Source organism: Runella defluvii, from assembly GCF_014195535.1.
Classification (GTDB): domain Bacteria; phylum Bacteroidota; class Bacteroidia; order Cytophagales; family Spirosomataceae; genus Runella; species Runella defluvii.
This window is the reverse complement of sequence record NZ_JACIBY010000002.1, coordinates 228,206-343,548: the sequence shown is the minus strand read 5'-3', so window position 1 is coordinate 343,548 and position 115,343 is coordinate 228,206. Positions and strand designations below refer to the sequence as shown.

Here is a 115,343-nt window from a genome sequence, read left to right as displayed (position 1 = left end):
CCCAAAATAGCGAGAAGCAAACGACCACGGGATTTGGGCCGTAAACAATTCTATCAACAAAGCGGCTCCTTTTTGCGTGGCGAGTTTTCGTTTTTCGTTGGAGGCTGTAAATAGCTCTTGAGGCGTTTTGGATTCGGGAGTGCCAATTTGAGCTACTACAATTTTTCCCTTTACGTCGGTTTTATAATCATCAGCCAATCCGTACCCTACAAAGACGATATCGGCGGTGAGGTTGGCTGCACCACTTCCCAAAATCACAAATTCTTTGTTGACCCGCAGCGTATCGTTGTTAGCGATAAGGACGCCTTCTTTGGCCGACTTTTGGATGGCGAAAGGGACCAATTGTAAATAATCAGTTTGGCCTGGCGCGGGCTTAATGCCTAACACGCGGAATTGCTCGGCGATGTAGCGCGACGCCACCAAATTCCCCTGTTCACCCGTGCGGCGTCCCTGCAATTCGTCCGATGCTAAAAAGCGCATGTGCATTTCTACTTCGGCACGAGGATGTTGGGTTTCTGGTAATTTTTTAGGGGCTTGCCCTATCGCAAATTGCGATGCGAGGACGAAAGCAATGGCTGTTTTTTGGATGATAAAACGCATGAAAATGTTGATGATTAGTTTATGGTGACTGGCATTAAGCACTTTCCAAAATCTTTGGGCCGTCTTGGTTGATTTGTGAAACATAGCTCTTGGTGGTAATCCCCACACTGCCAAAGGCTTCACTCATGGCTTTGGCGACGCGGTCGGCGGTTTCGCGGCCACGGCTCAATGCAAACATCGAAGGCCCTGCTCCCGAAATGCTGCAACCCAAAGCGCCGTTATCGAGGGCGGCTTGTTTTACGTGGTCAAACTCAGGAATTAAAATCGAACGTACAGGCTCGATGATGACATCGACCATGGAGCGACTGACCAAATCGTAATCTTCTTGCATTAAGCCCGCAATCAGCCCCGCTACGTTGCCCATTTGGGAAATGGTGTTTTTGAGCGACACCTCGTTGCGAAGGATGTAACGCGCGTCTTTGGTATTGACCTCTACATCGGGATGGACAAGGGTGCAATAAAGCTCGTTGGGAACTTTTACCTTGAATACATCCAAAGGGTTATAACTACGAATAACGACAAAACCTCCCAAAAGCGAAGGTCCGACGTTGTCGGCGTGGGCGGCTCCGCAGGCGATGCGCTCCCCTTCCATGGCAAACGGTAGGAGTTCTTGGCGAGAAAGCGGGCTTCCCAAGAGTTCATTGATGGCAAACACACCGACCACCGAACTTGCTGAACTGGAGCCCATTCCGCTACCCAATGGCATGTTTTTGTGTAAAACTACCTCTACGCCTTGGTTAGACCCGATGTGCTGTAAAAACTTGAGCATGACCACCGTTACGGCGTTGCGTTCGGGGTTGCGGGGGAGGCGGCCGTTGTCGCCGATAATATCTTTGATAACCACCCCTGGCTCGTCGCGTTTGCGAAGTTCGACGATGTCGCCAGGCTGGTCGAGGGCAAATCCAAAAATATCAAACCCGCAGGCTACGTTGGCAACAGTAGCTGGGGCAAATGCTTTAATGTAATCCATGTGTCAATCAGATGATAAGGCGGAATGATAATTTGACAAAAGTACATAAAAACCTAAAAAAACAGCACGACTTCAAAAGCCGTGCCGCGAGGAGTAAAACAGAGTAAAATGTTAATCAGAGGGCAAAGCCGAGTTTGAGGTCAAGAAGGAAGTTATTAATACCCAAAACGTAGGGTTTTCTGTCCAATATTCCTTTTGTAAGGTTGAGGTCAACAAAGCCATTTTTGAATAATTTTCGTTGGTAGCCTAGCAGTAACCCAGTATTGATGAACGCAGGAGTAAAGGTGAATGAATTTTTGTAAAGCTCGGTTTTAGCAGAGCTATGTGAACCGAAAAAAATGGTATTCAGCCCCGTATAAAGCCCTGACAGGTTATTACCAGATTTACCCAAACGCATTTGGCGATTCATGAGCAAATACCAACGCGGTTGAATAGCCAACTTCGCCGTCAAAATCACTCCTTGAGTATTTCCTCTGAAAGACGTTCCTGTTTCAGGGTTATAGAATGATACGTTTTTTTGGAAAGAATTGGATGCTGATAAGTCCAAATACGAGTTGATGGATAGCGGCGATTGGGCGATTTTGTGTTCATACCCGATGCTTCCATGAAATAGCTGAGTAGAGGCGCTTAGGTGGATTATGGGCCAATTGAACTTCCACAGACTACGTTCGTTTTCAAGGCACTGAAATACGTCACGGGGCACTTTTGCTGTCTTTTTAAAATCAGCTAGTGCTATCCCTATTTTGAAGCGGGTGGTGATTGACCAATTGTGCTGAGGTTCTGAAGTAATACTTTCCTGAATGTTGTTCCAATCAACGGGCTGTATCATAGAATTATCTCCGTCCAAAAAGGTCAGTTGTCGGTGGACTTGTTGGTCAGTTCTTCGGTTCAATGACAAAGACATGTCAATGAGTCCATATCTAAATAAACGCCGTTGTATCCCGTAACTCAGACTTAGTTGGGAATTGTAATAGTTACTGAAATAATCGGTATCCCATTTTCCATTGAATCCAGAGAGAGTAGTTCCAATAGATCCGTTATTTTGCCAAACCTTTTCATAGCGGATAGACACATAATTGCCAGAGAAGTTGTTACTACTTTTTCCTTGTTTGATGCGAGCAGCTATATCGTAGTACCACCGCAGTTCGGCCGATGCTCTCCAATTTCTGTTAGAACTAGATGAATAAATAGCTGAATAATCGGTAAGTCCGTCGGGAGTTACAGGACGATTGGAAAGGCGAGTGACGTCAATACCAATCGAAAGAGAAGGATTTATCTTGTATTCGGCGCCTAATCTAAAGTCAACGACATGATTTACGTAGCTTCTTTGAAAGGGGTGAGAAGCAAGTAAGTTATTGATGTCTCCATAGCCTTTCAGCATCCACTTCGTCGGCTCTTTTGTCATAAAGACATAATCGTAACGGTCGATAAATCGCTGTTTTTCGAGCGTACCTGTTTCTTCGGAGTGGGAGAGACGGATGGAATCTGCGCCCTCTTGCCCCCAAAGAGGGATAAACAATGTCGAATGCAGAAGGCAGAGTGTCGAATAGAGGAGGGTGAATGCTTTTTTCATGGCGCTGGGAGGTTAGAGGGCGAAGCCGATGTTGAAAGTAGGTCTGATATTCCATTGATAGCCTGGACGTACCTTTTGCGGGGTGCTAAGAATGGCAGTATTGGCAGAAAGCCCTAAATCTATGTAGCCTCGATTGAAAAGCTTTTGCTGAAAACCAACTTTTAAGCCTACGTCTGAGTACACACTGTGGTATTTACCAGAGGTAGATGTTGTATTCGCCACGATTTGGTCTTGAGTATGGATTAGGAAAATGCTGATAGGTGTACTTAAATACAAGCCTGATAAATTATTCCCTTTATTAACTCGTCTGATGCGGGCGGCTTGAAGCATGTAATACCTTACTTCTGATACAAGTGCCAGATTGCTACTTTTATAATTTCGAGTATGCAGTGTTCCGTCAGGGAGGGGGCGGCGTGACTTAGTGGAGTTGAAAGCATAATTCACCTGATTGTTTATAGAAAAAGCTGATTTGCCAAGTTTATGCTCATAAGCCAAAGACAGTAATGCTGATTGGTTATTTTGTCCTATTTGAATGGATGGCCAACTTAATTTAATGAGCGACGATTCATCTTCAAAGCAGTGTAAAACTTCGCACAATGGCGCTTTTTGTCTCTTTTTAAAGTCGCCAATTGCTATGCCTAACCTAAAATTACTATTTACATACCATTCATGCCGATTAGGACGGCGGTCCAGATTGACGGACTCAACTCGTTCAAAGGCACTGCCATTTGAATAGATGGTATTGTCTCCATTTTTGAAAGCCAAAGTTTGAGTTGCTCTTTCAAAAGAAGAAATACCTAAGTTAATTCCAAAATCAATTAGGCCGTGTTTTAAAAAGCGTCTTTGAACTCCATACCTGAATTCGGTACTTTGTTTAAATCTCTCCAAATAATACTCTGTATTCCATTTGTTGTCGTTACCACCCCCATAAAGTATTCGAAGGGTTTCTAACTCATTTTCAGTTAGATTAATGTTACTACTGAATCGAACCCCGATATAATTTCCAGAGAAGTTGTTCGCACTTAGATTTTGCTTTATACGTCTAGGTAAGTGATAAAACCAACGAAGTTCTCCGAAGGCAATTAATTTTTGTTTACCTACCGAAGAAAAACTTGTATTTATTGTGCTAAAGTCATGGTAGGTTCGCATTCGATACCCATTCTTTGCCCCGACACTTAAAGAAAGTGCTGGACTTAACTTGTATTCTGCTGCAAGCTCAATTAGTGGAAATAGTTTGCCAATTAAATTGTCGTAGGAAATACGATAAAAAAGCTCTTGGGTAAAATTGAAGTCGTTGTTATATAACTTCAGCATCCATTTCGTCGGTTCTTTGGTCATAAAGACATAATCGTAACGGTCGATAAATCGCTGTTTTTCGAGCGTACCTGTTTCTTCGGAGTGGGTAATGCGTACAGAGTCAGAGCCCTCTTGCCCCCAAAGGGGGATAAACAATGTCGAGTGCAGAAGGCAGAGTGTCGAATAGAGGACTATTAGTGCTTTTTTCATGGCTTGGGGTGGTTAGAGGGCGAAGCCGACCTTAATATCTAAAACCGGCGTAACGCCTGGAATGATGAAATCATGAAATCGTTCGTTCAATTTTCTTACAATGCCAAAATTGGCATCTACAAATCCATGCGTAAAAAGGCGCTTTTGTATGCCCCAAACCGCTCCCAATGCTGGAACAAGGCGTGTACGGAGATGAGCATTTTCGGCACTCAAATGCAGAAAAGTATGGTATAATGTGTTTACATTATGTAAGGCCACATAAGTACCAGAAAGATTATTTGCCGATTTGCCCCGAGAGATTCTTTTGTTGAGACTGTAGTAATAGCGAGGTTGTATGACATAACGCACGGTAAAACCATTGCTTTTTTCGGTTGATGAACTATTAGCAGAAAATACGATATGGTTGTAGTGATAATCATAATCTATCCTAAGTTCTTGATTCAGGGACCAAGCTGATTGTTTAATTTTTCGTTCGTAGGCTGTTGATAAAGAGATATTTATGTTGTTAGGGGCTATGTAAAACAGCTTAGTCATGTCCATTTTAAAGAGCTGATTTTCTTCTTCAAAACATCTGAAAATATCGCAAGCAGGAACAGATGTTTTTGTTCGTAGTTTGCTCAAAACCAGACCTAGACGAATTTCTGAACTTGCAACAAAACCATTTTGTGGACTTATTTGTGAACCTATTAGTTCATACTGTTTTTTTGCGTTATCATAGGCATACACAGGGATATGTCTGTTATCTCTTTGCCATCCAGCATTAATACTAAAATCAAAGAATCCGTGGGTAAACATCCGATATTGTTTTCCATAAGAGAACATGAAACGATCTTGAGGGGTAACAAGGGTTTCTCCTTCTCTTTCAGGGGTGCGATTTCGAAATCGAATGACTTTAGCCGCCAAATAGCTTCCAGAAAAGTTATTGGCACTTTGGCCTTTAGAAATCCGTCGAGCCATGTTATAATACCATCGTGGTTCTAGTTGCCCGTATAAAAATCCACGAATTGCTTCTTCTTCTTTGTGATTGTATCCGATAAGGGCATTGATGGAAAAAGAAGGTGTAAGCTTTATTTCGCCGCCCATTTCAAGCGTGTATTCCAAATCGCCAGTAATGGAGCGACCAGTGAGCTTTCCAGTATAATTAGCTTTTAGTAGCCATTTTGTTTCTTCCTGGGTTTTGAAAATATAATCAGTTGCTGATACAAATTCCTGTTTTTCCAGCGTACCCGCTTCCTGCGTGTGGGTGAGGCGGACGGAATCAGCGCTCCCTTGGGCGAATGCGGTGGAGATTCCTCCTACTGTCGGAATGACAAAGAGGAGTGTCAGAATGACAAAAGGAATGTCGACGGGGCCGCCCGGACGGTGCAGAAGGCAGAGTGTCGAATAGAGGAGGGTGAATGCTTTTTTCATGGCGCTGGGAGGTTAGAGGGCAAAGCCGAGTTTGAAATCAAGAATAAAATTGCTCGGGCCTAAATTATAAGGGTGGCGGTTTAGAAGCCCTTTGGAGATGTTTAGGTCGATGAATCCATTCTTAAATAATTTCCTTTGATAGCCCACCAATAAGCCTGTATTTATAAACATTGGAGTAAAGTCGAAGGATCTTTTGAAACGGTCGTTTTCTATAAATCCAAGTGATCCAGAAAAAACGTTATTCAGACCCGCATAAATACCTGACAAATTATTCCCTGATTTGCCCGCTCTCATCTGGCGATTCATCAAAAAATACCAGCGTGGCTGAATATGTAACTGTGCGCCAAGGCTTAGACTTTGGCTATTTCCCGTAAAATAAGTTTCTGTGGCAGGGTCGTATTGCTCTGTGTTTTTTTGAAGGTCGTTTGAGGCAGATAAATTCAGATAGGTATTGATTGAAAATGCAGATTTGGCAATTTTTTGCTCATATCCAATACTGCTCCTGATTGCCTGAACCCTGGTGCTGAGGTTAATCCGAGGCCAACTGATTTTCCATAGATTGTTTTCATTTTCAAAGCACTGAAACACATCACAGGCTGGTATTTTAGACGATTTTTTGAAGTCGGCTAACGCCACCCCTACTTTGAAATTGGTCGAAATATTCCAACTGTGCTGAGGAGTTGCGGTAATGCTTTCCTGAATGTTATTCCAATCTAATGGTTGCTGGATTGAGTTATCACCGTTTAAGAAAGTGTATTTTCGGTGGATTAATTGATTTGTGTTTCGATTTAAGGCGATTGAGAAATCAATGAGGCCATATCTAAAAAAACGCCGCTGTATTCCATAATTCAGACTGAGTTGGGAATGATAATAACTTCCAAAATAGTCGGTATTCCATTTTCCATTTGTGCCAGAAAGTCCTGTAGCTACAGCGTCTTCATTTTGCCATAATCTTTCATATCTGAGAGATAGATAATTTCCCGAAAAATTATTGCTGCTTTTGCCCTGCCGAATGCGGCTTGCCATGTCATAGTACCACCTTAGTTCGGCAGATGTAGCCCAGCATTTGTTATCACTTCCATAATAGGAAGAATAATCAATAAGACCTGCTTCTGTCAGAGGAACTTTAGAGATACGAGATGCATCTATTTCTATTGAAAATGAATGGTTTAGCTTTCGCTCTATACCTAATCTAAAATCAACCACTTGTTTCACGTATCCTTTTTGGAAGAGGTTAGAAGCAAGCAAATTATTGATGTTTCCATACCCTTTCAGCATCCACTTCGTCGGCTCTTTGGTCATAAAGACATAATCGTAACGGTCGATAAATCGCTGTTTTTCGAGCGTACCTGTTTCCTCGGAGTGGGAGAGCCGAACAGAGTCAGTGCCCCCTTGGGCAAAGGCGGTGGAGATTCCTCCTAAGGTCGGAAGGACAACGAGGAGTGTCGAGTACAGAAGGCAGAGTGTCGAATAGAAGAGGGCGAATGTTTTTTTCATGGCTTTATTGTTTGGCAACGGTGCCGTTGCGGAGTTCGGTGTTTTTGGTTTCTACGTCGAGTTTTACTTGTGCTTTATCCGTCTGAATATCAAGGCTTCCGTATTGGGCGCGTACGCGACATTCGCCTTTGATTTGTTGCAAAATCAGGTCGGTTCGTTCGGAGAAAATGCTCAATAATCCATTGAAATTCTCCGTTCGTAAAGCCCCAAACTGTGTTCTGGCCGTCAATGTTCCACGCAAATCGTTGAGTTCGATGGTGCAAAATTCCGTTTGTAATTGCATGGTTTGAGTTTGCAGCCCTTTGATGGAAATTTTCCCAAAACTGTTTTGAATTTCTACGGCGCAATTGGCAGGTACAAACAACGTAAAACGCGCTTTGAGGTTGGATTGTGGCTTACTTCCGTTTTTGGCCAGTACTACAAAATTGTGCAGACTCACTGTCTTCCCTTTTTGGTCGGCCGTATAATGTAAGGCTTCCAAATCTTTCTCCGCCGTGCTGCGGGTGGGGTGTTTGGCGGTAAGCTCGATGGTCGCTTTTATCTCATTTTTATTCCAAGTCATTATCTCTATATCGCTCCGCTCTCCCCATACCTGCACCTTTGCGTATTGTGGCACTTCAAAGGTTTTTTCTATTGTTTTGGTAATCACCTGCAAGGTTTGAGCAGAGGAAATAAAGGGCAAAAGGCAAAGGGCAAGGGGCAAGGGGGTGAACCGCAAAATGTTAAATGGAAAACTGAAAAACCGCAAAACTGAAATCGGCAAAGGGCGAGGGGCAAGGGGTAAAGGGGTGAACCGCAAAATGTTAAATGGAAAACTGAAAAACCGCAAAATTGAAAAGGGCAAGGGGCAAGGGGCAAAAGGTAAAAGGCAAGGGGCAAGGGGCAATAGGCAAAGGGCAAAACCCAAAACCATAAACCCGAAACCGTAAACCCAGAACCATAAACCCGAAACGGCAAACCCCAAACCGAAAACCCGAAACCGTAAACCCCAAACCGAAAACCCAAAACGGTAAACCCCAAACCCAAAACGAATAAAAACAGGTGGGGAAAAGTTGTGGATAAAGTGCAAAATATTCTTCATGGCTATTTTTGGTGTAATGTTATTAAATCCGTTCCGATAGTTTTTTTAATAACTCCGCTCGTTCGTGTTCAATATCAGAGAGTTGCGACGAAAGCGAAGCGTCCGTATTGTACTCACCCAATGCTTCTTTGAGCTGTCGGCTGGCGATGGTAAGTTCGTCGAGTTGGTGTTTTAAGTCCTTAAATTCTGGTTTTTCGCACACGGGTGTTTTGGTTTCGCAGAACGCCTGCAACTTCTCGTATTGTTGGTCGAGGGCCTCATTTTGAGCTGGCAGGGCGTTGGGGAATGCTTTTTCTTGGGAATAGGTCAGTTTGGCATCCTCCGATTGAGAGTGCAGAAAAACGTACCCAACAAAACACAGCAAGCCCGTTATTGCCGCTGCCGCCGCGTATCGCCACCACCGCAGCGGACGAGCCGCGGGCAGTGTTTCGTCTAGCTCCAACCACACCTGCGCGGGAGGTTCGTGCGTGGGCAAGTGCTGGAGCGCTTCTTTCAACGGAGCCTCATTTAAGCCCTGCTCCACCGCCTCCCAAACCGATTCGGGCGGGGTGTAGGTAGGTAGTTTATGTTTGAGTAGGTCTGACATAATGCGCTTGTGATTATTTTAACAACTCCCTCAGTCGCTTTTTGGCATAGTTTAATTGCGACTTCGACGTTCCTTCCGAAACGCCCAACAACTCAGCTACCTCTCGATGGGTGTAGCCTTCTACCTCTATGAGCACAAATACCGCCCGTGCGCCTTCGGGTAGGCTCAAAATGGCTTTTTCGAGGTGGGCGGCGTCAATGGCATCGTTGCCCCAATCGACCGACGAAGTGTCGGTGGGAAGCGTTTCCATCAATAAATAAGCAGGTGTTTGCTGCGAACTTCGGTGCGCTTTACGCACCAAAATCGCTTTTATCCACGCTCCTAACGTCGCTTCACTACGGTACTGACTCAAGTTCTGAAAAACGGCTAAAAACGTATCTTGCAACACACTATTGGCTTGGTCAAAGTCGCCCGTCATCCGATACGCGAGGGTGTACATGGCCGTTTTGTAGCGGTCATAAAGCAGCCGTTGCGCAGAGCGGTCGTGTTGGAGGCAGCGTTGAATCAGTTCGTTTTCAGTCATGAGTGGCACGTTCAACTACAAAGAGGAGCCGAACAACCCAGAAGGTTGGAATGAGAGAAAAAAAATAAAAGAGAAACGTTGAGCGATAAGAGATGTGAGGGTTAAAAACCCGAGGTGGTAAGCCAGTGCAAGCAGCGACCAAACCACTCGTCGAACGACGGTGTTTTGAGATAACCGTGTTCGCCTTTGGCATAAATGTGGAGGTCGCTCAAGATGCGGTTTTTCTGCAAGGCTTCGTAAAAAAGTAGGCTATTTTTGACAGGCACCACGGTATCGTCGCTGGCGTGGGTGATAAAAGCAGGAGGCGTATTTTGCGTCACTTGGAGGTCGTTGGAGTAACGGGTCAACTGCTCAGCGGAGGCATTTTTGCCCAAAAGATTCACCCCCGAACCCTTGTGCCCGACTCCATCGGCAAAACTAATGACGGGATAGACCAGCACCAAAAAATCAGGACGGAGGCTAGTGCCCTGAGGGTTAGGTAAAACGGTGCGCTCAAAATGAGTACCTGCCGTTGAGGCCAAGTGCCCTCCTGCCGAAAAACCCATGATTCCGATTTTTTGGGGATTAATGTTCCATTCGGCAGCTCGTTCCCGTACGGTTTTAATCGCCTGTTGGGCGTCTTGGAGGGGGCCAATCGACGGGTCAATCATGGTGCGTTCGCTGGGGAGTCGGTACTTCAACACAAAAGCCGCAATGCCGCGTTTGGTAAATTCCTCGGCTACATCGTAGCCTTCGCGTTTGATGACCAATACGCCGTACCCGCCGCCTGGACAAATAACCACTGCCGTGCCCGTTGCTTTGTCTTTTGGGGGAAGAAACACGCTCAACGTTGGCACCGAAACATTAGAAACGATTTGCGACGCGGTGCGTTTTTCTTCGTTGGTGGCCTCTTTGGCATTGGGAATGGCACCAGCATACAACGGTATTTCTTGTTGGGCAATGCTTACAAAGGTCGAAATACAAAAAAACAGAGACAGAAAAACGAAGCGTAGCATGGTGATTAGGTTTAAAATGGAGGATCAATGTCGCTTTTCTATAAAGACAAAAGCAGTCCTTTTCTGCTGAGTCTGACATTTTACATTTTTGGGCGTATTATTATTCCTTTCCTTACCTACCTTTGTGGCATGAATCAGTACCCTGTTTTTTTGTTGTTGGGAGCCAACTTGGGCGACCGCGAAGCAACACTCTCAAAGGCGATTACGCTGATTTCGGAGCGGATTGCTCCTGTCATTTCAGCATCGTCTTTGTACGAAACCGCGCCTTGGGGCGTTGAAGAGCAGCCCGCTTACCTCAATCAGGTCATTTCACTGACCACCGAAAAAGAAGCAAAGCGCGTATTGCAGGCAGCCCTTGCGATTGAAAAAGAGTTGGGACGAGAGCGGAGATTGCGTTGGGGCGCACGGGTTATCGACATTGATGTGTTGTTTTATGGAAATAAAATACTGACATCGGAGGAGTTAGAAGTACCCCATCCACGGCTGCATCAGCGTAAGTTTACGCTGGTTCCACTGGCGGAAATTGCCCCCGAGTTTGTTCATCCTTTATTAAAAAAAACAATCCAACAACTGCTCAATGAATGCACGGACGAGGGGATTGTGAGCTTGTTTAAACGTTTTAAAACCAATTGATTGTCACTATGCAACGTCGCGATTTTATCAAACATACTTTGCTCGCCACGGGAGCCGTAGCGTTGGAAAATTGCCAACCCAAAGATCCCTACGCCCCCCGCAAATACGAAGGCCAAATCGCCATCATTGGAGCAGGAGCGGCGGGATTGTACGCGGGCTATTTGCTAGAACAACAGGGCGCGAACTATACCATCTACGAAGCTGCCGAACAAATCGGGGGGCGGATTCGTCCGTTGAAAGGTTTGGCTGATTTTGAGGTGGAGCTGGGTGCTGAAAAAATCCGTGGAAGCAGATCGACACTTTACGATTGGGCCAAAGAGTCAGGGGCATCGTTGTTGCCTACTTCTGGCACCGATTATTATCAAATAGGTACTTTACTTCGTACCGAAGCACAATGGAATACCGACCTCGATTTTCGCTTGGCCATGTTGCTTTCTCAGCAGGCACGGGCGTATTCGGGCAACGAAACAACCCTTGCCCAGCTCATGGAAACCACCAAGCTTGTGGCCAAAGTACGGCACATTCCTGATGCGCTCATTGCCAACAATTATGGCACCTCGGCCAGCCGTTTGGGGCTTTTGGGCGTAGCTGAGGCGGAAGCAACGTGGAGTGCAGGAAGAGACAATTACTTGCTGGGCAATCGTTCGTTGTTATCGTTGCTGGAAGAAAAATGTAAAAACGTTATTCCTAAAGTGGTGCTCAATAAACAAATCAAACGCATTGATTTTACCAATAGTCCCATTGTCTTGGAAGATGCGCAAGCCCAGCGGCGTTTTGCAGATAAGGTGATTGTGACGGTACCACTGTCGATTTTACAAGCCAATGACATTCAATTTACCCCCTCACTGCCCGAAGCCAAACTCACGGCCATCCGCAACATCGGCATGGGCGCGGGCATCAAGGTTGCTTTGGTCTTTAATCGTCGGTTTTGGGAGGCCAATACGGGTTCTATTTATACCTCTGGCTCGGTGCCCGAATATTGGGTGAGTTCCGCAGGGCGAAGTACATCTTCGTTTGTACTGTCAGGGTTTGTGACGGGAGAACGAGCCGAAGTTCTCAGTGGACAGACCTCTACGGTCATTATTCAGAATTTGCTAAAAGAATTGGATACCATTTACGGAAAAGGAACGGCGACGGCTGCCTTGACCAACGCCAAAGTGATGGATTGGGGCAAAGAACCTTTTATCAAAGGCGCGTACTCTTTCCCAATCCCCAACGGTGGCGGCTTACTGACGCGCCAAACGTTGTCGCAGCCTATTCAGCGCAAAGTCTATTTTGCGGGAGAAGCTACCCACTACGGCGGGCATAGCGGAACGGTACATGGCGCCATGGAATCGGGCCGCCGCGCGGTGGAGGAGTTGCTGAGGGATGTGGTGTAGTTGCAGTGGTCGGGTTGTGAGCAACCCGATTCACAGAGACCTTCCCGAAAGTTCTGAAACTTTCGGGAAGGTGAAACGTTTACCCCGCCCAATTCTCACGGTCTAAACTTCGGTACTGAATAGCCTCCGCCAAGTGTTCAATCTTAATGTCGGGACTGGCGGCGAGGTCAGCGATGGTGCGAGCTACTTTCAAAATACGGTCATACGCCCGAGCCGACAACCCAAGCCGTTCCATGGCGGCCTTGAGTAGGGCTTTGCCTGCGGGGTTGATTTCACACACTTCTTTCACCATCGGAGAGGGCATCATGGCGTTACAATAAATTCCTTCTTTGTCTTTGAAACGCTCCGTCTGAATTTCGCGGGCGGTAATCACACGCTGGCGAATGTCTTCGCTTTTTTCGGCTTTGCGGTTCGACGAAATTTGGTCGAACGACACGGGCGTGACTTCTACGTGCAAGTCGATGCGGTCGAGGAGTGGCCCGCTGATTTTATTCAAATAGCGCTGAACGGTTCCAGGTGGACAAACACATTCCTTTTCGGGGTGATTGTAGTAGCCACACGGGCAGGGGTTCATGCTGGCAATGAGCATAAAGTTGGCAGGAAATTCAATCGCCCATTTGGTGCGAGAAATCGTCACGCGGCGTTCTTCGAGCGGTTGGCGCATCACTTCAAGTACTGTTCGCTTAAATTCGGGCAATTCGTCTAAAAACAACACGCCGTTGTGCGCCAACGAGATTTCGCCTGGCTGCGGGAACGTGCCACCGCCAACCAGCGCGGCGTCGCTGATGGTATGGTGAGGTGCGCGAAAAGGCCGCCGTGCAATGAGTGATGCTTTAGTGCCAAGCTTCCCTGCGACGGAATGGATTTTGGTCGTTTCGAGCGACTCGTGCAGCGTCAACGGGGGTAAAATGGAAGGTAATCGTTTGGCTAACATCGTTTTACCCGCTCCTGGAGGCCCAATCATAATCACATTGTGCCCGCCCGAAGCGGCGATTTCGAGGGCCCGTTTGATGTTTTCTTGGCCTTGAACGTGTTCAAAATCAGCGTCGTAGTCGTTTAGGGTATTGAAGAATAAATCGCGCGTGTCCACCTTCAACGGGGTGATTTCTTTGGTTTCCTCAAAAAAGCCGATGGCGTCTTGTAGTGTTTCCACAGGAATAACGTCGAGGCTATTGACGATGGCGGCTTCGTGGGCATTGGCCGCAGGCAAAATAAATCCTTTGTAGCCAAGTTTCCGAGCTTCCACAGCGATGGGAAGGACGCCTTTGATGGGACGGAGTTTGCCATCCAACGACAACTCGCCCATGATGATGTAGTCTTCGAGGCTTTTCTTGGTTACGATTTGGTCCGACGCCTGCAACACACACAGGGCAATGGGCAAATCGTAGGCCGAGCCTTCCTTGCGAATGTCGGCGGGGGCAAGGTTTACCACTACTTTTTGACGTGGCATTCGGTAGTCAAAAAACTTGAGAGAGGCTTCTACGCGCTGCTCACTTTCTTTTACGGCGCTGTCGGGCAAGCCTACCATAAAAAAGCGCATTCCTTGCCCCACTGTTACTTCAATGGTTATCATTGTGGCATTGACACCATAGACCGCACTACCGAACGTTTTAGAAAGCATGTTATCCTTAATTTTAAAGCTACGAAGTTGTAAAAATAACGGTTCTGCCCCAAATCAGCGCGTTAGGCCGAGTAATTGCCTTAGGTACTGTATTCTCTTGGAAGACTGTTCCAAAATCATCATCAAATGATTACCTTTGCCGTCCATTTTTGGCAGAACTTATTTTTCTATACACCCAAAAGACGAGAAAAATAAGGTTTGGTAACTTATTTAGACTCGTCAATTCACAATTTTTCGTACCATTATGTTACAACGTATTCAAACACTCTTTTTAGCCGTAGTGGCCGTTGGTATCGTCGGGCTGTTGGCTTTGCCCGTTTGGGACAAGACCGCCGTTGATGGCACCCAATCGGTTCACCTTACTGCCCTTCGATTGGTTCACGAACAAGGAACAAGTTCGTTTATTACCCCTGTTTGGTACATCGCGCTTGTCGGCGGGATAGTGGCAGGAGTGGCGATTTTTGCCATTTCTCAGTACAAAAACCGCTTGCTTCAGTCGGGGCTGTGTGCCGCAAACTCTATCCTGATGACCATCATTATGGGGCTAATCATGTATTTTATTTTTGGGAAAGCCAAAGATTTGTTCGAGCCCAATGTCACAGGCAGCTTTGGTTTTGGCTTCTACGCACTCGTGACGTCAATGCTGGCGAATGTTTTGGCCAATCGTTTTATCCGTCGTGACGAAAAACTGGTTCGTTCGCAAGACCGTATGCGTTAAAATCAAGCTTGTATTATGCTAATTTTAGGGTAAAAAAGCACCTTTTTTGAAATGCTCTTTATAGGTTAAGTGCTTGATTGTAAGCTGATTTGTGAGAGCGTGTGAGCCTGTTCTAAAAAAAAGTTAACTTTTTGCTCTCAAAAATTTGTTGCGTCAAATTTGATTATTTTTACTAATTTCAAACGTAGTTAGTGACTTTGCCCACTTTGCCACTTCTCAGCAGGAGCAATCTTCAGTAACTTCCCATTGATTTCCAATTAACTCACTAAAAAAGCTGTTTAAGTACCTGTTAACCAAGGGTATAAAGGCAAAAAATACAACGAAAGAGGATGATTCAGGTAGATACGAGCGTACAGCATACGCTAAAGGAGCGACTCAAAGAAATTTTTGGTTACAGTCAGTTTAGAGGCGAACAAGAGTCGATTATTCATAGCATCATGGGAGGCAATAACACCTTCGTTATTATGCCTACAGGTGCGGGGAAATCGCTTTGTTATCAGTTGCCTGCTATTACCACTGAAGGCGTTGCCATCGTTATTTCTCCGTTGATTGCCTTGATGAAAAATCAAGTGGATCAACTGAACGCTTTCGGCATTAATGCGCAGTTTTTGAATTCTACTCTCAACAAGGCTGAAATCACAAAGGTTAAAAAAGATGCCCTCGATGGCACCTTGAAACTATTGTACATTGCGCCAGAATCGCTAACGAAAGAAGAAAATCTTGACTTTTTACAGCGAGCTAACATTTCTTTTGTGGCAGTTGACGAGGCACACTGTATTTCGGAGTGGGGGCACGATTTCCGCCCAGAATACCGCCGTATTCGAGGAATTATTGATAACATCAATCCCAACCTGCCACTCATTGCGCTGACTGCTACTGCCACGCCCAAAGTGCAGCAAGACATTGCGAAAAACTTGCGGATGGAAGAGGCTGCTTTGTATAAGTCGTCGTTTAACCGCAAAAACTTGTACTACGAAGTGCGCCCGAAATTGGGAGATGTCAATAAGCAGCTGATTAAGTACATCAAAAACAACAAAGGCAAGTCGGGTATTATCTATTGCTTGAGCCGCAAGACCGTAGAAGAAGTAGCTAATTTATTGACAGTAAATGATATAAAAGCGCTTCCTTACCATGCTGGATTGGACGGACAAACGCGGATGAACAACCAAGATGCGTTTTTGAACGAAGAAGCCGATGTGATTGTCGCGACCATTGCGTTTGGAATGGGAATCGATAAACCCGACGTTCGTTTTGTCATTCACTACGATGCGCCTAAGTCGTTGGAAGGTTATTACCAAGAAACAGGTCGTGCGGGTCGTGATGGCTTGGAGGGGAATTGCGTGATGTTTTACAGCTTGGATGATATCCAAAAGCTAGAGAAATTTAACAAAGATAAGTCGGTAACGGAGCGTGACAATGCCCGCCATTTATTGAACGAAATGGTGGCGTATGCCAATCTTGGCGCGTGCCGCCGTCGTCAGTTGCTGAGTTATTTTGGCGAATACATGGAGAAGGACTGCGGTTTCTGCGACAACTGTATCAAGCCAACGCCAAAATTCAAAGTGCAAGAAGAAGCAGTTATCGTTTTGAAAGCGATTCAACTGACCGATCAGCGTTTTGATGGCGATCACATTGCAGATTTGATTACCGCCACCGATAACATGTACGTGACGAGCTATGAACATAACAAGCTCGAAATGTATGGAGCAGGTAAATTTAAGGATGAAGAAGAAGGGGAAGAATATGGCGTAGAGTATTGGCGCTCAATGATTCGTCAGTTGGTGATTTTGGGGTATTTGGGAAAAGATGCTGAAAATTTTGGTGTGTTGAAAATCACCGAAAAAGGCATCAAATACATCAATGACCCGTATCCGATTACGATTTCAAAAGACCATACTTTCGACGAAAACGACACGCAGAAGTCAAACGACGACGAAGATGTGACGGATTTGGCACCGTCGGGCGGCGGAAATGCCTACGATGAAGCGCTTTTGGGGCTTTTGAAGGCACTCCGCAAAAAAATAGCGAAAGAGAAAAACCTTCCTCCGTATGTTATTTTCCAAGACCCGTCGTTAGAAGAAATGGCGACGACTTATCCCACTACTTCCCAAGAAATGGCCCAAATCAACGGGGTAGGAATGGGGAAAGTGCAGAAATTTGGTCGTCCGTTCATTGACCTCATCACGCGTTATGTGGAGGAAAACGAAATCGAAACAGCCAAAGATGTGGTGGTAAAATCGGCGGCTAATAAGTCGAAAGTGAAGATTTTTATCATCCAACAAATCGACCGAAAAGTAGATTTGGACGAAATAGCCGAAGCCAAAGGGTTAGCAATGGACGAGCTGATTGAGGAGATTGAACACATTTGCTACTCGGGTACGAAGCTTAACTTGGATTATTATATCAACCAGATCATGGACAAAGACCGCCAGTACGATATTTACGATTACTTTATGGCGGCTGAAACCGATAGTATCAAAGTTGCGTTAGATGAATTGGCCAAGGACGATGTCACCGAAGATGAGCTTCGTTTGATGCGTATCAAGTTTATGTCCGAAGTGGCCAACTAAGTAAGTGAAAAACTCCTAGTAAGGCGCGAAACAATTGAAAGGGATTTCGCGCCCTACTCTATACACTTTAACCTCAAAAAATGAATATTTTAATTCTGGGTTCGGGCGGACGCGAACACGCGTTTGCTTGGAAAATAGCCCAAAGCCCACATTGTGACGAGTTGTACGTAGCGCCTGGAAATGCGGGAACCGCACAAGTGGCTACCAACTTGCCCGTTGGGTTCAATGACTTTGAAGGCATTGCAAAAGCTATTGTTGATTTTAAAATTAAATTAGTAATTGTCGGCCCCGAAGAACCACTGGTCAACGGAGTTGTTGATTACTTAAAAGCTCAACCAGAGTTGGCAAGGGTCAAAATTGTGGGCCCTGATCGCCTGGGGGCACAGCTGGAAGGAAGCAAAGATTTTTCCAAAAACTTCATGGCTAAGTACGGAATCCCTACGGCAGCGTCGCAGACATTTACGTCTGAAACACTAGACCAAGGGTTGAACTACTTGAGCACACACGCACTCCCAATCGTGTTGAAAGCCGACGGGCTGGCGGCTGGCAAGGGAGTAATCATTGCCGAAACACTCGATACAGCCAAAGCGGCCATGACAGACATGCTCGTGGGTGCTAAATTTGGCGAAGCGGGCAATAAAGTGGTGGTAGAGCAGTTTTTGCGCGGTATTGAGTTGTCGGTATTTGTGCTTTCGGATGGTGTCAATTACAAAATCCTTCCCGAAGCCAAGGACTACAAACGCATTGGCGAAAAAGATACAGGCCCCAACACGGGAGGAATGGGAGCGGTGTCGCCCGTGATTTTTGCGGACGAAAACTTCCTGAGAAAAGTAGAACAGAAAGTTGTAAAACCAACCCTCGCAGGCTTACAAGCCGAAGGAATTACGTACGTTGGTTTTATTTTTATTGGATTGATGAACGTGAAAGGCGAACCGTACGTGATTGAGTACAACGCACGCATGGGCGACCCCGAAACGGAGGTTGTTTTGCCACGTATTCAGTCGGATTTAGTGACGCTTTTGCTGGCTGCCGCCGATCAAAAATTGGCCGACAGCGATTTCGTTATTTCGCCCCAAACGGCCGTCACAACGGTGATTGTGTCGGGTGGCTACCCAGATGCCTACGAAAAAGGCAAGGTAATTGCTGAATTAGAAAAAATGGAAGACATCACGGTGTTTCATGCAGGAACTACCACCAATGACAAAGGAGAAGTCGTAACCAATGGCGGACGAGTACTGGCGCTGACAGCACTCGCAAACTCCCTCGAAGGTGCTGTAAATAAGTCGCAAAAAGCAGCGACAGCAGTGCAGTTTGAAGGGAAATATTACCGCAAAGACATTGGTTTAGATTTGATTCGTTATACGGATTAGTTTGACGCAAAGCGGGTCGTAACGTAGTTGAAACCGTAACGACCTCGTATAAACGTCAGGCTGTAAACTAAACAGAAATGAGTTGTAAATCATGTTCAACGGGCGGATGCGGAACGAAAGGAAGCAACGGAAAAACCGCTGGTTGTCAAAATAATGGCGCGTGCAACACAGGTGGTTGCAATAAAATGAATGTTTTCGATTGGCTCAGTGATATGGATGTGCCCATCGCAAAACGTTTTGACGTGGTAGAAGTGAAGTTTAAAGGAGGGCGGAAAGAATATTTTCGCAATATCAACCAGCTTGAACTCCTCACGGGCGACTACGTCGTGTGTGAGATGGCTTCGGGCTATCATATTGGAGCGGTATCGTTGCAGGGTGACTTGGTGCGTTTGCAAATGACCAAGAAGAAAGTAGCCGACGACGAAAACATCAAGAGCATTTATCGGGTGGGGAATCCACGCGATATGGAAAAACACGAGCAGAGTGTTGCGCGTGACCTGCCAACGATGTACCGCGCTCGCGAATTGGTCAAAGAGCTAAAACTGAACATGAAATTGTCGGATGTGGAGTTTCAGTCCGACAATACCAAAGCGACGTTTTACTATTCGGCCGACGAACGGGTTGATTTCCGTGAACTGATCAAGGTTTTGGCGGGCGAGTTTAAGGTGCGCATCGAAATGCGTCAAATTAGCCTACGCCAAGAAGCAGGGCGTTTGGGTGGTTTGGGCGCATGTGGCCGTGAATTGTGTTGTTCAACTTGGTTGAGCGACTTTAAAAACATCACGACCTCAGCTGCTCGTTACCAAAACCTATCGCTGAACCCAACGAAGCTTTCGGGCCAATGCGGACGTTTGAAGTGCTGCCTCAACTACGAGCTGGAAACCTACATCGACGCCCTCAAGGATATTCCGCACGTGGATGCACCCCTTCAAACCCAAAAAGGGAAGGCGCACTTGCAGAAAACCGATATTTTCAAGAAAATCATGTGGTTTGGCTACGAAAACGATAGCACGACCTGGCACCCAATCACGATGGAGCAGGTGAGCAAAATCTTGCAAATGAACGCAAGAGGCGAAAAACCTGTGTCGTTGGATGTGTTGGATATCGAAGAGGCAGTGTTGGCATTGCCTGCGGCAGGTATCAATAGCGACTTGGCCAAAATGGACAAGAAGTTTAGCCACCGCGACCAACAAAATGGTGGTGCAAATCGCCGTCCTAAGAAGAAAAAAGGGGGTGGTACTACCAATACCAACGCGGCCAAAGAAACGGCGCAGCCAGCGGCAGCCACTACGCCTTCAGCTCCTGCGCCGAAGCCACAGGCATCAGCTCCCAAGGCACCTACTGCCCAGGCTCCTGCGAAAGTGCCCAGTGCTCCAGCGGGAAATCCTGCCCAGAAAGGAAATAATAATGCCAATAATAACAACAACGACGCAACAAAGCCTGCCAAACAACACTCAAATAGAGGAAATCATCACCGCAGAAATCATAATCAACCCAAAGGTGGTGGTGGCAATAGTGGCAACAGCGGCGGAGGCAACGAGAAGAAGCAATAGTAAGCACTAAAGGTGCATAGGAGGGAATCATCGAGAGGTGATTCCCTTTTTTTGTGGCCTAAAGGATGAAAAAAAACTATTTTTTCTAAAAAAAGTTTAAATTTATTTGTTTTTACTAGATTTTTAAATATTTTTATCAAATCATTAGTAAATAACACTTTTATTATAGTCAATAAGTAGTGATTTATGTTCAGGTTAATACGTTGTGAAAAAATAATTTTCTTACTCATTTTTATATATGCTTCCGCTTGTTTTGGACAATCAAGTACAGTTATTGTAAACTTAGCACCTACCAAGAGTATATTTTTTTACGAGAGAACAAAATATCTATATCCTAATCGTAAATATCACCACTATCTTCAGTCGGAATCAAAATTTAAAACGGATACAATTAATGTGTTAAATAATTCTCCATCTGTACTTATATTTCAAGAAAATAATGAGGCTATTATTCCTATAATTTTATTTCCAAATGATACATTAAACGTTAGTATAGACATTTTTGGAAAATTAGTTTTTGAAGGAACTAATGTAAACGAATGGAAAATAATGAAAAAATTGGTAAGTTCTCAGTCATTTATTGAGCCATACTTGTTTAATATAAATTTTAAAATATGGAAAGATGTGCAAAATAACTTAGATTTAATTAGAGAAAATGAAATGAATTTAATTAAAGAACTCAGAGGGAAATATGCTCTTTCGGAAAAATATGTATCATACCTAGAAAAAGAACGTAATTATCAATGGATGGCATCTTTACTAATCCATCGAAATAAATCATTTAAGGGTATTCCATTACCGCCTCAAGTGACAAGTATGAAAAATGAATTAATGAATGATACACTTAATTACAGTTCTTTATTTAGAATACCAGCTTTGTATAGTATCATTCAGGCGGAGTGTAGTTGCTACAGTAATTATACTTTTCCGAGCCCACAAGAGTTTACGGTTTTGTTTGATTACATATGTGAAAGATATTCTGGTATGTTAAGGTCTCAACTTTTACTAAATCTGCTTTATGAACAAATTGTAATAACTCAAAACTACGCAGCTAATGAGTTGTTTTACGAGAAGTTTTTAAATAAGTTTTATCAATTATGTACTGATGAAGATTATGTTGACTTTATAAGAAGTTCCTTGAAAAAATAAAAATCTATTTAAATACTTGAAAACATGAAAACAACACTACTTCGCTTATTAATGTTAAAAATGGCATTTTTGTGTCACATAAATGTGTTTTCAAACGACACGGAAGGTGTTGTTCACGTTTCCTTTAAAAATACTCAAAAGATTGATAATTATTTTTATTATACAAAAACAGCATGGACTCAAAATAAGCACTTGTTACGATTTGTGTATGATGATGAGATGAAATGGATTGAAGTAAAAAGTGATATTAAAAATAAAGATATTCGGCTGAAAATGAAAAATAATCATTGTGTTCTTCGGCACTGGGTTAACTACTTTGACTATAACGACTACATTTTGCAAAAGGGAGACTCCATTGTCATTGAATATAATAAAAATATTCCCGTCGTAACGGTTATAAACCGAAAGGCTCCTAAAAATGATTATCAGGTGGATGACCTAGTAAGGAGCCAGTGTGAGTTTGTGAACTACTCGCCAATTGGGGAATATTTTGGTGCCGTTAGCTTGCACGGAAAAAAAATATTGAATGATAAAAGTGCACTTGCTCAGTCAAAAAATATGACGGAAGAGCAAAGAATAAATAGAGATAAAAAAGGAGTTTTGTTAATGAAAAATGAATTATACCCAAAGTACATGAGGTATCTTGATATAAACAAAAAGGTTATTGATTCACTCAATAAGCAAGGTTTTGTATCTGAAAATGTGTATAAATTTCAAAAAAATAAAATCGAAAATTTAAAAAAGTTAATAGAGGTTGAAACAGAACGACTTTCGATTGATGACGTCTATCATTGGTGCAATTCTCAAGAAAACACCCTAGAGAATTATGAAGGAATCTATTTTAAAGATTTTGTTGATGCAGTAGAGTATAGATTTGTCGTGGAAAAAGCACCTTATTTGGATTTAACAGATGGAATTAATAGGGATTATAAGGTGATTTATGATAAAATAAATACAGAATTTAATTTTCCAGAAACAATCAAAAATTATTTGCTGATAAAAAATATTGGCAGAATTTCGGAGTCACTTTCAAAAAATGACTTTTTGAGCTACTTTAACAAGTTAGAGAAAGATGTAAAAGATTCTTCGCTCGTTGAGAAACTTAAAGTAAAGTATGTCCTTGAACTTGATACAACGCGCTACGTACCTACATCACTTACGTTGATGGATAACAATAAAGGGAAAACCTCGCTTGATGCAATTATTAAACAAGCGCAAGGCAAAGTGATCTATGTAGATTTTTGGGCAAGCTGGTGCGGGCCTTGTAGAGCCGCTTTTCCACATTCTGTAAAGCTAAGGGAATCATTAAAAGACAAAAATATTGTATTTGTTTATTTGTCGATTGATAAATCTATGGAAGCATGGTTAAAAGCCTCAGAAAAAGAAGAATTGAATGAGTATCCAAACAATTTCTTGGTTTTAAACTCACAAGATGCTGATTTCTTGAAGCAGCAAAAAGTTAATTCGATACCTCGTTATATGATTGTTGACAAACGCGGTCAACTGATATATCCAAACGCACCTAGAGTAGAAAGCAAAGAACTTACGCAACTTTTGACAGAGCTGTCGAAATAATAAGATGTTTTATATAAACCTCACCAATAAATAATTAAAAATATGCTTGCCTATGTACTGTCCATTCTCCTTCATATTTGTAGTAATGGATTTAATCAATTATTGCCAATTCAAGATAAAAACACCGTTAAAATAGGTGGGTTTTGTTATGACCCAGCAAATGGCTTCGATTTGAAAGTACATGTTTATGCATTTGAAGGTGAGAAAAAAATAAGCTTAGGAGAAAGTAAAGTAAATAATCGTATTAATAAATTTAAAATACAATTGCCGAACTCAGCAGAATTTTTATTGTTTGAATCAGAAGGTTATCGAGCTACTAAAATGCCAATAAGGCGTATCGGAAATATCGAAGAAAACTTTGAATTTGAAATGAACGTACCGATGGCATCCAAGAATTCACCACCACTTCCGTCAGAAAACCAACTTCATTGGCATTTTACATTTCCCGAGAATAAAAATGTAGAATTTAAAGTAAACAATATATTGGTTTTAAATCCCTTGATAAGAAATAATTATTTATACTTAATTCCTATGCAACCTGGTAAACATTTAATTCAGGCACGCTCTAACGAAGGGGAATTGTTGCTTAATCAGGAGTTTGTACTTGAATCAGGATTGACACTTATGGACGTTCGAATTGATGCTACCAATCCTTCTTTGGTTTCTAGACCTGTAAATGTGGGTATTGCTAAGAAGCCATTTGATACCAGAACATTATATTTTGACCAAAGTAATTATGATTTAAAAACGGAAGTGAAAGCTACCTTAGATTCAATTGCCACGTTCTTAATAGAAGACTTCAAGCTAAAAGCTCACGTGACAGGATATACTGATAATGTAGGTGATAGAGATAAAAATATGACTTTGTCTGAGTACAGAGCACGTGCGATTGGGGGATACCTTATTCAAAAAGGGGTTTCTGCTGAAAGAATAAAAATGAATTGGAGAGGCGATGAAGGTTTAAGTGCTAACGATAAATCTGAACAAAAAAGGGAGAAAAACAGAAAAGCGGTCATTCAAATAGTAACCAACTAGGGTACAACTGTATTCGTTATGAAAAAAATATTTTGCTATTCATTCTTGCTTTCTCTGATAATAAGCTGTGCTGATTTGACGGTAGTATTCCAACCACTTTGTTTGTGGATAACAAAGGGCAAATTGTGGAAAAGTTTGTGGGGTACGATGATAACAGTTTAGAGAAATTTGAACATTTGATAAAAAATCGCCTTAATGACACGAAGTAGTAATTTCAAAATCCCTGCGTTTCTCCAAACAGGTGGAAAAGCGCAGGGGGTAACCTATTTTTACAAGGCCAATTTAATCGTTTCGCGGTCGTATAAAGCTTCGTCTAATTTGCTGGAATAGCTATTGAGCGCAATAGCGATACTGACTTTTTGTTCGGGGAAATAATAAGCAACTGCGTTGAAACAATGCACATTGCCCCCGTGCCCAACTCCCTTCTTTCCCTCAATATCAAGCAAAAAAAGCCCTAGTCCGTAATCCTTGATGTATGAAAGGTTTTCGGGAATGCCTTTGACTTGGATGTTGGTGGGAGATTCCATCAGGGCAATTGACGCCGCCGAAAGGAGTTTGCCCGTTTTGAGGGCTTCCATAAAAAGGGCCAAATCGTAGGAATTCGAAACCATTCCGCCGTCCAGTATGTCTTGTCCTCCCACGGCGAAGCCATCAAATTTGGTTAGGTCACGCATCATGCCGTTGTTAAACGAATCGTAGTAACCCCTCGACAAACTCGCGGGTCGGGTCGTGGAGGCGTAGGTGTTTTGGAGTTTGAGGGGCTGTAGCACTTTTTCCGTTACCGTTTCAAAGGCGCTTTTGTTGCCAAATTTCTCGATGATTAAGGCCAAAATCAGGTAATTAGAGTTGGAGTAACTCCAGTCGGTACCCACTTCAAACAGGGCTTTTTTTCCAAAAATTGTTTTTAAATTTTCGTGAGCTGACTGAGCTTTGACCGATTGGTTGTGGATGTTGAGCAAGCCTACAAGCCCCAAATAATCGCGGATGCCCGAAGTGTGCTGAAGCAACTGCTTGATGGTGGCTTTGTTGAGGTTGTGGATGTTTTTGACGTATTCGTCGGGAAGGTATTTACTCGCTAAATCATTGATATTGAGTTTGCCTTCTTCCTGCAATTTTAAAACCGTGGCCGCCGTAAATGTCTTTGAAATACTCCCAATGCCAAGCGTATGGCAAGGGCTAAGGTCGATGTGGTTGGCAAGGTCGGCTTTGCCAGCGGTGGCGCTCCAAGTGCCTTCGGGCGTGCGAACGGTGACGCTCACTCCCACCGCGCCCGCTGCCATAAACTTGTCGATAATTTTTTGGTAATTAGCGGCTTTGGGGTGGGTGGTGTTGGTCAATGGGCAATTGGGCAAAGGCTGCGCCGAGCCAAGTTCTTCGTGGCATGAACCAAGCGAAAACAACGCAATAACGAGGATGAATGAGATACGTTTCATGGACTGTTGTGAAGTTTATGGTTGTAAATGAATGTTGAGACCTGCCCCTAAGAAGGTATGGATAGAAAAAGGAAGAATGCGGTCGCCAAACGGTGCGGCGACCATTGTTTTGTAGTCAACCGCGACGGAGTAGCGCTTCGAAAGCGGGTATTCCAGCCCTAGTCCGAGTTTGAGGTTGGCTTGGGCTTTGCCAAAATGCGAGGTAGGTTGGTATTCACCGTTTTTTAGGGCATACTTTTGACCTGCCAAAATCGCGTGTTTGTAACCAAGTGCGGTGTGTAGGTTGGTTTGCAACCCAAAATTGAACCGATACCCAAGTCGATACGAAGCATCGAGCATGAGGGCGTGTTCCAACGACTGTTGGTAATAATAGTACAGGTCAACCCCAAAGGCTTTTTGCCAATGGTGGCCCGAACGTACCCGTAGGTCGGTGCCAATACTTACTGCTGGGTGAATGGGAAGTTTGGTTAGTTTGGCGGAGGGGACACCCAACGTTTCGTTGTAGAGCGAGAACCGCAGCGTTTTAAGCGACGTCTGGGCGGTGGCGTCGGAAGCGATAAACCCCGCCACGAGCAAGCAGGCATAGCGGAGCGTTTTTGTGTTGAAAAGGGACATGTGTGCTAAAAGTTTGATTTCGGCACAAACATCCCCTTCAAATCGCTGCCATGCGCCCTTGCTTGTAAGGTGAGCCTCTTTTTTTGTTGACCCAAAACGCAATTCCCAAGTTGAATAGCCAACTCAACCACGCCACCACGTTGTACACCGATGTGTATTCATAAGGAAGCAAAACCGAGAGCGGTATAAAAATTCTCAGGCTCACCGCACCCAGGCAAGCCGCGTAGCTGTAGGTCATCATAGCTTGGTGTTTGACTACGTTTTTGGCCCGAATCAATACATAACCTCGAAGGGTTGTGTAAAAGTAAACGCAGCCTCCGCAGACAAAACCCGCCATTGCGATGGGGCCGCCGTGGGCATAAAAACCAATGAAAATTCCTGCTCCAGAGCAGAGCAAACCCGTGATGACGTAGGTTTTGCCAATGATCCGATGCCATTTTGGGAAGCTGGTCAACAGTTTATGGCTGAATTGTAGCCAGCCGACCATAATGGCTACCGCCCCAAACGCAATATGCGTGACAAAGCCTATTTGCCAGAACGTATTTTGACGTGTTTCGGGAGATTTTAGTTCTAAATACCCTTGTTTGACATCGGTTAGGTACGAAATCGGGATCATTCCGACAAGAAGAGCCAGTACAACGACGAGAATCCAAGCTATTTTTTTCATGGCGATAGTGGTTAAAAGTGATGCCACAAAAGTGACTACTTCCCACTTTCTTAGCGCCCTTGCTTGTAAGGTGAGCCTCTTTTCATATAGCTATTCGTACACCGCTTTCAACTGCTTTGCGTACTCAGAAGGAGAGAGCCCCGTGGTTTTCTTAAAACAGCGATTGAAGGCCGATTTGGAGTTAAAACCGCAGTCATAAGCAAGGGCAAGGAGCGTAAATCGTTGGTTTTCGGGGAGTGACAGCAGGCGCTTAAATTCTTCGACCCGCAGCCGATTAACGTAATCATAAAAATTAATACCTTCTACTTCGTTGATGACCTGTGATAGGTAATTGGGGTGGGTATCCAAACGATTGGCCAAATCGGTCAGTGTCAACTCGGGTTCGATGAACAACCGCTCAATGAGCATCAGTTCTTCCAAACGCTCGCGAAGTTCTTGGGCGCGTTCTTCGTTTAAGCCCGATTTTGCGTATTTTTTGCGTTGAAGGTCTGAGGTAGTTTCTTCCACTTCAGCAAGTTGTAAAGCCGATTCGGGGTGTGTAGAAGGCGATTCGAGAGGGGCGGTGAAAATGCCCGTTTGCTTGATGCCAAAGTAGCCGATAAGCACCACAAACACGCTACTGCTTGAGAAAATGAGCGGGTCGTTTTGAAGGAAAATGATAAAAAACCAAATAATCCCCATGGCATAAAAAAGAAACCGTAGCCAGTTGAGGTTGATTTTTTCTTGGTTAGAAAACTGGTTTAAAATTCGTTTACGGTGCTTTTGAAGGAGGTAATGGGTGGCCAAAATGTAAAAAATCCCCGAACTCGTCAGTAGTAGGCTACTGATTTCCATCACGTCTTCGTAGCCTTTGCCTTCTTGTTTAAAAACCTCCACTTTTTGTTCTGCCGATAAACGCCAAAAAGGAGCATAGATGGCAATGATAATGAGCGGTAAAACTCCGTGCAGTAGCCACTTTTTCGATTGAAACTGTTCGGGGCGAGTGAGGGCAAGGGTATATAAATACAGCAGTGGCCCGTGCAGAAAAGGCAAAGGAAAATTGGAACCCAAAAAAGCAGGATAGATATAAATGAGCTGGGTCAGGTAGCTGTAAAACGAAAATACGTGTAAACCAACGACTACCATCCAAATACCCAAAAGGAGGTCGGCGGTGGTGCGGCCTTTTTTGGTCAGGGCTATGGCCGCAAGAAACAGCGCAATGAATGTTCCGACGAGGTAAATCATAGAGGCGGTAGCGAGGGTTTTCTTCTATGACAACTCAAAAGAGAATTACCCTATACGAAAGAAATGCTGTGCGTTATTTTTCGCCATAATGCCCCCAAGAGGCCAAAACTAGCACAATAATTTTTTCTTCTTGAACCCTGTAAATCAGTCTGTGCTTATCGGTGATTCTTCTTGACCAGGTCGGGACAGAGTAATGCTTTAGTTTTTCTGGTTTTCCTGTTCCTGTAGTTGGGTGGGCTCGAAGCTCGTCCAAGAGTTTGTCGATTTTTATTAATACTTTTTTATCTCCAGCCCTTTTGTGTTTCTCAATGTCATCAATGGCTTCTTCGGTAAATTCTATGGAATAACTCATAAGCCCAAAAACTTTTTCTGTTCATCCTTAGAAATATGTTTTGTTTTTCCAGCTTCAGCTTGCTGTATCGATTTATCTATTTTAGCAATAAACTCTGATTCGGATAAAGCAGTTGTTGGGTCGTCATTTCCTATCTCAAAACGCACTTTCATCTCTTTCAAGAGTGATTTGAGTAAAGACGTTTGTTGTTCATTTTTGGGATAAACAATGATACTTTCCATTTTTGTAGGTTTAAAGTTCTATACTAACAAAGTTACCACAAAATAGCTAACAGCGAACAAGCAAACCAAAATGCCGAAAGTTTTGTTGCAAAGGGGACGGTCTTTTCAGGATTGTCTATTTATTTTGATGAATCAAACAACGAGTCATACTTTTTCTATGCAACCCGTATTTATTTATACCGAGGCAAGCCCCAATCCAAACTCGATGAAGTTTGTCTTCAATTTTGAACTTGTTCCCCAAGGCTTATCGTTCGATTATCCCGATTTGGCTGCTACACAGGCCGAAGGAAAGTCGTCGCCGTTGGCGGGAGATTTGTTCCAATTTCCTTTCGTGCAGCGCGTATTTTTGGCGTCCAACTTCGTGACCCTCACCAAAGATGACACGACTGACTGGGGTTCAGTAATTTTGGATACTAAGCAGTTTTTGAAGATTTACTTCGAGGAAAACCACCCTGTATTTGAGCAAAAAACAGTCGAGCGTAACACCACGATTGTGGATACTGATAGCCCAACGGTGCGCCAAATCAAAACTGTTTTGGACGATTATGTGCGTCCAGCGGTGGAGTCAGACGGGGGCGCTATTTCGTTTCATTCGTTTGAGGAAGAAACGGGCGTCGTAAAAGTACTTTTACAAGGTTCGTGCAGCGGCTGCCCGTCTTCGACCCTGACCCTCAAAGCAGGTATCCAAAACCTGTTGACGCAGATGGTTCCGACCGTCAAAGAGGTAGTTGCGGAAGGAGTATAGGCGCTTCCGTGTGCGATTTACCGTATTTTTGAGTTTCTTTGTGAAAAATATCCTCCAAAACCTTCTAAGTTTGTCAATTAGACAAAAATTTAGAAGGTTTTGGAGCGTTTATTTATGGTCGAATACCTCTCTTACTCATTCACAATAAGCCATAAACTTAAAGAACCACTCATGTTGAACACGTTCAAAATAGGATTACTGCTTGGTTGGATCACTTTTTGTAGTTTTACTTTCAAATCGGACTCCGATGGGAGTATCGATCTTATCGTGTTGGATGCGGGGCATGGAGGAAAGGATACGGGTGCCAAAGGAAAAATTTCAAAAGAAAAAGACATTGTTTTAGACATAACAATGCGGCTGGCGCGGAAAATAAAGCTCGAAATGCCAGAAGTGAAAATAATTCTGACGCGCGCTTCGGATAAGTTTGTTGATTTGAGTGAACGTTCCAATATCGCTAATCGTCGCAAGGCCGATTTGTTTATTTCGATTCACTGTAACTCTTTGCCCAAAAACAAAAAGAGTCCAGCTGGAACGGAGACCTTCGTGATGGGATTGCACAAGTCGGATGAAAACTTAGAAGTAGCAAAACGCGAAAACTCCAGTATCTTGTTGGAGCAAAATTACGAAGAGCGCTATAAAGGCTTTAACCCCAATTCTCCATTGGCGTATATCATGTTGGCCAACCGCCAAAACGCCTACATTGCGAGCAGCTTGAGTTTTGCGGGTAAAATCGAACGCCAATTTCAAAAATATGCCGATCGCAACAGCCGTGGCGTAAAACAAGCGGGGTTTATGGTACTTTGGCAAACGGCCATGCCGAGTGTATTAGTAGAAGCAGGGTTTATTAGCCACGCACAGGAAGAAAAATACCTCAATTCAGACGACGGCCAAGACGAAATAGCGGAAGCTATTTTTCGGGCGTTTAAGCAATACAAGCAAGAAGTAGAAGATCGGTAGTCATTAAAACAATCAACGATTCACATTCATGAAAATTTCTAAGGAAGCAAAAGTAGGGTTGATGGCAATCGTTGCGTTGTCTATGCTCTATTTTGGGTTTAATTTTTTAAAAGGAGCTGATTTCTTTTCGAGCAAATACAAGTATTTTGTAGTATATGACAACGTGGGCTCACTTCAGCCATCGAACCCCATCAAACTCAACGGGGTGCAAGTGGGGCAGGTCAAAAGCACAGAACTGCTGACCGACCGTGGAAACAAGGTGTTGGTGACACTAGAAATTCAAAAAAATGTATTGTTGACCCAAGGGTCTAAAGTAATGCTGACGTCGGAGTTGTTGGGGGGAAGTGCTCTAATGCTCCAAGTTGCGACGGGCGGTAAACAACTTCAGCAAGGCGACACGCTAGTGGCTGATTCAGAAAAGGGGATTCAGGCGTTGCTCCAAGAACAAGCCTTGCCCGTGGTAAAAAATGCCGATTCGCTCATTATCAATTTGAACCGTATCGTAAAGCAGTTTGACCAAACGGGGTATGTGTTGAATAAATTACTTACGACAACCGACCAAACGGCTTCGGGTATCAACGCCACCGTTGCCCAAAATCGTCAAGCCATTGCGGCGACTTTGGCGAATGTCAATGCCCTTTCGGCTTCTTTGATTGAAACCGAAAAGAGTTTTAAACCTATTTTGGGAAATCTGAAAACCGCCACTGATTCGTTGAAAGCGCTTCGTTTGGGCGAGACATTGGCACAGGCCAATTCGGCAGTAGCGACGCTTCAAAAATCACTGACTGCTCTCGAACAAGGCCAAGGAACGGCAGGGAAGTTGTTGAAAGACCAAACTTTGTACGATAATATCAACCGTACGATTGTGAGTGTAAACAAACTGATGACCAATTTCCGTCAATATCCTAAACGCTACGTCAATGTGTCGGTCTTTGGTAAAAAAGACAAAGGCCCCGCCGACAGCCCCGCCGATACGACGTTGAAGTTCTAGTGGAGCCTTTAGGGGTATAAAAGATGTATTGCTAGGCACTAGCGAAGCGCCAATTTGATGAGCTGTTCGACGGTGATTTGGTCGCCTTCGCGTTTTAGAATGGTATCGACACTCTTCTCGGCGGTAGGCTTTGGAATCCCCAACATAACCAAAGCCGCCAGCGCTTCGCTGCGCACTTGGCTATTGGCTGCCATAAAGACATTGGGCTGAGGTGCGATTAAGCCCTCTTTCTTGATTTTATCCTTCAAATCAATGATAACGCGTTGAGCTGTTTTTCCGCCAATTCCTTTGATGGTTTGAATCAGCTTCACGTCTTCGTTGACAATCGCCTGCTTGATTTCGGGTGCCGACAATGACGAAAGCATAATCAGCGCCGTTGCTGACCCTACGCCCGATACGCTCACCAAGTCCAAAAATAAGGTCTTTTCGGTAGGCTCGGCAAAGCCATACAGCGTGTGGGCGTCTTCGCGGATTTGTTGGTAGGTATAAATTTTGCAGGAATCTCCTACATTGGGCAGCGCCCCGAAGGTTTGTAAAGATACTTTTACTTCATAACCAACGCCGCCTACGTCGATGATTACGTAGGCGGGGTCTTTATGAGCAAGTTTACCGTGTAAGTAAGCTATCATGGTTTATTTTTGAGTCCAATAATCAACCACCAACACTTTATCGAGGTAAGGTCCTAAGACTTTACCGAAAGCTTTGTGGTCGGGGTGAGGCAAATAGACCGCACGGTCGGCTTCCGACGCAAACGTCAAGAAGAAGCAATGGGTAAAACCTTGGTCGTGGCCTTCTGGGCTATTGTTGGTTCCCCACTCAAATCCTTTGATTTCTTTGATTTGGGTAGGAAGTTTACGAAAGGCAGCTTCTACTTTCTTTACTTGCTCGGCCGTGGTGCCGTCTTTAAATTTAAACAAAACGACGTGACGAAGTACTTTGTCGGAAGAAGATTGAGCCATAGCGCCAAAAGTGAATAATGCCAGAAATAGGGCTAAAAATGTTTTTTTCATGTGTAAATATCTGTTCTGTGTTTAGTAGAGAAGTTTCAAAACCTCAAAATCTACCCAGAGCAGTTGATACACTCGCCTGTGTTATCAAAAACACTGCGCTCAAAATCGCCAAGTTGTTCTTTTAACTCCAAAATCTCGTCCTCAATTTCGCAACGGTCAAACAGCGATAATTCGCCCGAAGCAACTTGATTTTCAAGGTTTTTGAGCTTGAGTCTCATTTCTGAAACTTCCATTAGGGTTAATGTTGCCATGGTAATAGTAGGAGTATAAATGGATAATGTGGTTAAATGTCAATCAGAATCAGGCAGAAAAAGTTCGATACCTTTATTGAATTGTGGGGGTGTCGTGCCACCATTCGTCGTTTTCCCAGTAATTGTCCCAGCCGAGATGGCGGTATTTTTTATTGATTTCAACGTCACGTTCACCAATAGAAAAATCGGTTAGAATATCGTTGGCAAAAATGAACAAGTCTTTGGCCCACACCACGGGTTTTGTTTGGTTTGTTTTATAGTTGCGCCAATTTCCGTCAAATTTAAAGCCACTTCCCTGCGCAGGTGCGTTTTGAGAATAGTACCAAAGGTCAATTGTTCCGTCTTTGCGTTCGTAAAAATCGAGGAACATTTTTCCCGAAAACACACCAGAGCCTTTAAAAATGGCATTTTCTTTTAGCTCAAACGTAGCTTGGGCCGAGTACGACTCTTTCAAAGCAAACTCATCGTTGTCGTAGTGTTCTTCGTTATGGTTAGGGTCTTTGAAGGTCGCCAGTTTATCAAACGTTACGGTACCTTCAAAAGGCGTAATGTTCTTTTTATAGCGGTTTTTCCCTTTTACATAATAGACCGTTGGGTTCAACGAATCGCGGCGAACTTCCGAGAAATAAAACTCAATTCGGTAGTGGTCGGCTCCGTAAAAACCATCAAAACGGTTGGCATATCCGCCTTCGGCATCAGCCATAAATAAAAGGGGCGTAATATCGTGTTCTCCAAAAAAACTTGCTAATTGTTTCTCCGAAAGCGGGCTAACAATCAACGCTTTCAACGGGGCCGTGGTATCTTTCCGCAGCGAGTCCACGGCTTCTTTATGCGTCACGAGTTTGACGGGTACGGCCGTAGGTTTTGAGTTCTCGTTGGTATTGCGGGCACACCCATACCAAGTAAGAGCAGCGAAGCCCAGGAAAAAAGCTTTGTTTAAAAAGAAGCGCATCAACGAATTTTATGGATTAGGTATGTACCAAGGTTGTTATAAATCAAAACTTCTGCAATTATCAAATTGACGACCCACGATGCCCACGTGACCGTTAGATAGGTTTCGATGGGTTTAGTACTTAAAAAATACACCATCACGTAGCTTCCCACTCTCAAACTCATTGCGGCCAACGTCACGGCATAGCTGCGCATCATCCATTCTACGTGCCTTTGCCACTGGTTTTTACGGATTTCGTACCAAGCAACGAGGGTCGTTAGCCACCATACAAGGCATTGCAACGAAAATCCTACTTTGGCAGGCAAGCCGCCGTTGGCGTACCATGCCAGTACAAAACCCGACGGGGCGGCCAAAAACAGTATCGAAAATACGTAAACTTTTCCAAGGGTTTGGTGCAAACGGCGATATTTTTTTACAAAACTTGGAATGAATTGCAACAGGCCGATTCCCATCACCCACCAGCTACTTAGGATATGGACGTAGAACCCCACTTGGAAATCTTTTTTTGCCAAAACTCGGTCGGTTTTGGTCGTCAAGAAGTCTATTTCTGGTTCAAAACTTAGGTAAGGAATTATCTTCGTGAGCATCAGGATGGTGAATGCCGCAACGGAGAGGAAGAAAAGGGTAGCAGAAAATCGAGAAAAGCGCATATTCAACTACCCTTTCATTGTTTATAAATACTTCATGTACGTAGCCAAGTCTTTGTCGCCACGACCTGAGAGGTTAATCACTACTGTTTCGTTGGAAGCCGCTTTTAGGTAAGGAAGCACTGCTAAAGCGTGTGAGCTTTCGAGGGCAGGGATAATACCTTCTAATTTGGCAAGCTCCATGGCTGATACCACTGATTCGTCGTCGGTGATGGCGTAGAACTGCGCCCGCTTGCTGTCGTGCAAATGCGCGTGCAACGGCCCAATGCCTGGATAGTCCAAGCCTGCGGAAATAGAGTGAGGCTCAACCACTTGGCCGTCTTCGGTTTGCATCAAAATGCTTTTACTGCCGTGCAATACCCCGATTTTACCCAAAAACGTGGTTGCGGCCGACAAGCCAGAATGAATACCGTGGCCGCCAGCTTCTGCTGCCACCAATTGTACTGAAGCATCGTCTAAGAAATGATAAAATGCTCCTGCGGCGTTGGAACCTCCACCTACGCAAGCAATGACGTAATCAGGGAGTTCGCTGCCCGTCTTTTCTAGCAACTGTTTTTTAATTTCTTCCGAAATCACCGACTGAAAACGCGCCACCATGTCAGGATACGGGTGTGGCCCCACGACCGAACCAATGATGTAGTGCGTATCGGTCGGATTATTAATCCAATGGCGCATGGCTTCGTTGGTCGCGTCTTTGAGAGTTTTAGAGCCGCTCGTTGCAGGGCGTACTTCGGCGCCAAGCATTTTCATCCGAGCCACGTTTGGTGCTTGGCGCTGAATGTCAATTTCCCCCATGTAAACAATGCACTCCATGCCCATCAAGGCACATACCGTAGCCGTTGCCACGCCGTGCTGGCCTGCGCCCGTTTCAGCCACAATCTTTTTCTTCCCCAAGCGACGTGCCAACAGAATTTGACCAATCGTATTATTTACCTTGTGCGCTCCCGTGTGGCACAGGTCTTCGCGTTTGAGGTAAATAGTGGTATTGTATTTTTCAGAAAGGCGTTGGGCCAAATACAGCGGAGTAGGACGCCCTACGTAATCGCGGAGAAGCGCCTGAAACTCTTCTTGAAAATCGGGTTGAGCGATGATGTGGAGGTAATTTTCACGAAGCTCTTCCACGTTTGGATAAAGCATTTCGGGAATGTATGCCCCGCCAAACTGGCCATAATAACCGCGTTCGTTGACTTGGAAGGGGGAATTTACGGACGTTATTGCCATTGTGATGTTATTAAAGTTCGATTTCTTCTTCGGCGGGTCGAACCAAGTCGAAGAGTTGTCTTAGTTTTTCAATGTCTTTAAACGCAGGTTCAGTCTCAAATTTACTGTTGACATCCAATCCAAAAATTTTGATGCCTAGTTCTGCAACCTGCTCTATATTTTCTAATGATAAACCACCGCTTAGAAAGAATGGTTTATCGTTTTGATAGCGTTTTAATGTGTTCCAATCAAACGTCACTCCGTTTCCACCTGGTTGTGAACCTTTTGCGTCAAACAAGAAATACTCGCAATGCGGGGTGTAATTATTAAGGCTGTTGAAGTTAAACGCTTCGTCGATTGAAAAAGCTTTAATGATATTGACACCTCTGCTTTTGAGGGTTCGGCAAGCGTCGGGGGTTTCGTTTCCGTGGAGCTGCACAAATTGTAAATCGTAGCGTTTTACTTGCCTAAGGATAAAGTCAGGGTTGGCATTGACAAAAACTCCTACCTTTTTACTGGTCTTGGGAATATTTTTGATAAATTCCTCATCGAGGCTTTCCCCTACGAAGCGAGGTGATTTGTCGTAAAAAATAAATCCGATAAAATCAGGTTTCAACTCCAGCAATTCGGCCAAATTAGCCGTGTCACGCATTCCACAAACTTTAATTTTCATCATAAGGCAAAAAGTGCGCAGGCACCATTAAAAAAGTTAACTACTACGTCGGCTATTAAGCAAATTGTGTTTTTGACGTAATCTCAGCGACCAAACCGCGCAAGGCAGCGGCGGGGTCTTCGGTTTTCATAAACGTTTCTCCAATGAGAAAGCCTTGATAACCAGCCGCTCGCAATTGCACGATTGTATCGGCATCTTTGAGACTACTTTCGGATATTTTGACGAAATTATCGGGAATAAGTTGCGCCAATTCCAACGATGTTTCGACTGATGTAACAAATGTTTTAAGGTTTCGGTTATTAACCCCGACCATGTCCACGTGCTCGCACAAGCTCTGCTCCAATTCCTCGCGGTCGTGTACCTCTAGCAGCACCTCCAAACCAAGGCTGTGCGCCTTTTGTCCTAAGTAGCTAATCTCGTCAGGAGTTAAACAAGCCGCAATGAGCAAAATCACGTCGGCGCCGATGGCTTTGGCTTCCCATAACTGATATTCGTCAATCATAAAATCTTTGCGAAGCATGGGCGTCGTTGGATTGGCAGCGCGTGCTTTGCCAAAATCTTCAAACGTACCACCAAAGAAATCCGTATCGGTCAATACCGATAGGCCATTTGCACCTGCTGCCACGTATCCTTGGGTCACGATGTCGGGAAGAACGCGGTCGTTGATGATGCCTTTGGAAGGAGACTTACGCTTAAATTCGGAGATAATGCCCGAAGCACCGTTGGCGGTAAGGGCATTTTTGAGCGAGAGAGTGGGGCGACCAAAAAGTGGCGCTTGTTCAAGTTGGGCAAGGCTCACCCGACTTTTGGCGTCGGCTACTTCGGTACGTTTGTGGGCTACTATTTTGTCGAGAATATTCATTAGGGTTCAAAAATTTTGGCGACTGATATTTCAAGCTCAGGCAAGATACTTGTCGTTATCACGTCGTCTTCTGTAAAAGGCCGTAAGCCAATGTATTTTCCTTCGTCATTGAGTACATACACAAAGATAGCGTTATCGTTGGGTTCTACCAACCAGTATTCTTTCACGCCATTTTCTTCATAAACTTCGTATTTATCGCGCATTTCTTTTTTAGTGTTTCCTGGCGATAGAATTTCTATGATTAAATCAGGAGCACCAATACAACCACGGTCGTCGAGTTTATCACTATCACAAATCACACAAATATCAGGCTGGACAACGGTGTAAATTTGATTATCCGCCCGTTTTTTGCCTTTTAGCGGCGTGAGACGTACATCAAAAGGAGCCGAATATACTTCACACCTTTTTCCATCAAGGACATTGCTTATAGGAGTAAACAACTGTCGAGAAATTTTTTGATGCCGCCGCGCGGGTGCAGGCGACATGTTAAAAATCTTGCCTTTGATAAGCTCCAAACGTTCCTCAAACGTCCACGTTAAATAATCAGCGTAGGTGTAGGTACCATTAAGGTCTAATTCTTCAAATGTCATCACACTCATAAGAAATACAAGTTTTCTTTGGGTTATAAGTAACCCAAAGCACGCTACCTACTCTTCAATCAACGTTTTGAACGCCGCCAGCGCTCGCTTGCTTTCCAACGACTCTCGGGCCATGGCTACGGCGTCAGTGAGTGACAAAGTAGAATCAGCAGCAAAAAGCGCCAAACCTGCGTTGGCCAATACAGCTTCTTTTTGGGCGACTGTTGCTTCATCATTTAGTACATTCAGAAATATCGCTGCCGAATCTGCCAATGTTTCCCCTCCGAAGAGGTCTTCAGGTTTCAGCGTCTTTAGTCCTAAGTCGGCTGGCACGAGAATCTGCTCATTTTGTGCCGTAATAATCTTAAAGTCACCCGTCAATGATACTTCATCGTAGCCATCCAACGAATGAACAATCAAGTATTTCATGTCCGACTGCTGATAAAGATAGGCGTAAAGACGCGCTAATTCAAGGCTAAAAACCCCCACCATTTGTTTAGGTGTGAAACTCGGGTTAATCATCGGCCCCAGCATGTTGAAAAATGTTTTTATCCCCAACTCTTTACGAATGGGAGCGACGTTTTTCATGGCAGGATGAAAGAGCGGCGCGTGTAAATAACAAATGCCCGCTGTTTCCATTTTCCGACGGAGATAATCAACGTCGTTGGTGAACTTGATGCCCAAATACTCCAATACCGTCGATGACCCTACTGCCGACGACACGCCGTGATTACCCTGTTTAGCCACTTTCTGCCCCGTTCCTGCTACGACAAAAGCCGAAAGCGTCGAGACATTGAACGTATCCTTTCCATCCCCCCCCGTACCGCAAACGTCCATCGCATTAAACTCCGAGAAATCGACGGGAAGAAGTAAATCGAGCATGGCCTTACGAAAGCCAGTTAGCTCTTCTACTGTAATGCCTCTAAGCGCAAAAACGGTTAGGAAGCTGGCAATTTGAGAAGCATTAAATTCTCCACGGCCAATGCCCAAAAGCGTCTGGTAAGCCGTTGGTTCGTCGAGCGTTTGGTAGTTCAGTAGGTGGTTGAGGGTTGCTTTCATATTGGTTTGGTGCCAGATCTTCCAAGTTTTATTTCTATTTAGACCTTCCAAGTTTCAAAAACTTGGAAGGTCTAAACCTCATTTTCTGTTTATAAATTCTGTTTTATTTGGGCTAAAATCTCAGCCGCCCCTTCGGCCAATAGTTTTTCGGCTAATTCGCCGCCTATTGCTTCTGGGGCTGAAGTATCTCCCGTTACGGTATGTTTCAGCAAGGTTTGCCCATCCAGACTCACGACTCCTCCTGTGATACCCAAACCTTTTGCTTGGTGCGTTGCTAGTCCAAATACAGGCACACTACAACCGCCTTGCAAACGTCTCAAAAAGGCACGTTCGGCCAAGAGAGAGGCTTCGGTCGCGGGGTGGTTGAGTAGCGCTCGTAGTTTTTCTTTTTTTTCTGGGGCAATGGTAGAGCTGCATTCGATAGCCACGCTTCCTTGTCCCACCGCAGGTGTAAATTCATCAAGCTGCAAGTGTTCACAAATCAACGAGTCGTATTCCATACGGTGTACGCCTGCATAGGCGAGCAAAATGGCATCACACTGCCCTTCTTCCAGCTTACGAAGACGCGTTTGGAGGTTTCCACGCATATCCACCGTTTTGATGTGGGGATAAAAATGTTTCAACATCGCCACTCGACGCGTCGAAGAAGTCCCCACCACAAATGTCTCTCCACTTTTTAATGAAAGCGTTGTGTTGTGGCTTACAAGCACATCGTTTACGCGTTCACGCTCGGTAAAAGCAATCAGTTCCAGGTCTTCGTCCAGCTCTGACTGCAAGTCTTTGGCACTATGAACGGCAATGTCAATGCGACCGTCGCGAAGCTGGTCTTCAAGTTCTTGGGTAAAAACCCCTTTACTTCCGATTTTGGAAAGCGAGCGGTCAAGGATTTGGTCTCCTTTGGTTTCAATGATGATAATCTCCGTCGAAAGCCCTCCCTGTTGAAGTGATTTTTCGACGTAATACGCTTGCCAAAGGGCTAAACGGCTTCCACGTGTTCCGATTTTTATGTGCATGAATAACTTCCGTTCTGAGTATATTAAACTTTACTGTTTTCTCAATTTTTACCCGCAGAGATTCGCAGATTAGAAAAACGCTGATTTTCGCTGAAGTTGACTATCTGCGTTCATCTGCGCCTTTAAATTCTGCGTTAATCAGCGGGGAACACTTTCTCTACCCTAAACTCTTCTTCGCCTCCGCTTTCAGTATTTCTTTATCAATCGGTACTACCCCCACGTGTTCGCAAACGAGTCCACCACCTAGGTTGGAAAGTTCCGCCACTGTCGCTGGGGCAACCCCCAATGCCACCGCACAAGCTGCAATACTAATAACAGTATCTCCTGCCCCCGACACGTCCGCGATTTCGCGTTGGTGTGCTGGGCTGCGGTGTTGTTTATCCAAATAATCAATATACACGCCTCGCTCCGAGAGGGTTACAAATGCTCCTTTGGCGTTGAGTTCGTAGCGTAATTTTTTCACGACAGCTTTCAGTTCGTCTTCGTTGCGTACATCAAACTCTACTTTCAGCCCTTCTTTCAGCTCCTTTAGATTCGGTTTGAACAAAGTGACGTTTTGGTAGGCCAAGAAATTGCGCTTTTTAGGGTCAACCACCGTTGGAATCCCTAATAAGTTGGCCGCATCCGTAATTTCTTTGATGACATTGGGGCACAAAACTCCTTTGTCGTAATCTTCAAAAAGCACAACGTGGCATTCGGGCAACAACGCTTTGGCTTTCTCAATCAGCTGCGCTTGTTCTTCCAGTGTAATCACCTTGTCGGTTTCGGTGTCCACTCGAACCACCTGCTGCGAACCCGCAATGATACGTTCTTTGATGGTCGTGATGCGGTCGGGGCTTTGTAAGATTCCGTCGGTACGCAACTGACGTTTTGTCAATTCGCCCACTAAATTTTGCCCTTCTGTATCTTGACCCACTACTGAGCAAATAATGGGCTCAGCGCCGAGTGCGTGTATATTCAAAATTACATTCCCTGCCCCTCCCAAACGGTATTCGCGGCGTTGGGCCACGACCACAGGAACGGGTGCTTCGGGCGAGATTCGTTCTACTTTTCCCCACACGTAGGCATCCAACATCACATCTCCTACAATCAGTACGCGTAGTTGGTTAAAAGAATCGAACAGTTGATCAATAGTCATACGATTAAATAGCAAGCCAATTTTGTAGCATTTGTTTTCCGTGCTCCGTTAGCACCGACTCAGGGTGAAACTGTACCCCACGCACATCGTACGTATTGTGACGAAGTGCCATTACTTGGCCATTTTCATCCACGGCCGTGATGGTCATGGTATCAGGTACGGTTTCGCCCACCACCGTCCATGAGTGGTAGCGCCCTACTTGAAACGACGATGGAAGCCCCTTGAACAAAGGCTCATTGGCATCTGTGACAATGGCCTTATCACTAATGCCATGAAGGACATCCGACATATTGTTAAGGCTTGCCCCAAATACCTCCCCAATGCCTTGATGCCCTAAGCATACCCCCATGATGCTCTTTGTAGGGGCATAAGTGCGCACTAAATCTTGTAAAATTCCTGCTTCTGACGGAATGCCAGGGCCAGGTGAAAGAAGAATTTTATCATAGTTGGCGACATCTTCCAGGGCAATTTTATCATTGCGGTGCACTTCCACGTCATCGTGCAACTCACGAAGGATATACACCAAGTTGTAGGTGAAAGAGTCGTAATTATCAAGAACCAAAATTTTCATAGTAATAGCTATTTGTGGCAAAAGTACCCAATTCCGTCCGTACCTCAAACCTTACGTTTAAGATAGGAGTCGTAGTCGGGCAAGTTGGTTTCATATTCTTGGTACATAAGAGGAGAGGTAAGAACGTAGTCGGCCGTGATGCGGTCGCAAGCCATGGGAATATTCCAAAGTACTCCTAAACGCAAAAGCGCTTTGATGTCGGGGTCGTGCGGCTGAGCCGACATAGGATCCCAGAAAAAAATAAGCACATCCAAGCGCCCCTCTGCAATCATTGCCCCAATCTGCTGGTCACCCCCAAGCGGCCCACTAAGTAGGCGCGTTACGTGGACATCGAGGGCATCTTCGAGCAGGCGACCCGTCGTGCCCGTACCAAATAACTGATGGCGTGCTAGCGTGGCTTTGTTGTACACCGCCCATTCAATGAGTTCGGCTTTTTTGTTATCGTGTGCCACAAGCGCAATTCGCTTTCGGGCTGGAGTAAGGCGGGTTTGCATATTGTAGTATCAGTATTCGTTACAGAGTTAAAGGCCCATTCGGTTACATTCTTTGTTTTCTATGTGTTTATTCTCATATGTTCTATGTGTTAAAAAAGGAGGATACGCAACTTTTTAAGTAACTAGGAAAAGGTAAACACATAGTCCAGATAGAATTTTTACATAGCACACAAAAGACCGCCTACTATTTTCTATGTGTTTATAAAATCACTGCGGCTTCATGTTGTATCCTCCTCTTCTAAAACCCAATTTTCCCCTTACGAGCTTTGGCATTCTTCCCTTCAAAATAGGTTTTAAGCTCTTCGAGTTCTTTCTCAAACCCTCCCGAAAGAATCGGGAAACGGCACCAAGCGCGCGGGTCGAGGTTGTAATCGTCGAGGTGGAATCCTGGGGCATAGCGTTCTCGTTTCCATTGATTTCGACTCCATAATTTGAAGAAACGGTCCACCGACGCATACAACGTTTCGCGAGAATACTTTTCGGCAAAACGAACTTCCATGCTACGGAAACAGTCAACGGGTGACTTCTTGTCTCGAATCGCTACTTCCTCAATCGCATCCAACACTTCGTAAGGCATCAGGTCTTTCTCGTCGGTTTGCATTCGTTCTTTCGGACGCAATTCGGCCGTGGGTTGCAAGCTGTTTACTTTTTGCAAACCTTTCACTTTGATATGATGCCCTTTGACGTGGCAACCAATGGTTTCGAGCCACACTAACCACTGACGAAGCCAATATTTATCAATCCCCGCAATAGGGCTAATGCTCCCCGCCGTATCTCCATCCATGGTGCAATACCCCACGGCAACTTCAGAACGGTTGGAAGTTGCTAACAACAAGTGTCCGTACAAGTTAGCCAACAGCCACACGCTCGGGGCACGTACCCTCGCTTGGATATTTTGCAACGGAATATCGTCTTGCTCCCACGTAAGGTCACGACCAATTTGCTCTTCAATAAGCCCTTTGTACGTTTCTACAAGTCCATTTATATTAATGTTGTGGAAAGTCGCGCCTATCGACTGTGCCAAACTTGCCGCCGATTCGTAGGTATCGGTAGAACTGTTTTCTGTTCCTTGATAAATACTATGAATCAACTGTTTGGCAATACCCTCTACGGTTGTTTCTTGTTGAATTTTTTTGATATGCCCCAGTTTTTGTTTGAACGCTTCGAGCCCAATACTTTCATCGGCCAAACGAATCATCAAACCACACAATGCCACGCAAGCACAAGAATCAGCCCCGCCTGAAAGCGATACTGTAAAACCATACGAACGGGATTTGCGCAAATAATCGAACAACGCCAAGCATACTGCCCGCGCAAACTCCTCTTCCTTTAAATACCCGCCTCGTTCAAAAGGCTCTAGTTCTGCCGCTTGATACGCAGGTGCTACTTCGTGCCACTGGAAGGTGTCGGTCACTTTCCAATTGCCGCCAGCAACGGGCGATTTTATTTGCGAATGAGAAAGTCGGGTGACATCCGTATCAATGACCGCCGAAGTAATGTAATAATCGGCATAGCCAAACCGTGGGCTAGAAGCCAACAACGTACCATCGCTGGCAATCATGGCATCGCCGTCAAAAAGAAGGCGGCCAGCTTCGTTGCCCAGTAAGTTGGTATAAACATAACTACACGAAAACGAGCGAGAGCCGTCAATAACGAGCCGCTCGCGGGTCATGAATTTTTGGAAAGCAAAGGGGCTGGCACTAGGGTTGAGGATGATGTCAACGCCTCGGTCAAAGTGCAAACGGCCTGGGCGCTGAGCTACCCACGCATCTTCACAAATTTCAAAACCTACCCGAATTCCCGATAAGTCAAAAATCAAATCGCCAATAGGGTATTGAAAATCACCGACTTTGACCTCGTCGCGTAAGCCCGCAGGCCAACGATGAAACCAACGGTCTTCGTAAAAAAGCCCGTAGTTGGGCAAGTGTTGTTTTGCCGCAAAACCAAGAATACGTTTGTTGACAATCAAACACGCTGTGTTATATAATTTGTTATTAAACCGCAAAGGAAGTCCCACTGCCACGGCGATACCAGCCGTATGCGCAACGATTTCGTGCAAACTTTCGATGGCCTGCGTGAGGGTATTTGCACTGTAAAAAGCATCGTCGCAGCCGTAGCCTGTAATACATAATTCGGGCAAGCAAAGCAAGCTAATCTCTTGTCGGCGAGCGTCTTCAATCGCACTTACGATGTGTTTACGATTCGATTCCCACGCTAAAGGAGTGGTGTTGATGGTGCCTGCGGCTACTTTAATGATAGACATAGCAGAAAGAATGGTTTATAAAATCCCTGCAAAGGTGCAAAGTTGTCCCTTTTTATCAGCGTATCGGGGGCTAAAACTTTCAGCTACTTTTTTTACGGTTAATGAGGCAGCCTACGGCTTCGGTGCGAGCAGGTACGATAGGTTTTCCTGAAACAAGCGCTTCAAGTGCATTTTGGAGATAAAATTCGGTGGTTTTAGGACGGTATTTCCCAAGTCCAAAAAATTGGTTGTCAACCGCCCCGCGATACACTTCTTGGCCTTGTGCATTTAGTAATACAACCTCGGGGGTAGTGCGTGCGTCATACCGTTCGACCAGCTTATGTTTTCGGTCTATTACGAAGGGCAATGTAAATTGGTATTCGTTGGCAAAAGCTTTTACTTCCGACTTTTTAAGAGACTTGGTGGAAAAAACGGCCGTAAACGCAACGTTTTGGCCATATTTATCGTACATTTCTTGTAATCGTTTGGTCGTTTTTTGGCAAATTGGACACTCGGTATCATAAAAAACGAACAAACGCCCCTGAGAATGAGCTGCTAACCCACAAAGATAGAACGATATGAATAAAAGCAACTTTGACCAAACCATCTTAAAGCCGTCGTTAATTATCCCAAAATTAGATACAGTACTTTGCAAAACATTCAGTAGAATCTTTCGTTCTTAAAAGTACAAATAATTTGGATAAGCCTGTTTTTGCCTGACTTTTTTGTCTAACTTTTCGCCAGCAACTAAGCCACGTAGCGAAGATGGTGCTTGTTTTTAGATAAACTTTGTTGATTATCAGTTGTTTACTGAAAGTAGCTTTGTTTGTCTAGCCGCAAAAACGCCGACAATTAGCCCAATTCGTATATTTTTTCTAACCTAATAGCTAATTTTTTTCCGAAACGCCTGATTTATAAAATACGTTTACATGAATCAATTGTTACGCAAGTCTTTCTTCATTCTAAGCATGACCTTGGGCTTCTATGGAGCACTCTGGGCCCAAAATCGTACGATAACGGGTAAGGTCACTTCTGCTACCGACGCGCAGCCTTTGCCAGGCGTAAACGTTACCCTCAAAGGCGCTACCACGGGGGTTTCGACAGATGCCGAGGGTAGTTATCGGATTGTAGTGCCCGACGGTAAAGTAACGTTAGCTTTTTCGTTTGTCGGAATGCTAAGTCAAGAGGTGGTGGTCACGAACCGAACCATCATCAACGTCGAACTTCTCGAAAGCCCTACCCAACTTAACGAAGTCGTGGTGACAGGTTACACAACCACCCAACAAAAGGATGTCATTAGTGCCATGACAACCGTAAAAGGAGATCGCCTCAAAAACTTGCCTGTTTCGGGGATTGACCAAGCCTTACAAGGACAAGCGGCGGGGGTTCGCGTATCGGCTGCGTCTGGAACACCTGGGGGCGGGGTCAAGGTTGTTATCCGTGGGAATACCTCAATCAATGCTTCCAACCGCCCGTTGATGATTGTCGATGGCATTCCAGTGTATGACGGAGCCGTATCACAATTTAGCTATGGAGGCCAGCAAGATAACGCGATTTCGGCTTTTAACACCAGCGATGTTGAGTCCATTCAAGTTCTTAAAGACGCCTCAGCTAAGGCAATTTATGGCGCAAGAGGAGCCAATGGCGTGGTATTAATTACGACAAAACGCGGCAAGGCCAACCAAAAAACCAATATTACATTTGATGTACAGCGTGGGGTTTCGGACGTGGTTAAGCGGCTAGATTTGTTAAGCTCCAGCGAAATTTTGACCCTTCAACGTGAAGCGGTAGCCAATTTTAACGCCAAACAAACGCGCTTTCAGGACATGGTTGATCCCGACGCCCTTGGCTTGATTCCTGGTGTAACGGATGCGGTTAATACCAATTGGGTCGATGAAGTACTTCGTAAAGGGATTTATCAACAATACCAACTTTCTACTTCGGGAGGCAACGACCGTACGCGCTTTTATTTGAGTGGTAGCTACCGCGACGAAGAAGGGGTGCAGCTCAACAACCGCTTTGCGCGCTATACGGGTTCTTTTAACCTCGATCATAAGGCGTCTCCTAAACTTTCATTTGGACTGAACCTAAGCATTGGGAGTACCAAAAACCGCCGTGTGTTTAGCGACAATGCCGTGGATGGGGTCTATGGTTCGGCACTTCGTAGCTTACCGTATTATGCCCCTTTCAACGAACAATCAAAACTTTATACCCCCAACGACCCCAACTACCAAGGCTTCCCCAACGGTAATCCCGTGGCCGAGGCATTGTTGCCGCGTCAGTTGACGTACGGGATTAAGTTTTTGGGCGGTGTAAATGCCGAATATGCTTTCATGCCAAACCTCCGCCTTCGTACCAAGTTTAGCATGGATTACAACGGTTCGCAAGAAGATACCTACAACCCGACTGGCACTTTTTACGGAAGCCTACCTTCTGTAGGTGGACAAGGATACGGGGCGTATGGAACGTCTTCGTTGGCAACCTTCTTAAATTCAACCATTTTGACCTACAACACCAGCATTTCGGAAGATCACCACATTAGTGGATTGGTGGGAGGGGAGCTTCTGCATTCGCAAGGTCTTACCTCTGGAGTGCAAGGACGTGTTTTCCCTCGCGATGAGTTTACCTATATTTCATCCGCTGGGGTAGTAGATGCAGGTAGTTCGTTTTTTACTCAAAATGGTTTAGTATCTGGTTTTGGAGAAATAAAATACGATTACAAAAACAAATATTTGTTTAGCGCCACCGCTCGCTACGATGGTTCGTCTCGTTTTGGACAAGACCGCAAATTTGGTTTCTTCCCATCGGCTTCGGTAGGATGGCGTTTGAAAGAGGAAAACTTTTTGAAAGATGTGGACTTTATCGAAGACATTAAACTTCGGGCGAGTTATGGATATACAGGGAACGAACGCATCGGAAACTACCAATTTTTAGGAACATGGGATGCCACTACTTACAACGGTTCCTCAGGAGTAGGGCCTAACAGCCTTAGTAACCCTAACTTGCAATGGGAACGGACACGGGAAGCCAATATTGGTTTGGACGTGGCGTTTTGGAAAGGCCGCTTGAGTTTCACGGCCGAAGTGTATGACAACCTGACCGATGCGCTTTTGTTTGCCGAACCACTACCTGCAACTACGGGCTTTGGCTCGCTTCAAGGGAACATCGGTAGCATCTCAAACCGAGGGCTTGAGTTTACCTTACGTTCGGTCAATTTTGATGGTGCATTTCGTTGGACAACTGATTTGAACGTTTCGCGAAATGATAACAAGGTGGTATCACTGGCTTCAGAACAACCGCTATACCGTGGTTTCTCAGCGGCAGGCGTAGGGGCTACCAATGTCATCAAAGTAGGTGAGCCACTTGGTACGTTTTGGGGGCTTAAATACCTTGGGGTGGACGTGGCTACTGGTGATGCCTTGTACGAAGATTTTAATGGCGATGGCCGAATTACAACCGACGACGCCCAAGTGATTGGAAACGCCCAGCCCAAATTGATAGGTGGCTTGACAAACACATTCTCTTGGAATGGCTTTGATGTCAGTGCTTTCCTTCAATTTTCGTACGGAAATAGTGTGATGAACTACGGAAATTCGTTTTTGCTTAACCCAGGCACAGACCTACGGGTGAACCAAACGCGGGCATCGTTGCGCCGTTGGCAGAAAGCAGGTGACATTACAGACGTGCCTCGTTATGAGTATAACAATACTTACAACAGTTACTCAAGTAGCCGCCTTGTGGAAGATGGCTCGTATTTGCGTCTTAAAAACGTGGCCATTGGTTACACCGTTCCAGCCAAGTGGACAAGCAAAATTAAGCTTGGCACGGTACGCTTGTACGCCACGGGTACAAACCTCTGGACGTTGACGCGCTACACGGGTGCCGATCCAGAAGTAAGTACGCTCGATGGCTCGACGGCCGCCCAAGGTATCGACTTCTTTACGTTACCGCAAGTGAAAACGATTGTGGGTGGGGTAACCGTAAATTTCTAACCAGCTTTAATCTTCCGAATTTTATGAAACGTTTATCATACGCATTCCTTCTAACAGCTTTGATGTCGGCCTGTAACACGGTGGTTCTTGACCCACCTGCCGTTGATTTGCTGATTGATGACATTGTATTTACTACCGCCAGCGATTTGCCTTCGGTACGAATTGGGTTGTATTCGGCGGCACGGAGCATTGGAAGTCCTACGGTGCAAGCGGGCGATTTTACGGCCGATAATATTATTCACCTAGGAACTTTTACGGATTACCGAGAACTCGGTACCAAACAAATTACCCCTTCCAACGGGGTTGTTGGGGCTTTGTGGGGGAGTGTGTTTCGCTCGATTTATTTGGCCAATTTTGTGCTTGAGCGCCTTCCAACCATTGCGAGTGTGCGAGCGGCTGATGCGAAGGCACTGACGGCAGAAGCAAAATTCTTACGAGGCTATGCCAATTTTATTGGTGCGCATACTTTCGGAGGTATTCCCAAAGTCACTTCAACGACATTAGCTACCAACCGTACCATCCCACGCGCTTCCAAAGAGGAGATTTTGACTTGGGCGCTGGAAGATTTGCAAGCGGCGCTTGCTGATTTGCCCGATGGCGACCCGCAAGACCGTAACGTGTTTGCAGGATACGCCACCAAAAACGCCGCCCGTGCTGCATTGGCTCGGTATTATCTCTACCAAAAAAACTGGGCGCAAGCAGAAGCGTATGCGACACTTCTCATTAATTCAACCAATTATTCGCTGGTTTCGTACAATGACGTGGTAACCAAAGATTTTACCCAAGAGTCTATCTTTGAATTTGGATATACCCTCAACGATTATTCGGGAGATATTAATAATTATTTTGTAGGTCGCCGAGAAGTGGTTCCTTCCAACCAAGTGGTGGTGTCATTGTTGTCAAGGGAATCGGGAAACCGCAGCCAAACTCTTGTATTTGATTTTACCAAACAAAAAGGCAATGACAATGGTTGGACACTCCGTAAGTATGGAACTGCCGATGAAAGCAACCGCAATTTTGTCATATTCCGTTTGGGAGAAATGTACTTGATTCGGGCTGAAGCTCGTGCGCAGCAGGGGAAAATTACGGGTACAACGGGGGCCATCGCCGACATTAACAGGTTACGTACCCGCGCTGGTGACGGGTTGGCCGACAGTGCAAAACCTCCGTTGATTACGACGGCTACGCAAAGCGAGATGCTGAGTATTATCGAGCGTGAACGGGTTTATGAGTTGTCTTTTGAAGGGCACCGTTGGTACGACCTTGTACGTACTGGGCGGGCGCAGGCAGTGATGTCGGCTTTTTCAACCAATTGGAACGTCAAGTATGAACTTTGGCCAATACCACAAACTGAAATTCAACGAAACCCCTCTTTGGCGGGTCAGCAGAATCCTGGTTATTAGGTTTGATGTTTCCTGTTTGAGGTTAGAAGTTTAGAATATTAATACCTTGTTTGAAAAGTAGTATGATATTTTTTATCCCGCAGATAAACGCAGATTAAAATTCAACGCGGATTGGCGCAGATAAGCTCATTAGCCGAATTAATCACCCAAAATCTGCGGGTAAATTATAAAGAAACTTAATAAACAACGTATTAACGATAAACCCGAAACTGAAATTGGCAAAATAGCAAAGGGCAAACCCGAAACTGAAATTGGCAAAACAGCAAACCGCAAACCCGAAACAGCAAACGATAAACCCGAAACAGTAAACTGTAAAACCGAAAAAGTAAATTAAAAATCTGAAAATGAAATCTAACTATTCAATCATAAAATCAGTCATTTTTGTTTTTCTGATGGTATCGGCGGGGCTATGGCTGGCGAGCTGTGAAGAAGAACGAATCACCTACCAAGGAGGGAATTTTGTGGTTTTTAATGACACTGCCCTCAGTTTCAAGGAAAGTTATTCCAAAGCCATCAAAATCAAAGTACACAATGGCGGGGCAGTACTCAATGAGTCAATCAACATCAGTTATACGGTAGGTGGCACTGCCCGTGAAGGCAGAGATTACCGCATCGAGGGGACGAAAGGAACAGTGATTATTCCTGTAGGCCAGAGTTTTGGTGAAATTACCCTGTATCTGCTCAACAATGCCAATAACATTCTCGAATCGAGTACCATTGAGTTTGCTTTGACGGCCGTAAAGCCTGCCGACAAAGTACAAGTTGGTTTTGGAAAAGGAGGTATGGGCAACAAAATGGTGTTCACCATTCGGGATGCTTGTTTGATGGACGGGCTTTATACGGGACAATTGCCCGTCAACGCTACCCAATCATATCAGTTGGCCGATATTGAAATTTCAAGCACGGATTGCAAACGCTATACCATTTCCAACATTAACGTTGGATTGGTAGGTTTCCAACAATTCTTTAACTGGGAGGCACCCGTAGGTTTCCAAGCCGAAAAACCAACCCTCGATTTTATTGACAACGGAAATAATACCCTGACCATTCCGCAGCAGGTGATTCCGCAATTTGCCAGTGGGTATGATACGTTGTCAGGAACAGGGGTTTGGAATCCTGTCAATAAGCGAATCTCGCTGAATATTAAGATGAAGGTATATAGTTATGCCACTAAAAAAGATACAAACGTCATTATTCCATTAAACTACGTCCCACAATAACCACCTTACAGAGATGAAAAAAAGTATGCTTATTACCTTCGTCGGTATAATCATAGGTGCGCTAAGTGGGTGTACCGAAAAGTTAGACCCTAAGCCGTTGACTTACTCTCAGTTACTCACGGGTACTGAAAAGAAAACGTGGGTGCTGAGTGCGGTTACGATTGTTGATGAAAAAGATCCTTATGATTTAAAAGGAAGCGATGTCCTTGAGGCTTGTCAACTCGACGACCAGTTTGTGTTTTATGCAAACGCAGAAAAGAAAATGGAATACACCAACGGGGCAACCAAATGCCGTACCACGGAGCCAGATATTCTCATCACAGATGTGTGGCAATTGACGAGCGCCAATGCAACGCTCGAAATGGGTATTCCTCGGTTGTTTGGCAGCTTTAAGTTGCCGTTTATCGTAAAGACATTGACCGAAAACACCATGGTTCTTGAGTATTATTTCGGAGATGTTGATGCGAGCTATCGTTTTAAATTTACATCCACAGGGAAATAATTTAGTGCCTCGTCTCAATTTTGTACAATTACTATGCGCCAGTTACTATACATTTTTGCCCTTTCTATTCTAACGAATTTTGCCGCCCACGCACAGCGGCGCCCCGAACCCTGTGCCACCATGGAAATGGACAGCCTACGCCGACTTCGATTCCCTAGCGAAGGTAGCCTTGATGATTTTGAGCGTGATTTACAGCGCAAAATGGTCGAGCTAAAGTCCAAAATGGCATCTAGCAGAGGGGCGGCAGATATTATCACCATCCCCGTTGTTGTACACGTGATTCACAACGGAGAAGCAGTAGGAGTGGGGAGAAACATCAGCCAAGCGCAAATTCAGTCGCAGATAGAGACGCTTAATGAAGATTTTAGACGAAGAGTAAATACCAACGGTTTTAATAATGACGCCCGTGGAGCCGACATCGAAATTGAGTTTTGTATGGCCCAATTTAACCCCAACGGCCAACGAATGACGGAGGCTGGTATTGATCGGGTCAATGGAAATCGCACAAGTTGGGCACGTACTGACATTGAAGGGTCGCTCAAGCCAACTACTTCGTGGGATCCCAACAAATATTACAATATCTGGGTGCTTGATTTTGCCGCACAAGACGATAACTTGTTGGGATATGCCCAGTTTCCAAGTAGTTCGGGACTGTCGGGGATTCCATCGGGTGGTGGGGCGGCTAGTACCGATGGGGTTGTGATTAACTACGCTAATTTTGGAAATTCTCAAAAAGGTAGCTTTTCTCTATTGAGAGCACCTTATAACCTCGGCAGAACACTTACGCACGAAACAGGTCACTGGCTGGGCCTTCGCCACATTTGGGGAGATGCCGCTTGTGGAGATGACTTTTGTGCCGATACCCCAACCCAAGCGTCAGAAAGCCGTGGCTGTCAAAAAGGACGTATCAGTTGCGGAGGAGCAAACATGGTCGAAAACTACATGGATTATTCGGACGACGGTTGTTTTAATATTTTTACAAAAGACCAAAAGACACGGATGCGAACGGTCATGGAGGTTAGTCCGCGTCGGGCAAGTTTGCTTACTTCTAACGTCTGTGGTCAACTCATATCGGGGAGTCCAATTCCCAATTTCGTGGCTGAAAACCGTACGGTATTGCTAGGTGGACAAGTACGTTTCACGGATCTTTCTACCAATTTTCCAACCGCTTGGAAATGGGAGTTTGAAGGAGGTGACCCCGCTACTTCGACGAGCCAAAATCCGACGGTAACGTACACGACTGCGGGTAAGTTTAAGGTAACGCTCACTGTGTCAAACACGGCTGGAACGTCAGCCCCACTTGTACGAACAGAATATGTTGAAGTAATAAACGCGGGATTATGCGCTACCGTCACCAATTTTTCTGGAACAGGCACTGTCTTACGTCAAACAGGTGGTACGGGATATATTGCAGGACAAAATAGCCGTCGAACCCAAGCAGTAGCAGAGTTGTACTCAAACCCGCTTGGCTACACCAATTTACGAGGTGCAACCCTGAAATTTGGCGTAGCCAAGGCCGCAAAAAGTACCGAAACGGAAAGCGTCGTACGGGTTAAAGTATGGAATGCCCGCGGTTTTCAAGGAGGGCCAGGTTCGGAGTTGACAGTTAAAGAAATTCCGTTGCGTAAAATTTTGGACGATGTGAAAAACAACCGAGAAACCAAGGTGGTTTTTGACCAAAATATCAACCTTTTAAGCCAAAATAACCTCGCATTCTTGATTGGAGTAGAGTTTGATTACGTGGCGGGAGATACCGTAGCCCTTGTCACTACCCGCGATGGCGAATCGCTTAACGCCACTTCTTGGGAGCGAAATTCAAGTGGTAGCTGGGATCGTTATATTGTGCGTACAGGTTTGAATATTGCTCATTCTATCACTGCCGATGTAGGGATGAAACCTTCGGTGCAGATACAAGCATCGGCACAATTTATTAATCCTGGTGAAGCCGTTATTTTACAAGCACGGGGAGCAGGGGTAATCAATTGGTCGCCGTCGGAAGGACTCAGCTCAACGCTGGGGCCTCAAGTAACCGCCCGCCCAACCCGTACACTGACGTATTTAGTGAAAGGCTCAGGCTCGGATGTGTGTCGTGACTCGGCAAGTGCCACGATTTATGTTCGTAATGTTCAAATTTTGGGCAGTGAAACCTTGCCAGACAAAGAACTAACGCTGAGCCCTAACCCAACCGATGGCATGGTGGAAGTGAAATTTACCAATTCATTGCGCGGAAAAGTTCTCCTGCGCTTGCGGAGCATCACAGGTGCGGAAGTGTGGCGAGCCGAGTTTGAAAAGAACACCGATGCGTTTGTGCAGCCAATCAACGTTCGGACTTACCCTGCGGGCGATTATTTCATTGATTTGCAATTGGGAGATTATGCCGACCGAAAACGCCTCGTGAAGTTTTAATCATAACCTTTGGTTATTGCCTATTCGTTGTTTTTGGGCTTATTATTAGGAAATTAACACGGCAAGCCCGTACTTTGTATCACCAATAAAGGGAAACCTTATTTTAAAGGGAGTAAAATCCCTTTAAAAATTTATAAATTAAAATATTAACTCGATAGAGTTTAAGTGTTAATAGATATGTCAAACATCCAATTCACATCAAACATAAGCGAAGCCGCGCGCCGCGATATTCTTGAGTTAGAAAGCAAAATCAGCTTTTTTAGCGGCGGAAACGTACCCGAAGAGGCTTTTCGTAAATTCCGCCTTGCAAGAGGGGTGTATGGTCAACGCCAAACGGGGGTACAAATGATTCGTATCAAACTTCCTTATGGTCGTATTACTGCCGATCAGTTGGTGCGAATTGCCGATTGTTCTGACAAATATGCCACAGGAAATCTCCACGCCACTACGCGTCAAGACATTCAGTTGCACTTTGTAAAGTTGGCTGATTCGCCAGCTTTGTGGGCAGATTTGGAAGATGCGCAAATAACCCTACGCGAAGCTTGTGGTAACACTGTTCGTAACGTAACAGGTTCTGCGCGTGCGGGAATTGATCCGTTGGAGCCGTTTGACATTACCCCGATTACCCACGGCATTTTTGAATATTTTCTGCGCAACCCAATCTGCCAAGACATGGGGCGTAAGTTTAAAATTGCGGTGTCATCTTCCGAAAAAGACTCGGCCTATGCTTTTATGCACGATGTGGGTTTGATTCCACTCGTACGTCTCAATGAGCAAGGCGAGGAAGTCAAAGGCTTTCGGGTGTTGATTGGTGGTGGCCTTGGCGCACAGCCGCTTTTGGCAAAACCTGCGCACGAGTTTTTGGAAGAAAAATTCGTTATACCGTTCATTGAGGCAGTTATTCGCGTATTCGACCGTTACGGAGAGCGCGTGCGCCGTCACAAAGCGCGGATGAAATTCCTTTTGGCTGACATCGGTTTAGAGGAGTTTTTGAAGCGGGTAAATGAAGAGTGGACATCCATCAAAAACAAAGAATACCTTCCAGAAGGGCTCGACTTTGCGAGTTCGGACTTATACACTTCGACGCGTGAAGGTGGAGTGACAAAAGAAGAACTAATCGCGGCTTCGACCGATGATACCTATACAAAATGGCTTCAAACCAACGTTTTTGAACAAAAACAAAAAGGCTGGTACGCCGTGCAGCTCCGCGTTTTGTTGGGTGATATGCACTCGTCAACGGCGCGTAAATTGGCCGACATTGTGCGTCAATACGCCGCCGACGATATTCGCGTTACCGTAAATCAAGGCTACTTGCTTCGTTTTGTAAAAGCAGAAGATTTGGCGACGGTTTATCAACAATTGAATGATTTGGGATTGGCCGAGCCTGGTTTTGATACCACCGCCGACATCACCACTTGCCCAGGAACGGATACCTGTAACTTGGCGATTTCGAGCAGCTACGGCATCACTCGTGCGCTCGAAATTATGATGAAAGAAGAATTTCCTGAGATCATTTACAACAACGACATCAAAATCAAAATCAGCGGTTGTATGAACGGCTGCGGTCAGCACAGCGCCGCCAATATCGGTTTTCACGGAAGTTCCATTAAAAATGGGAAACTCGTATTGCCAGCCTTACAAGTGTTGTTGGGTGGTGGATTCAACGGAGTAGGTGAAGGAATGATTGGCGATAAAGTGGTGAAAGTGCCGACTAAGCGTGGCCCTGCGGCATTGCGTTTGTTGTTGCAAGACTACGAAGCCAATTCGTTTGAAGGCGAGTATTACAATGATTACTACCTCCGCCAAGGAAACAAATATTTCTACGCGATGTTGAAGCCGTTGGCCGATTTGACAACCGCTACGCCAAGCGACTACATTGATTGGGACCACGAAGAGCCTTTCCAGACGGAAGTCGGAGTAGGAGAATGTGCCAGTGTGTTGGTGGACTTGGTGGGTACGACGCTCATCGAAGCCCAAGAAAAACTTGGTTGGGCTTACGAAAACCTTGAAAAAGCTGTTTGGGCCGACGCTATTTATCACTCATACAACGTGTTTGTAACGGGTGCGAAAGCCATGCTTGTGAGCAAAGGCGTGCCTACCAATACACAGTACGGCATTATCCGCGACTTTGACGAGCACTTTGGCGCAGAATTTGGTCATTTGACCGAAGGTGGTTTCAAAGAGTTGGTATTTAGCATCAACAAAAGCGAACCAAGCGAAGCCTTCGCTCGTCAGTTTGTGGAAGCTGCTGGTCAGTTTTTGAGCAAAGTAAACGAACTGCGTCAAGCACAATTGGAAGAAGTAGAAGAGCCAGCGTTAGCGTTGGTAGAATTTGGAAAAGACAGTTAGTTTTATGAAAGTCACCCTCATTGGAGCAGGCCCAGGTGATCCCGAATTAATCACCTTGAAAGGCATCAAAGCCCTCAAAAGCGCTGACGTAGTGTTACACGACGCTTTAGCCAGTACCGAACTGCTGGAGTATTGTAAACCCGATTGCGTGATTGTCAACGTAGGTAAACGTTTTGCCCAACACAGCTGTAACCAAGACGTTATTAATCACCTGATTGTCGAATACGCCCAACAATACGGTCATGTGGTACGCCTCAAAGGTGGTGATTCGTTCATTTTTGGTCGTGGCTACGAAGAACTCGAATATGCGGAGCGTCATGGCATTACTGTAGAGGTAGTGCCAGGGATTTCGAGTAGCTATGCAGTGCCTGCTTTGGCGGGGATTCCGCTCACGACCCGAGGTATGAGCGAGAGTTTTTGGGTGATTACAGGCACGACCAAAGACCACAGCCTATCCAACGACTTGTCGTTGGCGGCGCGTTCGTCGGCTACGGTGGTGGTATTGATGGGAATGCACAAACTTCCCGAAATCGTAGAGACGTTTGCACAGTTAGGAAAGATAAATTTGCCCGTAGCTATCATCCAAAATGGCAGCCGTCCCGACGAAAAAATTGTCACTGGGAAAGTCGGAAATATACTTCAACTAGCCCAAGCCGAGGGAATCGGCTCGCCCGCCATCATTGTGATTGGCAAAGTAGCGCAACTCGCCGACAAAGTAAAAGAAATTTCTCAATTAGCTGATTATTAGCCCACCCTTCATTTATTTGACAAGTCCCCCATCGTCGATGGGGGCTTTTTTTTAGTACCCCAAGCAACTTTACCCGCTCAAATTGGGTTGAGTTTTTGAGTACGTTTCTTAATCAACCAAAAAATTTACGTTGAAAACTATCTCCACCGATCCCTACGCCGCGCTGCGTTATCCAGAGTTTGTCAACCTGATAACCACCAATAGCCTCATTACGGCAGCGCTTTTGATTCAGGAAGTGGTGATTGGGTATGAATTGTACAAAATTACCCACGACCCACTCTCATTAGGTTTTATTGGGCTGGCCGAAGCCATTCCTTACATTTCGTTGGCCTTGTTTGGTGGCCATTATGCCGACCGCAAAGACAAGCGCACCATCATGCAAATCAGCCAATCGGTGATTTTGGTTTGCTCTTTGGGGCTCATTGCGTTGATGAACCCCGAAAACCGCAACCACCTTTCGCAGACGTCGTTGTTACTGACAGTTTATGGTATTTTGGCGGTTATTGGTTTTGCCAAAGGGTTTTATTCACCCGCCGTGTCGTCGATGAAAGCCTTTTTAACCCCTCGCGAAGTGTATTCCAACGCTGCTACGTGGAGCGGGACTTTTTGGCAAGTAGGCGCCATTGCAGGCCCAGGCGTTGCTGGATTTTTATACGCTTATTTGGGATTGATAAATACATTGTGGGTTGTGGTCGTGATTTTAGCCATCACGCAGGGAATGTTACTTTTGATTTCCAAGAAGCCCATTCCGCAGGCTGGCGAAGAAGAAACGGTCAGTTTGTGGCAAAGCATCAAAGAAGGAATTCAATTTGTATATCAACAAAAAATTCTCCTCTACTCCATTTCGCTCGATTTAGCAGCCGTGCTATTTGGGGGAGTAATTGCGATATTGCCCGTTTTTGCCGAAGACATTTTAAAAGTAGGCGCCGAAGGGCTCGGAATCTTACGTGCTGCGCCGTCGGTAGGGGCAGTCTTGACGATTTTTATGACGGCGTACTTTCCTCCCGCTCGGCACGCATGGCGCAATATGCTTATTTCGGTAGCAGGTTTTGGGGTAGCTACGCTTGTTTTTGCAGTTTCAACCCACTTTTGGTTATCGGTCGTGATGTTGTTTTTCACGGGAGCGTTTGATGCCATTAGCGTCGTCATTCGCCAAACAATTTTGCAAGTTGTCCCGCCCGATCACATGCGAGGGCGTGTTATTTCGGTCAATAGTGTCTTTGTGAGTTCGTCCAACGAGATTGGGGCGTTTGAGTCAGGAGTGCTTGCCAAAGTAATGGGAACAGTCCCGTCGGTGCTTTTGGGTGGTAGCCTAACAATGGTTATCGTCATCTGGGTGTGGATTAAATCCAAGGAATTGTTTAAAGTAGAGTTAATGTAGAAAACATTTTTGGGCACAATTGGTTACATACCTACTGTGCCCAAAAATCTATAAAAGTGCGCGAACCTTCCTCTTCACAAAAATCAATAATTACCTCTGGCCGTCATGGGTTAGAGAAAGAAGATTATTATACCGACGAAAACGGTTTCATAGTATTCACGGCGGCGTATCATCTCAAGCGGGGTTACTGCTGCAAAAACGGCTGCCGCCATTGCCCTTATGGGTTTAAGAAATCCCAAGGGTAGTAGGCTTTTAACCTGATTTTTTGAGAATCGACCAAATTATGGGTTATAATTGTAATATGTAGTTAAGAAAAACTATATTGGAAAACGAGTTCAGGGGAGTTAGGCATGGCTAATGATGAGGCTGCTCTAACCAAGCACTTGGACTTGTTTTTATATGCGCATCGTTTTACTCATTTTCTTTAGTGCTGTTGTATCAATGTGCATTGCGCAGCACTATCCTATTCTCCATTATACCCCCCAAGACGGCCTGTCGCAGCTGCAAGTGATGGCGACTCTTCGCGATAGTAGAGGGTACCTTTGGATTGGGACAAAATACGGTTTGTGTAAATTTGATGGAGAACGTTTTGAGCGATTTGCCCCCAATGGTAAAACGATAGGAAATATCGTTCAAAAATTGGTAGAAACGAAGGATGGTTACCTCTATATAGAATCCAATGCGATGATTTCGCGATTTGATGGCAGAACTTTTGTTGCGCTTAAACAAGACGAGGCTAGCTATTCGAATGTATGTATTGACAACGCAAATCACCTTTTTTGCTTGAATACCGCCACGGGAGAGTTATATACCAACATCAACGATTCGCTGGTTGCTGCCAATTGGCCTTCACTTAAAAACAAAAGGCTATCTCGACTTATCTATGATGCTCCCAAAAAGGCACTAATCGCCAATATTGATTCTTTGGGTTTGGTAGCAATTACTTCCCAGCAGCTTACTCCCATTTACCAATTGCCTCAAAAAGTGAGTATTGTAGATTCGTGGTTGCGTTCTCGCGGAGGGCAAGCAGTGATTCATCGTCAATTCGGTGGACAAAACGAGCAGTTTTTAACCGAATTTGGATCTAATAATTGGCAAGCATTTTTGCAAATAGTTGATAAAAAATGGAAAGTACTACATCCTGTTCCGTTTGACTGGCTATTTACGTTTGAAGGTAAGACGTATTTGCTGGAGGCTAAAAGCCAAAAAGTAACACAGGTGTTTCCCAATGAATTTAATCACAATACTATTACCTATTCTACGTACGGAACTTGGATAGGTACCGAAAAAGGGCTTGTGTTTATTGTCCAAAATGGCATTAAGTATTTCCCAGAAAGTGAGGTGCCTTACGCATGGTCGGTGGTAGAAGATGCCCAAAAAAGAATGTGGTTTTTGAACTTTGCACATCCCATCCAACAATTTGATGGAAACCGACTTGAAAACGTCAAAGGGTATTCAGAAAAAATCATTAGCCAATTAAAAGCAGCGAAAGTGACCAATAGTCCGTCTTCACAAGATGGGTGGTATTATGCGGCATTACGGGATAAATTAGGGCATTTATGGTTGCCAAATAGCAGTGGTGCCGTTTGGTACGATGGAAAAAAGTGGGAGCTACTTTTACGACCCACCCTAACGAATAAGACTTCGATTGCGTTTGGGTTGCTAGAGGATGCCGACCGAAACGTAGTTTTACAAGGGGGGGAAGGAACGGTGCATATTTTTGACAATAGACCTCCCTTTCGTACGAAGACACTCAATGCTAAAAACGGCATGAATATCAAACCATACGTACTCTGCATGGCACTTGAAAAAGCAGGGGTGTATTGGTTTGGAGGGGGAAGAATACTCAGCAGGTACGATAGCGACAAGGAAAAATGGACAGAATACTCATTCGACAATCAAAAATTAGCAGCTCGTGGGATTTTTGATTTGAAATTTGATCGTAAAAAAACGCTTTGGGTCGCTACTTTTACCAAGGGGCTTTGTTATTTGGATAACCGACGCGATACCGTTAGGTGCTTATCTACGCCCGAATTAAAAGAGCCTGTACATGCCATTTATCCAGTCAATGCCGATTATTTACTGATTGGGTCGTTACGAAATTTGTACATCCTGAATTTAAAAAAATGGTATGCTTCTCGAAAAATAGAGCTGCGATGTTTTAATCACCATAACGGTTTTGTTGCAATTGAGCCAGGACAAAATGGGTTTTACCGCGACTCGAAGGGCCAAATCTGGCTCACTGGAGGAGCGGCTTTGTCGGTGATTGACCCCGAAAAAATCAATTTTAAACCAGAACCACTTCGTACCTACATCAGTAAACTGAATGGTCGGCGGTTGCCATTTCTACAGTTCTTATCGGATAGCGTTTTTGCACTGCCGTTTGGCGAAGGAAATGTACGCTTAGAGTTCGAATCGGTAGGGGAGGATAAGCCTTTTGTGTCTCAGTACAGTTACCTCGTTGAAGGACTCATGGACGAGTGGTCGGCTTGGCAAGAAGAGCCCGTCGCAACGCTCGTGCATTTGGCTTCGGGAACATACAAAGTACGAGTAAAGTCGCGTACGGGAGGGACTGGTACGAATAAAAGCCAAGAAGCCACGCTGCGTTTTTCGGTACGGGTATGGCCTTGGGATTCGCCGTATTTTCCGTATTATGCTTCTTTGGCAATGATTGGTTTATTGGCTGTGGGTGGGGTGATTTATCGGAAAAATCAACAACAAGTACGTCGCGAAAAGCGGGCGGCGCGAGAGCAAGCCGAGAAAGCCGCCAAAACGGAGCAACTGGTCAAAGTGCTTGAAGTACAGACCGCTCAAGCCCAAATGCACCCGCATTTTATCTTTAATGTACTCAATACGTTGCAGGGATTGGTTTATAAACAAGAGACTGCCCGCGCCAACGAACACATCGTAAAGTTAGGGGATTTGATGCGAAATTATTTGTCGGCTTCTTTGTCGTTGGATGGAACGCGCGAATCGCTGGAACGAGGAATGATTACCCTTGAGCAAGAGATTAAGTTGTTGCAGATGTACGTCGATTTTGAGCAGTTGCAATACCGCGATCGTTTTGATGTTTTCATTGAAGTTCCATCATCACTCAGCCCTGATTTTTATCGTATTCCTCCGCTATTGATTCAGCCTTTTGTCGAAAACGCCATCAAGCACGGGGTGTTGGGTGAGCTTTCAAGAAAAGGAAATGTATGGATACGGTTTTGGTTGGATGTCGACGAAACGTTGGTCTGCGAAGTCGAAGACGATGGAATTGGTCGCAAAGCGGCCGAGCAAAAAAGACGCAATGCGTACCAGACGCACCGTTCGGAAGGAACAAATTTGGTAAAAAATCGCGTCCAATTACTCAACCAACTTGGTTTTTACATTGAGATACACACCATTGACCGTCCCGAGGGGGGAACACACGTAACAATACGAATGAACGACCGATTATGAAAAAACTAACCACTCTCATTGCCGAAGACAGCCAAGAACAGCTGGAACTCATTCGTCACCTCGTGGAAGACCATTGCCCGCAGGTTGCGGTCGTAGCCGAGGCGTTGACGTTGGAAGACGCCTACATTGCAATCAAGCAGTTTCAGCCCGATTTGGTATTGCTTGACGTAGAGTTTCATGCCCACGAAACCAGCTTCAATTTATTGGACCGCTTAAAACAAGAAAACGAGCTTTCTTTTCAGGTGGTTTTTTTTTCGGGTCATGCCAAAGAGAAAAATTATGCGTATTCGGCCCTGCAGTACGCTGCCTTGCAATGCCTCCAAAAACCGATTGACTACCGTCTTTTGGTAGAGGCGGTGGAAAGGGCTGCGCTTTTTGCCGAGGCCAAAAATGTGGTTCAGCTACGTGCTCAATACGAAGTACTCATGAACCTTGTCAAAACCCGAAATTTTAGCGATACGCCCCTTTTTATCCGTACGTCAAAAGGGAAATGGGAAAATGTGAATCCCGATGACATTCTGTATTTAAAGTCGGCGGCTACCGTTACGATGATTTATCTCAAAGGAGGCAAAGAAATTATTGGAATGGAACTGATAGGCTATTATGAATTTTTGACGGAAAATCCTCACTTTTTTCGGGTTCATCAAAGCCACATTGTGAACCTAAAGCACGTCAATAGCTATGACCCCAAAGAGCGTATGTTGTTTCTCACTAACGGCGAAACACTGGAGGTAGCTCGCCAACCCGACCGAGAATTGCGAAAAAGACTAGGAATGAGGCTATAAAGCGACCGAATTATGCCTAATACTACCAAATTCTGGTTTTGAATTGCTCGTCGTTGGTGGTTGATGTAGTTTAGCTACATACTCAACCGCCAGCCTTATGCGATTTCTTCAATTTGACAAAGACAAACTTGCCGACGTTTTTTTGTTTGAAGCCGAGCGTAATTATACGATGGTGTACTACCACAATGGCCATCGCGACGTATATAGTTTACCGCTCAAGCGCTTTCATGAGTTCTTGCTCAACGAACCCAGTTTTGTACGCATCCACAAGTCGTACTTAGTCAATCGCCGTTACATCAAGGCCATCGCCCGCGACCACATTCAGCTTCACAATGGGCAGTTTTTGCCCGTAGCGCGGCGGAAGAAGTTGATAGGCGAAAGTAAGCATTAAAAAGAACTTTTTGGATACGAAAAATTATAAATGAATTCAAAAATCATGAAAACAATAATATTCTATCTTTTTTTGTTAATGCCGTTTATTGCAATAGGGCAAGCATCGACATACACAATTTCAGGAACATCTTTAACCACTTGTGCTTCGGCAACTTCTACAGGTACAGGAACTCCTTGTGGTTTGAATTACGATGCAGGAAATATAAAATTTGCCAGCGACCCCACTATTTTAAATACAACCCTCACTGTTGTAATTAACAAGTGTTCAGGCGCAAATACCACTGGTAGTGTTTATTTGAAAATGAGTTCTTCCTCTGCTATAAATGATATTGTTTGTGGAACAGAACTCAATTCCGCATCAAACAGAACAATAGGTACAGCAACCAATACAAGCCTTTCTGCCGATTTGTCGTCACAATTTACATCAGGAACAAGGTACTTTACGGTCGTTTTTATTAATTCCTCAAACGTCAGAAGCTATACCAAAACTTTTTCAGTTACAGCCACTCCACCTACTTGTACCCTACCAGCCCCAAGTATTGGCTCGGCCTCAAATATTAGCACCAGTGGTTTTAGAGCAAATTGGAATGCAGTTTCAGGCGCATATTCATATACTGTAAATATGACCACAATTGGTGGAAGTTATCCTGGTACACAAGTAACTGTATCAAACACTAATTATGATTTCTTTGGATTAAGTAGCAATACCCAATACAAATACCAAGTCAGAGCTAATTGTTCAAATGGACTTTCTGGGCCATTTGGAGGCACATTAGATTACCCAACTACACTATCCCTTACCTGTACTGTTCCATCAGGGCTTTCGACATCCAACATTACCGAGACGGGCTATACCGCCACTTGGGCAGCGGTGGCAGGAGCAAGCTCCTACTCTTTGGAATCGGTTCTCAATTCAAACAGTTATACTGGAAATCTAATTACCACCTCTTCTAATTCTTATACTTTTTCTAATATCCCCAACGGGACCTATAAATTTCAGGTGAGAGCTAATTGCTCAAATGGTGTTTCAAGTGTAATGAGTGGGTCATTAACTGGTATTCAACTACCGCCCCCATTAGCAATACCCTCTTTAACTTCGCCTATAAACTCTCAAACTACCTCAAGTACCTCTGTGACTTTACAATGGAGTAAAAACGGAAATTCTACAGGCGTGGACTACCAATTGCGGCTTAGAAACGTAACCGATAACATAGTAGTGTATGATTATACTTCTCTGAATGATGTGAGTTCTACAACAGTCAGCCTACAAAATGGGAAAGAATACTCTTGGGTGATAAGAGCAAGAAAAACGGGAAATAGTGACAAAGAATCTGCGCCTGCTACATTTTTTACTCCTGCGGCTACTTGTTCGCTTACATTGCCAGCGGCCAATACGGGTACTTCCTCAAATTTTAGCAGTACAGGTTTTGCCGCCAGTTGGCCTGCTGTGAGTGGTGCCACGGAATACCAAATCAATGTGACGACATTCAACAATACTACTTATTCTGCCCCTCTTTCATTTACGGGTTCAACCACCACCAATTCAATCAATGTGACAGGGCTTAGTCCAGCCACCCAATACCGCTACCAAATAAGAGCAAAATGCGCGAACGGAGTCTGGACGGTTTGGTCGCCTACACTTGATACTCCTACAACTCCTTCATCCCCACCCGACTTTACGGTGAGTGCCGTTTCTTTAAGTAGCCAATCTGTACAAAGGGGCAATAATGTACAGGTCAATTATACAATCAATAACTTGGGAGGGACAACTTCTGCCAATATTCGTACTCGCTTTTTCCTTTCTACCAATACTACTTATAGCGCTGATGATACTGAACTCAACTTTCCCTCAGATATCACCAATGGTTTAGGGGCGGGTGCAAGTTTACCATCTAATACCCAAGTCAATATCCCAACTTCTGCAACAGCTGGCAGTAAGTATGTTATCGTTTTTGTGGATGGTAATAGCCAAATAACCGAATCTAATGAAAACAATAATACCTCTTTTGCTTTTATTACCATAACCGACCCACTTCCGCCTGATTTACAGGTGTCTAATTTATCACTCAATCCTGCATCTGTGCAGAAAGGAGGCACTTTTACGCTAAACTACACTTTTTCCAACCCTGGAGGAGCAGCAGGCGCGTTCGATGTACGTTTTTACCTAAGTTCTAATTCTTCTTACGATGCCAATGACACTCAGTTAGACATTTTTTCGGTTAGTAGTTATGCAGGTGGGGGCAATACGCAAAATTTAAGTAGGAGTCTAACCATCCCTTCTACCGCTAATGCAGGAGGAAATTATATTCTGGTGGTAGCCGACCTGAATGATCAGATAGCAGAATCGAACGAAAGTAATAACCGCAGTTTTGTTTTTATTACTGTTACAGATGCGCCCTTCGTCAACGTCTCCTCCCCAGCCGCCAATTCAACTTACCAAACAGGTGCAACTTTACCAATAACTTATGCTTTCACAGGTTATACAGGCAATGTCTCGATTGAAATTACAGCAGGTACTAACGGAACCGTAGGGATTCTGCCTGCCATTGCCGATAATGAACCCAACACAGGTAGTAAATCTTGGTTAATACCTACTACGTTTGCACCCGGGCAGTACAGAATAAAAGTCTACAATACAGGCGCAGGAACGGGCGGAAACCCTACCATTGTCAATTATTCGGGAGTTTTCAATATCGGCACAGGTTCAACCTGCCCCACCTGCCCCAATTTTAATTTGACCCTTTCCAGTTTTCCCTTAACGGGCCAGGAAGGACTTTGTGCCGCTCAGTATTTGTGTAATTCAAAAATTATTCAACCCAATCAGCCTAATCCGACAAACCTAATTCTAAGAGAAGATGTTGCCAAAATCGCCCTGCTTTCCGGCTTGACTGATGGTGATATTATAACGGTATCAGGAGGCGGTGGCTCATTCCCCGCTGACTTTTTTCCAACCACTTTCACTGACCTTTTTCAAGGCACAACAGCCCAGTACCATCGTTATGCTAAAATATTAAGCTATTTTCAAGGCACTGATGCAACTACACCAACTACCCCTTTCGACCGCTATAAGCCTTTTCCAAATAACGATGTCGTAAGACCTTATTTCAACCCTACCGACAATATTTCCAGAATAGATCTGCTCAAAGTGTATCTTGAAACTTGGAATATTGATGAAACCTCAAACGGGAATCAACCACTTTATTTCAATGATATTTCAGGGTTAACTCCTGACCAATCAAATTATCTGAAAAAAGCCGTACAGTTAGGGTTGGTGCAGAATGGTACTGCTGCAAATCTAATAGCATTCAGACCCTACGACATCAATGGGGTTTCAGGAACCGCCACTCGTGAAGAAGCCTTCTTGATTCTCTATCGTCTGCGTGCTTTGGCTAATCAAACGAAACCCGATTTTACGTTAAACTCCAACTACTACCAGCCTGCCAATCAGTCTATTGGCAACCTGAGTATTTATAAAGGACTCACCCAAGGTAATTTCTCGCACCATACTTCTACCGATTTTGGCATCAACGACATTGGTTTTTCGCTCAATTTCGCCCATAGCTATCAGTCGTTTATGACCCTACTGCCCGATGAGTGGAAAGTGGTTCAACCCTTAGGCTACGGCTGGACACATCCTTACAATGTGTATATGTTTACCACCGTGCAAATCAACGATGCCTCGGGGGCAGTAGCAGGTAAACCGCTTTTGGTATTGGCATGGGGCGATGGTACGTTTGATGTGTACGACAATACCAACGTGAATAGCCCCACGCCTATCACGATTGGTACCAATTACAATATTCTTACCCGTGTTAACTCCACTTCTTATACTATCAAAACCAAGAGCCAACACGTTTATACGTTCAACCAGCAAGGTTCGGAGGCAGGGCTATACCGTTTAACAAACATCAAAGACCGCTACAATAATACTTTGTCGATAGTGTACAAAGCTGGCACAGTGGTTCCATTTAGTCCAGTTTCGCAGGTGATTGACTACGTACAAGCCCCATCGGGCCGTAGAATCAATTTTACCTACGATACGCAAAACCGAATTACAAACGTCAATTTCCCGGGCAGTAGCACCAATACCCGCAATTTGACCTTTGCTTATACAAACAAAAACCTGACCTCTTTTAAAGATGCCAAAGGCCAAAGCACGGGCAAAACCACTACTTATACCTACGGTACGGGTACAGAAATCTATTTGCTCAAACAAATTGCTTTTCCTCGTGGCAATAAAATTGAGAATGTCTATGACCCCAACAGCCGCTTGCAATGGACACAGGCTCGTGATGCAGATAATAATATCACGGCAAAGACCCAAATAGATGACCCGGGACAGTACGATAATACTGGCTCATTTAAAAGTAAATGGACACAAAATTGCTCTTGCCCTAATTCCCAAAGTGAGGCCAAATACGATAAAAACGGCATTACGACGGAGTTCCAAAACAAGGTAATAAAGGTGCTTAGCCCTGCCAGTGCCAATCACCCCTCTATGCCAAGTGCAGTAACTTACTCTACTTTAAATGGCTCAAACCCGCAAACCTATACCCCCACCTACGACAGCAACGGCAATGTATTGAGTATCAGCCGTCCCGATGGAAAAAGCGAGACCTTTACCTACGATGCCTACCACAACCGCCGTACGCATACCGACGCCAAAAACATTACAACTACCTACAATTGGTCGAGTGATGGAAAGTTCTTGAACAGCATCGTTCGCCCGATTGACAATGGAAGTAATCTGACCCAAAGTTTTAGCTATCAGACCAACGGACTGATGAGTAGCTCGACCAATAACGAAAACATTGTAACCAATTTTGGTTACGATGCCCGTGGTAATATGAACTCCATTCAAATTCCTGTGTTGGGCATTAGTTCTTCGGCGGTGTATGATTTTGCCAGCCGCATGACTTCCAACACCAACGCCCGTGGCAAAACCACGACGTATCTTTTTGATGATAACGATAATTTGACCCGTGAAACCGACCCACTGAGTCGCCAAACCAACTACGGTTACGACGACAACGATAACCTCACGACCATCACCAACGCCAAAAACGAAGTAACCACGCTTGGCTACGATGGCTTTGACCGATTGATAAGCGAAACCTTTGGCGGTAAAACCAAAACCTACGTATATGACAACGGTCAAAACCGCTTGACGGAGTTTAGAAAAGCAGGCTATGCCAACAACAACGCCAAGCGGTTTAGCTATACCTACGATGCCAACAACCGCCTCTACGGCAATGGCTACATTACCGAAATAGGCTACGACCCCCTCAACCGCATGAGTAGCATCAAAGGCGGTACGCAGGCTACGCACCAACTGAGCAATTTTAGCTACGATGCCCTCAACCGCCTCACGGGCTATACCGATGCCTGGAACAATACCGTAGGCTACGGCTACGACGACAACGGCAACGAAACCCGCATAGACTACCCTAACGGCAACAAACTCTATAAAACCTACGACAACCTAAACCGCCTGAAAACGGTTTCTTGGAATACCATTTTAGTAGCTACTTACAACTACGTGGGTAGCCGCCTCGACAACGTGGTGTATGGCAACAACGTAAAAACCCAATACAGCTACGACAACGCAGGCCGCCCCACGGGCATAAGCACCAAAACCAACAATGGCACGGGCGGCACCATTTATGCCGCTACCTTTACCTTGGACAACCTCGGTAACCATACCGAAGAAAACGAAACGCAACCCTTTGCTACCTTACCCGTACCCACCGCAGGCACGACGAGCAGCACCTTTACCAACAACAAAATAAACAACTTAGGCAGTACCAATTTTACCCACGACGACGACGGCAACATTACCGCCAAAGGCAGCAGCACCTACGGCTACGATTTGGAAGACAACCTGATCAGCTACACAGGCAGCGGCCTCACGATGACCGCCCTCTACGATGCCTTTGGTAACCGCCGAAGCGTAACCCGCAACGGCACCGAAACCCGTTACGTGTTGGATATTAACGGTTTGGCTACCGTACTGGCCGAAACCAACGGCAGCAATACCGTGCAGAACTACTATCTACACGGCTTGGGCTTGGTGGCACGGGTAAAAGCCGATGGCACGCTGCACTATTACCACGGCGATTTTAGAGGCAGCACCATAGCCCTCACCAATACCAGCCAAACCATTACACACAAATACCAATACGATGAGTTTGGCAACCTGACCAACAGCCAAGAAGCCGACCCTAACCCATTTAGGTATGTAGGTACCTACGGCATTATGCACGAAAGCCCCGACCTTACCTACATGCGTGCCAGATACTACGACCCCACCACAGGACGCTTTAACTCAGAAGACCCTATTTGGAGTACCAATTTGTATCCGTATGCAGGGAATAATGGGGTGATTAATATTGATATTAATGGACAGTCTATAAACAATATTTCTGAATTAATTAATTGGACTGCTCAATCTTGGTGGAATTCTAAACATGTATCTAAGCAATTAATAGATATGGGAGTAGAAGGATATAAACTTATTCAATCAAACCCAAGAGTTGCATTAGCACTTTTGTACGGAGAATATTATAAGAGACTTGTTGAATTATCGGTTTATGGATTTAATGCGAGATATGCTTCTCACGTACGTTATATTGAACAAACCTTAGTTCCTTTAATTAGGTATACTTCAAGATTAATAGGTTTAAGTGTTACAGTAACTGCTGCAAAATTTGGAATCGCAGCAGGTGCAGCAATAATTATTTTATTTCCAGGCCAAGCAAGATAATTAATCAAGTTCTACGATTGTTGCACCATCGTAGGAGTGTCAAGCGAGTTTCACTCGCAAAAACAAGATTTAAATTAAAGCAAATAAAACAATGGGATTAAGAAAATGTGTCACACAGGAGGCATGGCAAGCCGCCAAAATATGTGGGTATCGAGATGAACATGAACTGAAAAGGGCTTATTGCTATGGCTCGGTTTCTAATGCGGATATATTTATAGATACAGATAAACAGCATGAAATTGTCATTGCTGATAAAGATGGGAGCTATCCGAGTTATAAGGGGTATTATTTGAAATAGTATTCCGTGGCCTGTGTTCCCACAGGACGTTTTCGCCTTTGTTGGTATAGTCTGCCACTAATAACCCGAAAGCACATAAACAGCAAAAACCAATGAAACAAACGCTAACCATAGCCCTTCTATTTTTCGTTTGGCAAGCAGGGTTCTGTCAGGTAAAAAAGCAAGCGGTGTGTAAAGATTCGCTAAAAGTACCATATAGCTACGCATACGATAGTCCTCATTGTAGCATTGGGCAAAAGGTTAATTATCAGCAAGGTATAAAATAGAATTTCATACACTTTGAAGAAAATCAGCAATGGTCAAAATGCGTATTTCATTCACAGGGTTTAGCACCAAAAGGTCAGCATCGCCCGTAATAATACAATGGGCTTTGGCTTCGGTTGCCAAGTTTAGGATAAAATCATCTTTGGGGTCTCGGCACAATCGTAAGTTTATGTTTACGTGTATCAGCTGGGTTTTCAGCCAAATGAGGTCAAAAAGCTGTTTGGTGCGTTCGTATGTCAAATATTTTTGTAAGCGAGGCTTTGATAATGTTTCGGTAAGTTCATCCAATAGTTCGGCAGAAGTAAAAAATTCAAGCTAAGAGTTTTATCATCTTTCATAACGTTCTTTTCTTACGGCTTTAATTTCAGCCAAAATTTCAGCCTCCGTGATAGTGGGTTCGGTAGTTGGCAAGGTATTCAGAAAAGCAGTCATTTTAGCTTTCAATATATCTTGTTCGGTGGTTTCATCAATAGGTAGTACAATTACCTCAAAGCGTTTTTGTTGGTACTCTTTGGGTATATCAATCAATAATTGCCCATTCGATGGAGTCAATATTTGGCGTAGAGCATTCATATTATTTTATTTTTTTGAACAAAGATAACGAAAAATGAAAAGATACATTACAATTCTATTCCTATTCTTAGGCCTCATACAAGCCCAAGGCCAAAAGCGCACCTACGAGTATGACGACCTCAATCGATTGAGCAAAGTATATGTCTATAATGGTGGTACTCTCACACATACTGTTACCTACAATTATGATGAAATGGGCAATCGGTTGAGTAAAGTGGTAAGCAGTTCAACAACTCCTACTCAAACCATCGCTATCAGCAGCCCAACAGGCGGTACATTTACGGCCGGGCAAAGTGTGACGGTAACGTATGCTTCAACAGGTGGTACGGGCAATGTCAGTTTGGAGTTAGTAAGCTGTTCTGGTTCTGTGGCGTTGGCCGTTATTTCAGTTAACGCGGCGGCATCAGGCAGCACTAACTACACCTTGCCCAACAATCTAACCACAGGGCAATACCGCATCAAAGCGTATGTAACGGGCACATCCGCAGAGGCTTATTACGGCACTTGTTTCACCGTCAATGCCATCGCCACCCAAAGCATTGCCATTAATAGCCCTGTAAGCGGTACGTTTACGGCAGGGCAAACTGTGTCAGTCAGTTATGCCTCAACCAATGGCTCTGCTAATGTGAGTTTAGAATTAGTGAATTGCGCGGGTACTACAGCGTTGGCGGTCATTGCGGATAATGTGGCGGCATCAGGCAGTACCAATTATATCTTACCGTCCACCCTAACCGCAGGGAGTTATCGTATAAAAAGCTATCTAACAGGTACATCAGCACAAGCTTTTTATGGTACTTGTTTTACGGTCAATGCCAGCAGTGGCGGAGATTGCCCACCTACCATCTCACACAGTGGCAACATTACGGCCAATATGTATAATGCCAGCCAAACCATCGTAAGTACGGCCAATGTTCCTAATAACACCAAATATTATGCAGGTCAATCTGTCACCCTTTCGCCTGGGTTTTCAGCAGGGCCTAACGAGAATTTTGAGATTAGGGTTCAGGGTTGCAATACTACTACCAATGGGCTGGTGGCCTATTACCCATTTAATGGAACAGCAAATGATGAAAGCGGGAGCGGGAATCATGGTACACAACAAGGTGGCGTAAACTTTACTACTGCTACTGATAGATTTGGAGTGGCTGGCAAAGCAGCAGGGTTTGATGGGGTAGATGATTACATAAATCTTGGTAATAAAATTAGTACTTTTGGAGGTCAGACGCCCTTCTCAATTTCATTATGGGTAAGTAATATTACCAACAAACAAGGGGATTATTTAAGCAGGTATAATCAACTTGTTAAAGGTGAGTTTTTAATTAGCAATGGTGAATCAGGCATTTTTTTTCATAGAGAGGTTTCGCCGTGGCAATTAGTTAGTAATAGAATCTTGGATATTAATAAATGGTATATGATTTCTTGTGTCTATGATGGATTGAAAGCATTTATTTATATTGATGGGCAGAAAGTTGCAGAGGATTTGAGAGGTAGCTCTGATACAGCACTTTTAACTAATGTTTTGATAGGTGCTAAATACAAAACTGATGTAGTTGGAGATTTTATAAATTCTAAACTTGACGAAATACGCCTCTACAATCGTGCGATTACCGATGCCGAGGTGCTACAGATTTATAATGCCGAGAAACCATAAATAGGCTTATACGCTAATAAGAGTTTCCTTACTCCACCAACCGCCGTAACTCATTGAGTTTGAGTAGGGCTTCGATGGGAGAGAGGGTGTTGATGTCGAGGATTTTGAGCTTCGATTTAAGTTCTTCGATTTTAGGGTCTTGGGGTTCAAAAAGCGTCATTTGGTAGTTCACTTTTGGCATTTCTTTCACCGCTTTGGTGGTTTCTTGTTTGCGGTGGCTCTTTTCGAGGCTGTGCAAAATGTCGTTGGCGCGGAGTACCACTTCTTGCGGCATTCCCGCCATTTGGGCCACGTGAATCCCAAAACTGTGCTCGCTGCCACCTTCTTTGAGCTTGCGCAAGAAAATGACTTTATTGCCCATCTCTTTCACGGCCACATTGAAGTTTTTGACCCGAGGAAAATCTTCCGCCAACTGATTCAACTCGTGGTAGTGGGTTGCAAAAAGCGTTTTGGCGCGGTGGCGCGGGTGGTTGTGCAAAAATTCGGCAATGCTCCATGCAATACTTACCCCGTCGTAGGTGCTCGTTCCGCGCCCGATTTCGTCCATAAGTACCAAACTGCGCTCGCTCAAGTTGTTGAGGATACTTGCGGTTTCGGTCATCTCGACCATGAAGGTACTTTCGCCGCGACTGAGGTTGTCGGAAGCGCCTACACGGGTAAAAATCTTATCCACCAACCCAATTTCAGCTTCCTGTGCGGGGACAAAACTGCCCATTTGTGCCATCAACACAATCAAGGCCGTTTGACGCAGCAAAGCGGATTTCCCCGCCATGTTGGGCCCCGTAATGATGATAATTTGTTGGGTGGTGTCGTCCAAGTATAAATCGTTGGGTACGTAGCTTTCACCCAACGGCAACTGCTGCTCAATGACGGGGTGGCGTCCTTCCTTGATTTTGAGCGCTTTGTCGTCGGTGATGACGGGTTTGTAATAGTTGTTTTTCTTGGCAATCACCGCAAACGACGACAGCGCATCCAACACCGAAATAATCCGAGCGTTTTGCTGAACGGCAGTCACGTAATCGTTGGCTGTCATGACCAAATCGTTGAAGATGCGCTGCTCTATGACAAACAGTTTTTCTTCGGCACTCAAAATTTTATCCTCGTATTCTTTGAGCTCAGGCGTGATATAACGCTCGGCGTTGACGAGGGTTTGTTTGCGAATCCAGTCGGACGGAACGCGGTTTTTGTGAGAGTTGGTCACTTCGAGGTAATACCCAAAGACCTTGTTGTACGCAATTTTTAGCGACGTAATTCCCGTACGTTCAATCTCACGGTTTTGAACTTGAATCAAATAATCTTTACCAGAAAAGGCCAGTTCTTGCAAACGGTCTAACTCGGCATCAATACCCGCTTTAATCATACCTCCTTGGTTGGTCAACGTCGGAGGATCGTCGCGGAGCTCGGTTTCAATTTTTTCGAGCAAAAACTCGCAAGCGTTCAACTGGTCGGCGTATTTGCGAAGTGGCCCTAATGCGGAAGGAGCGTTTTCGGTTTCGTTCCAGGCTGCTTGCAACAACTCTTTGACGGGAGCAATGTGGCTCAACGATTTTTTGAGTTGCACCATCTCTCTTGGATTGATGCGTCGAACGGCTACCTTAGAAATAAGACGCTCTAAATCACCAATTTGCTTGAGGTGCTGGGTGAGCGTTTCCAGCATTTCTTCGTGTTTGAGAAAATGCTCAACGGTTTGTAGTCGCTCTTCTATCGGCGCTTTGTCTTTGAGAGGTAACACCAGCCATTTGCGAAGCAAACGCGCGCCCATGGGGGTCACGGTTTGGTCAAGAATCTGAATGAGTGGAACGCCCCCTTCTTGCTGAGGATAGACCAACTCAAGGTTGCGAATCGTGAAGCGATCGAGCCACACGTATTTTTCTTCGTCGAGGCGGGTAAGGCGCGTAATGTGCTGTATTTCGCGGTGCTCAGTGTCGGCTAAGTACCTTAAAATCACTCCTGCGGCTACGATGCCTTCGGTCAGTGCTTCTACGCCGAAGCCTTTCAACGAGGCCGTATTGAAGTGCTTGGTGAGGAGTTCGTAGGCAAAATCGTGGGTGTAAGCCCAGTCCTCAAACGAAAAGGTATGAAACTTGTCGCCAAAGAATTCGGTAAACTCTTGGCGGTGTTTTTTGCAGTACAAAACCTCCGATGGTGCAAAGCTTTGGAGGAGTTTTTCGATGTAATCTTTGGTGCCTTGGGTGGTCAAAAATTCACCCGTTGATACGTCCAAAAAGGCAATGCCGAAGACGTTGTTTTTGCCAAAATGAACCGACGCAAGGTAATTGTTACGCCGAACGTCCAACACGTTGTCGTTGAACGAAACTCCTGGCGTGACCAATTCCGTTACACCTCTTCGGACGATTCCTTTGGCAACGGCGGGGTCTTCAAGCTGGTCGCAAATGGCTACCCGTTCCCCCGCACGAACCAGCTTGGGCAGGTAGTTGTCCAACGAATGGTGAGGGAAACCTGCAAGTTCTTCCTGCGAACCGCCGTTGTTGCGGCGTGTCAAGACAATCCCCAAAATGCGACTAGCGCGCACGGCATCTTCCCCAAACGTCTCGTAAAAGTCGCCTACTCGAAAGAGGAGCATGGCGCCTGGGTATTTCGACTTTATTTGGTTGTACTGACGGTTGAGGGGTGTTTCTTTGACTTTAACGGGTTCGGTTGCGTTTTTTGCAGTGCGGGCCATGCCTAGTTCGTAATTTGTAAGGATTGGCCGCAAAAATAGTCAAAATATCAAGAGGAAAGATGCTTCCTTTTTATTGTTTGACAACCGCAGGCTCCACACTTACGCCCATGCTCATGATGCCAGGCAGGGGGTCTTGGCGCATGTATTGACGCACTTTGAAGGAATACTTTCCTGCTTTTGGGAAACGGTAGTTTTTGAGTGCCACGATTTTATGGTCAAACAAATCGCCTAGCCCGTCGCCCATGGGTTTGCCCGTACGTTCGTCCATCAAAATCAATTCGTTGAGGGCTTCGTTGACAACTTTATTTTTGTCATTTAACAAAAAACGTTTTACGAATAAGTTGTAATACGGGTAACCGATGCTATTTCGTACCAAATAATAGACGTTGTAAGGCTGCGAAATGTCGGTGATTTCGAAGGTAAACGAAGGCTCGTTTTTGACGAACCACATGCCATCGTCGATGTCTTCGTGGTCTTTGAAAACAGCGTTAGAATCGCAAGAAAGGAAGCTAGTAACGGCTAAAAGAAGAACAAATTGAGTGATTTTTCTTGCGTAAGCGGTAAAAAACATGGCAAAATTGGTTTAGCTCAAAAACGGTATTTTTCGACGGATTTTCAAAGGTATTGATTCTCGCTCAACGAGCAAAATGCCCAATCCGTACAGCACACATAACGCTAGATGGTACGGAACAGATACCCAAAAGCTGGAGATTTTTACAAAGGTGGAGAAATAAATCAACAGTCCTGCGCTGAAAATATACCCCAGTGCCGACCCTACATTGTAGGGAACGGAATAGTATTTTTCTCCCAACAAATAACAGACCACACACATGGCAATGCTCGACACCAAAAAGGCGTAAGCGCAGCCAAGGTAGCCCATTTGAGGAATGAGCCATACGTTTAGCACGACGGTCAAAGCAGCGCCAATGAACGTAATAAGCGTGCCAAAGTGGGTTTTATCGGTCAATTTAAACCAAAATGCCAAGTTGTAATAGACACCAAGGAAAAGGTTGGCTAACAATAAAATGGGCACAACCTCCAGTCCCACGCGGTAGGCTTTGGAAAGCATAAAATGCCCTAAAATATCAATGTTTAAACTAACCCCGACCCAAAGCACGACGCACACAATCACAAACCATTTCATGACAAGTGCCAACAGTGCGGGAGCGTTTTTGTCTTCGGCTTTGGAGAAAAAGAAGGGGTCGGCGGCGTACTTGAACGACTGAATCGCCAACGACATAAAGACCGATAATTTATAACAACTGCCGTAAATGCCCAGGGCGTCTTCGGAAGTGAGGTTGGGATAAAAGCCTGCGGGGAGCAGGTGGCGTAAAAACCAGCGGTCGGCCATTTGGTTGACGGTTCCTGCCAAACCCAAAATTAAAATAGGGTAGGCATACACCCACATTTCGCTGAAAACAGGCCCTTTCCACGTAAACTGAAAACCTTTAAACGCCTCGCGAAGTAAAAGCAAAAAACACGCATTGGCAATCAGGTTGGCAATGAAAATATACCCTGGGCCGATTTCGGGACGGTACAAGTACGCGCCAATAGGTTGTAATGAAGTCAGGTAGTTACCCAAAGCAATATCGCGACAAAGTACCAAGAAAAAGACGTTGAGAATGACGTTGATGGCAATGTTGATGATTTTGACCGCCACAAATTTCTTGGCTTTTTTCTCCAACCGAAGTCGAGCAAAGGGAATCGCGACGATGGCATCAATGGCGACAATGAGGGCAAGAAAAACGATGTTGGACGATTCTCCAGGGTAATTGAGCAATCGACTGAGCGTAGGAGCCATGACGATGAGCAAACCCGAAAAAACAAGGCTTACCACCGTTATTGCGGTTTGCGCTTGATTAAAATAGTCTTGGCGGCGTTCGGGGTTGCGGTTGGCAAAACGGAAAAAGGCCGTTTCCATCCCAAACGTAAAAATAACATTGAACAACGCTACCCAGCTGTATAATTCGGTATTGGAAGAAAGCTCACCAGGGCGAAGAAAAACGTGGGTATGAAGAGGAACTAAAAACCAGTAAATTACCCTGCCTAAAATGCTACTCACTCCGTACAGGGCGGTTTCACCAGCTAATTTTTTGAGGACACTCATGTAGTAAATCTGAAAATTATGTAATGGTTTTGAACGAAACCAAAATCAAAGATAAATTACTTTTACGGTGGAGAAAAATGGTAATTGTATTTTTACGAGGAAAAGGGAACTGTTAACTGATAGATTCTGCTTAGTTTTAAAACATTAACCAATATTGATGTCATGCCCACTCTTTTAGATTTTGTAGGAAATACTCCGTTGGTGGAGTTGAAAATGATAAATCCAAACCCCAAAGTAACTCTTTTGGCCAAACTCGAAGGGCATAACCCAGGAGGAAGTGTCAAAGACCGCGCCGCGTATAGTATGATAAAAGGAGCTGTTGAGCGCGGTGAAATCAAACCAGGGATGAAACTCATCGAAGCTACAAGCGGGAATACAGGTATCGCGTTGGCGATGATTGCCCGTTTGTACGACATTGAAATTGAACTCACCATGCCCAAAAATTCTACCCGTGAGCGCGTGCTTACGATGGAGGCGTTTGGGGCAAAAGTGATATTGACAGACACCATCGAGTCGGCTAGAGACTATGCCGATGCCAAAGTGGCCGAAGGTGGGTATTTGATGTTGAATCAGTTTGCTAATCCTGACAACTACCTTGCGCATTATCGAAGTACGGGTCCCGAAATTTGGCGAGATACCGAAGGGAAAGTAACGCATTTTGTGTCGTCCATGGGGACAACGGGCACAATTATGGGCACGTCGCGCTATTTGAAAGAACAAAACCCTGACGTGCAGATTGTTGGCTGCCAACCCACCGATGGGTCGAGCATTCCAGGGATTCGGAAATGGCCGCAGGAATATTTACCAAAGATTTTTGAACCAGCCCGTGTGGATAGGGTGATTGAGGTCTCGCAAGACGATGCCACGCAGCGGGCGCGCGATTTGGCAAAAGTGGAAGGTGTTTTTTCGGGCATGAGTAGCGGAGGAGCAGCTCATGCGGCGATTCAGTTGGCCAATGAACTCGAAGAAGGCGTGATTGTCTTTATCGTGTGCGACCGTGGCGACCGCTATTTATCAAGTGATTTGTTTGGGTAAAAATAAAAAACCTCCCGAAAGTTTAAAAAAAGAAACCTCCCGAAAGTTTTGAACTTTCGGGAGGTTGATTGAAATTTATAGTAGCAAAAAGTCTAGTAGCCTGGGTTTTGTTTTAACGTTGGCTGGCCTCCTTTTTGGCTGTTCAAGATTTCGTCTTGTGGAAGTGGGAAGTACAAGTTTTTAGAAGCAAAAACTTTTCCTGCCATGTACGAACGCTTGTTGAACTTACGGCCAGAAGGTTCAGTTCCTTGTACTGATTCTTCGGCAGCGTATTTGTTCAATACTTTTTCGGCGATGCCCCAGCGTACCAAATCAAAGAAACGGTGGCCTTCCATCGCAAACTCAAGGCGTTGTTCCATCCGAACGGCGTTACGTGCATAGTCAGCGCCTTTGCCTGCAAACGTACCTGTTGGATACGGTTCCACTTTGTAAGTAACCGTCGGGTCTTGTACCGAACCTGTTTTTGCCCGTACACGAATTTGGTTTACGTAACCTTCTGCTGCCGCTAAGTTACCAAGCTCTACTTCACATTCTGCCAACCACAACAATACGTGCGAAAGTTTGATAAGACGATAGTTGTTGTTTACGTTACGGCGGCTAGTTGAGTGAGTCGTGCTGTTTTCTTCGGCCAAGTAGTACATCCATTTTTTACCTGTGAATGGCCCTGCATACGCTTGGTCACGAATCCAAGTAGAACCTGGCATTGGCCCCCAGTCAAGGAAGTTTACGCCACGGCGACCTACTGTCCAGTCCAAGCGAGGGTCAACAGGGATGGTTTTGTCAAGGGTAAAAGCAGTTGCAGCGACGATACCTTGGTCACTTGGTAAATCTACTTTGTTGTACGTATCGAGCGTGCCGTCAGCGGCGGTGCCAATCATTGGCAAACCATTCTCTGTTTTGAACGCGTTTACGAGGTTGTGCGAAGGTTGGTAAAATCCGCAGCAGCCACGGCCTGGAGCAGTTGCCGAATAAGGCCAGTTAAGGTTGTCACCAGCGTTACCGTTATTACCCGTTGTACCGTCGTTTACTGAGAACTGTACTTCAAAGATAGACTCCGAATTGTTGTTAGTAACTGTGCGGTAGTTGTCGTGGTAGTTAGCAACAAGCGATTTGCCTGAGTTTTTCACGACATCTTCTAACAACGTTTTTGCCGCTGCCCATTTCTTTTGGAAAATGTAAGCCTTTGCTAAGTACGATTTGGCAGCCCACTGGGTAGCTCTTCCTTTTTGAGCCTGTGTTACAGGAAGGTTTTTGGCAGCAAAGTCAAAATCAGCTTCGATGTTTGGCCAAATGTCTTTGTCGTTAGGAATCTTTGTGGAGTTTGGATCATCGCGGTTATAGATTTTTTCGTCGATAAACGGCACGTTATTCCACATTTTCTTTGCCTCAAAATGGTAGTGAGCTCTCAAAAAGCGAGCTTCTGCAATGGCCTGCGTTTTTTCAGCATCGGTCATGTCTTTTACATTGGCTACGATTTGGATTACTTCGTTACAACGGGCAACGCCGTCGTACGAGTGCCACCATTTTCCTAAGAAGTAGGTATTGTCTGATAACCAGTTGTATTGTTCGATAAACGACTGCTCAGGTTGGTCTCCTGCATCGGTACCTTTTACGGCGTCATCACTACTGATACCACCGAAAACGTAGTTCGAGATCGTTGATTGACGACCTGTGTTACCCGCACCAACCCCGTCGAGCAATGAATAAGCGCCAATCAAAAGGGCATTGATACCGTTTTTAGTAGATAATTGGTCCAAAGACGCACGTCCTTGGGGTTTGAGGTCAAAGAAGCTCTCAGAACAAGAGAAGCTTAGGCCGACCAAAAGCGTTAGTATGATTACTTTTTTCATTGTTGTTTCAAAAATGTTTTGCTTGTTGTTGACTAAGATTAGAAACCAAAGCGTAAACCTACAAGATATGACTTCGCAACAGGGTACGCACCTTCGTCGATACCCATGTGGATGTCTTGGTTGTCGTTACCTGATCTTCTCAAGTTGATATCTGGGTCAAGACCAGTGTATTTTGTAAGTGTAAAAACGTTCTGGCCTTGGATGTAAACCTGAGCAGAACTCATTCCTAGTTTTTTCAACAAAGTGCTAGGTAAAGTATAAGTCAACTGGATGTTTTTCAAACGCAAGTACGAGCCGTCTTCCAAGAAATACGAAGAAACTTGCTGGCTTGTAGCATCCCCAGAGTTCAAGCGAGGAAGTTTCGCATCGTCCCCTGGTTTTCTCCAAGAGTCGTACAACATTTCTTTTGAACGGTTGCCTTGGAATACGTTGAAGTCTGTCCAGTAACGAACGTAGTTGAACAGTTGGTTGCCTTGAACTCCTTGACCAAACATGGTCAAATCCCAGTTTTTGTAACCTAAATTGATGTTGAGACCATACGTAAATTTAGGGTGAGGGTTGCCCATGATGGTACGGTCAGCGGCAGTGATTACGCCATCACCGTTAATGTCACGGAATTTGAATACCCCTGCTCTGGTGTATGTTCCAAACTTAGGAGCAGCTGCTGCTTCTGCATCGTCTTTGATGATACCATCTACGATATAACCATAGTAACTAGCGATTGGCAAACCAGCTTTCGTTGCCGAAATGGCAGGAAGACGCGTCGTGAAACCAAACACCGTAGCGTTCGGGTCGTCGTTCAATTTCTTCACTTCGTTTTTGTAGTGACCAAAGTTCATGCCCACTTGGTAGCGGAAGTCTCCTTTTTTGTCACGGAAGTTGATACCAAGGTCAATCCCACGGTTTTGTACCGAGCCAATGTTGGTGTATGGGATAGTACCAGAACCTGCCGTACGTGGAATCGCAATCTGGGTAAGCATGTTGCTTGTTAGACGGTTGTACCAGTCCACCACCAATTCCACCTTGTTGTTCAACAACACCGCGTCAATACCGATGTTTGTAGAGGTGTTGGTTTCCCATTTACCTTGAGGGTTACCAAACTGCACAAGGTCAAAACCTCCAACGATGGACGTTCCAGTACCGTTGATGTCGTAGGCGTTGTTGGATGGGTCTGCTGCGTAAAGCGTGTAAGCGTTGTAAACGTTAGGAATTAACTGGTTTCCTGTTTTACCCCAACCTGCCCGTAATTTCAAGTCGTTGATAAACTTCACTTCTTTCATAAAACCAAGCTCGGTCATACGCATACCCACCGAGAATGCAGGGAAGATTGCGTAGCGGTTGGCTGCTGAGAAACGTGAAGAACCGTCGCGACGAAGGGTGAAGTCAGCAAGGATGAAGTCTTTGTATGCGTAGTTGATTTTTCCAAACTGTGAGAACAAGGCACTGAGCGTTGCGCCACCACCTGCGTTGCTCAAACCTGAGGCCGAACCTGCATCAAGGTAGCGGTAATCCAAATCATCGAAAGCAAAAGCACTACGACTGGCTTGGAAACCAAACGCATACGTTTTAACAGCTTCTGTACCTACAAGTACGTTGAAATTGTGGACGCCTATTGTTTTGCTATAGTTCAAGGTGTTAAACCAAGTCAACGAACGGTCGAATTGATTAATCACGTTCAAACTGTTGGCGTTACGTGCTTCGGCAGCTTCAATGTCGCGGTGGAAGTACTCTGAGCGGTTGTATTGGTTATATTCCAAACCAAGGCTTGTGCGTGCTTTCAATCCAGGAAGGATGTCTAACTCTGCAAATACGTTTCCGAATACGTGCGAACCTTTGGTAATGTTGTCTTTTTCACGGTACAAACGTGCCAATGGGTTAGGAGCATTCCCGAGGTTACTACCTCTACTTCCCGCGAAACCATTGTAAGGAGAGGTGTTGGTTCCACCCAATTCGGCAGGGCCGCCAGTGATGTCAAACACAGGGATAATCGGGTGAACACGAATGGCAAACATAATCGGGTTTGACTCGTCGTTGTTCGTAATCCCTTGTCTTTCGTCGTAAGAGAACGTAAAGTTTTCTCCGATGGTAAGTTTTCCTTTGGTAAACTCCGTATTGGCACGGACAGAGTATCTGTCGTACTTGGTATAGCGTAAGATACCGTCTTGTTTGAAGTAGTTGGCCGAAATCGCGTATTTACCTGACTTCATACCACCTGTAGCTCCTATTTGGAAGTTGGCGATAGGGGCAGGGTCAAAAATCACATCCTGCCAGTCAGTCCCTTCTTTGTTGGCTTTCGTAATGTTGAAAGCCGTTTTACCTAAGTTAGGGTCAGCGATGTCGTTGGTATAGGTATAGTTAGAAGGCAGCGCCCCAAATACGTTAGGGTAGATGTAATCTGCAATCGTTTGCTCACCGTTAGGGCCAAATTTGTACTGTGCCGAAGGCGATGCTGCCGAAGGGTTTTTTCCCGCTCCCAACTCAGACTCGTACAAATACTGTCCAAGCTCTTGGGTGTTCAATAGCTTCAGCATTTTGCCTGGGCGTTGCGTACCGCTGTAGAAGTCAAAAGTAATGCTTGGTTCGCCCACTTTGCCTTTTTTGGTCGTGATAATCACAACCCCGTTGGCGGCACGCGCTCCGTAAATAGAAGCCGCTGAAGCATCTTTCAACACCTGCATAGACTCGATGTCGTTGGGGTTCAATTGGTTCAACGTACCTTGCGTAGGCACACCATCAATCACGTAAAGTGGGCTGTTGTTGTTGATTGAACCAAACCCGCGAATACGCACCATGGTACCACCACCAGGTGAGTTATCGTTTCCGACTACTACCCCTGATGCACGACCTTGAAGCATTTGAGTGACGCTGGCCGCAGGGGTTGCCGTAAGTTCTTTGGCACTTACCACAGTTACGGCTCCCGTAATGTCTTTTTTACGCTGAGAAGCGTAGCCCGTTACAACCACTTCCGAAAGCGACTTTACATCGACGGCCAAAGCCACATCAATTGTCGTACGGTTTCCAATCGCAATTTCTTGCGTATTGTATCCAATGTAGGATACCACAAGTGTTGCGCCAGCAGATGGAGGGGTGAGTGTGAAGCGGCCTTCGCCGTCGGTGGTAACACCTGTGTTGGTTCCTTTGATGAGTACACTAACGCCGGGTAGTGGATTCCCATCATTTGAGTCAGTGACGCGGCCAGTGAGGCGGCTTTGTGCCCATGTTGTTAGTACAACAAGCCACAGCAACGCAGCTAGGTAGAGCTGTTTTTTCATGTGTTAAAAAAAAAGTTAGATAGATAGAATGAGCAATAACAAAGAACAGTAAACCATTCTTACCGTAAAACTAGGAAAAATGTCATTTTTACTTTAAAAATTTAAAAAAAATATTTTTCAGAAAAATATGATTTGGTCGAAATTAGTGACCTGTATGTCGATAAATAAGGTGGGGATGGCAGATTTTGGTATAAAAAAATAGCACAAAGGGCCTAAATGGCAAGGGAGCCTATCCATTTTAAGAATAGGCTCCCTTGGGCAAGACATGCTTGAAGGCTGTTATTTAATCAGGAACTGTACCCGACGGTTGCGTTGGCGATTCTCTTCCGAATCATTGGGAGCAATGGGTTTGCTTTGGCCTTCGCCACGGTGGGCTATGTTGGCTTCGGTCGCACCTTGATTGATAAGGTAGTTGGCGATTACTTTGGCGCGTTGCTCCGAAAGGGTTTGATTGAGCCTAGGGTCGCCTATATTGTCTGTATGGCCTACGATTTCGATTTTAATGTCAGTATTTTTTGCCATAATCGCCGCTAGGCGGTTTAGTTGGCCGTAAGCTTCTGGCCGTAAGATATAGCTACTTTGGTCAAAGTAAACATTATCTTCAATCGTCAGCGTTTGGCCTGCTTTGATATTGTCAAAGATTTTTTCGTTTACAACAGGTTTGCCCTTAGCGGCGGCTTTTTTGTGAGAAATCAACGAAACATTGGTCAGGTATTCGCCTCTTTTGGCCCAATCACCCGCGTCGATACGCATGGAGTACATTTCGTAGCCGTCGGCCTCGGCTTCCACCAAATAGGCTTGGTCGAGGAAAAGTTGGGTGGTCACAAAGGCATATCTCACCTTGGCAGGAATCGCTTTCTGAGTGGCAATACTGGTGACGCGAAAACGGAGATTAGGGATACTTCGTCGCGATTGGGCATCTAACACTTTAAACGTGAATACATGTGAAGGCGAGGCGGCAGGTTTGGCCGCGTTGGGTGTAAGTTTGGCTTCGTACGAAAACACTTGACCTACCTTCATTTCTTCGGCATCAAGGTCGTGGGTAACCGATTGGTAACCATTTGAAACAACTTCAATTTTATAAATATCAGGTTCTTTTATTTTATGTTTGGCAATGGTTGAGGTTGTTCCTCTTACTTCCGTCGTTTGTTCGGTGAGGGAGGCCGTAATTTTAAAAATGGCTGGGATACGTTGTCCTGTGTTGGCGTCAGTTGCGGTGAGGCTGAGGTAAGTATCGTCGATTTTAGCCAGTTTGACGGTTAAGTCGCTTGTTTCCGTCAGGAGTGGGAGTACTTTATCCAGCGGTTGTTGGTACGACATAAAACCCTTGGCTTCTGCTTCAATAATGTATTGACGACCAGGGCTAATGGGCGTGACAGCTTGTCCTTCTGGTGTTCCTTTAATGTTCAGAATGGCACGTTTATCGGCTTGGTCAATCACCCGTAAGTTGGCCACGATTGGCTGTCCAGATTGTTCTTCAATGATTCTAATTTTTAGGATAACATCTACTTTTGAGAGCTTAATTACTTGTGGAGTAGCGGGAGCGGAGGAGGTGGTTGTAATCGAAAGTTTTGATTCGTAACGTCGGTAACCGCTGGCAGTAACTGACAGATTATAAGGTTGTTTTTGAACGACTACGGTGGGGTTAAACAGTTCTCCATCTGCTTTGGTGGTACCTGTATAGCTTTCTTTTATTTCGTCCGAAAGCTTAAATTGTGCCGCTACGGGTTTGTTGGTAAGGGCGTCAATGGCAACAAATTTTAGCTCTTGTTTGGGGATTCGATTAAGAACCACTTCCGTGGCTTCCCCTGCTTTAATTTTTAGCGAACTCTTGTAAGTTTCATACTCGGGAGCGCTGACTTCGAGGGTATATTGCTCAGTATCTTTTAACTCAGCCAGCCAGCTCCCTCCAACGTTAGGATTCTTTTTGGCGGTAATAAATTGTCCACTTCGTTCGTCTTTGATGGTGACTACCGCCTTGGCAACGACAGAGCGCTGTGCTTTGTCAATTACTAAGATGGTATGCCCAGCATTGGTAGTTGTGGCCACCGCAAATGTTTTTGGGGGATTGAGTGGTTCGAGGTCAATCACAAAAGGAAAATAGCCTGTGGAGGAAGGAGCCCCCGCCTCAAACGTGTGCGTTTGGCGGTAGGTTTTGTACTCTTGAAAAGCAACAAATACTTGATATTGAGTGCCTGGATTTACTTTGACAACGTAAGCATCATTGACCATTTGGCCTGGTAATTCGGATTCGGTATTGACGGCCAAAACCGAGACAATCGGCACAAGCGGACGCTTGGTGTATTTGTCTCGAACTTCGACGCCAAGACGGAATTCGGTTTGTCCCCAGAGGGAGGAGGAATACAAACTTGCCAAAAAAACTAAAAAACTGACTGTAAGACGCATAGGTTAGGGGAAATAGGAGAATAGGCAAATTTAAGTACTTTCCCTTAAAAAATGATAAAGCTGCCGTAAAACCCTATGTTTTTAATGGAGAATACCCTTGTAATAAAAAATGGAATGCTCTTTTGAAGAACATTCCATTGGACGGAAACCTTTAAAATAAAGTACCTAAACGACGTGAGCTTATTCTTGCTTCGTGTCTTTTGCGTCTTTTTTCTTTTCAACCTTTTTGCCTACCAACGTACCTGCTTTAAGGCGTTTGGAGACTTCGATAAACGGCCCAGAAATGATTTCTTCTCCTTCTTTAAGCCCTGAAATAATTTCAATGTTTTCAAAATCACTGATGCCAGTTACTACCTCACGCGTAGCCGCTTTGCCTTTGTCGTTGATGAAAACTAGCTCTTTCAACTTCTCTTCTTTCTTCGCTTTGGATTCGTTGTTGTTTGACGAAGCAGGAGCTTCCTCACCTTCTTTTTTCTCGCCGTTTTCATCTTCTTTTCCACGGGTTGTGACGGCCGAAATTGGTACTGATAAAACGCCCAACTTACGTTCGGTAATGATTTCAACGGCGGCAGTCATTCCTGGTTTGAAAGGGTATGATTTTTTGGCACGTTTAGCCATCAAATCACGATACGATGAGTTCAGAATCTTGATTTTTACTTCAAATTCAGTGACGGCATCCGCAGAGTTAGAAGCGGCTGTGGCCGTTCCGACGCCGTTGGCTGTGTTGGCAATTTCAGTGACCATCCCCTTAAACTTACGGTCAGCGTAGGAGTCAACTTCAATCTCAACGGTATCGCCCAAATTGACTCGCACGATGTCGTTTTCGTTAACATCCACGCGAACTTCCATGTTGTTGAGGTTGGCAATACGCATCATTTCGGTACCTGCCATTTGGGAGGTTCCTACGACACGGTCGCCTAGTTCTACGTTTAGTTTTGAAACAGTTCCGCTTTGGGGGGCGTAAATGGTGGTTTTGCGCAAGTTTTCTGCCGCATCACGGAGTGCTGCTTCGGCACTTTGTACGTTAAATTTTGATGCTTCAACGGCAGCTTTAGCCGCTTCTACGTTTTGTTGTGCCACGCGATAGTCGGCCTCACTGCGCTGAAAATCAGCTTCTGCTACCACTTTGTCAGCTAGTAGTTTCTGATTACGTTCATATTCTGTTTTAGCACGAATCAACTGGGCATTCGATTGGGCAAGCGATGCTTTTGAACGTTCTACTTCGGCCTTACTTGAGTTGACCGACGCCTGCGAACGTGCCAAAAGCGCTTCGTAGTTGTCGGGGCGAATTTTGGCTAACAATTGGCCTTTTACGACCGAATCGCCTTCTTCGACGTACAAGCCAATGATTTCTCCAGGAACGTCAGGGCTGATTTTTACTTCTATTTCTGGCTGAACTTTTCCCGACGCACTTACGCGTTCAATGATGTCAGAGCGTTTTACTTTGGTAAATTCTACTTCGGTGGGCTTTACTTTGCCAATCCATCCAGCTTGTTTGGCAATAAACAGTCCTGCACCGAGGGCAACGACAACGCCTCCGAGTATCCACCATATTTTTGAAGAAGATTTTTGTGCCATGGCCTACGATAAAGTTTTGATTTTAGTCAGTTCGGTTTCGGTTGATGCGGTTAGGAAAAGAGGGGATTTACTACTCAAGTGACAATGGTTTGTTTTGGTAGAAATCCAAAATCTTGGTACGGAAAATGTACTCGTATTTGGCCTGAACAAGGCTTGCCCGCGAGCGGTCGAGGTTGTTTTTTGAAATGTTGTATTCAACGGCGTTGATGGCTCCCGCATTGAGGCGGGCCTCGGCGGCTTTGAACGACAACTCCAACGATTCGATTTGCTTGGCCGTAGCCTCGTAGCGTTTGGCGGCGTTGAGCATGGTGTAATAGGCTTGCTCTATCGTTTGACGTACTTGGTTACGCACAATTTGGGATTGATATTCGGCATTTTTCTGCTGAATTTGGGCATTCGCAATGCGGTACCTTACTTGATAAGCGTTGAAAATCGGTACACGAAGCGATAGCGACAACGAAGCATTGCGGTTGAAGCTTAATTGGTCGAGGTACCCAAAGTTTTGAATTGACCCGCTCGGGATGGTTGTTTTTTCAATCACAGGAACGGTAAATCCAGCATAAGAAACGTACTTGGTTGTCGAAGGAACATCCACGACCCTAGAAGCCCCTCCGTCGCCTACAAAACGTTGTTTAGGGGCGGCACTTGAAAAAGACGAACTTAAACCTCCACCGAGCGACAACGAGGGCAGTTTGGCACCGCGCGCAATCTCAATGCCTGTTTTGGCACTTTCAATCCGAAGCGTGGCTGCTTCCATATCAGGTAGGTATTTGATGGCGGCATTATAAACTTGCTCCAACGTTGCATCATAAGGCGCTGACGTTGAGGGAAGCGGTAGGTTAATAGGGATAAGGTCAAAATTGTCGCTGGCGGGCAAATTGAGGTATTGCTTGAGGGTCAATTTCGCAATTTCGATGCTGTTTTGCGCATTGACAATCGACAACTCATCATTGGCCAATTGCGAACGAATATCGTATAGGTTGATTTCGGGCAACGAACCTGCTTTTACCAATTTCTCGGTACGTTCCAACTGAAACCGCGTTGTTTCGGCTTGGCGACGGGCAAACTCCAATTGCTCTTGGTTATTAAGTACGTTGAGATACGACGTAGCCACGTTCAAAATAAGCGCGTTGCGATTGCTTTCAACGTCTTTTTGCAGCGCCTGAAGGTTTTGCTGATTTTGCTTAATGGTATTTTTAAGTTGGTACCCATTAAACAGATTGACACCTGTATTTAACTGGAAGCTTGAAAAATTGACCGTTTGCTCCACAAATTGGTTGGTAAAAGGGTCGATGTTACGTCCCGATTGTAAACCTTGGTTGGCGCTTAAATTGAGGGTAGGGAATTTCTGCCACTTCGATTGGTCGAGGGTATTTTGGCCAGATTGCACCTGAAGTCCCTGTTGTTTCAGTTGCAAGTTGTTTTCCAACGCTATACCAACGCACTGTTGGAGGGTATATTTTTGTTGAGCCTGGGTATATGCACTAAAACCCAGCGCAAAGGCGAGTAACCATTTTTTCATCGCTGTATCGGGATTTTCAGTTCAAGGTTACAAAACAATGTTTGCTCGCTCTACGAAAATTGGATAAACGGTGAAATAAATGGATTAGTAGGAGGATATAAAGGATGCAGGCAGTGAGCTACTTAGCGGGGGGAGATACTTTTTTAAACTCAATATCACCCGCGTTGGCTATCCCAACAACCATACGGTCGATGGCTCCTTGGGAGTCGATTTTAAACTCAAACTTGCTTTGGTCAAACGTGCCCGTTCCTTCAAAAACATCGTAATGATAATGTTGCAAACGAAATGATAATCCATGAAATGCTCCTACGTAGTCGCTTTCTCCGCGGGCTTCGAGCGTGATGCTGCCGTAGGCAGGGTGTGTATAAACGCCGCTATATGCTTCCGCAGGGTGAGAAGGACGGGTGTCGGTTTTGCGTTTGGCGGCGTTGTCAGCTTTCGCTTTATCGGTTTTTGCCTTGGCTTCGGCTTGAGCTGTTTTTAGGCGCGGCGACCAGTCGATAATCGAAAGACCCAGCCATTGGTCAGAAACGTAGTTACTAATGGCATTGACAAAATAATAATCCGCAAATCCTGTATTGGTCAAGACCACTACGCCGAGGTTGTTATTGGGAAAAAAGGTCATCTGTGAGCGATACCCTTCGATGGAGCCATTGTGGGCCAATCGCAAATGACCACGATAGGTGTTGATACTCCAGCCCATGCCGTAGCTTGCGTACCCAAGTTCGCTAAATGTAACTTCGGCGGGTGCAACGATGGTTTGGGGGGTATGATTTTCTTTGAGATTGGCGGCGGATACGATTTGTTTTTGCCCAAAACTTCCCTTGCTTAATTGCATCAAAAGCCAATTGGCCATCTCTGTAGCACTCGACTTGATAGAGCCCGCTGGACCAATCGCATCGACGTTACTACCAAAACCTTGCTCGACCCATTGACCGTTGTTATCGCGGTACGACAACGAATAGTCTTTGCTCGTAAAAAGCTCAGGGTAGGTCAATACCGTTTGATTCATTTCTAAAGGCGTCAAGATTTTTTCGCGGACAAAATCTTCCCAGCTTTTTCCCGAAAGGCGTTCCACCAAAATACCCGCCGTCATGTACATGAGGTTGTTGTATTGGTATTGGGCAAAAACGGGTTTTGACAAGGGCAAAAACTTGAGACGTTGGTAAAGCGCTTGTCGGTCGAGGTTGGCGTACAACCACGTCCAATCGTGGCGAGGCAATCCCGTACGGTGCGATACCAATTCCCGAGCGGTGATGGTTCGGGTGGCGTATTCGTCGGCCAGTTGAAAATCGGGTAAATACTCTTTGATGGGTTTGTTCCAGTCAAGCTTTCCTTCATCGGCCAGAATCGCCAATGCCGCCGAAGTGAACGATTTGCTGCACGAGGCAATGGGAAAGAGCGTGTTTTCAGTAACTGGTAAGTTATTTTTAACGTCCTTGAGGCCGTATCCCTTGGCATACAGCAATTTGCCATCTTTCACAATCGCCACCGAGGCCCCTGGCACTCTCCATTCGGTCAGCATCCGATTCACAAACCCATCGAAACTTTCAAACGGGGTAGGCGCGGGTACTTTCGACGTTTTCTTTTGGGCAAAAAGAACGTTGGTAACAACCAACAAGAGCAAAAACAGGGAACGGAATTTCATACAAGGTGGGGAGGGAATGACGAGTTGATGAATGACGATTTAGGAATGCCAAATATAGTAATTTTAGCCCTCTTTCCTGCCTCAGCGAGGCATAACCTTTGTCGATATTCGGTAAAAACGAATCGTCAGGAAAACCGCCGAGAAAGTTAACCCCGCCGATAACGAAACCCAAACCCCTTCTACGTCCATTTTGAACGTAAACGCAAGGAAATAACTCAGCGGCAATGAAATGACCCAATACGCAATGAGCGTGATAACCGTTGGCACATTGACGTCTGTCAGCCCCCGTAGCGCCCCCAAAGCCGTTACTTGTACGCCGTCCGACAACTGGAAAAAGCCCGCGTAAATCATCAACGTGGCTGCGATGGTTGTTACCTCAGCATTATCTTTGAGATAGAGCGAAACTAAAAACTCGTTGCAAGTAAGGAACGTAACGCACCAAACACCCATAAAAGCAATGGTAAGAAGCAGGGCCGCAGTACCCGCTTGTTTGACCTTGAACGGATTTTTTTCGCCATAAGCCCTCCCCACGCGGATAGCACCCGCGGAGGCAATGCCCGTTGCCATCATGTACGTCGTAGAGGCCATATTGATGGCGATTTGGTGGGCGGCAAGTTGGTTTTCACCCAGCCAGCCAATAATGACTACCGCCAGGGAGAAAGCGGCAATTTCAAAGAAAAACTGAAACCCAACGGGAATCCCCAGTTGAAAAACTTTCTTTATCAATTTTCCTAGTGCCTGCTGATGGGAAGCCGTGAGGTATGGCGTGAAGTTTTTGCTTTTATAGATATAAACCAAAATAGCGACCGCCATGTAAATACGCGACAAAAGCGTTGCGAAAGCAGCGCCGTTGAGCCCCATTCTTGGAAAGAAACCAATGCCATTAATGAATATCCAATTGAAAAAAGCGTTGAAAATCAGGGCAGAGACGGTAACTGCCATAGCCACCCGCGTGAGCGAAAGCCCGTCGGCCAACTGACGCGCAGCGACAAATACGAGCAGTGGAAGTGTGGAGGCGCTTAAAATGTACAAAAATGGCTTGGTAAGGCGGGTTACTTCGGGGGTTTGACCAAAAAGGTGTAATTCGATGCCTATGAGCATACCCGCTAATCCCAGCCCTATTCCAAGAATGAGGGAAACGATAAGACCTGCTCTGAAGAGCTTTCCAATTTCGGCGGTGTTGTGTTGACCTTTTGCCTGAGAAATCAATGCCGCCACTACGCCCAAACCACCAACGCCAATACTTGACATCAAAAATGATAACGAATTGGCCAAGCCCGCCGCCCCAAGTGGTACGGCGCCAAGATAGCGGCCTACCATTAGGTTGTCGGTCATTCCCATGAGTGTTACTCCAAGTTGGGCAATAATAATAGGGATACTTAACTTAATGGTTTCACTGATTTCCTTGCGCATTCTATTCTGATTTTGGCTATTTGTCGGCTGATGATCGTCTAAACAAGACGGCAAAGGTAGAAGATGCAAGCTGAATTGTTTGAATTAAATAGTAATTTTGAGGCTTCAAGCTTCCTTATTGAATGGCACATAATCTCAAACTTAGAAAACCTTTGGCGTTTTTCGATTTAGAAACAACAGGGGTAAATATCCAAAAAGACCGCATTGTGGAAATCAGTGTGGTGAAAGCACTCCTTAATGGTGAGATAGAAAGCAAAACCTTTCTAGTCAATCCTGGCGTCCCAATTCCGCTCGAATCAAGCCTTATTCACGGGATTTATGACGAAGACGTGAAGGACTGTCCAACCTTTAAAAACTTTGCCAAAACGCTCGCGCAGTTTTTGCAGGGCTGCGATTTGGCAGGATTTAATTCCAATCGCTTTGATGTGCCGATGTTGGTGGAAGAATTTTTGCGTGCCGACGTCGAATTTGACATCAAAAACCGCCGATTGGTGGATGCGCAGCGTATTTTTCACATGATGGAACCGCGCAACTTAGCGGCAGCCTATAAGTTTTATTGTGGCAAAGACCTCGAAAATGCCCATAGTGCGCACGCTGATACGGTGGCTACGTTTGAGGTGTTGTGCGCTCAAGTGGAGCGATACGCTGGGGTGAAAATCAAGAACGACAAAGGGGAGTTGTATGAGCCTGTACAAAATGATGTAGAGGCATTGCATAACCTGACAGCGGCAAAAATTGTAGATTTTGCCAATCGAATGGCCTATAACTCAAAAGGCGAAGAGGTTATCAACTTTGGAAAGCACAATGGGAAACGAGTAGTAGATGTGTTGGCGCAAGAGCCTAGTTACTACGATTGGATGATGAAAGGTGACTTTACTTTAGATACCAAACGGAAATTGACCGAGATAAAAATGCGCGCCGCCTTTGGGAAAAAATAGGTAGTGGTTAGTCCATGGTTGGTGGTCGATAGTCCACAGAAGGCTATTAAGAGGGAGACATTCCAAGTTTTTGAAACTTGGAATGTCTTTTTTTTATTGACCATCGACCCAAAACTACGTCTTCAACTTCTTCTTTTTGGCCGCGGGAAACAAAATGTTGTTCAAAATCAAACGGTACCCTGCTGAGTTAGGGTGTAAGTTTAAATCCGTAGGTTCTTCATTGATTTCGTGGCGGTAATCTTCGGGGTCGTGGCCACCGTAGAACGTAAAAAATCCTTTGGCATACGTACTGTGAATGTAACGCGCTTCACCCGCTGCACGATTTTCGGCCAAAATAATCACTTCTGGTTTGATGTACTGCTTTTTGAAAGCGGTGGTTTGACCCATAAACCCTTTGATGATTTGTTGGTGGTTTTGTGTCAACATGGTAGGAACGGGATCCCATTTGGCCGAAAACTGAAACAACGTAAAATAGTCGTTGGCTTCGGTCATGCCCCGTTCGTTGGGTTGGCTATCGACCGACGAAAACTCAATTTCGTACGGATTGGTCACAACTTGAAAGTTTTGGAAGGCAAACGTCTGGCTAAAATCTAGCTTCTTTTGGGCAGTGGGGTCAGTAGGGTCCCCGTCATAAATCACGTCTGCAATGTCGGTATTTTGAGTAGCCAAAGCTACATCGTACGTGTCGGTGGCATTGCACATGGCAAACATATATCCGCCACCTGCTACGTACTCTTGTACTTTTTTAGCCACGGCTAGTTTGAGTTTAGATACCTTAGAAAATCCCCATTTTGCCGCAATATCCTCCGCTTCTCGCTTTTGCGCGCGGTACCAAGGGTAGTCGCGGAAGTGAAAAAACTTACCGTACTGTCCCGTAAAATCTTCGTGGTGAAGGTGTAGCCAATCGTATTCCGACAGTTTGCCCTCCATGAGGTCGTCGTCATAGACAATATCATAAGGGATTTCGGCGTAAGACATCACCAGGGTGACGGCGTCGTCCCAAGGTTGTTTGGTTTTAGGCGAATACACGGCCACTTTGGGGGCTTTGTGGAGCTTTACGTTGTCCATGTTGGCATCAGGTTGGGCAATTTCGCTTAGAATACCGCTTCCTTGCGCGTCAGAAATCACCTCGTACGAGATTCCACGGACGACCATTTCGTTGATGATTCGCTGGTTCCAATCCATCATAAAACTGCCTCCTCGGTAGTTGAGAAGCCAGTCAATTTCAGTATCGTAGGTGCGCAAGACCCAGTACGCCAGTCCGTACGATTTAAGGTGGTTTTTTTGGGATTCATCCATCGGAATCAGAATCTTAGAGGCCCAAGCCCCGTGTACTACGCCCAAAAAAATGATAAGTGGTAGGATGAACCGCTTCATCGGTTTGTGGATTTAAATTTTCAGAATGACTTTTGTAATAACGAATATATTGCAAAAATCGTGCAGAATCAACCATTGCCATGAACCTTATTGAGAACTTTCGTGAAGGACTTCGCTCTATTCAATCAAACATGCTTCGGACTGTCCTGACGGCGCTGATTATTGCCATTGGTATTACATCGCTGGTGGGGATTCTGACGGCCATTGATGGAATGCAAAGTTCGGTGAATAATAGTTTCGCCGATTTGGGAGCCAATACTTTTGACATCCGAGGCCCGCAGCCTTTTCGCCGAAGAAACGGAGGAATGCGCTCTAAAGATTATCCCTCGATTACCTACCGTCAGGCTAATCAGTACAAACGAGAAATCAAAGACACGTATAATGCCCAAGTGTCGATTTCGTCGAATATTAGCGGTGCTGTACAAGTCAAATACAAATCCATCAAAACCAACCCCAATACGCGCGTCGTTGGCATTGATGATAACTATATGGCGATTAAGGGCTATAAGCTTGTGAATGGCCGTAATTTCTCCCCAACAGACCTAGACAATGGTCTTAATGTGATTATTATTGGTTCGGAAATAGCTCAAAAACTGTTTGAGGGCAAAATAAGTCCAATCAACGAAGAAATTATCGTTCGAGGGAATCAATATAAAGTAGTGGGCGTACTGGACAAAAAAGGTTCATTGACGGGAGGAGGAGATGACCGTGTGCTGTTGGTGCCTCTTGAAAATGGCCGAGCATTGGCTGCAAACCGCGAATTGACTTTTGATATTACGACATCTGTTAACAGCATGGAAGACCAAGAACTCATCATGGGAGAGGCTAGGGGAATCATGCGGCGAGTGCGAAAAGACCTAATTGGGAAGCCTGATTCGTTTGAAATAGAAAGCGCCGATGCACTGGCCAAAAACTTTGAAGAAATATCGGGTTACTTGCGCATGGGAGGCTTTGGAATCGGCATTATTACGTTATTGGGAGCGGCCATTGCGTTGATGAATATCATGCTCGTATCGGTAACAGAAAGAACGCGCGAAATAGGTATCCGAAAGTCGCTAGGGGCAACCCCACGGCTGATTCGTTTGCAGTTTTTGATGGAAGCCATTGTGGTGTGTATTTTGGGGGGAATCGGTGGACTTATCTTAGGAATTATCGTCGGAAATATCATCGCCAAGGTCATCAGCCAGAATGCAAGTTTCATTGTGCCGTGGTTTTGGATGATGATGGGGATATTGGTGTGCGTTGTAGTGGGAATTCTTTCAGGAATTTATCCAGCGATAAAAGCCTCACGCTTAGACCCTATCGAAGCTTTACGCTATGAATAATGAAAATTTTTGCACTTTTTTTGGTGTAAAAATTTGGAATTAAAATCTCAACTGCTACCTTTGCAGTCCCGTTTACACAACGACTTGCCCAGATGGCGGAATCGGTAGACGCGTTGGTCTCAAACACCAATGAGGTTACACTCGTGCCGGTTCGACTCCGGCTCTGGGTACTCGGGTAAAACTCGAAGCGAAAGCTTCGAGTTTTTTGCTTTTATAGGCTTGCTAAAAGAGCGCGCTCGGGAGGGGAGGCCATAAAAAACGGTTCAGAAATTGCTCTGAACCGTTTTTTTGTTTGGATATAAAACAAGGCCTGCCCTTAGTCTTCGCTATCGACATGGGAAGCGCTAGGTGCCTTAATAATCCCACGCTCTGAACTGCGAATGAAGTTGACAATAAGGTCGCGCTCAGACGAAGCAGGAAGGTCTTGCTCAATATGCTCTAAAGCCTCAGAGTTATTAAAGCCTTTGAGATAGATATAACGATACACCTCTTGAATGTCGTTAATCTGCTCATTGGTAAAACCACGACGACGTAAACCAATCGAGTTTACTCCCGCGTAACACAGGGGTTCTCTAGCTGCTTTGGTAAAGGGTGGAACATCTTTACGAACCAGTGAGCCGCCCGCTACCATGGCATGTGCACCAATCTTTACAAACTGCCGTACCGAACTTGAGCCCGCAATAATCGCCCAATCTCCCATGTGGACGTGCCCCGCCATTTGCACGTTATTGACGATGATGCAATTGTTCCCGATACGACAATCGTGGGCTACGTGTGAGTAGGCCATGATGAGACAATCGCTACCAATTTCGGTTTTCCAGTGTTCTTCCGTTCCCCGACTGATGGTAGCGTACTCACGAATAATCGTATTGTCGCCAATATAAGTGAGGGTATATTCTCCCTTGAATTTTAAATCTTGGGGGGTAGAAGAAATTACTGCGCCAGGATAGATTTGGCAGTTTTTGCCAATTCGAGCACCATCATTGATGACGGCATGTGAACCTATCCAAGTGCCTTCGCCAATTTCTACATCTTTGTGAATCATGGCAAATGGCTCAATCACAACATTTGGGGCGATTTTTGCCTCTGGGTGTATGTATGCTAACGGTTGAATCATGTTGGGTTGATAGTTTCCAAAGCACCGTTCTCAGAAAGAAGTACTTTCATCTGAACTTGCTTTGTTTACCATTACTTTTTTCTAACTAGGCTTGCGGTCATGTCAGCTTCACATACAAGTTGTCCTGCCACGTACCCTGCGCCGTGCATTTTTACAATTCCTCGTTTGATAGGCGCTGTAAACTCACATTTGAAGATAACGGTATCTCCAGGAACGACGTTGCGACGAAAACGGCAGTTTTCGATGGCAGCCAAGAAAGGCCAATAGTTCTCAGGATCTGGTTGCGAACTTAAAGCAAGAATAGCTCCTGTTTGTGCCATGGCTTCCATTTGTAAAACTCCTGGCATGACAGGATTGTTTGGAAAGTGTCCCGTAAAGAAGGGCTCGTTCATGGTGACATTTTTGAGACCTGCCACGCTGTTTTCGTCCATATAAACGATTTTGTCAATCATCAAGAATGGATAGCGGTGGGGGAGAAGCTCACAAATACGCTTCAGGTCCATCACAGGAGGCATTTTGGGGTCGAAGTGAGGCACTGGGCTCTTCGACGACTCCATCAGCTTTTTGATTTTTTTCGCCAAAGCAACGTTGGCGGCGTGGCCAGGGCGTGCTGCCAAAATTTGACCTTTGATAGGACGTCCCACGAGTGCTAAGTCACCTACGACATCTAGTAGTTTGTGGCGGGCCATTTCATTGGGATAGTGCAGTTCTAAGTTGTTCAGAATCCCTACTTTTTTGTTGACCCCAATGGTAGGTTTGTTGAGTAACTGAGAAAGATAATCTAGTTCGCCTTCTTCCACATCACGGTCAACGATTACAATGGCATTGGTCAAGTCGCCACCTTTGATGAGGTTGGCTTTGTAAAGGGCCTCAAGCTCGTGCAAGAAACAGAAAGTTCGGCACGAAGCAATCTCGCGTGAGAAGGTAGTGAGGTCGTTGAGCGAAGCGTGTTGGCTGCTGATTACTTGTGAGTTGTAATCTACCATCACCGTTAGGCGGTAGTCGTTGAGGGGTAAAGCTACCATCTCAATGTCTTTTTCCGCGTTTATGTAGCGTACAGGTTCTGAAATTTCGAAGTAGTTGCGCGAGGCGTTTTGTTCAATAATTCCAGCTTCTTTTAGCGCTTCTACAAACTTGATAGAGCTGCCGTCCATGATAGGAGGCTCAGGGCCATCAAGCTGAATCAGTACGTTGTCAATTTGTAACCCAACAAGTGCGGCGAGGGTGTGCTCAACCGTGTAAACACGGGCTCCGTTTTGTTCGAGGGTAGTCCCCCGCGACACGTCCACCACATTGTCCACGTCAGCATCAACGATAGGCTGACCTTCCAAGTCAATACGTTGAAATTTATAACCGTGATTGATAGGGGCGGGCACAAAAGTCATGGTAGCCGAGACACCAGTATGCAACCCTACACCCGATACCGACACCGATTTTTCGATGGTTTGTTGTTTAATGTTCAACATTCCTAGTGTTTATCTTCTTTGTTTTGTTTCTCTAATTCGTGTACTCTTTTTTCCAAGAGCGGTAATTTACGGAAAATCGCCGCCGAACGTAAACTGTCTTTGAGTTCGAGGGCTGGAGTTCCGTTAAGGGAAAGTCCTTCTTCTTCCCATGTTCGGGTAACGCCCGCTTGACCACCCACTTTGGTTCCTTTTGGCACCGTAATGTGCCCGTTAAAACCAGCTTGTCCGCCTATGACGCAATTTTCTCCGATTTTGGTCGAGCCTGCTATGCCTGCTTGGGCAGCAATGACGGTATTTTTACCAATTTCGACATTATGCCCTACCTGTACTAAGTTGTCCAGTTTTACTCCTTGGCGAATAACAGTCGAGCCCATTGTGGCGCAGTCGATTGTGGCTCCTGCACCTATACTTACGTTGTCTTCGATGACGACGTTGCCTAGTTGGGGAATTGTTTTGTACGTTCCGTCGGGAAGTGGGGCAAAACCAAATCCATCGCTTCCGATAACGGCATTGGCAAAAAAGGTGCAATTTTGACCAATAATGGTATTGTTATAAATTCGGACGCCCGAATGAATCACCGTACCATCGCCAATTTTGACGTTATCGCCCACGTAAGCATGGGGATAAATTTTTACATTTTTCCCAATCTTACAATTTGTTCCAACGTAAGCAAAAGCACCTAAATAGGGATTTTCGCCCAGTTCAGTGCCTTGTCCAAGGTAAGAAGGTTGCTCAATTCCTCGTTTGTCGCCCTTGATGATTCGTTCGTATTGTTGTAGAAGTTGAGTAAACGCTGTATAGGAGCTTTCTACCCGAATAAGGGTAGTTTTAAACGCTTTTTTAGGTTCAAAGCTTTTATCTACAATTACTGCCGAAGCCTCGGTTGTGTATAAATAAGGCTCGTATTTTGGATTTGATAAAAAAGAAATACTACCAGAGATACCCTCCTCAATTTTTGATAACTGACTGATTTTTAGGTTCTCTTCGCCTTCTATTTCTCCTCCGAGCAGTCCAGCAATCTGCTTGACGGTAAATTCCATACGGTCACAATTAAGACTGCAAAGTTAGGGGTTTCATCCAACAAACATAATACTTTCGGACAATATTACTCAGTGCCTTAATTGTCGGTAAATCAGAGGCATCAGCAATATCGCATACGCTGCCATCTTTCATTTTGATAAGAATGCGTTCTTTGCTCGAAACATAGGCCGCATTGCTCGATTCGCCCAGCACCAAAAAATAGTCATGCCAACTGTCCGAAATGCCTTGTTGGCGCAGTTGTTCGTGGATTTCTTGCAACTGATTTTGGTCAAATGGCGTGCTTGAAAACTGTATTTTGTACAATTTTCGGTCAAGTAAATGTTGACAAATCATGGAAAGTACGCGGTCATTGTGAGCAGCCCATACTTTCAAACAACCCCAGACGTCGTAATCGTCGATGTTGGTAAAAGATTGCAAGCACTGAGGGTTTTCTTTGAATTGTTGCAAGGTAATGTTCTGACGAAGAAATAGCCCAAAATCCTTGGGCGCAAAGATGTCTTCGCCACTTCTGGCCAACTCGCGTGCGCGCCTGATGGCCTGAATTAACATGGTTTCGGCACAAATGGATGTTTTGTGAAGATACACTTGCCAATACATGAGACGCCGCGCATTTAGAAAATTTTCGATGCTTAATATGCCTTTGGACTCTACAACAAGTTGGTCGTCAACCACATCCAGCATTTTGATAATGCGCTCGGTACCGATGGCACCTTCAGCTACGCCCGTAAAAAAACAGTCGCGGTTGAGGTAATCCATACGATCCATGTCCAATTGGCTGGAAATCAGTTGGTGAAAAAACTGCCGTGGATAGCTACCCTCAAACATCTGAATGGCCATTTCGAGCCGCCCGTCCAGCTGGCGGTTGAGTTCTTTCATAATTTCCAGCGAAAGGTATTCGTGGTGGACGTCGTTTAAAATGGTTTTTTCCAACACGTGAGAAAACGGCCCGTGCCCGATGTCATGCAGCAAAATTGCGATTTGGGCGGCTTCCCATTCGGCTTCCCAAATTAGGTGGCCTTTGGTGCGCAGGGTGGAGAGGGCTTGCCCCATGAGGTGCATGGCGCCAAGGGCGTGGTGAAAACGGGTATGCAGTGCGCCAGGATAGACCAGCTCGGCCATCCCTAGTTGCCGAATGCGCCGAAGCCGCTGGAAAAAAGGGTGTTGGATAAGGTCAAAGACCAAATCAGACGGAATGCTGATGAATCCATAAACGGGGTCGTTAAAAATCTTTCGTTTGTTCACGTCTGAGTAAATTTGGGAAACGGAATTTTTGAGTGCAATTTCGTGAAAAAATACCTCCATTACCTAATGAAACACGTTGCTCTTTCCTTTTTCGTCGTCTTGAGTACGGTGGCTTTTGCTCAAAAAAAAACCAAAAAAGCTGAAGTGGTCACAATTCACACCTCGTTTGGTGACATGGCAGCCATTTTGCACGAGCAGACGCCGCTTCACAAGGCCAATTTTTTAAAATTAGCCAAAGAACACTTTTACGATAGCTTGCTTTTTCACCGCATCATCGAAAACTTTATGATTCAGGGGGGAGACCCTAATTCCAAAAACGCCAAACCAGGCGACCGCTTGGGTGGGGGCGGGGGCAATATGGAGCGAATTCCTGCGGAGTTTCGTCCCGATTTGTTTCATAAGAAGGGGGCGTTGGCAGCCGCAAGGGATAATAACCCCGAAAAAAAGTCATCGGCTTGCCAGTTTTATATTGTCCAGGGAAAAGTATATAACGATACTGAACTCGATGCTCAGTTACGTCGGGCGGTAGGGACACGACAAGCAACACCTGCGCAGCGAGAAGTGTATAAAACAATAGGTGGTACGCCGCATTTGGACGGGAATTATACTGTTTTTGGGCAAGTGATAAGTGGTATATCGGTGCTCGATAGCATTGCGCATCAACGCCGCGATGGCTCCGATCGACCATTAAAAGATGTGCGGATGAGCATGAGCGTAGAGAAAATGAAAAAGAAAAAAATTGCCAAACGCTACGGGTATCGGTTTGAATAAGACCTTCATACTGGGTGCAGTTATCTGTTGCTCGTTCTGATCAGGGCTAAAGCCCTAAGTTGTACTTTTTCTTAGACCCCAGCCTAAAGGCGTGGGGTTTAAGGAGTCACAGATTATTGACAACATCTAGTTTGATTTTGTATGATTGCTTAGAAAGCCCCATGGGGGTGACCTCTTTCACCGAGCATTGGCCGCCTCGATGGGGCTTTGTGGAGGGGGGTATTTACATTTTCTATAAATGTTTCGTCTCTCCGAGGCTATTTCTTTAAATGCGTTTAACCTGTTATTCGATTGAAGTTTTCTAAATTGTTGGAAAAGTAACTTTCTTTCGCGTTATTTTCCCGATGGGTTTACTAACTTTGCCCATTAACTTATTTCTACGACTGATGGCAAAAATCCTGATTGTGGATGACGAGAAAAGTATCCGTGCTGCCCTGCGTGATATTTTAGAATACGAAGATTATGAGGTTGAAGAGGCCAAAGATGGAGAAGAAGGTCTCTATATGATTCTCAATAATCATTACGATGTGGCGCTCTGCGATATTAAAATGCCAAAATTGGAGGGCCTTGAGGTGCTTCTAAAAGCTGGTGAAGCAGGCCGAGCGACGCAATTTATTATGATTTCGGCTTTTGGTAGTGTCGAAAATGCCGTAGAGGCTACCAAGCGTGGTGCGTATGATTTTATCACCAAACCACCTGATTTGAATCGCCTGCTGGTTTCGGTTCGTAATGCCATTGAGAAAGCCAAATTGGTCGCGGAAACTGTTGATCTCAGAAAACGTATTTTCAAAATCAACGAAATCGTGGGTGAGTCGGCCCCGATTCGTAAGGTCAAAGAAACCATTAGCCGTGTGGCACCTACCGAAGCGCGTGTGCTCATTACGGGAGCCAACGGTTCGGGGAAAGAAATGGTAGCCAAGCAAATTCACGAGCGGAGCAACCGCGTTAATAAACCTTTGATTGAGGTAAACTGTGCCGCAATTCCGAGCGAATTGATTGAAAGTGAGCTTTTTGGTTACGAGAAAGGAGCGTTTACGGGGGCTGTAAAACAACGTATCGGAAAGTTTGAACAAGCCGATGGTGGAACACTCTTTTTGGACGAGATTGGTGATATGAGCTTGTCGGCGCAGGCCAAAGTGTTGAGAGCGTTGCAGGAAAGTAAAATAACCCGCGTGGGTGGAGATAAAGAAATCAAAATTAATGTTCGGGTGATTGCGGCGACCAACAAAGACCTCAAACGTGAGATTGCAGAAGGAGGTTTCCGCGAAGACTTATACCACCGCCTGAACGTTATCCCGATTCACGTACCGCCGTTGGCCGAACGCCGCGAAGATATTCCGTTGTTGGCCGAAAAATTCTTGTACGATATTTCGCAAGAATATGGTGGTGTGCCCAAAGAAATTATGGAAGATGCCATGACCCACCTAAAATCCTTGCCATGGACGGGTAACGTCCGTGAATTGCGCAACGTCATTGAGCGTTTGGTGATTATGTGCGGCGACGAAATCTTGCTCGAAGACGTCCGTTTGTATGCAAGCTTTGGGAGTTAGTCTAACTTATTAAACGTTTTTTAGTAACTGGTGCTTTGGCACACATGATAATGGAAATCAATTTTTCAAAATCTCCCGACGGTTTGGTTCCTGCCGTTGTTCAAGATGAAGAAACGGGGAAAGTACTCATGGTTGGGTATATGAACGCGGAAGCATTGGCTAAAACCGAAGCCGAAAAAGTAGTCACGTTTTTTAGCCGTTCTAAGCAAAGACTTTGGACCAAAGGCGAAACTTCAGGTCATTTTTTACAAGTAAAAACAGTTTTGGTGGACTGCGACCAAGACACGATTTTGGTAAAAGCACATCCAATTGGCCCTACTTGTCATACGGGTGCGGATACTTGTTTTTTTGAGAAAAATGAAGGTAAAGCTTCATTTTTGAATTACCTACAAAAGCAAATCATTCGCGACCGTAAAAATAATCCTTCGGACGCGTCATATACGAGTAAACTTTTTGCCCGTGGAGTCAATAAAATTGCCCAAAAAGTGGGCGAAGAAGCCGTGGAATTGGTGATTGAAGCCAAAGATTCTAACGATGACTTGTTTAAAGGGGAAGCGGCCGATTTGTTATTCCATTACCTGATTCTTCTCGAACAACGTGGGTTGGATTTGGACGATATTGTGGACGTGTTAAAAACGAGACACAAATAAAAACATTTTGTGCATCAGGGTACTCATACCCTGATGTACAAAAATCACGTATTGCTACCGTAAAATTCTCAGCTTCGCAAAACTCAGTAGTAGGGTTTTTTCTCCCGTTGTATCAAAATGAATAATGGCTTTGCGGTCGGTACCGTTGACGTCCATTTTCTTCACCGTTCCTTTCCCAAATTTCGGGTGTTCTACGCGATTGCCTTCTTCCAAAGTTGAAGTATCACTTGCCACAAAAGGCTCGCTCGATGTATTGGCGCCGTTGGTCGGTGGGGGAGGAGTCGGCACCTTGGGACTGGATACTCCAGCTGAACTTTTAACCGTTTCGGTCGTTCCTTTTGGAGTTTGAGAAGTACGGTTGGCTATCTGACGAATAAAATTCATCGACGACGGCTCCGCATTGTTACGGTAGTCGTCCATGCCCCCCGAACGACGCCCTTTCGTCATCATCAAAAAGCGCTGGTCAACTTCAAACAAAAAGCGGCTAGGTTCGCACATATTGAGGCGGCCCCAGTTGTAGCGACTTTCGGCGTACGAAAACGTGAGTTTGGTTTCGGCGCGGGTGATGGCCACGTAAAATAGCCGCCGTTCTTCTTCCAAATCCTCGCGCTTTTCGAGCATCATTTGGCTCGGAAATAGCCCTTCTTCCAACCCTACGACATATACATTTTTAAATTCAAGTCCCTTCGCACCGTGAATTGTCATCAAAGTTACGCGGTCAGTGTCGCCATCGTCGTCGCTTTCGTCGGCGGTGGTCAACAGTGATACCGTTTGTAAAAACGAACTCAAGGTTTTGTCCTCATTGTCGGGGTTATCGACAAACTCTTTGATGGCGTTCAGCAATTCTTGCACGTTTTCGTAGCGGCTCAAGCCTTCCACGGTTTTGTCTTCGTACAATTCCCGCAAAATCCCCGAGGCTTTGGCCACGTGAGAGGCAACAGCGTAAGCATCTTTGCCTTCTTCCAGCAAAATTTTGAAACTCTTTATCAAGGTAGCGAAGCTCTCAATGGGCAAGGTAGCACGCCCCGCCACATACCGCGAGATATTAGAAACTACTTCCCAAATCGGCACGCGGTGTTCGGCGGCAGAGACGGAAATTTTGGCCACTGTCGTATCTCCAATGCCGCGTTTGGGCAAGTTAATAATTCGCTTAAAAGCTTCCTCGTCGTTTTGGTTCACGATAAAACGCAAGTACGCCAACAAGTCCTTGATTTCTTTACGTTGGTAGAACGACAATCCTCCAATGATTCGGTACTTGATATTGAGTCGGCGGAGGGCTTCTTCAAAAGCCCGTGATTGGGCATTGGTGCGGTACAAAATCGCGAAATCGGTGTTGCGTAAGCCTTTGTTTACTTTTTCTTCAAAAATCGCCGTCGCAATCAATCGCCCTTCTTCGTTGTCCGAACTCGCTTTCACCACGTCAATCAATCCTCCTTCCTCGTTGGTGGTAAACACGTTCTTTTTGAACTGCGCTTTGTTTCTGGCAATCACCGAGTTGGCTGCGTTCACAATGGTTTGGGTCGAACGGTAATTTTGCTCCAACTTCACCACCCGTACTTCGGGGAAATCGCGCTCAAAATTGAGAATATTCTGAATGTTAGCTCCACGGAAGGCATAGATACTTTGGGCATCGTCGCCTACCACGGCAATGTTCCGATGTACCGCCGACAGCTTTTTGGTAATCAGGTACTGCGCCACGTTGGTATCCTGAAACTCATCGACCATCACGTACTGGAATTTGTGCTGGTACTTGTTCAAAATTTCAGGAAAATCGCGAAAAAGCACGTTGGTATTGAACAACAAGTCGTCAAAATCCATCGCATTGGCCTGAAAACAGCGCGTGGTGTAGGCTTTGTACAAACGGCCGATTTCGGGCAATTTTGCTGCTTCGTCGTCGGCCCGAAACAACGGGTTTGCCAAGTAGTCATCGGCCGAAATAAGGTTATTCTTGGCCCCCGAAATACGGTTAAAAACGACGTTGGCTTTGTAGGTTTTGTCGTCGAGGTTAAGCTCTTTGACAATGCTCTTAATCAGCGATTTAGAGTCGTCGGTATCATAAATGGAAAAATCGGAAGTATAGCCCAAAAAACGTGCTTCGATGCGGAGGATTTTGGCAAACACCGCGTGAAACGTTCCCATCCAGATGTTCCGTGCTTCGTACCCGACCACTTTCTCGATACGCGCGCGCATTTCGCCTGCGGCTTTGTTGGTAAACGTCAGCGATAAAATCCGAAATGGATCCACGCCATTTTCAATCAAATGGGCAATTCTGAAGGTCAGCACTCGTGTCTTGCCCGAACCCGCACCCGCAATAATCATCAACGGCCCTGGGCCGTGCGTTACGGCTTGGGCTTGGGGTTCGTTGAGGCCACTTAAATAATCAATCATTTACGTCATTTTTTTACACTACCACAAAGTTAGAGGAAAAGTTTGGGAGTCGTGTACAAATCAATAACTGCTGTCGTCCAAGCGCACTTTTCCTCGAAAAGTCCAAAACACAAAAGCGGTATAAGTCGCAACCAAAGGTACTCCAATAGCGGCAATAAGCAGGAGTGTTTTCAAGGTTTTGGGAGAAGAAGCACCGTTAAAAACCGTTAGATGAAAACGGGCATCAAGCGTCGAAAGCATGATGTTTGGGTACAAACCTACGGCTACCAGTAACATCAGCGATGCCGTGACCAAGGTAGAGGAAACAAACGCCCAACGATAACGACGTGCCGAAATCTGGCGCGTGATGTTGGCCGTAGCCACTATCGCCAGCAATGGAACGCCGAACATGTACGGTATTTCTTTGTAACGTGCTACCATGTGGGGTACAAATAGTAGCGTCACCACCGACGTAAGGGCAAACATGAGTACGAAGAAAATGGTGGTATTTTTAACCAAAATCGTGAGTTTGGCGTACAGTCGATTTTCGGTTTTCATGACCAAGTAAATCGCCCCGTGCATCATAAAAAGTGCCAAAGTGGTCACCGCTACTAGCAACGAATAGGGGTTGAAAAAGTCGAGCAACGTTCCGCGATAGGCATAGCTTTGATCCACAGCAATTCCTTGAATAACGTTGCCGAGTACCAAACCCAGCGCCAAGGCAATGGCAATCGACGCAAAACTATAACTAATATCCCAAAGCTGACGCCACCATTTCATGGGTTCTTTAGAACGAAATTCTATCGAAATGGCCCGTAAAATAAGCATGACCAAAAACACCATAAATAGCTCATAGAAAGCCGAGAAAACGGTGGCATAAACCACTGGAAAACCCGCAAATAAGGCTCCACCACCAATCACTAACCAGACTTCGTTGCCATCCCACACGGGGCCAATGGCATTGAGTGCGATTCGGCGGCTTTCTTCTTTCTTGAAAAACAAATGCAACGCCCCTGCTCCTAAATCAAAGCCATCTAAAATAGCGTAACCGCTAAAAACACCTCCAACGACCAAAAACCACCAAGTTGGGAGGTCGATTCCTAAAATTGTTTCCATGATTTTAAGCGTAAGGATTAGAGAATCGGATTATCACGTTTTGAATATAATGGCACTTCTTCTACATGGTGCGCGTCGTCAACGGGGCCGTGTTTGATTTTTTTGTTGAGCAAATACAAAAATAATGCAAACAACAGCGCATACACCACCGTAAATAGAATGAGCGAAAAGAGCACTTGCTCGGCGCGTAATGCTTGCGACAACGCATCCGAAGTACGCAACAGGCCATACACCACCCACGGTTGACGCCCTACCTCCGCCGCGTACCAGCCCATTTGGTTGGCGATTTGGGGCAGTAACACCGACCACGCAAACACCTGCAACAACCACCGATGGTCAAAGAGTTTGCCGCGCCACCATAAAAAAGAAGCCAACAGTGTCAGGCCAATCAACGCCATACCGATGCTTACCATGATGTGGTACGTCTGAAACACAAAATTAACGGCACTCGGGCGGTCGTTGGGCGCAAAAGATTTTAATCCTTTGACGGGCGTTGTAAAGTCACCGTGAATCAAATACGTAAGTCCTTTGGGAATACTGATTCCCGAAATCGTTTCTTTACGCGCATCGACCCAGCCCAATAAGTACATATCGGCGACGGCCAACGAATCGTAATGTCCTTCAAAAGCGGCTAGTTTGGCAGGTTGATTTTTGGCCACGCCATCGGCCGAACGGTGTCCCGTAAATAATTGCATCAATCCAGCGACGGTTGCAACCACCAATGCTATTTTAAAACCTGCTTTGGCGATGGCTTCGTGGCGTTTTTTGAGAAGATAATAGGCATTGACGCTCAACACCAAAAACGAACCTGCCAGCAACGACCCCACCAAAACGTGTGCCAGGCGCTCCATGCTCGAAGGGTTAAAAACCATCTCCCAAAAATCGGTCACGACGGCACGAGCGTTCAGACCCGTTCCTTCGATCTTAAACCCTGCGGGAGTTTGTTGCCAAGAGTTGGCTACCACAATCCAGATGGCCGAAAACATCGAGCCTAATGCCACCATGATGGTAGAAAAGAAGTGGACTTTGGGGCTAACCCGATTCCATCCAAACAATAAAATCCCTAAAAACCCTGATTCTAAGGCAAAGGCGAAAATGCCTTCGGCGGCGAGCGCACTCCCAAAAATATCGCCCACATAACGGGAATAAACGGCCCAATTGGTGCCAAATTCAAATTCCATCACAATGCCCGTAGCTACGCCTATTCCGAAAATAAGCGCAAAAATACGAATCCAAAAGCGGGTCATTTGTTCGTAGATACGTTCGCCTGTACGCAGGTAAAGTCCTTCCATAATGACCAAAACCACGCCCAAACCAATACTTAACGGAGGATATATGTAATGAAAAGCGACGGTAAATGCGAATTGAATCCGCGAGAGTAATACAGCATCCATACGCGCGAGAAATTGATAAAACCATTCTTTCTTTGGTAACACAAAAAAAGGTACTTTCCTCAGAGCTTTGGCGTTTTTTTATGCTATTTTTTTGGGACAAGTTTTTTGCTTGATTGAGCGAGCAATTATGTGGTAGATTTTGGTAAAATTGAATTCACTGTTAACGCATACGCCCCCAGTTATGTAAATCAAAAGTCACAATAACCCTTGATTAGAATGGCAAAATCAAGCAATTTTGATACTTTCTGAGTGCTCAAGGCACTTTTAGAAAATGTTTTTTAACCACTTTTAAATATAAATCATCATTAAAATGTCGACATTAGATCTAAAACAACGACTAATTAATAGTAGGAAGTTTGAAAAAGAAAGTGATTACCAAGTTGTTGAAGAAATATATAGATTGTATAATAGTAGTTTCTTCAATGAAAAAAATGTAGAAATTTTAATGTATGGACTAGATGATAATAGCGAGGACTTAGAAAGTACCAATAGCTTAATTGAAATTATATTTAGTATGTCAGAGAAAGGGGGAGTGGGTGTCGTTTCTGAGCGATTGTCTTTAATAGTGCTTTCAAATATAACCGCTTGTATGCCACATGCAAAATTACATTTAAAAAGGATTATAGGAATTGTCATTTCATAGGAAAATATTGAAAATTTTCTAGCACTAATACCTATTTGTCAAGAAAATGCCATTTTGAATAGCATTTTACAAGATTTAAACGAAGATGAAAATTTTAATACAAGTTGGATATTTCGAAAAAATTTGGTAAAATCAATCTTTAAAATAACGGCATAGGTATTTAATAATCAGTGATTTGAAAAATAACAGTCCTCATTTTAATAAGTTTCAACCATAAAATATTCAACAGTGAGTACAATAAAATATATTTCTTTGAAAAAACGACTAATTGTTTCGAGAAAATTATCAAAAGACAGTGATTTTGAAGTTTACGAAGACGTTTTTGAATTCGAAAATACTTATAACACGCTCAGATTAGTAGAAATTTTATTTCATGGATTCGATGATAATACCGAAAATTATGAAATACAAAATTCCTTACTTAATTACATAATAAGAATACTAAAAAACTATTCAGTAAATGAACAACTACAGGTAATAGTAACAAATAGAAGCTGTTTTTACCCACATGCTAAGAAATGGTTTTTGTCGTTTCTCTGTAAATATATCTTAGAGAAAGATAACTTATCAAATGTATTCGATATATTTCAAAAATATATCTCAATTAAAGAAACAATTGAAATATTAAACGATTTAAAAATATTTACAGACGATTTGCCGTTTGAAGAGATAAAATATAATTTACAATATTTAATTGAAGAAATGAATACAAAAATATCTAATTACAATTTATAAATTCCTTTTAACAAATACTATCTTCGATAGCACGCGCAGCTCGTTCTGATATTTTTAGACCTCGAACCTAGTTGCTAGAAACCTAGAAATAAACATCATGAGCCTCACCCCTCCCCTAACTAATTCGACTCCAGTTAGTTTCCTCCTTTCGAAGTGAGTCAATGTGGCTGCGGATGGGCTCGTTTTTAGGGAGTATCAAATCGGGGTCTTCTTGCAAAATCTCGTCGGCAGCTTCGCGGGCGGCTTTTAATACGGCACCGTCTTTGGCCAAATCGGCCAACAACAAATCCATCAAACCGCTTTGCTGCGTACCCGTTAGGTCGCCCGGGCCGCGTAATTTTAAGTCCACGTCGGCAATGTCGAAACCATTGTTGGTTGCGCAGAGCGTATCAATCCGAATGCGGGTATCTTTGCTGAGTTTTACGCCCGTCATCAGATAACAATAGCTCTGCTCGGCCCCACGACCCACGCGCCCACGCAACTGATGCAACTGCGACAGCCCAAACCGCTCGGCACTTTCGATGACCATCACCGACGCATTCGGGACGTTTACCCCTACTTCAATCACCGTCGTGGCCACCATAATTTGCGTTTCGCCTTTCACAAAGCGCTGCATTTCAAAGTCTTTCTCGTAAGGAAACAGCTTGCCGTGTACCATGCTAATGTGGTACTCAGGAAATGTCCGCTGAATACTTTCGTAGCCTTCCATCAGGTTGTTGTAATCCAGCTTTTCGGATTCTTCGATGAGTGGATACACGATATACACCTGACGACCCTTGCGGATTTCCTCCTTTACCCGCCCAAACATCGCTAGGCGTTTTGTCTCAAAGTAATGAACCGTCTCAATCGGCTTACGGCCTGCGGGTAGCTCGTCGATGATACTCAAATCCAAATCCCCGTAGAGGGTCATGGCCAACGTGCGCGGAATCGGCGTGGCGGTCATCACCAAAATATGCGGGTGAATGGTTTCGTTTTTGGCCCACATTTTGGCCCGCTGCGCCACCCCAAAACGGTGTTGCTCGTCGATGATACATAGCCCTAAATTTTTGAACTGTACCGTATCTTCCAACAGCGCGTGCGTGCCTACTGCAATGTGGATGCTGCCATCTTGCAAGCCTGGTAAGACGATTTTGCGGCCTTTTTTGGTGGTAGAACCCGTCAAAAGCGAGATGTTTATCCCCAGCGCGTCACAGAAAGGCTTTAGGCCACGGTAGTGTTGGTCGGCCAAAATTTCGGTGGGAGCCATGAGACAGGCCTGTGCGCCGTTGTCGATGGCCATAAGCATCGAGATAAACGCCACAATCGTTTTACCACTTCCCACGTCGCCCTGCAAGAGGCGGTTCATTTGTTTGCCCGACTTAAAATCGTCGTGGATTTCGCGCAACACGCGTTTTTGAGCGTTGGTAAGTCCAAACGGCAAGTGCTGTTGGTAAAACGTTTTTAGCATATCAAGGTTGCCAAAAACCTGCCCAGGGTACTCGCGTTTTTGCAGGAGTTTGTTTTTGAGCAACCGCAATTGGTTGTAAAACAACTCCTCAAACTTCAATCGGCGCAGGGCTTGCGTGAGGGCGTATTGGCTATCGGGCAAATGAATGCCCCACATAGCCTCGGCTTTGGGTAAAAGGCGATATTTTTGTACCAACTCTTGCGGCAGCGTTTCGCGAAAATGAGGCGTAGCTTGTTCTAACAAACTCCGCATGATTTTACTCAAAAACCGACTGTCGAGGTATTTCTTACGGAGTGTTTCCGTTAAGTTGTAAACGGGTTGAAAATAGCCACCTCCTTCGTTTTCAGGATTGATGGTTTCGAGGTCGGGATGGCTAAAATTGAAGCGCTGCCCAAACCGCTGCGGTTTGCCGTAGGCAATGTATTCGCCGCCTTCTTTGAGGTGTTTGAGGTGCCAGTCAATGCTTTGGAAAAAGACAAACTCCACGATGCCCGTGCCATCAGTAAACTCCACGGTAAGCCGCCGTTTGTGGCCTTCGCCTATGACGGTCATGCTCCTAATGCGGCCTTTCAACTGTGCCGCCGACATCGTGTCATTCAGCTCGCTAATGCGTTGAAATGACGTTCTGTCTTCGTGGCGAAACGGGTAATATTGTACTAAATCACCAAAGGTAAATAGCTTCAGTTCTTTGTTGAGAGTAACCGCCCGGGTAGGGCCGACTCCCTTCAAAAACTCAATTTTAGTATCGAAAAACTGGGTATTGATTCGTTGGCTCATTAAAGCTTTTGACTACTTTGGTATGAATTTGCTTTCAGGAACTCATATATCTCTTTGAAATGGTCGCGAAACCTTTCTGTTACCTCAACTGGATAAGGATTTACTTCCATTCGACCATTTCTTTTTTAAAATTCTCAAATGATATGCGTTTATCTGTCAGAGCATCTTCTAAGTACGCCTCTAGCTCTTGAGGAGACATGGCATTCCCTCCAATAAATTCATCTTCCGAAATTTCAATTTTTTCGACGTGGAGCCTCTTGGCTAACTGAACGACAAGTTCCACATCTTCTTTACTCAGAATTTCTAATCTCACGACTGTCATGGTCTTGTTTTTTTAGTAAAAGTAACCTTTAAAGAGTATTTTTCCAACAATTCTTCGCTTTTGGTACTAACGTCCAAGCTCCTCCGTTTTCTATGAATCGTCGCGATGCCCTCCGCCAAACGGCGCTCCTAAGTGCCACTTATTTCACGGCTCCTTTTGACCGCCTTACTGATCCGCTCCGACGTGGTTATCCGCTGGGTGCTTGCGATTGGTCTTTGCAACGGGCCTGTAATCCAGCCGTTTTTGCGTATGCCAAAAAGATAGGACTGGATGGTGTACAACTCAGTTATAATTCTCGCTCCGACGAAAGTTATCTTCTACGCCCCGAGAACCAACAGGCTATGCGGGAGGCTTCCCAAAATGCAGGGGTTAAGATGGCAAGTTTAGCCATTGGAGAACTCAACCGAGTCCCGCTCAAGTCCGAAGCACGTACCGTTGACTGGATTAGTGGGAGTATCGACGCCGCCAAAGCGCTGGAGGTCAAGGTGGTGCTATTGGCTTTTTTTTCACAGGGTGATTTGCGAAACGACGAGGCAGGGAAAAAGGTGGTCATCGAACGCCTCAAAAGCCTTGCTCCTAAAGCCGAAAAACAGGGAATTACGCTCGCCATTGAGTCGTACCTAAGTGCGCAAGAGCACCTCGACATCATTGAGGCTGTGGGTTCGCCCAACCTCAAGGTGTATTACGACCCGCGCAACGCCGCCGACGCAGGCCACGATCCTTACACCGAAATTCCTTTATTAGGTCAACAAAAACTCATCTGCGAAGTCCACCTCAAAGAAAATGGCAATTTGCTCGGCCAAGGCTCGATTGACTGGCCGAGGATTCGTCAATTGCTCCGACAGATTCGCTTCAAAGGATGGGCGCACATTGAGGGCGCTATGCCTCAAGGTAAAACGCTGGACGAAGCCTATCCCCAAAATGTGCAGTATGCGCGTAAGATTGTTGGGTAAAGCCTCTTTCTTTGTACCCATGAAATAGACCATAATCGTTCATAAAACATTACTACTATCAACATGAATCGTCGTCAATTTATCGGAACCACGTTCGTTGGAAGTACCCTTGCTCCGTCGGCTTTTAGTTCGGTGGGAGTGCCCGTGGTGGCTTCGCCCAAAATTTTTGTTTTCTCCAAAATGTTCCAATGGATTGAGGACTACAACCAACTGGCCGAAACGATTGCGGGGATTGGCTTCGACGGGCTCGACCTTACCGTTCGCCCTGGGGGACACGTCTTGCCCGAGCGCGTAGAGGAAGATTTGCCCAAAGCAGTCGCTGCGTTCAAAAAGCATAAACTTGAAATTCCGATGATGGTGACCACGATTTTGGACGCCGATGCGCAATCGGAACGTATCCTCAAAACGGCCAAGTCGCTTGGAATCAAGCACTATCGCATGGGGTGGTACCCTTACGACCTCAAAAAAGACATTGCTTCCCAAAGCGTCGCCATTGGCCAACGAATCAAAGCCGTGGCAGCGCTCAACGAAAAATACGGCGTGGTAGGTCATTATCAAAACCACTCGGGCAACTATTTTGGGGCGTCGTTATGGGATTTTCATCAACAATTGCAGGGAATTACATCCCAAGCTATTGGCTGCCAGTACGACATCAACCACGCGACCGCCGAGGCGGGTGGGTCGTGGGAAACAGGGCTGCATTTGATTGCTCCCCACATCAAATCGTTGGCCATCAAGGATTTTTATTGGAGAAAAAACAATGACAAATGGGGTAAACTCGGTTGCCCGCTGGGCGAAGGAGTGGTCAACTGGAAACGCTATTTTGAAATTTGGAAGCAGTACAACTTTCAAGTACCCATCACGATGCACTACGAGTACCCGCTCGGTGGAGCAGAAAATGGGGCAAAAAAACTCAGCATTCCGTCGCAAGACCTCATCAGTGCGATGAAGAAAGACTTGGTATTATTTAAAGAATGGGTCTCAAAGGTCTAGGCATTGGCTTTTTAACTTCGGTAAAGTTTTAGACCTTTGCCGAAGTTTTTGGCTTATCTTACTTTTCATGCACCTTCTCATCGACCAACTTGGCAAGCGTTTCAACCGCGAATGGATTTTTAGAAACTTTAGCCACACCCTTCAAAGTGGCAAAAGTTATACGTTTGTGGGACCCAACGGCAGCGGAAAATCGACACTTCTCCAAGTACTTTCGGGCGCTACTCCTTCTAGCGAAGGAAAAATAAACTACATTGTTGACAATCAAACAATTGAAGAAGATAAGTGGTACAAGCAGTTGGTCATTGCCGCACCTTACCTCGAACTCATCGAAGAGTTTACGCTTACCGAACTCCTGAACTTTCACGCGGGCTTTAAGCCCTTCAAACCGTCGATTTCGCAAGCCCAAATCATCGAACAACTGGAGCTCACGGCGTCGAAAGACAAAGCCATCAAGTATTTTTCGTCGGGAATGAAGCAACGTCTGAAACTTGCATTGGCCTTTTATTCGGACGTGCCTGTGGTCATGCTCGACGAGCCCACTTCTAACCTTGACGCGCGCTGGTCGGCTTGGTATTTGGAGCAAGTACAACAGCTTTCGTCCAATCAACTAGTGCTTATTTGCTCCAACGTTCCTGCTGAATACGATTTTTGCGACGAAGTCATCAACGTGGCTGATTATAAGTCCTAAGTGCCCGTGGATTCTCAAATCCACGGAAGAGGTTTCTCAAAACCTCGTTACAAAATCGCGACTACTTGGTTTTGAGAAACCAAGCGGGGTGGTTAGGAGTAACCACCCGCACAAAGCGTGCCCGTGGATTCTCAAATCCACGGAAAGAGGTTTCTCAAAACCTCGTTACAAAATCGCGACTACTTGGTTTTGAGAAACCAAGTGGGGTGGTTAGGAGTAACCACCCGCACAAAAACACCCACACAAAGCGTGCCCGTGGATTCTCAAATCCACGGAGGAGGTTTCTCAAAACCTCGTTACAAAATCGCGACTACTTGGTTTTGAGAAACCGAGTGGGGTGGTTAGGAGTAACCACCCGCACAAAAACACCCGCACAAAGCGTGCCCGTGGATTCTCAAATCCACGGAGGAGGTTTCTCAAAACCTCGTTACAAAATCGCGACTACTTGGTTTTGAGAAACCAAGTGGGGTGGTTAGGAGTAACCACCCGCACAAAAACACCCACAC

92 protein-coding genes, 1 tRNA gene and 1 pseudogene (1 of these 94 cut by a window edge) are annotated in these 115,343 nt (G+C 45.1%); 39 read left to right on the top strand and 55 right to left on the bottom strand.

Annotated elements, in window-relative coordinates; translation table 11 throughout:
• The 10 genes from FHS57_RS06185 to FHS57_RS06140 all read right to left on the bottom strand — a co-directional run.
• Positions 1 to 684: the start of a M28 family peptidase gene (locus tag FHS57_RS06185; protein WP_229601270.1), read on the bottom strand. The gene continues 885 nt to the left of window position 1, outside the view; the window shows 684 of its 1,569 coding nt (coding positions 1–684); it begins with the start codon at positions 682 to 684; its stop codon lies beyond the left edge, outside the window.
• Positions 635 to 1,570, bottom strand: a complete 936-nt coding sequence (locus tag FHS57_RS06180; protein ID WP_183972010.1) for a homoserine kinase — start codon at positions 1,568 to 1,570, stop codon at positions 635 to 637. Before FHS57_RS06180 ends, FHS57_RS06185 begins: the two co-directional genes overlap by 50 nt.
• 115 nt (positions 1,571 to 1,685) lie before the next feature.
• Positions 1,686 to 3,143: a hypothetical protein gene (locus FHS57_RS06175; RefSeq protein WP_183972009.1), complete on the bottom strand. Its 1,458-nt coding sequence runs from the start codon at positions 3,141 to 3,143 to the stop codon at positions 1,686 to 1,688.
• 12 nt (positions 3,144 to 3,155) lie between these two features.
• A complete protein-coding gene (locus FHS57_RS06170) occupies positions 3,156 to 4,649 on the bottom strand; it encodes a hypothetical protein (RefSeq protein WP_183972008.1) in 1,494 nt (497 codons plus the stop codon).
• Positions 4,650 to 4,661: 12 nt separating this feature from the next.
• Positions 4,662 to 6,059 carry a hypothetical protein gene (locus FHS57_RS06165; protein ID WP_183972007.1) on the bottom strand — a complete coding sequence of 466 codons (1,398 nt, stop codon included), beginning with the start codon at positions 6,057 to 6,059 and terminating at the stop codon, positions 4,662 to 4,664.
• A 12-nt stretch (positions 6,060 to 6,071) separates the two neighbouring features.
• Positions 6,072 to 7,556, bottom strand: coding sequence for a hypothetical protein (locus FHS57_RS06160; protein WP_183972006.1), 1,485 nt, complete (start codon positions 7,554 to 7,556; stop codon positions 6,072 to 6,074).
• Positions 7,557 to 7,560: 4 nt separating this feature from the next.
• Positions 7,561 to 8,205 carry a DUF4097 family beta strand repeat-containing protein gene (locus FHS57_RS31970; RefSeq protein ID WP_221225555.1) on the bottom strand — a complete coding sequence of 215 codons (645 nt, stop codon included), beginning with the start codon at positions 8,203 to 8,205 and terminating at the stop codon, positions 7,561 to 7,563.
• A 454-nt stretch (positions 8,206 to 8,659) separates the two neighbouring features.
• The gene (locus tag FHS57_RS06150) at positions 8,660 to 9,223 is read right to left on the bottom strand and encodes a hypothetical protein (protein WP_183972004.1); all 564 of its coding nucleotides are present in this window, start codon (positions 9,221 to 9,223) and stop codon (positions 8,660 to 8,662) included.
• Positions 9,224 to 9,236: 13 nt separating this feature from the next.
• Positions 9,237 to 9,746, bottom strand: coding sequence for an RNA polymerase sigma factor (locus FHS57_RS06145; protein ID WP_183972003.1), 510 nt, complete (start codon positions 9,744 to 9,746; stop codon positions 9,237 to 9,239).
• 101 nt (positions 9,747 to 9,847) lie between these two features.
• Positions 9,848 to 10,741, bottom strand: a complete 894-nt coding sequence (locus FHS57_RS06140) for an alpha/beta hydrolase (RefSeq protein ID WP_183972002.1) — start codon at positions 10,739 to 10,741, stop codon at positions 9,848 to 9,850.
• A 27-nt stretch (positions 10,742 to 10,768) separates the two neighbouring features.
• On the opposite strand from FHS57_RS06140, the gene folK reads away from it, so the two are divergent.
• Both folK and FHS57_RS06130 read left to right on the top strand, forming a co-directional pair.
• Entirely contained in the window at positions 10,769 to 11,374 is a 606-nt protein-coding gene (gene folK / locus FHS57_RS06135; RefSeq protein WP_310586975.1) for a 2-amino-4-hydroxy-6-hydroxymethyldihydropteridine diphosphokinase, read from the top strand.
• Between the two features lie 8 nt (positions 11,375 to 11,382).
• Positions 11,383 to 12,753 (top strand): flavin monoamine oxidase family protein, encoded by a 1,371-nt coding sequence (locus tag FHS57_RS06130; protein ID WP_183972001.1) that lies wholly within the window; start codon positions 11,383 to 11,385, stop codon positions 12,751 to 12,753.
• Between the two features lie 79 nt (positions 12,754 to 12,832).
• On the opposite strand, the gene FHS57_RS06125 is transcribed toward FHS57_RS06130, so the two are convergent.
• On the bottom strand, positions 12,833 to 14,374 hold the full coding sequence (locus FHS57_RS06125) for a YifB family Mg chelatase-like AAA ATPase (protein ID WP_028524247.1): 1,542 nt from the start codon (positions 14,372 to 14,374) through the stop codon (positions 12,833 to 12,835).
• A gap of 244 nt (positions 14,375 to 14,618) precedes the next feature.
• Between FHS57_RS06125 and FHS57_RS06120 the strand changes: the two genes are divergently transcribed.
• The 7 genes from FHS57_RS06120 to FHS57_RS06090 all read left to right on the top strand — a co-directional run bounded on the left by FHS57_RS06120 (position 14,619) and on the right by FHS57_RS06090 (position 24,344).
• Positions 14,619 to 15,092 (top strand): DUF4293 domain-containing protein, encoded by a 474-nt coding sequence (locus FHS57_RS06120; RefSeq protein WP_028524248.1) that lies wholly within the window; start codon positions 14,619 to 14,621, stop codon positions 15,090 to 15,092.
• 329 nt (positions 15,093 to 15,421) lie between these two features.
• Positions 15,422 to 17,662 carry a DNA helicase RecQ gene (recQ, locus tag FHS57_RS06115; RefSeq protein WP_183972000.1) on the top strand — a complete coding sequence of 747 codons (2,241 nt, stop codon included), beginning with the start codon at positions 15,422 to 15,424 and terminating at the stop codon, positions 17,660 to 17,662.
• A gap of 80 nt (positions 17,663 to 17,742) precedes the next feature.
• Positions 17,743 to 19,032, top strand: a complete 1,290-nt coding sequence (purD, locus tag FHS57_RS06110; RefSeq protein ID WP_183971999.1) for a phosphoribosylamine--glycine ligase — start codon at positions 17,743 to 17,745, stop codon at positions 19,030 to 19,032.
• A gap of 77 nt (positions 19,033 to 19,109) precedes the next feature.
• Positions 19,110 to 20,585 carry a PSP1 domain-containing protein gene (locus tag FHS57_RS06105; RefSeq protein ID WP_374757994.1) on the top strand — a complete coding sequence of 492 codons (1,476 nt, stop codon included), beginning with the start codon at positions 19,110 to 19,112 and terminating at the stop codon, positions 20,583 to 20,585.
• A 396-nt stretch (positions 20,586 to 20,981) separates the two neighbouring features.
• Positions 20,982 to 21,734, top strand: coding sequence for a hypothetical protein (locus FHS57_RS06100; protein WP_183971998.1), 753 nt, complete (start codon positions 20,982 to 20,984; stop codon positions 21,732 to 21,734).
• Between the two features lie 24 nt (positions 21,735 to 21,758).
• Positions 21,759 to 23,309: a TlpA family protein disulfide reductase gene (locus tag FHS57_RS06095; protein WP_183971997.1), complete on the top strand. Its 1,551-nt coding sequence runs from the start codon at positions 21,759 to 21,761 to the stop codon at positions 23,307 to 23,309.
• A 42-nt stretch (positions 23,310 to 23,351) separates the two neighbouring features.
• On the top strand, positions 23,352 to 24,344 hold the full coding sequence (locus FHS57_RS06090; protein ID WP_183971996.1) for an OmpA family protein: 993 nt from the start codon (positions 23,352 to 23,354) through the stop codon (positions 24,342 to 24,344).
• Between the two features lie 269 nt (positions 24,345 to 24,613).
• Here FHS57_RS06090 and FHS57_RS06085 read toward each other — a convergent pair whose 3' ends face one another.
• The 6 genes from FHS57_RS06085 to FHS57_RS06060 all read right to left on the bottom strand — a co-directional run bounded on the left by FHS57_RS06085 (position 24,614) and on the right by FHS57_RS06060 (position 28,856).
• On the bottom strand, positions 24,614 to 25,777 hold the full coding sequence (locus FHS57_RS06085; protein ID WP_183971995.1) for a serine hydrolase domain-containing protein: 1,164 nt from the start codon (positions 25,775 to 25,777) through the stop codon (positions 24,614 to 24,616).
• 15 nt (positions 25,778 to 25,792) lie between these two features.
• Complete coding sequence (locus FHS57_RS06080) at positions 25,793 to 26,392, bottom strand: outer membrane beta-barrel protein (RefSeq protein ID WP_183971994.1); 600 nt, start codon at positions 26,390 to 26,392, stop codon at positions 25,793 to 25,795.
• 37 nt (positions 26,393 to 26,429) lie between these two features.
• Positions 26,430 to 27,059, bottom strand: coding sequence for a DUF2306 domain-containing protein (locus FHS57_RS06075; protein ID WP_183971993.1), 630 nt, complete (start codon positions 27,057 to 27,059; stop codon positions 26,430 to 26,432).
• Positions 27,060 to 27,149: 90 nt separating this feature from the next.
• Entirely contained in the window at positions 27,150 to 28,283 is a 1,134-nt protein-coding gene (locus FHS57_RS06070; protein WP_183971992.1) for a helix-turn-helix domain-containing protein, read from the bottom strand.
• A gap of 73 nt (positions 28,284 to 28,356) precedes the next feature.
• Complete coding sequence (locus FHS57_RS06065; RefSeq protein WP_122932181.1) at positions 28,357 to 28,635, bottom strand: Txe/YoeB family addiction module toxin; 279 nt, start codon at positions 28,633 to 28,635, stop codon at positions 28,357 to 28,359.
• The gene (locus FHS57_RS06060) at positions 28,632 to 28,856 is read right to left on the bottom strand and encodes a DUF2683 family protein (protein WP_122932180.1); all 225 of its coding nucleotides are present in this window, start codon (positions 28,854 to 28,856) and stop codon (positions 28,632 to 28,634) included. The genes FHS57_RS06065 and FHS57_RS06060 overlap by 4 nt, the downstream gene beginning before the upstream one ends.
• 157 nt (positions 28,857 to 29,013) lie before the next feature.
• On the opposite strand from FHS57_RS06060, the gene FHS57_RS06055 reads away from it, so the two are divergent.
• The 3 genes from FHS57_RS06055 (at position 29,014) to FHS57_RS06045 (ending at position 31,549) form a co-directional block, all read left to right on the top strand.
• Complete coding sequence (locus FHS57_RS06055; RefSeq protein WP_183971991.1) at positions 29,014 to 29,601, top strand: NifU family protein; 588 nt, start codon at positions 29,014 to 29,016, stop codon at positions 29,599 to 29,601.
• Positions 29,602 to 29,772: 171 nt separating this feature from the next.
• Positions 29,773 to 30,558 (top strand): N-acetylmuramoyl-L-alanine amidase family protein, encoded by a 786-nt coding sequence (locus FHS57_RS06050; RefSeq protein WP_183971990.1) that lies wholly within the window; start codon positions 29,773 to 29,775, stop codon positions 30,556 to 30,558.
• Positions 30,559 to 30,586: 28 nt separating this feature from the next.
• The gene (locus tag FHS57_RS06045; RefSeq protein ID WP_183971989.1) at positions 30,587 to 31,549 is read left to right on the top strand and encodes an MlaD family protein; all 963 of its coding nucleotides are present in this window, start codon (positions 30,587 to 30,589) and stop codon (positions 31,547 to 31,549) included.
• A 38-nt stretch (positions 31,550 to 31,587) separates the two neighbouring features.
• On the opposite strand, the gene ruvA is transcribed toward FHS57_RS06045, so the two are convergent.
• The 16 genes from ruvA to FHS57_RS05965 all read right to left on the bottom strand — a co-directional run bounded on the left by ruvA (position 31,588) and on the right by FHS57_RS05965 (position 44,846).
• Positions 31,588 to 32,178, bottom strand: coding sequence for a Holliday junction branch migration protein RuvA (gene ruvA / locus FHS57_RS06040; RefSeq protein ID WP_183971988.1), 591 nt, complete (start codon positions 32,176 to 32,178; stop codon positions 31,588 to 31,590).
• A 3-nt stretch (positions 32,179 to 32,181) separates the two neighbouring features.
• Complete coding sequence (locus tag FHS57_RS06035; RefSeq protein ID WP_374757996.1) at positions 32,182 to 32,508, bottom strand: Dabb family protein; 327 nt, start codon at positions 32,506 to 32,508, stop codon at positions 32,182 to 32,184.
• 101 nt (positions 32,509 to 32,609) lie between these two features.
• The gene (locus FHS57_RS06030) at positions 32,610 to 32,810 is read right to left on the bottom strand and encodes a hypothetical protein (RefSeq protein WP_028524266.1); all 201 of its coding nucleotides are present in this window, start codon (positions 32,808 to 32,810) and stop codon (positions 32,610 to 32,612) included.
• Between the two features lie 73 nt (positions 32,811 to 32,883).
• Positions 32,884 to 33,762 (bottom strand): hypothetical protein, encoded by an 879-nt coding sequence (locus tag FHS57_RS06025; RefSeq protein WP_183971986.1) that lies wholly within the window; start codon positions 33,760 to 33,762, stop codon positions 32,884 to 32,886.
• On the bottom strand, positions 33,762 to 34,412 hold the full coding sequence (locus FHS57_RS06020) for a DUF2306 domain-containing protein (RefSeq protein ID WP_183971985.1): 651 nt from the start codon (positions 34,410 to 34,412) through the stop codon (positions 33,762 to 33,764). The genes FHS57_RS06025 and FHS57_RS06020 overlap by 1 nt, the downstream gene beginning before the upstream one ends.
• Before the next feature lie 21 nt (positions 34,413 to 34,433).
• Positions 34,434 to 35,630 carry a tryptophan synthase subunit beta gene (gene trpB / locus FHS57_RS06015; RefSeq protein WP_183971984.1) on the bottom strand — a complete coding sequence of 399 codons (1,197 nt, stop codon included), beginning with the start codon at positions 35,628 to 35,630 and terminating at the stop codon, positions 34,434 to 34,436.
• A gap of 10 nt (positions 35,631 to 35,640) precedes the next feature.
• Entirely contained in the window at positions 35,641 to 36,282 is a 642-nt protein-coding gene (locus FHS57_RS06010) for a phosphoribosylanthranilate isomerase (protein WP_183972257.1), read from the bottom strand.
• A 55-nt stretch (positions 36,283 to 36,337) separates the two neighbouring features.
• Positions 36,338 to 37,144: an indole-3-glycerol phosphate synthase TrpC gene (trpC, locus tag FHS57_RS06005; protein WP_183971983.1), complete on the bottom strand. Its 807-nt coding sequence runs from the start codon at positions 37,142 to 37,144 to the stop codon at positions 36,338 to 36,340.
• Positions 37,144 to 37,743 carry a Uma2 family endonuclease gene (locus FHS57_RS06000; RefSeq protein WP_183971982.1) on the bottom strand — a complete coding sequence of 200 codons (600 nt, stop codon included), beginning with the start codon at positions 37,741 to 37,743 and terminating at the stop codon, positions 37,144 to 37,146. Before FHS57_RS06000 ends, trpC begins: the two co-directional genes overlap by 1 nt.
• Before the next feature lie 48 nt (positions 37,744 to 37,791).
• Positions 37,792 to 38,781, bottom strand: coding sequence for an anthranilate phosphoribosyltransferase (gene trpD / locus FHS57_RS05995; protein WP_183971981.1), 990 nt, complete (start codon positions 38,779 to 38,781; stop codon positions 37,792 to 37,794).
• 89 nt (positions 38,782 to 38,870) lie between these two features.
• The gene (gene hemC, locus FHS57_RS05990; RefSeq protein ID WP_183971980.1) at positions 38,871 to 39,794 is read right to left on the bottom strand and encodes a hydroxymethylbilane synthase; all 924 of its coding nucleotides are present in this window, start codon (positions 39,792 to 39,794) and stop codon (positions 38,871 to 38,873) included.
• A 157-nt stretch (positions 39,795 to 39,951) separates the two neighbouring features.
• A complete protein-coding gene (locus FHS57_RS05985; RefSeq protein WP_183971979.1) occupies positions 39,952 to 40,932 on the bottom strand; it encodes a bifunctional heptose 7-phosphate kinase/heptose 1-phosphate adenyltransferase in 981 nt (326 codons plus the stop codon).
• A gap of 4 nt (positions 40,933 to 40,936) precedes the next feature.
• Positions 40,937 to 41,503 carry an anthranilate synthase component II gene (locus tag FHS57_RS05980; RefSeq protein ID WP_028524277.1) on the bottom strand — a complete coding sequence of 189 codons (567 nt, stop codon included), beginning with the start codon at positions 41,501 to 41,503 and terminating at the stop codon, positions 40,937 to 40,939.
• 44 nt (positions 41,504 to 41,547) lie between these two features.
• Positions 41,548 to 41,997, bottom strand: a complete 450-nt coding sequence (locus FHS57_RS05975) for a methylglyoxal synthase (protein WP_183971978.1) — start codon at positions 41,995 to 41,997, stop codon at positions 41,548 to 41,550.
• A gap of 238 nt (positions 41,998 to 42,235) precedes the next feature.
• The gene (nadE, locus tag FHS57_RS05970) at positions 42,236 to 44,260 is read right to left on the bottom strand and encodes an NAD(+) synthase (RefSeq protein ID WP_183971977.1); all 2,025 of its coding nucleotides are present in this window, start codon (positions 44,258 to 44,260) and stop codon (positions 42,236 to 42,238) included.
• A 79-nt stretch (positions 44,261 to 44,339) separates the two neighbouring features.
• The gene (locus FHS57_RS05965) at positions 44,340 to 44,846 is read right to left on the bottom strand and encodes a thioredoxin fold domain-containing protein (protein ID WP_229601269.1); all 507 of its coding nucleotides are present in this window, start codon (positions 44,844 to 44,846) and stop codon (positions 44,340 to 44,342) included.
• A gap of 322 nt (positions 44,847 to 45,168) precedes the next feature.
• On the opposite strand from FHS57_RS05965, the gene FHS57_RS05960 reads away from it, so the two are divergent.
• The 14 genes from FHS57_RS05960 to FHS57_RS05895 all read left to right on the top strand — a co-directional run bounded on the left by FHS57_RS05960 (position 45,169) and on the right by FHS57_RS05895 (position 69,923).
• On the top strand, positions 45,169 to 48,231 hold the full coding sequence (locus FHS57_RS05960) for a SusC/RagA family TonB-linked outer membrane protein (protein WP_183971975.1): 3,063 nt from the start codon (positions 45,169 to 45,171) through the stop codon (positions 48,229 to 48,231).
• A gap of 23 nt (positions 48,232 to 48,254) precedes the next feature.
• The gene (locus FHS57_RS05955) at positions 48,255 to 49,634 is read left to right on the top strand and encodes a RagB/SusD family nutrient uptake outer membrane protein (RefSeq protein WP_183971974.1); all 1,380 of its coding nucleotides are present in this window, start codon (positions 48,255 to 48,257) and stop codon (positions 49,632 to 49,634) included.
• 344 nt (positions 49,635 to 49,978) lie between these two features.
• The gene (locus FHS57_RS05950) at positions 49,979 to 50,854 is read left to right on the top strand and encodes a hypothetical protein (protein ID WP_183971973.1); all 876 of its coding nucleotides are present in this window, start codon (positions 49,979 to 49,981) and stop codon (positions 50,852 to 50,854) included.
• Positions 50,855 to 50,867: 13 nt separating this feature from the next.
• On the top strand, positions 50,868 to 51,356 hold the full coding sequence (locus FHS57_RS05945; RefSeq protein WP_183971972.1) for a hypothetical protein: 489 nt from the start codon (positions 50,868 to 50,870) through the stop codon (positions 51,354 to 51,356).
• 33 nt (positions 51,357 to 51,389) lie between these two features.
• Positions 51,390 to 53,762: a M43 family zinc metalloprotease gene (locus FHS57_RS05940; protein WP_183971971.1), complete on the top strand. Its 2,373-nt coding sequence runs from the start codon at positions 51,390 to 51,392 to the stop codon at positions 53,760 to 53,762.
• A 177-nt stretch (positions 53,763 to 53,939) separates the two neighbouring features.
• The gene (locus FHS57_RS05935) at positions 53,940 to 56,111 is read left to right on the top strand and encodes a ferredoxin-like domain-containing protein (protein ID WP_183971970.1); all 2,172 of its coding nucleotides are present in this window, start codon (positions 53,940 to 53,942) and stop codon (positions 56,109 to 56,111) included.
• Positions 56,112 to 56,115: 4 nt separating this feature from the next.
• The gene (gene cobA, locus FHS57_RS05930; RefSeq protein ID WP_183971969.1) at positions 56,116 to 56,859 is read left to right on the top strand and encodes a uroporphyrinogen-III C-methyltransferase; all 744 of its coding nucleotides are present in this window, start codon (positions 56,116 to 56,118) and stop codon (positions 56,857 to 56,859) included.
• Positions 56,860 to 56,989: 130 nt separating this feature from the next.
• Entirely contained in the window at positions 56,990 to 58,240 is a 1,251-nt protein-coding gene (locus tag FHS57_RS05925) for an MFS transporter (RefSeq protein WP_183971968.1), read from the top strand.
• A 56-nt stretch (positions 58,241 to 58,296) separates the two neighbouring features.
• On the top strand, positions 58,297 to 58,485 hold the full coding sequence (locus FHS57_RS32060; protein ID WP_310586974.1) for a C1orf53 family protein: 189 nt from the start codon (positions 58,297 to 58,299) through the stop codon (positions 58,483 to 58,485).
• 154 nt (positions 58,486 to 58,639) lie between these two features.
• Positions 58,640 to 61,684 (top strand): sensor histidine kinase, encoded by a 3,045-nt coding sequence (locus tag FHS57_RS05915; protein WP_183971967.1) that lies wholly within the window; start codon positions 58,640 to 58,642, stop codon positions 61,682 to 61,684.
• The gene (locus FHS57_RS05910; RefSeq protein WP_183971966.1) at positions 61,681 to 62,469 is read left to right on the top strand and encodes a LytR/AlgR family response regulator transcription factor; all 789 of its coding nucleotides are present in this window, start codon (positions 61,681 to 61,683) and stop codon (positions 62,467 to 62,469) included. The genes FHS57_RS05915 and FHS57_RS05910 overlap by 4 nt, the downstream gene beginning before the upstream one ends.
• A gap of 97 nt (positions 62,470 to 62,566) precedes the next feature.
• Complete coding sequence (locus FHS57_RS05905; RefSeq protein ID WP_183971965.1) at positions 62,567 to 62,860, top strand: LytR/AlgR family response regulator transcription factor; 294 nt, start codon at positions 62,567 to 62,569, stop codon at positions 62,858 to 62,860.
• A gap of 45 nt (positions 62,861 to 62,905) precedes the next feature.
• Positions 62,906 to 69,625, top strand: a complete 6,720-nt coding sequence (locus FHS57_RS05900) for a CARDB domain-containing protein (protein WP_183971964.1) — start codon at positions 62,906 to 62,908, stop codon at positions 69,623 to 69,625.
• Between the two features lie 91 nt (positions 69,626 to 69,716).
• The gene (locus FHS57_RS05895) at positions 69,717 to 69,923 is read left to right on the top strand and encodes a hypothetical protein (protein WP_183971963.1); all 207 of its coding nucleotides are present in this window, start codon (positions 69,717 to 69,719) and stop codon (positions 69,921 to 69,923) included.
• A gap of 270 nt (positions 69,924 to 70,193) precedes the next feature.
• On the opposite strand, the pseudogene FHS57_RS05890 reads toward FHS57_RS05895, so the two are convergent.
• A pseudogene (locus FHS57_RS05890) lies at positions 70,194 to 70,487 on the bottom strand (putative toxin-antitoxin system toxin component, PIN family); the annotation flags it as partial.
• A gap of 27 nt (positions 70,488 to 70,514) precedes the next feature.
• Positions 70,515 to 70,760 carry a hypothetical protein gene (locus tag FHS57_RS05885; RefSeq protein ID WP_183971961.1) on the bottom strand — a complete coding sequence of 82 codons (246 nt, stop codon included), beginning with the start codon at positions 70,758 to 70,760 and terminating at the stop codon, positions 70,515 to 70,517.
• A gap of 34 nt (positions 70,761 to 70,794) precedes the next feature.
• Here FHS57_RS05885 and FHS57_RS05880 point away from each other — a divergent pair, with 34 nt between their 5' ends.
• Entirely contained in the window at positions 70,795 to 72,411 is a 1,617-nt protein-coding gene (locus FHS57_RS05880; RefSeq protein WP_183971960.1) for a LamG domain-containing protein, read from the top strand.
• Between the two features lie 28 nt (positions 72,412 to 72,439).
• Here the strand turns inward: FHS57_RS05880 and mutS are convergent, their stop codons facing one another.
• The 3 genes from mutS to FHS57_RS05865 form a co-directional block, all read right to left on the bottom strand.
• Entirely contained in the window at positions 72,440 to 75,094 is a 2,655-nt protein-coding gene (mutS, locus tag FHS57_RS05875; RefSeq protein ID WP_183971959.1) for a DNA mismatch repair protein MutS, read from the bottom strand.
• Between the two features lie 70 nt (positions 75,095 to 75,164).
• Entirely contained in the window at positions 75,165 to 75,665 is a 501-nt protein-coding gene (locus FHS57_RS05870) for a gliding motility lipoprotein GldH (RefSeq protein ID WP_183971958.1), read from the bottom strand.
• 12 nt (positions 75,666 to 75,677) lie between these two features.
• Positions 75,678 to 77,201 (bottom strand): lipopolysaccharide biosynthesis protein, encoded by a 1,524-nt coding sequence (locus FHS57_RS05865; protein WP_183971957.1) that lies wholly within the window; start codon positions 77,199 to 77,201, stop codon positions 75,678 to 75,680.
• Between the two features lie 162 nt (positions 77,202 to 77,363).
• Between FHS57_RS05865 and cysM the strand changes: the two genes are divergently transcribed.
• A complete protein-coding gene (gene cysM / locus FHS57_RS05860) occupies positions 77,364 to 78,236 on the top strand; it encodes a cysteine synthase CysM (RefSeq protein ID WP_183971956.1) in 873 nt (290 codons plus the stop codon).
• A 92-nt stretch (positions 78,237 to 78,328) separates the two neighbouring features.
• Here the strand turns inward: cysM and FHS57_RS05855 are convergent, their stop codons facing one another.
• The 7 genes from FHS57_RS05855 to FHS57_RS05825 all read right to left on the bottom strand — a co-directional run bounded on the left by FHS57_RS05855 (position 78,329) and on the right by FHS57_RS05825 (position 91,925).
• On the bottom strand, positions 78,329 to 80,086 hold the full coding sequence (locus FHS57_RS05855; RefSeq protein WP_183971955.1) for a RagB/SusD family nutrient uptake outer membrane protein: 1,758 nt from the start codon (positions 80,084 to 80,086) through the stop codon (positions 78,329 to 78,331).
• 38 nt (positions 80,087 to 80,124) lie between these two features.
• Positions 80,125 to 83,358: a SusC/RagA family TonB-linked outer membrane protein gene (locus FHS57_RS05850; RefSeq protein ID WP_183971954.1), complete on the bottom strand. Its 3,234-nt coding sequence runs from the start codon at positions 83,356 to 83,358 to the stop codon at positions 80,125 to 80,127.
• 279 nt (positions 83,359 to 83,637) lie between these two features.
• Positions 83,638 to 85,764: an OmpA family protein gene (locus FHS57_RS05845; protein WP_183971953.1), complete on the bottom strand. Its 2,127-nt coding sequence runs from the start codon at positions 85,762 to 85,764 to the stop codon at positions 83,638 to 83,640.
• A gap of 180 nt (positions 85,765 to 85,944) precedes the next feature.
• Positions 85,945 to 87,342, bottom strand: coding sequence for an efflux RND transporter periplasmic adaptor subunit (locus tag FHS57_RS05840; RefSeq protein ID WP_183971952.1), 1,398 nt, complete (start codon positions 87,340 to 87,342; stop codon positions 85,945 to 85,947).
• Between the two features lie 70 nt (positions 87,343 to 87,412).
• Positions 87,413 to 88,864 (bottom strand): TolC family protein, encoded by a 1,452-nt coding sequence (locus FHS57_RS05835; RefSeq protein ID WP_183971951.1) that lies wholly within the window; start codon positions 88,862 to 88,864, stop codon positions 87,413 to 87,415.
• A 118-nt stretch (positions 88,865 to 88,982) separates the two neighbouring features.
• Entirely contained in the window at positions 88,983 to 90,512 is a 1,530-nt protein-coding gene (locus tag FHS57_RS05830; protein ID WP_183971950.1) for a serine hydrolase, read from the bottom strand.
• A gap of 81 nt (positions 90,513 to 90,593) precedes the next feature.
• On the bottom strand, positions 90,594 to 91,925 hold the full coding sequence (locus FHS57_RS05825; RefSeq protein WP_183971949.1) for an MATE family efflux transporter: 1,332 nt from the start codon (positions 91,923 to 91,925) through the stop codon (positions 90,594 to 90,596).
• 122 nt (positions 91,926 to 92,047) lie between these two features.
• Between FHS57_RS05825 and FHS57_RS05820 the strand changes: the two genes are divergently transcribed.
• The gene (locus FHS57_RS05820; RefSeq protein ID WP_183971948.1) at positions 92,048 to 92,863 is read left to right on the top strand and encodes a 3'-5' exonuclease; all 816 of its coding nucleotides are present in this window, start codon (positions 92,048 to 92,050) and stop codon (positions 92,861 to 92,863) included.
• Positions 92,864 to 92,977: 114 nt separating this feature from the next.
• Here FHS57_RS05820 and FHS57_RS05815 read toward each other — a convergent pair whose 3' ends face one another.
• Complete coding sequence (locus FHS57_RS05815) at positions 92,978 to 94,240, bottom strand: asparagine synthetase B (RefSeq protein ID WP_183971947.1); 1,263 nt, start codon at positions 94,238 to 94,240, stop codon at positions 92,978 to 92,980.
• 80 nt (positions 94,241 to 94,320) lie between these two features.
• Here FHS57_RS05815 and FHS57_RS05810 point away from each other — a divergent pair, with 80 nt between their 5' ends.
• Together FHS57_RS05810 and FHS57_RS05805 are read left to right on the top strand one after the other, a co-directional pair.
• On the top strand, positions 94,321 to 95,565 hold the full coding sequence (locus FHS57_RS05810) for an ABC transporter permease (RefSeq protein WP_183971946.1): 1,245 nt from the start codon (positions 94,321 to 94,323) through the stop codon (positions 95,563 to 95,565).
• Between the two features lie 86 nt (positions 95,566 to 95,651).
• Positions 95,652 to 95,735 (top strand) — tRNA-Leu (locus FHS57_RS05805).
• A 146-nt stretch (positions 95,736 to 95,881) separates the two neighbouring features.
• Here the strand turns inward: FHS57_RS05805 and lpxA are convergent.
• The 4 genes from lpxA to FHS57_RS05785 form a co-directional block, all read right to left on the bottom strand.
• Positions 95,882 to 96,682: an acyl-ACP--UDP-N-acetylglucosamine O-acyltransferase gene (gene lpxA, locus FHS57_RS05800; RefSeq protein WP_183971945.1), complete on the bottom strand. Its 801-nt coding sequence runs from the start codon at positions 96,680 to 96,682 to the stop codon at positions 95,882 to 95,884.
• 71 nt (positions 96,683 to 96,753) lie between these two features.
• Entirely contained in the window at positions 96,754 to 98,145 is a 1,392-nt protein-coding gene (locus FHS57_RS05795; RefSeq protein ID WP_028524310.1) for a bifunctional UDP-3-O-[3-hydroxymyristoyl] N-acetylglucosamine deacetylase/3-hydroxyacyl-ACP dehydratase, read from the bottom strand.
• A gap of 5 nt (positions 98,146 to 98,150) precedes the next feature.
• Positions 98,151 to 99,188, bottom strand: coding sequence for a UDP-3-O-(3-hydroxymyristoyl)glucosamine N-acyltransferase (lpxD, locus tag FHS57_RS05790; protein WP_183971944.1), 1,038 nt, complete (start codon positions 99,186 to 99,188; stop codon positions 98,151 to 98,153).
• A gap of 10 nt (positions 99,189 to 99,198) precedes the next feature.
• The gene (locus tag FHS57_RS05785) at positions 99,199 to 100,431 is read right to left on the bottom strand and encodes an HD domain-containing protein (RefSeq protein WP_310586973.1); all 1,233 of its coding nucleotides are present in this window, start codon (positions 100,429 to 100,431) and stop codon (positions 99,199 to 99,201) included.
• A 66-nt stretch (positions 100,432 to 100,497) separates the two neighbouring features.
• Between FHS57_RS05785 and FHS57_RS05780 the strand changes: the two genes are divergently transcribed.
• From FHS57_RS05780 to hisIE, 3 genes are all read left to right on the top strand, one after another.
• Positions 100,498 to 101,202, top strand: coding sequence for a peptidylprolyl isomerase (locus FHS57_RS05780; RefSeq protein ID WP_183971942.1), 705 nt, complete (start codon positions 100,498 to 100,500; stop codon positions 101,200 to 101,202).
• Between the two features lie 386 nt (positions 101,203 to 101,588).
• Positions 101,589 to 102,752 carry a sigma-54-dependent transcriptional regulator gene (locus FHS57_RS05775; RefSeq protein ID WP_183971941.1) on the top strand — a complete coding sequence of 388 codons (1,164 nt, stop codon included), beginning with the start codon at positions 101,589 to 101,591 and terminating at the stop codon, positions 102,750 to 102,752.
• A gap of 44 nt (positions 102,753 to 102,796) precedes the next feature.
• A complete protein-coding gene (gene hisIE, locus FHS57_RS05770; protein WP_183971940.1) occupies positions 102,797 to 103,402 on the top strand; it encodes a bifunctional phosphoribosyl-AMP cyclohydrolase/phosphoribosyl-ATP diphosphatase HisIE in 606 nt (201 codons plus the stop codon).
• 54 nt (positions 103,403 to 103,456) lie between these two features.
• Here the strand turns inward: hisIE and FHS57_RS05765 are convergent, their stop codons facing one another.
• Genes FHS57_RS05765 through FHS57_RS05755 form a run of 3 tightly spaced genes read right to left on the bottom strand, consistent with a single transcriptional unit; the run spans position 103,457 to position 108,279 of the window.
• Positions 103,457 to 105,790 carry an ATP-dependent helicase gene (locus FHS57_RS05765; protein WP_183971939.1) on the bottom strand — a complete coding sequence of 778 codons (2,334 nt, stop codon included), beginning with the start codon at positions 105,788 to 105,790 and terminating at the stop codon, positions 103,457 to 103,459.
• A 60-nt stretch (positions 105,791 to 105,850) separates the two neighbouring features.
• The gene (gene cydB / locus FHS57_RS05760) at positions 105,851 to 106,885 is read right to left on the bottom strand and encodes a cytochrome d ubiquinol oxidase subunit II (protein WP_183971938.1); all 1,035 of its coding nucleotides are present in this window, start codon (positions 106,883 to 106,885) and stop codon (positions 105,851 to 105,853) included.
• 17 nt (positions 106,886 to 106,902) lie between these two features.
• Positions 106,903 to 108,279, bottom strand: a complete 1,377-nt coding sequence (locus FHS57_RS05755) for a cytochrome ubiquinol oxidase subunit I (RefSeq protein WP_183971937.1) — start codon at positions 108,277 to 108,279, stop codon at positions 106,903 to 106,905.
• Between the two features lie 310 nt (positions 108,280 to 108,589).
• Between FHS57_RS05755 and FHS57_RS05750 the strand changes: the two genes are divergently transcribed.
• Together FHS57_RS05750 and FHS57_RS05745 are read left to right on the top strand one after the other, a co-directional pair.
• The gene (locus FHS57_RS05750; protein ID WP_183971936.1) at positions 108,590 to 108,922 is read left to right on the top strand and encodes a hypothetical protein; all 333 of its coding nucleotides are present in this window, start codon (positions 108,590 to 108,592) and stop codon (positions 108,920 to 108,922) included.
• A gap of 252 nt (positions 108,923 to 109,174) precedes the next feature.
• A complete protein-coding gene (locus FHS57_RS05745; protein ID WP_183971935.1) occupies positions 109,175 to 109,657 on the top strand; it encodes an Imm30 family immunity protein in 483 nt (160 codons plus the stop codon).
• Positions 109,658 to 109,772: 115 nt separating this feature from the next.
• On the opposite strand, the gene recG is transcribed toward FHS57_RS05745, so the two are convergent.
• Both recG and FHS57_RS05735 read right to left on the bottom strand, forming a co-directional pair.
• Positions 109,773 to 111,881: an ATP-dependent DNA helicase RecG gene (gene recG / locus FHS57_RS05740; RefSeq protein ID WP_183971934.1), complete on the bottom strand. Its 2,109-nt coding sequence runs from the start codon at positions 111,879 to 111,881 to the stop codon at positions 109,773 to 109,775.
• Positions 111,882 to 111,981: 100 nt separating this feature from the next.
• Positions 111,982 to 112,203 (bottom strand): hypothetical protein, encoded by a 222-nt coding sequence (locus FHS57_RS05735; RefSeq protein WP_183971933.1) that lies wholly within the window; start codon positions 112,201 to 112,203, stop codon positions 111,982 to 111,984.
• 92 nt (positions 112,204 to 112,295) lie between these two features.
• Here FHS57_RS05735 and FHS57_RS05730 point away from each other — a divergent pair, with 92 nt between their 5' ends.
• The 3 genes from FHS57_RS05730 (at position 112,296) to FHS57_RS05720 (ending at position 114,837) form a co-directional block, all read left to right on the top strand.
• A complete protein-coding gene (locus FHS57_RS05730) occupies positions 112,296 to 113,156 on the top strand; it encodes a sugar phosphate isomerase/epimerase family protein (RefSeq protein ID WP_183971932.1) in 861 nt (286 codons plus the stop codon).
• A 63-nt stretch (positions 113,157 to 113,219) separates the two neighbouring features.
• Complete coding sequence (locus FHS57_RS05725; RefSeq protein WP_183971931.1) at positions 113,220 to 114,149, top strand: sugar phosphate isomerase/epimerase family protein; 930 nt, start codon at positions 113,220 to 113,222, stop codon at positions 114,147 to 114,149.
• A 67-nt stretch (positions 114,150 to 114,216) separates the two neighbouring features.
• Complete coding sequence (locus FHS57_RS05720) at positions 114,217 to 114,837, top strand: ABC transporter ATP-binding protein (RefSeq protein ID WP_183971930.1); 621 nt, start codon at positions 114,217 to 114,219, stop codon at positions 114,835 to 114,837.
• Positions 114,838 to 115,343: the final 506 nt, after the last annotated feature.

Coding starts and splice junctions, on each gene's coding strand:
- FHS57_RS06140 (WP_183972002.1), bottom strand. CDS start 10,741: ATGCTACGCTTCGTTTTTCTGTCTCTGTTTTTTTGTATTTCGACCTTT.
- FHS57_RS06080 (WP_183971994.1), bottom strand. CDS start 26,392: ATGTCCCTTTTCAACACAAAAACGCTCCGCTATGCCTGCTTGCTCGTG.
- FHS57_RS06125 (WP_028524247.1), bottom strand. CDS start 14,374: ATGCTTTCTAAAACGTTCGGTAGTGCGGTCTATGGTGTCAATGCCACA.
- FHS57_RS05780 (WP_183971942.1), top strand. CDS start 100,498: ATGAAACACGTTGCTCTTTCCTTTTTCGTCGTCTTGAGTACGGTGGCT.
- FHS57_RS06055 (WP_183971991.1), top strand. CDS start 29,014: ATGCAACCCGTATTTATTTATACCGAGGCAAGCCCCAATCCAAACTCG.
- recQ (WP_183972000.1), top strand. CDS start 15,422: ATGATTCAGGTAGATACGAGCGTACAGCATACGCTAAAGGAGCGACTC.
- hemC (WP_183971980.1), bottom strand. CDS start 39,794: ATGCACATAAAAATCGGAACACGTGGAAGCCGTTTAGCCCTTTGGCAA.
- FHS57_RS06050 (WP_183971990.1), top strand. CDS start 29,773: ATGTTGAACACGTTCAAAATAGGATTACTGCTTGGTTGGATCACTTTT.
- FHS57_RS05775 (WP_183971941.1), top strand. CDS start 101,589: ATGGCAAAAATCCTGATTGTGGATGACGAGAAAAGTATCCGTGCTGCC.
- FHS57_RS06000 (WP_183971982.1), bottom strand. CDS start 37,743: ATGAGTGTGATGACATTTGAAGAATTAGACCTTAATGGTACCTACACC.
- FHS57_RS06085 (WP_183971995.1), bottom strand. CDS start 25,777: ATGAAACGTATCTCATTCATCCTCGTTATTGCGTTGTTTTCGCTTGGT.
- FHS57_RS06180 (WP_183972010.1), bottom strand. CDS start 1,570: ATGGATTACATTAAAGCATTTGCCCCAGCTACTGTTGCCAACGTAGCC.
- lpxA (WP_183971945.1), bottom strand. CDS start 96,682: ATGATTCAACCGTTAGCATACATACACCCAGAGGCAAAAATCGCCCCA.
- FHS57_RS05850 (WP_183971954.1), bottom strand. CDS start 83,358: ATGAAAAAACAGCTCTACCTAGCTGCGTTGCTGTGGCTTGTTGTACTA.
- FHS57_RS05900 (WP_183971964.1), top strand. CDS start 62,906: ATGAAAACAATAATATTCTATCTTTTTTTGTTAATGCCGTTTATTGCA.
- FHS57_RS05975 (WP_183971978.1), bottom strand. CDS start 41,997: ATGCAAACCCGCCTTACTCCAGCCCGAAAGCGAATTGCGCTTGTGGCA.
- FHS57_RS06090 (WP_183971996.1), top strand. CDS start 23,352: ATGCTTGCCTATGTACTGTCCATTCTCCTTCATATTTGTAGTAATGGA.
- FHS57_RS05765 (WP_183971939.1), bottom strand. CDS start 105,790: ATGATTGATTATTTAAGTGGCCTCAACGAACCCCAAGCCCAAGCCGTA.
- FHS57_RS06120 (WP_028524248.1), top strand. CDS start 14,619: ATGTTACAACGTATTCAAACACTCTTTTTAGCCGTAGTGGCCGTTGGT.
- FHS57_RS05950 (WP_183971973.1), top strand. CDS start 49,979: ATGAAATCTAACTATTCAATCATAAAATCAGTCATTTTTGTTTTTCTG.
- FHS57_RS06060 (WP_122932180.1), bottom strand. CDS start 28,856: ATGGAAAGTATCATTGTTTATCCCAAAAATGAACAACAAACGTCTTTA.
- cysM (WP_183971956.1), top strand. CDS start 77,364: ATGCCCACTCTTTTAGATTTTGTAGGAAATACTCCGTTGGTGGAGTTG.
- FHS57_RS06150 (WP_183972004.1), bottom strand. CDS start 9,223: ATGTCAGACCTACTCAAACATAAACTACCTACCTACACCCCGCCCGAA.
- FHS57_RS06160 (WP_183972006.1), bottom strand. CDS start 7,556: ATGAAAAAAACATTCGCCCTCTTCTATTCGACACTCTGCCTTCTGTAC.
- FHS57_RS05735 (WP_183971933.1), bottom strand. CDS start 112,203: ATGACAGTCGTGAGATTAGAAATTCTGAGTAAAGAAGATGTGGAACTT.
- FHS57_RS06130 (WP_183972001.1), top strand. CDS start 11,383: ATGCAACGTCGCGATTTTATCAAACATACTTTGCTCGCCACGGGAGCC.
- FHS57_RS05720 (WP_183971930.1), top strand. CDS start 114,217: ATGCACCTTCTCATCGACCAACTTGGCAAGCGTTTCAACCGCGAATGG.
- FHS57_RS06145 (WP_183972003.1), bottom strand. CDS start 9,746: ATGACTGAAAACGAACTGATTCAACGCTGCCTCCAACACGACCGCTCT.
- FHS57_RS05960 (WP_183971975.1), top strand. CDS start 45,169: ATGAATCAATTGTTACGCAAGTCTTTCTTCATTCTAAGCATGACCTTG.
- FHS57_RS06020 (WP_183971985.1), bottom strand. CDS start 34,412: ATGCGCTTTTCTCGATTTTCTGCTACCCTTTTCTTCCTCTCCGTTGCG.
- FHS57_RS05730 (WP_183971932.1), top strand. CDS start 112,296: ATGAATCGTCGCGATGCCCTCCGCCAAACGGCGCTCCTAAGTGCCACT.
- folK (WP_310586975.1), top strand. CDS start 10,769: ATGTCGCTTTTCTATAAAGACAAAAGCAGTCCTTTTCTGCTGAGTCTG.
- FHS57_RS05815 (WP_183971947.1), bottom strand. CDS start 94,240: ATGAAGCGGTTCATCCTACCACTTATCATTTTTTTGGGCGTAGTACAC.
- FHS57_RS06070 (WP_183971992.1), bottom strand. CDS start 28,283: ATGATTTACCTCGTCGGAACATTCATTGCGCTGTTTCTTGCGGCCATA.
- FHS57_RS05985 (WP_183971979.1), bottom strand. CDS start 40,932: ATGACTATTGATCAACTGTTCGATTCTTTTAACCAACTACGCGTACTG.
- FHS57_RS05910 (WP_183971966.1), top strand. CDS start 61,681: ATGAAAAAACTAACCACTCTCATTGCCGAAGACAGCCAAGAACAGCTG.
- FHS57_RS05755 (WP_183971937.1), bottom strand. CDS start 108,279: ATGGATGCTGTATTACTCTCGCGGATTCAATTCGCATTTACCGTCGCT.
- FHS57_RS05905 (WP_183971965.1), top strand. CDS start 62,567: ATGCGATTTCTTCAATTTGACAAAGACAAACTTGCCGACGTTTTTTTG.
- FHS57_RS05940 (WP_183971971.1), top strand. CDS start 51,390: ATGCGCCAGTTACTATACATTTTTGCCCTTTCTATTCTAACGAATTTT.
- FHS57_RS05955 (WP_183971974.1), top strand. CDS start 48,255: ATGAAACGTTTATCATACGCATTCCTTCTAACAGCTTTGATGTCGGCC.
- FHS57_RS06165 (WP_183972007.1), bottom strand. CDS start 6,059: ATGAAAAAAGCATTCACCCTCCTCTATTCGACACTCTGCCTTCTGCAC.
- lpxD (WP_183971944.1), bottom strand. CDS start 99,188: ATGGAATTTACCGTCAAGCAGATTGCTGGACTGCTCGGAGGAGAAATA.
- FHS57_RS06175 (WP_183972009.1), bottom strand. CDS start 3,143: ATGAAAAAAGCATTCACCCTCCTCTATTCGACACTCTGCCTTCTGCAT.
- FHS57_RS06010 (WP_183972257.1), bottom strand. CDS start 36,282: ATGAAAATTAAAGTTTGTGGAATGCGTGACACGGCTAATTTGGCCGAA.
- FHS57_RS05870 (WP_183971958.1), bottom strand. CDS start 75,665: ATGTTTTTTACCGCTTACGCAAGAAAAATCACTCAATTTGTTCTTCTT.
- FHS57_RS05830 (WP_183971950.1), bottom strand. CDS start 90,512: ATGAAATTCCGTTCCCTGTTTTTGCTCTTGTTGGTTGTTACCAACGTT.
- FHS57_RS05880 (WP_183971960.1), top strand. CDS start 70,795: ATGAAAAGATACATTACAATTCTATTCCTATTCTTAGGCCTCATACAA.
- FHS57_RS06170 (WP_183972008.1), bottom strand. CDS start 4,649: ATGAAAAAAGCACTAATAGTCCTCTATTCGACACTCTGCCTTCTGCAC.
- FHS57_RS06045 (WP_183971989.1), top strand. CDS start 30,587: ATGAAAATTTCTAAGGAAGCAAAAGTAGGGTTGATGGCAATCGTTGCG.
- FHS57_RS05810 (WP_183971946.1), top strand. CDS start 94,321: ATGAACCTTATTGAGAACTTTCGTGAAGGACTTCGCTCTATTCAATCA.
- cydB (WP_183971938.1), bottom strand. CDS start 106,885: ATGGAAACAATTTTAGGAATCGACCTCCCAACTTGGTGGTTTTTGGTC.
- FHS57_RS05915 (WP_183971967.1), top strand. CDS start 58,640: ATGCGCATCGTTTTACTCATTTTCTTTAGTGCTGTTGTATCAATGTGC.
- FHS57_RS05885 (WP_183971961.1), bottom strand. CDS start 70,760: ATGAATGCTCTACGCCAAATATTGACTCCATCGAATGGGCAATTATTG.
- FHS57_RS06030 (WP_028524266.1), bottom strand. CDS start 32,810: ATGGCAACATTAACCCTAATGGAAGTTTCAGAAATGAGACTCAAGCTC.
- nadE (WP_183971977.1), bottom strand. CDS start 44,260: ATGTCTATCATTAAAGTAGCCGCAGGCACCATCAACACCACTCCTTTA.
- recG (WP_183971934.1), bottom strand. CDS start 111,881: ATGAGCCAACGAATCAATACCCAGTTTTTCGATACTAAAATTGAGTTT.
- FHS57_RS06095 (WP_183971997.1), top strand. CDS start 21,759: ATGAAAACAACACTACTTCGCTTATTAATGTTAAAAATGGCATTTTTG.
- trpB (WP_183971984.1), bottom strand. CDS start 35,630: ATGGCAATAACGTCCGTAAATTCCCCCTTCCAAGTCAACGAACGCGGT.
- ruvA (WP_183971988.1), bottom strand. CDS start 32,178: ATGATAGCTTACTTACACGGTAAACTTGCTCATAAAGACCCCGCCTAC.
- trpD (WP_183971981.1), bottom strand. CDS start 38,781: ATGAAAGCAACCCTCAACCACCTACTGAACTACCAAACGCTCGACGAA.
- FHS57_RS05855 (WP_183971955.1), bottom strand. CDS start 80,086: ATGAAAAAAGTAATCATACTAACGCTTTTGGTCGGCCTAAGCTTCTCT.
- FHS57_RS05750 (WP_183971936.1), top strand. CDS start 108,590: ATGTCGACATTAGATCTAAAACAACGACTAATTAATAGTAGGAAGTTT.
- FHS57_RS05895 (WP_183971963.1), top strand. CDS start 69,717: ATGGGATTAAGAAAATGTGTCACACAGGAGGCATGGCAAGCCGCCAAA.
- FHS57_RS05865 (WP_183971957.1), bottom strand. CDS start 77,201: ATGAGTGTCCTCAAAAAATTAGCTGGTGAAACCGCCCTGTACGGAGTG.
- FHS57_RS06035 (WP_374757996.1), bottom strand. CDS start 32,508: ATGGCTCAATCTTCTTCCGACAAAGTACTTCGTCACGTCGTTTTGTTT.
- FHS57_RS05840 (WP_183971952.1), bottom strand. CDS start 87,342: ATGGCACAAAAATCTTCTTCAAAAATATGGTGGATACTCGGAGGCGTT.
- FHS57_RS05965 (WP_229601269.1), bottom strand. CDS start 44,846: ATGGTTTGGTCAAAGTTGCTTTTATTCATATCGTTCTATCTTTGTGGG.
- cobA (WP_183971969.1), top strand. CDS start 56,116: ATGAAAGTCACCCTCATTGGAGCAGGCCCAGGTGATCCCGAATTAATC.
- FHS57_RS05835 (WP_183971951.1), bottom strand. CDS start 88,864: ATGAAAAAATGGTTACTCGCCTTTGCGCTGGGTTTTAGTGCATATACC.
- purD (WP_183971999.1), top strand. CDS start 17,743: ATGAATATTTTAATTCTGGGTTCGGGCGGACGCGAACACGCGTTTGCT.
- FHS57_RS05725 (WP_183971931.1), top strand. CDS start 113,220: ATGAATCGTCGTCAATTTATCGGAACCACGTTCGTTGGAAGTACCCTT.
- FHS57_RS06025 (WP_183971986.1), bottom strand. CDS start 33,762: ATGCGCTTCTTTTTAAACAAAGCTTTTTTCCTGGGCTTCGCTGCTCTT.
- FHS57_RS05980 (WP_028524277.1), bottom strand. CDS start 41,503: ATGAAAATTTTGGTTCTTGATAATTACGACTCTTTCACCTACAACTTG.
- mutS (WP_183971959.1), bottom strand. CDS start 75,094: ATGGCCCGCACTGCAAAAAACGCAACCGAACCCGTTAAAGTCAAAGAA.
- FHS57_RS06065 (WP_122932181.1), bottom strand. CDS start 28,635: ATGAGTTATTCCATAGAATTTACCGAAGAAGCCATTGATGACATTGAG.
- FHS57_RS05825 (WP_183971949.1), bottom strand. CDS start 91,925: ATGCGCAAGGAAATCAGTGAAACCATTAAGTTAAGTATCCCTATTATT.
- FHS57_RS05935 (WP_183971970.1), top strand. CDS start 53,940: ATGTCAAACATCCAATTCACATCAAACATAAGCGAAGCCGCGCGCCGC.
- FHS57_RS06075 (WP_183971993.1), bottom strand. CDS start 27,059: ATGAAAAAAATAGCTTGGATTCTCGTCGTTGTACTGGCTCTTCTTGTC.
- hisIE (WP_183971940.1), top strand. CDS start 102,797: ATGATAATGGAAATCAATTTTTCAAAATCTCCCGACGGTTTGGTTCCT.
- FHS57_RS05820 (WP_183971948.1), top strand. CDS start 92,048: ATGGCACATAATCTCAAACTTAGAAAACCTTTGGCGTTTTTCGATTTA.
- FHS57_RS05945 (WP_183971972.1), top strand. CDS start 50,868: ATGAAAAAAAGTATGCTTATTACCTTCGTCGGTATAATCATAGGTGCG.
- FHS57_RS05845 (WP_183971953.1), bottom strand. CDS start 85,764: ATGCGTCTTACAGTCAGTTTTTTAGTTTTTTTGGCAAGTTTGTATTCC.
- FHS57_RS06105 (WP_374757994.1), top strand. CDS start 19,110: ATGAGTTGTAAATCATGTTCAACGGGCGGATGCGGAACGAAAGGAAGC.
- trpC (WP_183971983.1), bottom strand. CDS start 37,144: ATGAATATTCTCGACAAAATAGTAGCCCACAAACGTACCGAAGTAGCC.